Source organism: Microbacterium sp. NPDC077663 (assembly GCF_044542795.1).
Classification (GTDB): domain Bacteria; phylum Actinomycetota; class Actinomycetes; order Actinomycetales; family Microbacteriaceae; genus Microbacterium.
Map to the genome: position 1 here is coordinate 1,182,293 of NZ_JBITVE010000001.1, position 110,500 is coordinate 1,292,792.

The 110,500-nt window shown below is 69.3% G+C and carries 110 protein-coding genes, 4 tRNA genes and 2 pseudogenes (2 of these 116 cut by a window edge); 50 read left to right on the top strand and 66 right to left on the bottom strand.

All coding sequences use genetic code 11. From position 1 onward, the window contains the following. The 6 genes from ACIGEP_RS05805 to lepA form a co-directional block, all read right to left on the bottom strand. Positions 1 to 482: the 5' portion of a 16S rRNA (uracil(1498)-N(3))-methyltransferase gene (locus tag ACIGEP_RS05805; RefSeq protein WP_396660655.1), read on the bottom strand. It extends 256 nt beyond the left edge of the window; 482 of the gene's 738 nt are visible here — the first part of the coding sequence; its start codon is at positions 480 to 482; the stop codon falls past the left edge of the window. A 2-nt stretch (positions 483 to 484) separates the two neighbouring features. Beyond that, on the bottom strand, positions 485 to 1,600 hold the full coding sequence (dnaJ, locus tag ACIGEP_RS05810) for a molecular chaperone DnaJ (protein ID WP_396660656.1): 1,116 nt from the start codon (positions 1,598 to 1,600) through the stop codon (positions 485 to 487). 31 nt (positions 1,601 to 1,631) lie between these two features. Continuing rightward, positions 1,632 to 2,666 (bottom strand): heat-inducible transcriptional repressor HrcA, encoded by a 1,035-nt coding sequence (hrcA, locus tag ACIGEP_RS05815; protein ID WP_396660657.1) that lies wholly within the window; start codon positions 2,664 to 2,666, stop codon positions 1,632 to 1,634. A 70-nt stretch (positions 2,667 to 2,736) separates the two neighbouring features. Next, entirely contained in the window at positions 2,737 to 3,954 is a 1,218-nt protein-coding gene (hemW, locus tag ACIGEP_RS05820; protein ID WP_396660658.1) for a radical SAM family heme chaperone HemW, read from the bottom strand. Then, positions 3,954 to 4,604 carry a DUF1990 family protein gene (locus tag ACIGEP_RS05825; protein WP_396660659.1) on the bottom strand — a complete coding sequence of 217 codons (651 nt, stop codon included), beginning with the start codon at positions 4,602 to 4,604 and terminating at the stop codon, positions 3,954 to 3,956. Before ACIGEP_RS05825 ends, hemW begins: the two co-directional genes overlap by 1 nt. Positions 4,605 to 4,613: 9 nt before the next feature. Beyond that, positions 4,614 to 6,464, bottom strand: coding sequence for a translation elongation factor 4 (lepA, locus tag ACIGEP_RS05830; RefSeq protein ID WP_396660660.1), 1,851 nt, complete (start codon positions 6,462 to 6,464; stop codon positions 4,614 to 4,616). 213 nt (positions 6,465 to 6,677) lie between these two features. On the opposite strand from lepA, the gene ACIGEP_RS05835 reads away from it, so the two are divergent. The 3 genes from ACIGEP_RS05835 (at position 6,678) to rpsT (ending at position 12,612) form a co-directional block, all read left to right on the top strand. Further along, on the top strand, positions 6,678 to 11,408 hold the full coding sequence (locus ACIGEP_RS05835) for an ExeM/NucH family extracellular endonuclease (RefSeq protein WP_396660661.1): 4,731 nt from the start codon (positions 6,678 to 6,680) through the stop codon (positions 11,406 to 11,408). An 80-nt stretch (positions 11,409 to 11,488) separates the two neighbouring features. After that, the gene (locus ACIGEP_RS05840; RefSeq protein ID WP_396660662.1) at positions 11,489 to 12,223 is read left to right on the top strand and encodes an alpha/beta fold hydrolase; all 735 of its coding nucleotides are present in this window, start codon (positions 11,489 to 11,491) and stop codon (positions 12,221 to 12,223) included. Positions 12,224 to 12,351: 128 nt separating this feature from the next. Further along, positions 12,352 to 12,612 (top strand): 30S ribosomal protein S20, encoded by a 261-nt coding sequence (gene rpsT / locus ACIGEP_RS05845; RefSeq protein WP_396660663.1) that lies wholly within the window; start codon positions 12,352 to 12,354, stop codon positions 12,610 to 12,612. A gap of 58 nt (positions 12,613 to 12,670) precedes the next feature. Here rpsT and holA read toward each other — a convergent pair whose 3' ends face one another. The 5 genes from holA to ACIGEP_RS05870 all read right to left on the bottom strand — a co-directional run bounded on the left by holA (position 12,671) and on the right by ACIGEP_RS05870 (position 20,874). Beyond that, the gene (gene holA, locus ACIGEP_RS05850; protein ID WP_396660664.1) at positions 12,671 to 13,705 is read right to left on the bottom strand and encodes a DNA polymerase III subunit delta; all 1,035 of its coding nucleotides are present in this window, start codon (positions 13,703 to 13,705) and stop codon (positions 12,671 to 12,673) included. 43 nt (positions 13,706 to 13,748) lie between these two features. Next, positions 13,749 to 16,046, bottom strand: coding sequence for a ComEC/Rec2 family competence protein (locus ACIGEP_RS05855; RefSeq protein ID WP_396660665.1), 2,298 nt, complete (start codon positions 16,044 to 16,046; stop codon positions 13,749 to 13,751). After that, positions 16,043 to 16,633 (bottom strand): ComEA family DNA-binding protein, encoded by a 591-nt coding sequence (locus tag ACIGEP_RS05860; RefSeq protein WP_396660666.1) that lies wholly within the window; start codon positions 16,631 to 16,633, stop codon positions 16,043 to 16,045. Before ACIGEP_RS05860 ends, ACIGEP_RS05855 begins: the two co-directional genes overlap by 4 nt. A gap of 306 nt (positions 16,634 to 16,939) precedes the next feature. Continuing rightward, the gene (gene leuS, locus ACIGEP_RS05865; protein WP_396660667.1) at positions 16,940 to 19,519 is read right to left on the bottom strand and encodes a leucine--tRNA ligase; all 2,580 of its coding nucleotides are present in this window, start codon (positions 19,517 to 19,519) and stop codon (positions 16,940 to 16,942) included. Positions 19,520 to 19,587: 68 nt separating this feature from the next. Further along, complete coding sequence (locus ACIGEP_RS05870; RefSeq protein WP_396660668.1) at positions 19,588 to 20,874, bottom strand: anthranilate synthase component I family protein; 1,287 nt, start codon at positions 20,872 to 20,874, stop codon at positions 19,588 to 19,590. Between the two features lie 33 nt (positions 20,875 to 20,907). Here ACIGEP_RS05870 and ACIGEP_RS05875 point away from each other — a divergent pair, with 33 nt between their 5' ends. Genes ACIGEP_RS05875 through ACIGEP_RS05890 form a run of 4 tightly spaced genes read left to right on the top strand, consistent with a single transcriptional unit; the run spans position 20,908 to position 24,221 of the window. Further along, positions 20,908 to 21,585 (top strand): DedA family protein, encoded by a 678-nt coding sequence (locus tag ACIGEP_RS05875; protein WP_396660669.1) that lies wholly within the window; start codon positions 20,908 to 20,910, stop codon positions 21,583 to 21,585. 4 nt (positions 21,586 to 21,589) lie between these two features. Continuing rightward, positions 21,590 to 22,636, top strand: coding sequence for an App1 family protein (locus ACIGEP_RS05880; RefSeq protein ID WP_396660670.1), 1,047 nt, complete (start codon positions 21,590 to 21,592; stop codon positions 22,634 to 22,636). 10 nt (positions 22,637 to 22,646) lie between these two features. Then, on the top strand, positions 22,647 to 23,354 hold the full coding sequence (locus ACIGEP_RS05885; protein WP_396660671.1) for an SOS response-associated peptidase: 708 nt from the start codon (positions 22,647 to 22,649) through the stop codon (positions 23,352 to 23,354). A 9-nt stretch (positions 23,355 to 23,363) separates the two neighbouring features. Continuing rightward, positions 23,364 to 24,221, top strand: coding sequence for a 3-methyladenine DNA glycosylase (locus tag ACIGEP_RS05890; protein ID WP_396660672.1), 858 nt, complete (start codon positions 23,364 to 23,366; stop codon positions 24,219 to 24,221). An 8-nt stretch (positions 24,222 to 24,229) separates the two neighbouring features. Here the strand turns inward: ACIGEP_RS05890 and nagE are convergent, their stop codons facing one another. Further along, positions 24,230 to 26,149 carry an N-acetylglucosamine-specific PTS transporter subunit IIBC gene (gene nagE, locus ACIGEP_RS05895; RefSeq protein WP_396660673.1) on the bottom strand — a complete coding sequence of 640 codons (1,920 nt, stop codon included), beginning with the start codon at positions 26,147 to 26,149 and terminating at the stop codon, positions 24,230 to 24,232. Positions 26,150 to 26,308: 159 nt separating this feature from the next. Here nagE and ACIGEP_RS05900 point away from each other — a divergent pair, with 159 nt between their 5' ends. After that, positions 26,309 to 26,515 (top strand): hypothetical protein, encoded by a 207-nt coding sequence (locus ACIGEP_RS05900; RefSeq protein ID WP_396660674.1) that lies wholly within the window; start codon positions 26,309 to 26,311, stop codon positions 26,513 to 26,515. Here ACIGEP_RS05900 and ACIGEP_RS05905 read toward each other — a convergent pair. Beyond that, complete coding sequence (locus tag ACIGEP_RS05905) at positions 26,498 to 27,685, bottom strand: low temperature requirement protein A (RefSeq protein ID WP_396660675.1); 1,188 nt, start codon at positions 27,683 to 27,685, stop codon at positions 26,498 to 26,500. The two genes, ACIGEP_RS05900 and ACIGEP_RS05905, sit on opposite strands and share 18 nt — an antisense overlap. A 57-nt stretch (positions 27,686 to 27,742) precedes the next feature. Then, on the bottom strand, positions 27,743 to 27,967 hold the full coding sequence (locus ACIGEP_RS05910) for a hypothetical protein (RefSeq protein ID WP_396660676.1): 225 nt from the start codon (positions 27,965 to 27,967) through the stop codon (positions 27,743 to 27,745). A 179-nt stretch (positions 27,968 to 28,146) separates the two neighbouring features. On the opposite strand from ACIGEP_RS05910, the gene ACIGEP_RS05915 reads away from it, so the two are divergent. Next, positions 28,147 to 28,791, top strand: a complete 645-nt coding sequence (locus ACIGEP_RS05915; RefSeq protein WP_396660677.1) for an ANTAR domain-containing protein — start codon at positions 28,147 to 28,149, stop codon at positions 28,789 to 28,791. Positions 28,792 to 28,821: 30 nt separating this feature from the next. After that, positions 28,822 to 29,556, top strand: coding sequence for an ANTAR domain-containing protein (locus ACIGEP_RS05920; protein WP_396660678.1), 735 nt, complete (start codon positions 28,822 to 28,824; stop codon positions 29,554 to 29,556). Between the two features lie 131 nt (positions 29,557 to 29,687). Here the strand turns inward: ACIGEP_RS05920 and ACIGEP_RS05925 are convergent. The 10 genes from ACIGEP_RS05925 to rplU all read right to left on the bottom strand — a co-directional run bounded on the left by ACIGEP_RS05925 (position 29,688) and on the right by rplU (position 36,536). Beyond that, a tRNA-Ala gene (locus ACIGEP_RS05925) sits at positions 29,688 to 29,763 on the bottom strand. Positions 29,764 to 29,835: 72 nt separating this feature from the next. Next, entirely contained in the window at positions 29,836 to 30,213 is a 378-nt protein-coding gene (gene rsfS / locus ACIGEP_RS05930) for a ribosome silencing factor (protein ID WP_064002207.1), read from the bottom strand. Further along, positions 30,213 to 31,370: a hypothetical protein gene (locus tag ACIGEP_RS05935; protein ID WP_396660679.1), complete on the bottom strand. Its 1,158-nt coding sequence runs from the start codon at positions 31,368 to 31,370 to the stop codon at positions 30,213 to 30,215. The genes rsfS and ACIGEP_RS05935 overlap by 1 nt, the downstream gene beginning before the upstream one ends. Beyond that, positions 31,367 to 31,963, bottom strand: a complete 597-nt coding sequence (gene nadD / locus ACIGEP_RS05940) for a nicotinate-nucleotide adenylyltransferase (protein WP_396660680.1) — start codon at positions 31,961 to 31,963, stop codon at positions 31,367 to 31,369. The genes ACIGEP_RS05935 and nadD overlap by 4 nt, the downstream gene beginning before the upstream one ends. A 10-nt stretch (positions 31,964 to 31,973) precedes the next feature. Then, the gene (locus ACIGEP_RS05945) at positions 31,974 to 32,198 is read right to left on the bottom strand and encodes a hypothetical protein (protein WP_251580615.1); all 225 of its coding nucleotides are present in this window, start codon (positions 32,196 to 32,198) and stop codon (positions 31,974 to 31,976) included. A 44-nt stretch (positions 32,199 to 32,242) separates the two neighbouring features. After that, complete coding sequence (locus ACIGEP_RS05950; protein WP_396660681.1) at positions 32,243 to 33,502, bottom strand: glutamate-5-semialdehyde dehydrogenase; 1,260 nt, start codon at positions 33,500 to 33,502, stop codon at positions 32,243 to 32,245. A gap of 42 nt (positions 33,503 to 33,544) precedes the next feature. After that, positions 33,545 to 34,375, bottom strand: a complete 831-nt coding sequence (proB, locus tag ACIGEP_RS05955) for a glutamate 5-kinase (RefSeq protein WP_396660682.1) — start codon at positions 34,373 to 34,375, stop codon at positions 33,545 to 33,547. Beyond that, entirely contained in the window at positions 34,372 to 35,877 is a 1,506-nt protein-coding gene (gene obgE, locus ACIGEP_RS05960; protein WP_396660683.1) for a GTPase ObgE, read from the bottom strand. Before obgE ends, proB begins: the two co-directional genes overlap by 4 nt. Before the next feature lie 71 nt (positions 35,878 to 35,948). Next, positions 35,949 to 36,206 (bottom strand): 50S ribosomal protein L27, encoded by a 258-nt coding sequence (rpmA, locus tag ACIGEP_RS05965; protein ID WP_251580611.1) that lies wholly within the window; start codon positions 36,204 to 36,206, stop codon positions 35,949 to 35,951. Positions 36,207 to 36,227: 21 nt separating this feature from the next. Then, on the bottom strand, positions 36,228 to 36,536 hold the full coding sequence (gene rplU, locus ACIGEP_RS05970) for a 50S ribosomal protein L21 (RefSeq protein WP_064002215.1): 309 nt from the start codon (positions 36,534 to 36,536) through the stop codon (positions 36,228 to 36,230). Positions 36,537 to 36,747: 211 nt separating this feature from the next. On the opposite strand from rplU, the gene ACIGEP_RS05975 reads away from it, so the two are divergent. After that, on the top strand, positions 36,748 to 37,020 hold the full coding sequence (locus tag ACIGEP_RS05975) for a DUF4031 domain-containing protein (RefSeq protein ID WP_396660684.1): 273 nt from the start codon (positions 36,748 to 36,750) through the stop codon (positions 37,018 to 37,020). Between the two features lie 9 nt (positions 37,021 to 37,029). Here the strand turns inward: ACIGEP_RS05975 and ACIGEP_RS05980 are convergent, their stop codons facing one another. Further along, entirely contained in the window at positions 37,030 to 39,348 is a 2,319-nt protein-coding gene (locus ACIGEP_RS05980) for an Rne/Rng family ribonuclease (protein WP_396660685.1), read from the bottom strand. 301 nt (positions 39,349 to 39,649) lie between these two features. Here ACIGEP_RS05980 and ACIGEP_RS05985 point away from each other — a divergent pair, with 301 nt between their 5' ends. Further along, on the top strand, positions 39,650 to 40,255 hold the full coding sequence (locus ACIGEP_RS05985) for a vitamin K epoxide reductase family protein (RefSeq protein ID WP_396660686.1): 606 nt from the start codon (positions 39,650 to 39,652) through the stop codon (positions 40,253 to 40,255). Positions 40,256 to 40,306: 51 nt separating this feature from the next. Here the strand turns inward: ACIGEP_RS05985 and ndk are convergent, their stop codons facing one another. Genes ndk through ileS form a run of 4 tightly spaced genes read right to left on the bottom strand, consistent with a single transcriptional unit; the run spans position 40,307 to position 45,843 of the window. Continuing rightward, positions 40,307 to 40,723: a nucleoside-diphosphate kinase gene (gene ndk, locus ACIGEP_RS05990; protein WP_396660687.1), complete on the bottom strand. Its 417-nt coding sequence runs from the start codon at positions 40,721 to 40,723 to the stop codon at positions 40,307 to 40,309. Between the two features lies 1 nt (position 40,724). Next, positions 40,725 to 41,120, bottom strand: coding sequence for a DUF4233 domain-containing protein (locus ACIGEP_RS05995; protein ID WP_396660688.1), 396 nt, complete (start codon positions 41,118 to 41,120; stop codon positions 40,725 to 40,727). Continuing rightward, positions 41,117 to 42,469, bottom strand: a complete 1,353-nt coding sequence (locus tag ACIGEP_RS06000) for a bifunctional folylpolyglutamate synthase/dihydrofolate synthase (protein ID WP_396660689.1) — start codon at positions 42,467 to 42,469, stop codon at positions 41,117 to 41,119. The genes ACIGEP_RS05995 and ACIGEP_RS06000 overlap by 4 nt, the downstream gene beginning before the upstream one ends. Beyond that, on the bottom strand, positions 42,466 to 45,843 hold the full coding sequence (ileS, locus tag ACIGEP_RS06005) for an isoleucine--tRNA ligase (protein ID WP_396660690.1): 3,378 nt from the start codon (positions 45,841 to 45,843) through the stop codon (positions 42,466 to 42,468). The genes ACIGEP_RS06000 and ileS overlap by 4 nt, the downstream gene beginning before the upstream one ends. 220 nt (positions 45,844 to 46,063) lie before the next feature. Between ileS and ACIGEP_RS06010 the strand changes: the two genes are divergently transcribed. Both ACIGEP_RS06010 and ACIGEP_RS06015 read left to right on the top strand, forming a co-directional pair. Then, a complete protein-coding gene (locus ACIGEP_RS06010) occupies positions 46,064 to 46,720 on the top strand; it encodes a pentapeptide repeat-containing protein (protein ID WP_396660691.1) in 657 nt (218 codons plus the stop codon). A 2-nt stretch (positions 46,721 to 46,722) separates the two neighbouring features. Continuing rightward, positions 46,723 to 47,235, top strand: coding sequence for a GNAT family N-acetyltransferase (locus ACIGEP_RS06015; protein ID WP_396660692.1), 513 nt, complete (start codon positions 46,723 to 46,725; stop codon positions 47,233 to 47,235). Positions 47,236 to 47,239: 4 nt separating this feature from the next. Here the strand turns inward: ACIGEP_RS06015 and ACIGEP_RS06020 are convergent, their stop codons facing one another. After that, positions 47,240 to 47,653, bottom strand: coding sequence for an OsmC family protein (locus tag ACIGEP_RS06020; RefSeq protein ID WP_396660693.1), 414 nt, complete (start codon positions 47,651 to 47,653; stop codon positions 47,240 to 47,242). Between the two features lie 48 nt (positions 47,654 to 47,701). Here ACIGEP_RS06020 and ACIGEP_RS06025 point away from each other — a divergent pair, with 48 nt between their 5' ends. The 5 genes from ACIGEP_RS06025 (at position 47,702) to ACIGEP_RS06045 (ending at position 53,011) form a co-directional block, all read left to right on the top strand. Then, positions 47,702 to 48,445, top strand: a complete 744-nt coding sequence (locus ACIGEP_RS06025) for a methionine ABC transporter ATP-binding protein (protein ID WP_396660694.1) — start codon at positions 47,702 to 47,704, stop codon at positions 48,443 to 48,445. Then, positions 48,442 to 49,134, top strand: coding sequence for a methionine ABC transporter permease (locus tag ACIGEP_RS06030; RefSeq protein ID WP_396660695.1), 693 nt, complete (start codon positions 48,442 to 48,444; stop codon positions 49,132 to 49,134). The genes ACIGEP_RS06025 and ACIGEP_RS06030 overlap by 4 nt, the downstream gene beginning before the upstream one ends. A gap of 34 nt (positions 49,135 to 49,168) precedes the next feature. After that, complete coding sequence (locus ACIGEP_RS06035) at positions 49,169 to 49,975, top strand: MetQ/NlpA family ABC transporter substrate-binding protein (RefSeq protein WP_396660696.1); 807 nt, start codon at positions 49,169 to 49,171, stop codon at positions 49,973 to 49,975. A gap of 209 nt (positions 49,976 to 50,184) precedes the next feature. Continuing rightward, positions 50,185 to 52,761, top strand: a complete 2,577-nt coding sequence (gene valS / locus ACIGEP_RS06040) for a valine--tRNA ligase (RefSeq protein WP_396660697.1) — start codon at positions 50,185 to 50,187, stop codon at positions 52,759 to 52,761. A 1-nt stretch (position 52,762) separates the two neighbouring features. Beyond that, positions 52,763 to 53,011: a hypothetical protein gene (locus tag ACIGEP_RS06045; protein ID WP_396660698.1), complete on the top strand. Its 249-nt coding sequence runs from the start codon at positions 52,763 to 52,765 to the stop codon at positions 53,009 to 53,011. 7 nt (positions 53,012 to 53,018) lie between these two features. On the opposite strand, the gene ACIGEP_RS06050 is transcribed toward ACIGEP_RS06045, so the two are convergent. Beyond that, complete coding sequence (locus ACIGEP_RS06050) at positions 53,019 to 53,234, bottom strand: hypothetical protein (RefSeq protein WP_396660699.1); 216 nt, start codon at positions 53,232 to 53,234, stop codon at positions 53,019 to 53,021. Next, complete coding sequence (locus ACIGEP_RS06055; RefSeq protein WP_396660700.1) at positions 53,231 to 53,830, bottom strand: ArsR/SmtB family transcription factor; 600 nt, start codon at positions 53,828 to 53,830, stop codon at positions 53,231 to 53,233. Before ACIGEP_RS06055 ends, ACIGEP_RS06050 begins: the two co-directional genes overlap by 4 nt. Positions 53,831 to 53,926: 96 nt before the next feature. Between ACIGEP_RS06055 and ACIGEP_RS06060 the strand changes: the two genes are divergently transcribed. Then, the gene (locus ACIGEP_RS06060; protein WP_396660701.1) at positions 53,927 to 55,984 is read left to right on the top strand and encodes a M3 family metallopeptidase; all 2,058 of its coding nucleotides are present in this window, start codon (positions 53,927 to 53,929) and stop codon (positions 55,982 to 55,984) included. A 6-nt stretch (positions 55,985 to 55,990) separates the two neighbouring features. Here the strand turns inward: ACIGEP_RS06060 and ACIGEP_RS06065 are convergent, their stop codons facing one another. The 6 genes and pseudogenes from ACIGEP_RS06065 to ACIGEP_RS06090 all read right to left on the bottom strand — a co-directional run bounded on the left by ACIGEP_RS06065 (position 55,991) and on the right by ACIGEP_RS06090 (position 61,117). Further along, positions 55,991 to 56,554, bottom strand: coding sequence for a dihydrofolate reductase family protein (locus ACIGEP_RS06065; RefSeq protein ID WP_396660702.1), 564 nt, complete (start codon positions 56,552 to 56,554; stop codon positions 55,991 to 55,993). A gap of 44 nt (positions 56,555 to 56,598) precedes the next feature. Continuing rightward, positions 56,599 to 57,867 carry an ATP-dependent Clp protease ATP-binding subunit ClpX gene (clpX, locus tag ACIGEP_RS06070; protein ID WP_396660703.1) on the bottom strand — a complete coding sequence of 423 codons (1,269 nt, stop codon included), beginning with the start codon at positions 57,865 to 57,867 and terminating at the stop codon, positions 56,599 to 56,601. 130 nt (positions 57,868 to 57,997) lie between these two features. After that, positions 57,998 to 58,663, bottom strand: a complete 666-nt coding sequence (locus ACIGEP_RS06075) for an ATP-dependent Clp protease proteolytic subunit (RefSeq protein ID WP_396660704.1) — start codon at positions 58,661 to 58,663, stop codon at positions 57,998 to 58,000. A 20-nt stretch (positions 58,664 to 58,683) separates the two neighbouring features. Next, positions 58,684 to 59,280 (bottom strand): annotated as a pseudogene (locus ACIGEP_RS06080) (ATP-dependent Clp protease proteolytic subunit); the annotation flags it as partial. A gap of 153 nt (positions 59,281 to 59,433) precedes the next feature. Continuing rightward, positions 59,434 to 60,972, bottom strand: a complete 1,539-nt coding sequence (gene tig, locus ACIGEP_RS06085) for a trigger factor (protein ID WP_396660706.1) — start codon at positions 60,970 to 60,972, stop codon at positions 59,434 to 59,436. Positions 60,973 to 61,040: 68 nt separating this feature from the next. Beyond that, a tRNA-Pro gene (locus ACIGEP_RS06090) sits at positions 61,041 to 61,117 on the bottom strand. A 94-nt stretch (positions 61,118 to 61,211) separates the two neighbouring features. Between ACIGEP_RS06090 and ACIGEP_RS06095 the strand changes: the two genes are divergently transcribed. Further along, positions 61,212 to 61,282 (top strand) — tRNA-Gly (locus ACIGEP_RS06095). 125 nt (positions 61,283 to 61,407) lie between these two features. Next, positions 61,408 to 62,457, top strand: coding sequence for a tyrosine-type recombinase/integrase (locus ACIGEP_RS06100; RefSeq protein WP_396660708.1), 1,050 nt, complete (start codon positions 61,408 to 61,410; stop codon positions 62,455 to 62,457). Between the two features lie 6 nt (positions 62,458 to 62,463). Here ACIGEP_RS06100 and ACIGEP_RS06105 read toward each other — a convergent pair whose 3' ends face one another. After that, complete coding sequence (locus ACIGEP_RS06105) at positions 62,464 to 63,144, bottom strand: hypothetical protein (protein WP_396660709.1); 681 nt, start codon at positions 63,142 to 63,144, stop codon at positions 62,464 to 62,466. Positions 63,145 to 63,550: 406 nt separating this feature from the next. Between ACIGEP_RS06105 and ACIGEP_RS06110 the strand changes: the two genes are divergently transcribed. The 6 genes from ACIGEP_RS06110 to ACIGEP_RS06135 all read left to right on the top strand — a co-directional run bounded on the left by ACIGEP_RS06110 (position 63,551) and on the right by ACIGEP_RS06135 (position 66,667). Continuing rightward, positions 63,551 to 64,084, top strand: coding sequence for a hypothetical protein (locus tag ACIGEP_RS06110; RefSeq protein WP_396660710.1), 534 nt, complete (start codon positions 63,551 to 63,553; stop codon positions 64,082 to 64,084). 301 nt (positions 64,085 to 64,385) lie between these two features. Next, positions 64,386 to 64,961, top strand: a complete 576-nt coding sequence (locus ACIGEP_RS06115) for a hypothetical protein (protein ID WP_396660711.1) — start codon at positions 64,386 to 64,388, stop codon at positions 64,959 to 64,961. Positions 64,962 to 64,981: 20 nt separating this feature from the next. Next, entirely contained in the window at positions 64,982 to 65,500 is a 519-nt protein-coding gene (locus ACIGEP_RS06120) for a hypothetical protein (RefSeq protein WP_396660712.1), read from the top strand. Between the two features lie 77 nt (positions 65,501 to 65,577). After that, positions 65,578 to 65,805: a WhiB family transcriptional regulator gene (locus tag ACIGEP_RS06125; RefSeq protein ID WP_396661022.1), complete on the top strand. Its 228-nt coding sequence runs from the start codon at positions 65,578 to 65,580 to the stop codon at positions 65,803 to 65,805. Beyond that, entirely contained in the window at positions 65,802 to 66,158 is a 357-nt protein-coding gene (locus tag ACIGEP_RS06130) for a hypothetical protein (RefSeq protein WP_396660713.1), read from the top strand. Before ACIGEP_RS06125 ends, ACIGEP_RS06130 begins: the two co-directional genes overlap by 4 nt. A 308-nt stretch (positions 66,159 to 66,466) precedes the next feature. Further along, complete coding sequence (locus tag ACIGEP_RS06135) at positions 66,467 to 66,667, top strand: hypothetical protein (RefSeq protein WP_396660714.1); 201 nt, start codon at positions 66,467 to 66,469, stop codon at positions 66,665 to 66,667. 15 nt (positions 66,668 to 66,682) lie between these two features. Here the strand turns inward: ACIGEP_RS06135 and ACIGEP_RS06140 are convergent, their stop codons facing one another. Next, positions 66,683 to 67,609, bottom strand: a complete 927-nt coding sequence (locus tag ACIGEP_RS06140) for a hypothetical protein (RefSeq protein ID WP_396660715.1) — start codon at positions 67,607 to 67,609, stop codon at positions 66,683 to 66,685. A 265-nt stretch (positions 67,610 to 67,874) separates the two neighbouring features. Between ACIGEP_RS06140 and ACIGEP_RS06145 the strand changes: the two genes are divergently transcribed. The 3 genes from ACIGEP_RS06145 (at position 67,875) to ACIGEP_RS06155 (ending at position 69,850) form a co-directional block, all read left to right on the top strand. Further along, positions 67,875 to 68,435, top strand: coding sequence for a recombinase family protein (locus ACIGEP_RS06145; RefSeq protein WP_396660716.1), 561 nt, complete (start codon positions 67,875 to 67,877; stop codon positions 68,433 to 68,435). Positions 68,436 to 68,790: 355 nt separating this feature from the next. Next, positions 68,791 to 68,940, top strand: a complete 150-nt coding sequence (locus ACIGEP_RS06150; protein WP_396660717.1) for a hypothetical protein — start codon at positions 68,791 to 68,793, stop codon at positions 68,938 to 68,940. A 73-nt stretch (positions 68,941 to 69,013) separates the two neighbouring features. Further along, positions 69,014 to 69,850, top strand: a complete 837-nt coding sequence (locus ACIGEP_RS06155; RefSeq protein WP_396660718.1) for a hypothetical protein — start codon at positions 69,014 to 69,016, stop codon at positions 69,848 to 69,850. Between the two features lie 204 nt (positions 69,851 to 70,054). Here ACIGEP_RS06155 and ACIGEP_RS06160 read toward each other — a convergent pair whose 3' ends face one another. Further along, on the bottom strand, positions 70,055 to 70,267 hold the full coding sequence (locus ACIGEP_RS06160) for a hypothetical protein (protein ID WP_396660719.1): 213 nt from the start codon (positions 70,265 to 70,267) through the stop codon (positions 70,055 to 70,057). Between the two features lie 106 nt (positions 70,268 to 70,373). On the opposite strand from ACIGEP_RS06160, the gene ACIGEP_RS06165 reads away from it, so the two are divergent. Beyond that, positions 70,374 to 70,772, top strand: coding sequence for a hypothetical protein (locus ACIGEP_RS06165; protein ID WP_396660720.1), 399 nt, complete (start codon positions 70,374 to 70,376; stop codon positions 70,770 to 70,772). A gap of 187 nt (positions 70,773 to 70,959) precedes the next feature. Here ACIGEP_RS06165 and ACIGEP_RS06170 read toward each other — a convergent pair whose 3' ends face one another. From ACIGEP_RS06170 to ACIGEP_RS06205, 8 genes are all read right to left on the bottom strand, one after another. Then, complete coding sequence (locus ACIGEP_RS06170) at positions 70,960 to 73,419, bottom strand: DEAD/DEAH box helicase (protein ID WP_396660721.1); 2,460 nt, start codon at positions 73,417 to 73,419, stop codon at positions 70,960 to 70,962. Further along, positions 73,416 to 74,171: a twin-arginine translocase subunit TatC gene (tatC, locus tag ACIGEP_RS06175; protein ID WP_396661023.1), complete on the bottom strand. Its 756-nt coding sequence runs from the start codon at positions 74,169 to 74,171 to the stop codon at positions 73,416 to 73,418. The genes ACIGEP_RS06170 and tatC overlap by 4 nt, the downstream gene beginning before the upstream one ends. 61 nt (positions 74,172 to 74,232) lie before the next feature. Then, positions 74,233 to 74,487 carry a Sec-independent protein translocase subunit TatA gene (tatA, locus tag ACIGEP_RS06180; RefSeq protein WP_251580585.1) on the bottom strand — a complete coding sequence of 85 codons (255 nt, stop codon included), beginning with the start codon at positions 74,485 to 74,487 and terminating at the stop codon, positions 74,233 to 74,235. A 57-nt stretch (positions 74,488 to 74,544) separates the two neighbouring features. Then, positions 74,545 to 75,504 carry a helix-turn-helix transcriptional regulator gene (locus tag ACIGEP_RS06185; protein ID WP_396660722.1) on the bottom strand — a complete coding sequence of 320 codons (960 nt, stop codon included), beginning with the start codon at positions 75,502 to 75,504 and terminating at the stop codon, positions 74,545 to 74,547. Further along, the gene (locus tag ACIGEP_RS06190; RefSeq protein WP_396660723.1) at positions 75,501 to 76,499 is read right to left on the bottom strand and encodes a helix-turn-helix transcriptional regulator; all 999 of its coding nucleotides are present in this window, start codon (positions 76,497 to 76,499) and stop codon (positions 75,501 to 75,503) included. The genes ACIGEP_RS06185 and ACIGEP_RS06190 overlap by 4 nt, the downstream gene beginning before the upstream one ends. A 44-nt stretch (positions 76,500 to 76,543) precedes the next feature. Then, the gene (locus tag ACIGEP_RS06195; protein ID WP_396660724.1) at positions 76,544 to 77,509 is read right to left on the bottom strand and encodes an FKBP-type peptidyl-prolyl cis-trans isomerase; all 966 of its coding nucleotides are present in this window, start codon (positions 77,507 to 77,509) and stop codon (positions 76,544 to 76,546) included. Between the two features lie 4 nt (positions 77,510 to 77,513). Continuing rightward, complete coding sequence (locus ACIGEP_RS06200; protein WP_396660725.1) at positions 77,514 to 78,527, bottom strand: tRNA (adenine-N1)-methyltransferase; 1,014 nt, start codon at positions 78,525 to 78,527, stop codon at positions 77,514 to 77,516. Continuing rightward, positions 78,524 to 79,204 (bottom strand): HAD family hydrolase, encoded by a 681-nt coding sequence (locus tag ACIGEP_RS06205; protein WP_396660726.1) that lies wholly within the window; start codon positions 79,202 to 79,204, stop codon positions 78,524 to 78,526. The genes ACIGEP_RS06200 and ACIGEP_RS06205 overlap by 4 nt, the downstream gene beginning before the upstream one ends. Positions 79,205 to 79,282: 78 nt before the next feature. Here ACIGEP_RS06205 and ACIGEP_RS06210 point away from each other — a divergent pair, with 78 nt between their 5' ends. Further along, on the top strand, positions 79,283 to 80,146 hold the full coding sequence (locus ACIGEP_RS06210) for a PAC2 family protein (protein WP_396660727.1): 864 nt from the start codon (positions 79,283 to 79,285) through the stop codon (positions 80,144 to 80,146). A gap of 6 nt (positions 80,147 to 80,152) precedes the next feature. On the opposite strand, the gene ACIGEP_RS06215 is transcribed toward ACIGEP_RS06210, so the two are convergent. From ACIGEP_RS06215 to ACIGEP_RS06235, 5 genes are all read right to left on the bottom strand, one after another. Further along, positions 80,153 to 80,986, bottom strand: a complete 834-nt coding sequence (locus tag ACIGEP_RS06215) for an undecaprenyl-diphosphate phosphatase (RefSeq protein ID WP_396660728.1) — start codon at positions 80,984 to 80,986, stop codon at positions 80,153 to 80,155. A 10-nt stretch (positions 80,987 to 80,996) separates the two neighbouring features. Beyond that, positions 80,997 to 82,295: a M20/M25/M40 family metallo-hydrolase gene (locus ACIGEP_RS06220; protein ID WP_396660729.1), complete on the bottom strand. Its 1,299-nt coding sequence runs from the start codon at positions 82,293 to 82,295 to the stop codon at positions 80,997 to 80,999. Between the two features lie 86 nt (positions 82,296 to 82,381). Then, positions 82,382 to 82,466 (bottom strand) — tRNA-Leu (locus ACIGEP_RS06225). Positions 82,467 to 82,558: 92 nt separating this feature from the next. After that, positions 82,559 to 83,662: a VIT1/CCC1 family protein gene (locus ACIGEP_RS06230; protein WP_396660730.1), complete on the bottom strand. Its 1,104-nt coding sequence runs from the start codon at positions 83,660 to 83,662 to the stop codon at positions 82,559 to 82,561. A gap of 83 nt (positions 83,663 to 83,745) precedes the next feature. Next, positions 83,746 to 85,590, bottom strand: coding sequence for a DEAD/DEAH box helicase (locus ACIGEP_RS06235; RefSeq protein ID WP_396661024.1), 1,845 nt, complete (start codon positions 85,588 to 85,590; stop codon positions 83,746 to 83,748). A gap of 112 nt (positions 85,591 to 85,702) precedes the next feature. Here ACIGEP_RS06235 and ACIGEP_RS06240 point away from each other — a divergent pair, with 112 nt between their 5' ends. After that, positions 85,703 to 86,545 carry an SGNH/GDSL hydrolase family protein gene (locus ACIGEP_RS06240; RefSeq protein ID WP_396660731.1) on the top strand — a complete coding sequence of 281 codons (843 nt, stop codon included), beginning with the start codon at positions 85,703 to 85,705 and terminating at the stop codon, positions 86,543 to 86,545. A gap of 20 nt (positions 86,546 to 86,565) precedes the next feature. Here ACIGEP_RS06240 and ACIGEP_RS06245 read toward each other — a convergent pair whose 3' ends face one another. Further along, positions 86,566 to 87,357, bottom strand: coding sequence for a TrmH family RNA methyltransferase (locus ACIGEP_RS06245; protein WP_396660732.1), 792 nt, complete (start codon positions 87,355 to 87,357; stop codon positions 86,566 to 86,568). 78 nt (positions 87,358 to 87,435) lie between these two features. Here ACIGEP_RS06245 and ACIGEP_RS06250 point away from each other — a divergent pair, with 78 nt between their 5' ends. Together ACIGEP_RS06250 and ACIGEP_RS06255 are read left to right on the top strand one after the other, a co-directional pair. Beyond that, positions 87,436 to 88,281, top strand: a complete 846-nt coding sequence (locus ACIGEP_RS06250; protein ID WP_396660733.1) for a Sir2 family NAD-dependent protein deacetylase — start codon at positions 87,436 to 87,438, stop codon at positions 88,279 to 88,281. A gap of 27 nt (positions 88,282 to 88,308) precedes the next feature. Continuing rightward, positions 88,309 to 88,914: a histidine phosphatase family protein gene (locus tag ACIGEP_RS06255; RefSeq protein ID WP_396660734.1), complete on the top strand. Its 606-nt coding sequence runs from the start codon at positions 88,309 to 88,311 to the stop codon at positions 88,912 to 88,914. Between the two features lie 3 nt (positions 88,915 to 88,917). Here the strand turns inward: ACIGEP_RS06255 and ACIGEP_RS06260 are convergent, their stop codons facing one another. The 4 genes from ACIGEP_RS06260 to pdhA are packed head-to-tail and all read right to left on the bottom strand — an operon-like array spanning position 88,918 to position 93,540. After that, positions 88,918 to 90,084, bottom strand: coding sequence for an acyl-CoA dehydrogenase family protein (locus ACIGEP_RS06260; protein ID WP_396660735.1), 1,167 nt, complete (start codon positions 90,082 to 90,084; stop codon positions 88,918 to 88,920). Continuing rightward, complete coding sequence (locus ACIGEP_RS06265) at positions 90,081 to 91,418, bottom strand: dihydrolipoamide acetyltransferase family protein (protein WP_396660736.1); 1,338 nt, start codon at positions 91,416 to 91,418, stop codon at positions 90,081 to 90,083. Before ACIGEP_RS06265 ends, ACIGEP_RS06260 begins: the two co-directional genes overlap by 4 nt. Next, on the bottom strand, positions 91,415 to 92,422 hold the full coding sequence (locus ACIGEP_RS06270; protein WP_396660737.1) for an alpha-ketoacid dehydrogenase subunit beta: 1,008 nt from the start codon (positions 92,420 to 92,422) through the stop codon (positions 91,415 to 91,417). Before ACIGEP_RS06270 ends, ACIGEP_RS06265 begins: the two co-directional genes overlap by 4 nt. Continuing rightward, positions 92,419 to 93,540, bottom strand: coding sequence for a pyruvate dehydrogenase (acetyl-transferring) E1 component subunit alpha (gene pdhA / locus ACIGEP_RS06275; protein ID WP_396660738.1), 1,122 nt, complete (start codon positions 93,538 to 93,540; stop codon positions 92,419 to 92,421). The genes ACIGEP_RS06270 and pdhA overlap by 4 nt, the downstream gene beginning before the upstream one ends. A gap of 177 nt (positions 93,541 to 93,717) precedes the next feature. Here pdhA and ACIGEP_RS06280 point away from each other — a divergent pair, with 177 nt between their 5' ends. Next, positions 93,718 to 94,191 carry an Lrp/AsnC family transcriptional regulator gene (locus tag ACIGEP_RS06280; RefSeq protein ID WP_396660739.1) on the top strand — a complete coding sequence of 158 codons (474 nt, stop codon included), beginning with the start codon at positions 93,718 to 93,720 and terminating at the stop codon, positions 94,189 to 94,191. Here the strand turns inward: ACIGEP_RS06280 and ACIGEP_RS06285 are convergent. Next, positions 94,139 to 95,146: a DMT family transporter gene (locus tag ACIGEP_RS06285; RefSeq protein WP_396660740.1), complete on the bottom strand. Its 1,008-nt coding sequence runs from the start codon at positions 95,144 to 95,146 to the stop codon at positions 94,139 to 94,141. The two genes, ACIGEP_RS06280 and ACIGEP_RS06285, sit on opposite strands and share 53 nt — an antisense overlap. Before the next feature lie 91 nt (positions 95,147 to 95,237). On the opposite strand from ACIGEP_RS06285, the gene ACIGEP_RS06290 reads away from it, so the two are divergent. Beyond that, the gene (locus ACIGEP_RS06290; protein ID WP_396660741.1) at positions 95,238 to 95,795 is read left to right on the top strand and encodes a CGNR zinc finger domain-containing protein; all 558 of its coding nucleotides are present in this window, start codon (positions 95,238 to 95,240) and stop codon (positions 95,793 to 95,795) included. On the opposite strand, the gene ACIGEP_RS06295 is transcribed toward ACIGEP_RS06290, so the two are convergent. Beyond that, positions 95,755 to 96,651: an alpha/beta fold hydrolase gene (locus tag ACIGEP_RS06295; RefSeq protein WP_396660742.1), complete on the bottom strand. Its 897-nt coding sequence runs from the start codon at positions 96,649 to 96,651 to the stop codon at positions 95,755 to 95,757. The two genes, ACIGEP_RS06290 and ACIGEP_RS06295, sit on opposite strands and share 41 nt — an antisense overlap. A gap of 65 nt (positions 96,652 to 96,716) precedes the next feature. Here ACIGEP_RS06295 and ACIGEP_RS06300 point away from each other — a divergent pair, with 65 nt between their 5' ends. Next, positions 96,717 to 97,499 (top strand): exonuclease domain-containing protein, encoded by a 783-nt coding sequence (locus tag ACIGEP_RS06300; protein ID WP_396660743.1) that lies wholly within the window; start codon positions 96,717 to 96,719, stop codon positions 97,497 to 97,499. Between the two features lie 55 nt (positions 97,500 to 97,554). Here ACIGEP_RS06300 and ACIGEP_RS06305 read toward each other — a convergent pair whose 3' ends face one another. The 3 genes from ACIGEP_RS06305 to glgA all read right to left on the bottom strand — a co-directional run bounded on the left by ACIGEP_RS06305 (position 97,555) and on the right by glgA (position 99,892). Next, complete coding sequence (locus ACIGEP_RS06305) at positions 97,555 to 97,806, bottom strand: type B 50S ribosomal protein L31 (protein WP_018186539.1); 252 nt, start codon at positions 97,804 to 97,806, stop codon at positions 97,555 to 97,557. A 79-nt stretch (positions 97,807 to 97,885) separates the two neighbouring features. After that, positions 97,886 to 98,671, bottom strand: coding sequence for an ABC transporter ATP-binding protein (locus ACIGEP_RS06310; protein WP_396660744.1), 786 nt, complete (start codon positions 98,669 to 98,671; stop codon positions 97,886 to 97,888). Between the two features lie 27 nt (positions 98,672 to 98,698). Beyond that, entirely contained in the window at positions 98,699 to 99,892 is a 1,194-nt protein-coding gene (gene glgA, locus ACIGEP_RS06315; RefSeq protein ID WP_396660745.1) for a glycogen synthase, read from the bottom strand. A gap of 76 nt (positions 99,893 to 99,968) precedes the next feature. On the opposite strand from glgA, the gene glgC reads away from it, so the two are divergent. From glgC to ACIGEP_RS06330, 3 genes are read left to right on the top strand one after another with little or no spacing between them, the layout of a single operon-like run. Then, the gene (glgC, locus tag ACIGEP_RS06320; RefSeq protein ID WP_396660746.1) at positions 99,969 to 101,213 is read left to right on the top strand and encodes a glucose-1-phosphate adenylyltransferase; all 1,245 of its coding nucleotides are present in this window, start codon (positions 99,969 to 99,971) and stop codon (positions 101,211 to 101,213) included. Positions 101,214 to 101,251: 38 nt separating this feature from the next. Beyond that, entirely contained in the window at positions 101,252 to 101,887 is a 636-nt protein-coding gene (gene serB / locus ACIGEP_RS06325; RefSeq protein WP_396660747.1) for a phosphoserine phosphatase SerB, read from the top strand. A 45-nt stretch (positions 101,888 to 101,932) separates the two neighbouring features. Beyond that, positions 101,933 to 102,616, top strand: a complete 684-nt coding sequence (locus tag ACIGEP_RS06330) for an alpha/beta fold hydrolase (RefSeq protein WP_396660748.1) — start codon at positions 101,933 to 101,935, stop codon at positions 102,614 to 102,616. A 6-nt stretch (positions 102,617 to 102,622) separates the two neighbouring features. Here ACIGEP_RS06330 and fabG read toward each other — a convergent pair whose 3' ends face one another. Next, on the bottom strand, positions 102,623 to 103,333 hold the full coding sequence (gene fabG, locus ACIGEP_RS06335; protein WP_396660749.1) for a 3-oxoacyl-ACP reductase FabG: 711 nt from the start codon (positions 103,331 to 103,333) through the stop codon (positions 102,623 to 102,625). A gap of 92 nt (positions 103,334 to 103,425) precedes the next feature. Between fabG and ACIGEP_RS06340 the strand changes: the two genes are divergently transcribed. From ACIGEP_RS06340 to ACIGEP_RS06355, 4 genes and pseudogenes are all read left to right on the top strand, one after another. Beyond that, complete coding sequence (locus ACIGEP_RS06340) at positions 103,426 to 103,944, top strand: DUF4190 domain-containing protein (protein WP_396660750.1); 519 nt, start codon at positions 103,426 to 103,428, stop codon at positions 103,942 to 103,944. Positions 103,945 to 104,004: 60 nt separating this feature from the next. Next, positions 104,005 to 104,316: pseudogene (locus ACIGEP_RS06345) on the top strand (DUF3099 domain-containing protein); the annotation flags it as partial. Beyond that, positions 104,313 to 104,516, top strand: coding sequence for a hypothetical protein (locus tag ACIGEP_RS06350; protein ID WP_396660751.1), 204 nt, complete (start codon positions 104,313 to 104,315; stop codon positions 104,514 to 104,516). The pseudogene ACIGEP_RS06345 and the gene ACIGEP_RS06350, both read left to right, overlap by 4 nt. Beyond that, entirely contained in the window at positions 104,513 to 105,343 is an 831-nt protein-coding gene (locus ACIGEP_RS06355) for an SURF1 family protein (protein WP_396660752.1), read from the top strand. The genes ACIGEP_RS06350 and ACIGEP_RS06355 overlap by 4 nt, the downstream gene beginning before the upstream one ends. An 18-nt stretch (positions 105,344 to 105,361) precedes the next feature. Here ACIGEP_RS06355 and ACIGEP_RS06360 read toward each other — a convergent pair whose 3' ends face one another. Continuing rightward, the gene (locus ACIGEP_RS06360) at positions 105,362 to 106,960 is read right to left on the bottom strand and encodes an ABC-F family ATP-binding cassette domain-containing protein (RefSeq protein WP_396661025.1); all 1,599 of its coding nucleotides are present in this window, start codon (positions 106,958 to 106,960) and stop codon (positions 105,362 to 105,364) included. Between the two features lie 170 nt (positions 106,961 to 107,130). Here ACIGEP_RS06360 and ACIGEP_RS06365 point away from each other — a divergent pair, with 170 nt between their 5' ends. The 4 genes in view from ACIGEP_RS06365 to ACIGEP_RS06380 are tightly spaced (at most 25 nt apart) and all read left to right on the top strand, a layout consistent with a single transcriptional unit that may run on beyond the window. After that, positions 107,131 to 108,177, top strand: coding sequence for an iron-siderophore ABC transporter substrate-binding protein (locus ACIGEP_RS06365; RefSeq protein ID WP_396660753.1), 1,047 nt, complete (start codon positions 107,131 to 107,133; stop codon positions 108,175 to 108,177). Between the two features lie 25 nt (positions 108,178 to 108,202). Continuing rightward, a complete protein-coding gene (locus ACIGEP_RS06370) occupies positions 108,203 to 109,252 on the top strand; it encodes a FecCD family ABC transporter permease (protein ID WP_396660754.1) in 1,050 nt (349 codons plus the stop codon). After that, positions 109,249 to 110,298 carry a FecCD family ABC transporter permease gene (locus tag ACIGEP_RS06375; RefSeq protein ID WP_396660755.1) on the top strand — a complete coding sequence of 350 codons (1,050 nt, stop codon included), beginning with the start codon at positions 109,249 to 109,251 and terminating at the stop codon, positions 110,296 to 110,298. Before ACIGEP_RS06370 ends, ACIGEP_RS06375 begins: the two co-directional genes overlap by 4 nt. After that, positions 110,295 to 110,500: the 5' portion of an ABC transporter ATP-binding protein gene (locus ACIGEP_RS06380; protein WP_396660756.1), read on the top strand. 604 nt of this gene lie beyond the right edge of the window; the window shows 206 of its 810 coding nt (coding positions 1-206); it begins with the start codon at positions 110,295 to 110,297; the stop codon falls past the right edge of the window. The genes ACIGEP_RS06375 and ACIGEP_RS06380 overlap by 4 nt, the downstream gene beginning before the upstream one ends.

Below are 110,500 nucleotides of genomic sequence, written 5' to 3' on the forward strand. Positions count from 1 at the left end.
GCGACGAGCTGCCGCGTCGTCACCGGCTCGGCGACCCCCGGCAGCCACGGGCGGTGCGCCTGCTTGGCCGCCTCGCGGGCGATGGTCTCCCAGCGCGCGACGCCCTTCGCGACCTTCGCGCCGTCCCAACGCGAGACGGATCGGGCGGCCTGCCAGGGGAAGATGGCGTCGACACCCAGCTCGGTCGCCGCCTGCACGGCGAGCTCATCGCGATCGCCCTTGGCGAGAGCCTGGACGAGAACCGTGCGCGGAGACGGCTCGGGATGCTCTTCGCGCTGCGCCACCTCGACCACGACCTCCTTCGGCGCGACCGACGCGACCGTGCCGGTGAGCCAGAGACCCCGGCCGTCGCCGACGGTCACTCCCTCCCCGACCCGGATGCGACGGACCGCAGCGGCGTGATGCGCCTCGGCGCCCGTCAGTTGCACGACATCGCCCGGGCGGGCGGCGGCGGCATCCTCGGTCAGGAAGTGCAGGGCCACGGTCAGCGCTTGAACTTGCCGCGGAGCTTGGAGAACAGCCCGGGGTGGAATTCGGCCAGGTGCGGCGGTGCGGGACGGGTGCGCTTGGCGAGCTCCTGGACGAGTGCGCGCGACTTCGGGTCGAGATGAGAGGGCGTCACGACCTGCACGCCCACGCGGAGGTCACCGCGCTGCTCGCCGCGGAGCGGGGTGATCCCGCGGCCCCGGATAGTGAGCTCGTCGCCGGCCTGCACACCCTGACGGATCTCGAGGTCGACCGGTCCGTCGAGCGAGTCGATCGTGACGCTGGTGCCGAGGATCGCGTCGATCATCGACACCTCGAGGGTCGCGAGCAGGTCGTCGCCGTCGCGGCTGAAGACGTCGTGCGCAGCGACGGTGACCTCGAGGTACAGGTCGCCGTTCGGGCCGCCCGCGGGGCCGACCTCGCCCGAGCCGGGCAGCTGCAGCCGGAGCCCGGTCTCGACGCCTGCGGGGATGTCGATCGACACCGTGCGGCGCGCGCGCACACGGCCCTGACCCTGGCACGTGGAGCAGGGGTAGGGGATGGTCGTGCCGTACCCCTGGCAGGTCGTGCACGGCTGCGACGTGACGACGTTGCCGAGCAGGCTCCGGACGGTCCGCTGGATCTGACCCGAGCCGTGGCAGATGTCGCAGGTGACGGGCTGCGTGCCGGGCTGGCAGCACGAACCCTGACAGGTCTCGCACAGGACCGCCGTGTCGACCTCGATGTCGCGGTGGACGCCGAAGACGACGTCGCCGAGAGTGAGGTCAACGCGAACGAGCGCATCCTGACCGCGCTCGCGGCGCGACCGCGGACGGCCCGCGCGGGTCCCTCCCGCTCCCCCGCCGAAGAACGTCTCGAAGATGTCGCTGAAGCCGCCGAAGCCCGCTCCCGAACCGCCGAAGGCGCCCGCGTCGCCCCCCAGGTCGTAGCGCTGGCGCTGATCCGGGTCGCTCAGGACGTCGTACGCGTGCGTGACGAGCTTGAAACGCTCCGCCGCATCCTCACCCGGGTTGACATCGGGGTGGAGCTGGCGCGCCAGTCGGCGGTATGCCTTCTTGATCTCATCCGGGCTCGCGTCGCGCGCGACACCCAGGACCTCGTAGTGGTCAGCCACAATCACCTCTCCGGCCCGACGGCCGATTCGTTCAGCGCGACGTCTCGTCTTCTTCGAGCAGACGCGTCAGATAGTGCGCGACGGCACGGACCGCCGCGAGATTGGTGGGATAGTCCATGCGGGTCGGCCCCAGGACTCCGATGCGCGCCTGCGATCCGCCGGCGTCGTAGTCGCCCGCGACGACGGATGCCTCGGCCAGCCCGAACGGCTCGTTCTCGCGGCCGATGCTGGTCGCCAGTCCCCGATCGTCCGCGACCATCTCGCCCATGAGGCGCAGGAGCGTGACCTGCTCCTCGATCGCCTCCAGCAGGGGGTAGATGCTGCCGCGGAAGTCGGCCTCGCGGCGGGCGAGGGTCGCCGAACCGGCCATGACCATGCGATCGGAACGAAACTCGTCCAGTTCCTCGCCGATCGCCCGCAGGACGATCCGACGGTTCTCCTCGCGCGGCGCGGGAGCCTCGTCCTCGAGGATGCGGGCGATCGCGGCCGCACCGTCGCGCACGCTCTTACCGGTCAGCAGCGCAGCCATCGCGAGCTTGAGCTGCTGGGCCTCGTCGGCGGTCGGCTCGGTTGCGAGGAAGGCGACGCGCTGCGAGACACGTCCGGTATCGGTCACGACGATGATGACGACACGGGTGCCGCCGAGGTGAACGACCTCGACGTGCGAGACGTTCGCCCTGGCGAACGAGGGGTACTGCACGATCGCGACCTGACCGGTGAGGCGGGTGAGCGTGCGGACGGTGCGCACCAGGAGATCGTCCAGATCGCCGGTGTCTTCGAGGAAGGCGCCGATGGCGGAGCGTTGCGCGGACGTCAGCGGACGGACCTCGGCGAGGTGGTCGACGAAGACCCGATAACCCTTGTCCGTAGGCACACGGCCTGACGAGGTGTGGGGGGCGGTGATGAGCTCCTCGTCCTCGAGCAGCGCCATGTCGTTGCGGATCGTGGCGGCGGACACCCCGAACTGGTGGCGATCGACGATCGCCTTGCTCCCGACGGGCTCACGCGTGTCGACGTAGTCCTGGACGATCGCGCGCAACACCTGCAGACCGCGTTCCGAGACCATCACCCCTCCTCCGCTGGCACTCTCGATCTTGGAGTGCCAATTCTACCGCGCGCGGAGCGATGTGCTCGGATCACTCGGTCAGCGCGCGGACGACGGCGTCGGCGAGGAGCCTTCCGCGCCGGGTCAGGACGACCGTGCCGCGCACCGCCGCGGCGCCGTCGACGAGTCCGTCGGCGATGAGGGATGCCACATTCCGCCGCCCGGCGACCGTCGCCTCGTCGACCGCGACGCCGTCGGCGATGCGCGAGCGCAGCAGGATGTCCTCGAGGCGGCGGGCCTCGGCATCCGGCCGTTCCCGGCCCGCGGCCGGCGACTGCCCCGCGGCGAGGCGTTGGGCGTACGCCGCAGGATGCTTCACGTTCCACCACCGGAGTCCGCCGACATGGCTGTGGGCGCCGGGGCCGTAGCCCCACCAGTCCTGACCGCGCCAGTACGAGAGGTTGTGCCGCGAGCGCTGGGCGCGGCCGGTCGTCCAGTTCGAGACCTCGTACCACTCGTAGCCCGCCGCGGCGAGCATCTCGTCGGCCAGCTCGTACATGTCGGCCTGCAGATCGTCGTCGGGTGCAGCCACCTCGCCGCGACGGATCTGACGCTCGAGTTTCGTGCCGTCCTCGACGATGAGCGCGTACGCGGAGACGTGATCGGGCGCGAGCGCCGTCGCGGTCTCGAGCGAGGTCCGCCAGTCCCCGAGCGACTCCCCCGGCGCGCCGTAGATGAGATCGAGGCTCACCGCCAGACCGGCCTTCCGGGCCGCGGCGACGGCCGTCGCGATGTTCGCGGGGTCGTGGGTCCGGTCGAGGGCGGCGAGGACGTGCGGGACGGCGGACTGCATGCCGATCGACAGGCGCGTGACGCCCGCTGCGGCGAGGATGTCGGCGACGGCATCCGTCATCGTGTCGGGGTTCGCCTCGACTGTCACCTCGGCGCCGTCGGCCAGCCCGAAGGCACCCCGGACGCCATCGAGCATCCGCGCCAGATCCCCGGGCGGAAGGAGCGTCGGCGTGCCGCCACCGAAGAACACCGTCTGCGCGGGCCGGAGCGGTCCACGGTCGCCGAGCACCCGCCGCGAGATCCCGATCTCGCGGAGGACCTCGTCGGCGTAAGCGTCCTGGCGGGCGCCCCGCAGTTCGGTGGCGGTGTACGTGTTGAAATCGCAGTACCCGCATCGGACCCGGCAGAACGGGACGTGGAGGTAGACGCCGAAGTCGACGTCGTCCGAGACGGTCACGTCGGCGGGCAGAGCACCGTCGGCCGGTGCCGGATCGCCGAGGGGAAGAGCCGACCCCATCAGGAGCCGGTGGCGTACATGGGCGACATCGCCTGCAGGTACCCCTGGAACAGCGCGCGACGGCGTCGCTTCACGAGCGGGCGCCAGACGCGATACAGCAGACCGGTCGGCTTGTCGAAGGCGCGGACCGTGAACCAGACCTCGTCGTCATCGCGCCACTCGAGGAGGAAGGACTCCTCTCCGCTGACGACCGACCCCCCGACCGTGCCCAGGGAGTATCCGACCCGTCGCGGCTCGTCGACGACCGAGATCACGCGGAGTTCGGCATCCGCCCGCGTCCCGCCGACGCGGCCGCGCACGTGCACCGTCGTCCCCGCGCTGGCGAACGGGACGCCATCGGCGTCGAAGCGCTGCTCGTCGTCGAGTCGGCTGGGCTGCACCGCGTTCCCGTCGGCGTCGAAGCCGACGCCGGAGTACATGGGACCGGATGCCGGGCGCACATCGCTCACCTGAAGTCCCGCCCCGCGCTGGGCCCCCCAGCCGAGCAGCGACTCGCTGGAGGTGACGAAGCGGTTCTCGCCGCTGCCCAGGCGCCACGACGCCTCCGCCGGGGTCGTGCCCTTCGGCGGATAGCCCATGAGGTCCGGTGCCTGCGTCGCCCCGACGGCGGCGTAGTCGACGGTCCCTGCCTGGAAGCTCCCGCGGCGCATCGTGTCAGCCTACTTCTTGTCCTTGCCCTCGACGTCACCCGACAGCGCGGCGATGAACGCCTCCTGGGGGACCTCTACGCGTCCGACCATCTTCATGCGCTTCTTGCCCTCCTTCTGCTTCTCGAGCAGCTTGCGCTTACGCGTGATGTCACCGCCGTAGCACTTCGCCAGGACGTCCTTGCGGATGGCGCGGATGTTCTCGCGGGCGATGATGCGTGCGCCGATGGCGGCCTGGATGGGCACCTCGAACTGCTGACGCGGGATGAGCTTGCGCAGCCGCTCGGTCATCATCGTCCCGTAGCCGTACGCCTTCTCGCGGTGGACGATCGAGCTGAAGGCGTCGACCTTCTCGCCCTGCAGGAGGATGTCGACCTTGACGAGATCCGCCGTCTGCGAACCGGCCGGCTCGTAGTCGAGGCTGGCGTACCCCTGCGTCTTGGACTTCAGGTGATCGAAGAAGTCGAAGACGATCTCGCCGAGGGGCATGTTGTAGCGCAGCTCGACGCGGTCTTCACTGAGGTAGTCCATGCCCAGGAGTGTTCCGCGGCGGGACTGGCAGAGCTCCATGACCGTGCCGACATAGTCCTTGGGCAGGAGGATGCCGACCTTGACCACCGGCTCGGAGACCTCCGCGACGCGGCCGTCGGGGTACTCGGACGGGTTCGTCACCGTCACGGTCTCGTTGGTGTCGGTGGTGACCGTGTAGGTCACCGACGGCGCCGTCGTGATGAGGTCCAGGTCGAACTCGCGGGCGAGGCGCTCGGTGATGATCTCGAGGTGGAGAAGGCCGAGGAACCCGCAGCGGAAGCCGAAGCCGAGAGCGACGGAGGTCTCGGGCTCGTACTGCAGCGACGCATCCGAGAGCTTCAGCTTGTCGAGCGCCTCGCGCAGGACCGCGTAGTCACTGCCGTCGATCGGGTAGATGCCCGAGAAGACCATCGGCTTCGGGTCGGTGTACCCCGAGAGGGCTTCGGTCGCGGGCTTGCGGTGATTGGTGATCGTGTCGCCGACCTTGGACTGGCGGACATCCTTCACGCCGGTGATCAGGTAACCGACCTCGCCGACCCCGAGACCCTTCGTCGGGACCGGCTCCGGGCTCGAGACGCCGATCTCCAAGAGATCGTGCGCAGCACGGGTCGACATCATCTGGATGCGCTCGCGCGGCTCGAGCTTGCCGTCGACCATCCGCACGTAGGTCACGACGCCGCGGTAAGCGTCGTAGACGGAGTCGAAGATCATCGCCCGGGCCGGGGCGTCGGCATCCCCCACCGGAGCGGGGATGCGCTCGACGATACGGTCGAGCAGGGCCTCGACGCCCACGCCGGTCTTGCCGCTGACCTTGAGCACGTCCGCCGGGTCGCCGCCGATGAGGTTCGCTAGTTCGGCGGCGTACTTCTCGGGATCCGCGGCGGGGAGGTCGATCTTGTTCAGGACCGGGATGATCTCGAGGTCGTTCTCGAGGGCGAGGTAGAGGTTGGCGAGGGTCTGGGCCTCGATGCCCTGAGCCGCGTCGACGAGGAGGATCGCTCCCTCGCACGCGGCGAGGGAGCGGCTGACCTCGTAGGTGAAGTCAACGTGGCCGGGGGTGTCGATCATGTTGAGCGCGAACGTGCCGTCGGCGGTGGCCCACGGCATCCGGACCGCCTGGCTCTTGATCGTGATGCCGCGTTCGCGCTCGATGTCCATGCGGTCGAGGTACTGCGCGCGCATGTCGCGGTCGGCGACCACACCGGTGATCTGCAGCATGCGGTCGGCCAGGGTGGACTTGCCGTGGTCGATGTGGGCGATGATGCAGAAGTTGCGAAGCTGCGCGGGCGGCGTGGCCGCGGGCTGCAGGGGCTGAAGGGCGCGGGGTGACATGACCAGCCGAGTCTACCGGCGCGAGGCCGGGCGCCTGCCCCGGAGAGCGGGCACCATAACCCGCCGCAATGCCGACACGCCAGCAGTCCGCCATATGAGAAAGAGTTAACCGATCTGACACTTGCGGGGCCGCGGAACCGCCCGAATGCTCAATGTGGCGGTCGGTTCCTGCGCGATAAGCCCCGCGCCCGTGCCGCTTCGGGAGATCCCACCGTGTCGAACCCACCCGTTCCCGCGCACGCCTCACCGTCCTTCCTCCGCCGCACCGGTGCCCTGCTCACCGTCACCGCCGTGACGGCTGCGGGCCTGGCCCTCGTGCCGAGCGCGGCGAACGCCGCGGTGTCGGCCGATTCGCCCCTCGTCATCTCCGAGGTCTACGGCGGCGGCGGCAACAGCGGCGCCGCCTTCAACCGCGACTTCGTCGAGCTGGCCAACACCGGCGACGAGACGATCGACCTGAGCGGCTTCAGCGTCCAGTACGCCTCGGCGACGGGAGGGACCTGGCAGGTCACCAAGCTCGGCGACATCGACCTCCCTGCGGGCGAGAACCTGCTCATCGGTCAGGCGCTGGGCAGCAACACATCCCTCCCCGCGTTCGAGGCCGACGTCGAGGGCACGATCGCCATGAGCGGCAGCGCCGCCAAGGTCGCCCTGGTCTCCAGCGAAACCGCCCTCGCCGGCAGCACCGGCGTCGCCGATCTCGACCAGGTCGTCGACCTGGTCGGCTGGGGCAGCACCGCGAGCGCCTTCGCCGGCTCCGCTCCGGCGCCCGGAACCTCGAACGCCACGAGCGTCTCGCGCGACGAGGATGCCACGAACACCGCCGACAGCGCGGCGGACTTCACCGCCGGCATCCCCACACCCACGGGTCTCGGCGCGGACATCGACCCCGAACCGGAGCCCGACCCCGAGCCTCAGGCGGCGACCATCGCCGAGATCCAGGGCACGACGGATGCCTCTCCGCTGGCCGGCCGCACGGTCACCACCACCGGTGTCGTCACCGCCCACTACCCCACCGGCGGCTACAACGGCTACGTCATCCAGACCCCGGGCACCGGCGGAGCGCTTGACCTCGCGAGCCACACCGCGTCGGACGCCGTCTTCGTCTACGCCCCCGGCGCGGTGGGTGACGTCGCCCTCGGCGACACCGTGACCGTCACCGGTGTCGTGTCCGAGTTCAACGGGCTCACCGAGCTCACGGTCAAGGCGGGCGACGCCGAGGTCATCGACGATGCAGAGGCGCCGACGCCCGCGACCGTCGCGTGGCCGACCACTGCGGCGCAGCGCGAGTCGCTCGAATCGATGCTGATCGCCCCGCAGGGCGAGTTCACCGTCAGCGACACGTACAGCACCAACCGCTTCGGCGAGGTGGGGCTGGCCGCCGGCGACACGCCGCTGCGCCAACCCACCGACGCCGCCCGACCCGGCAGCGATGAGGCGGCCGCCGTCGCGGCCGACAACGCCGCACGCGGCGTGCGTCTCGATGACGGTGCCGGCCTCGACTACACGTCGGCCGCCAACCAGTCCCGGACCCCCGCCTACGTCTCGCTCACCGAGCCGGTCACGGTGGGCGCGGGCGTCACCTTCACGGCGCCGCTCATCGTGGACTACCGCAACGACACCTGGAAGCTGAACCCCACCGAGCCGGTCGTCGGCGACGGCACGGGCGCCGACGAGGTCGTCTTCGAGAACGTCCGCACCAACGCTCCCGAGGATGTCGGCGGAGACCTGTCGATCGCCTCGTTCAACGTCCTCAACTACTTCACGACGCTCGGCACCGACTCGGCGACCTGCGAGGCCTACCCCGACCGCTTCGGCGACGGCGTCACCGTCCGTGACGGCTGCGCACAGCGCGGCGCGTGGGACGCCGCCGACCTGGAGCGTCAGCAGGCCAAGCTCGTCGCGGCCATCACGTCGGTGGATGCCGCCGTCGTCGGCCTCATGGAGATCGAGAACTCCGCTGCGCTCGGCGAAGAAACGGATGAGGCGACGTCGACACTCGTGGCGGCGCTCAACGCCGAGGCTGGCGCCGGGACCTGGGCGTTCGTCCCGTCCTCCGCGGACCTGCCCCCGGCATCCGAGCAGGACGTCATCACCAACGCGATCATCTACCAGCCCGCCCTCGTCTCCCCCGTCGGCGCCGCCCGCGCCCTCGGCGACCAGAGCGCCGACGGCGAAGCCTTCGGCAACGCGCGGGAACCGATCGCGCAGGTGTTCGAACCTGCCGCCGGCGGCGATCCGTTCCTGTTCGTCGTGAACCACTTCAAGTCGAAGGGGTCCGCGGGCCCCTGGCCCGGCGATACCGACACGGGTGACGGTCAGGGTTCGTCGAACGAGTCGCGGGTCCGCCAGGCGACCGCGCTGCGCGACTGGGTCGCGGAGATCCAGGGCGACGTGGACGCCGTGGCGCTCGCGGGCGACTTCAACTCCTACAGCCAGGAGGACCCGCTGGAGGTCCTCTACGAGGCCGGCTACGCCGATGCCGAGCAGGCGTTCGACATCGACTCGTCGTCCTACAGGTTCTCGGGGCTCTCGGGTTCGCTCGACCACATCCTCCTGAACAAGGCGGCGCTGGCCCGCTCCACCGGCGCGGACATCTGGAACATCAACTCCGGCGAGTCGATCGCACTGGAGTACAGCCGCTTCCGCACCCACGGCACCGAGTTCTACTCGGCCGACCCGTTCCGCTCGAGCGACCACGACCCGGTCATCGTCGGCATGGACGCGGACGCCGCTCCTGTGCAGCTCACGCTGCTCGGCATCAACGACTTCCACGGGCGCATCGACAGCAACACGGTCGCCTTCGCCGGGACGGTCGAAGAGCTGCGCACGGCGGCATCCGGTCCGACCCTGTTCCTGTCGGCAGGTGACAACATCGGCGCCTCCCTGTTCGCCTCGTCGGTGGCGCAGGATCAGCCGACGATCGACGTCCTGAACGCGATGGGGCTGCAGGCGAGCGCCGTCGGCAACCACGAGTTCGACCGCGGCTTCGCCGACCTGTCCGGCCGCGTGTCGGAGGCCTTCGACGCTCCCCAGCTCGGCGCGAACGTCTACGAGAAGGGCACGACCACGCCGGCGCTCGACGAGTATGCGCTGCTGGAGGCCGACGGTCTCACGGTCGGCGTCATCGGAGCCGTGACCGAGGAGACCCCGACGCTCGTCACCCCCACGGGCATCGAGTCCGTCGACTTCGGCGACCCGGTCGAGGCGGTCAACCGCGTCGCGGCGCAGCTGACCGACGGCGACCCGTCCAACGGAGAAGCCGACGTCATCGTGGCGCTCTATCACGAGGGGGCCGGAGCCGGCACGCCGGACGGCGCGACCCTCGACGAGGAGGTCGCTGCGGGCGGTGCGTTCGGGGCGATCATCGAGGACACTTCCGCCGAGGTGGACGCGATCTTCACGGGCCACACGCACAAGGAGTACGCGTGGTCGGCGCCGATCCCCGGCACGGACCGCACGCGCCCTGTCGTTCAGACCGGATCGTACGGCGCCAAGATCGGTGAGATCACCCTGACGGTGGATGCCGCGAGCGGCGAGGTCTCGGCGCACACCGAGCGCAACGTCGCCCGGACGACCACCGCCGCCGCCGACCTCATCGCCGCCTACCCGCGGGTCGCGGAGGTCGACCGGATCACGAAGGCCGCACTCGCGAACGCGGCCGCTGTCGGCAACACCGAGGTCGGCCAGGTGTCCGGCGACATCACGACCGCCTACGGCGGCGGCTCGTACGTCGACGGCGTGTACACCGGCGGATCCCGCGACAACCGTGCGGCGGAGTCGACGCTCGGCAACACCGTCGCCAACATGCTGCGTGACAGCCTCGCGGACCTCCCGAACGGCGCCGTGATCGGCGTCACCAACCCCGGTGGTCTGCGCGCCGACCTGTTCGACACGCAGGCGGAGTTCGGTGCCACCGCGGTGCCGGGCCTCGCCGACGGCTCGATCTCGTTCAGCCAGGCCAACGCCGTGCTGCCGTTCAACAACACGCTCGCGCTCGTCACGCTCACGGGCGAGGAGTTCACGGCCATGTTGGAGCAGCAGTGGCAGCGGGATGCCGAGGGAAACGTCCCCGCGCGTCCCTACCTCCAGCTGGGACTCTCGGACAACGTGTCGTACACCTACGACCCGGCGCTGCCGGAGGGTGAGCGGATCACGTCGGTGACGATCGACGGTGCGCCGATCGACCCGGCCGGGACCTACCGCATCGGGACGTTCTCGTTCCTGGCGGCCGGCGGCGACAACTTCCGTGCCTTCACGGAGGGCGACGACTACGTCGACACGGGCCTGCTCGACTACGAGGCCTGGGTGGACTACCTCGCCGACGGATCCCCCGTCGCCCCCTCGTACGCCAAGCACGGCGTGCAGGTCTCGGGCGTCCCCGAGACGGTCGCCGCCGGCGAGACGGTGTCGTTCCAGGTGGCCGGGCTCGACCTCACCAGCCAGGGCGCTCCCGCCAACAGCGAGGTGTCGATCAGCCTCGGTGACCAGGTGCTCGGCACGGCGCCCGTGTCGGAGGGGGCGGCATCCGTCAGCGTCACCCTGCCGGCAGGAACGCCAGCCGGCGCTGCGCAGCTGACCGTGACCGCCTCGCCGAGCGGGACCGTGGTCCAGGTGCCGGTCACCGTGGCGGAGGCGGCAGAGCCCGCCGCCGCGACGAAGACCCGCCTCGTGGCCGTCCCGCCGGTGCACATCAACCGGTTCCTGCCGACGACGCTCGTCGCGATCGTCACGCAGGAGGGCGGCCGTGCCGAGGGCGTCGTGGAGTTCCGCGAGGGCGACACCGTGGTCGCGACGGCAGAGGTGCGTCGGGGCACCGCGACGACGACGCTCGGCCGCCTGTCGCGCGGGACCCACGCCTACACGGCGACCTTCGTCCCCGACGACCCGACGGTCGCCGAGGGATCGGAGAGCAAGGCTGTGAAGGTGCGCGTCCTCTTCTGATCGGACGCATCCGGAACGGGGGCGGATCCATGGGTCCGCCCCCGTTCCGCGTCAACGCCCCGAATTCGTAGGCTGGGAGCATGACGCCTCAGGTGGTCTTCGTCCACGGCATCCGGACGTCCGCGACGATGTGGCGCGCACAGCTGGAGCACCTCTCCGCCCTCGGCGTCGGAGCCACCGCGGTGGACCTGCCGGGGCACGGCACCCGAATGAGCGAGACCTTCACCCTGGACGGCGCCTTCGAGACCATCGACGCCGCGGTGACGGATGCCGCGACCCGTGGTCCCGTGCTGCTGGTCGCGCACTCGATGGGCGGGCTCGTCTCGATCGAGTACATGGGCAGGGAGCAACCGCCGCCGGTCGAAGCCTTCATCGCCGCGGGCTGCACGTCGATCCCGCGCGGCGCCGGTCTCACGATCTACCGGACACTGGCTCGCGGGTTCGACCGGCTCCCCCGGCGGGGCCAGCCGCTCGCCGACATCGTGCTCGATCGGACGCTCCCCCCGGAGACCCGCGCGGACTTCGGGGCCGGCGGCTACGCCTACGACGCGCAGGACATCGCCTTGCGCAGCCTGTCGGTCCTCGATCTCGTGGTCGCGTTGCAGCGGATCTCGGTCCCGATGTGGTTCGTGAACGGGCAGTGGGATCAGCTGCGGCTCAACGAACGCCTGTTCACGAGGCTCAAACCCGAGGCGGAGCTCATCGTCGTGCCCCGGACATCCCACCTCGTCACCGCCATGCGGCCGCGCGTGTTCAATGCGATCGTCGACCTGGCCCTGGCGACCATGGCGCGGGAGCGGTCGACTTCGGGATGAGGCCCTCACCTGATAGAATCGGTTTTTGGCTTGCGTGTGGGTTCCTCCCTCACACGACCGCTGTGTGACAGCCCTCTTCTGTCGCCGGCACATCCACCTGATAACTCCGAACGAAAGATACGTCGAACGTGGCGAACATCAAGTCGCAGATCAAGCGCAACAAGACCAACGAGAAGGCCCGCGAGCGGAACAAGGCCGTCAAGAGCGAGCTGCGGACCGTCGTCCGTCAGACCCGCGAGGCCATCTCGGCCGGCGACAAGGCCGCTGCCGAGAAGGCCCTGGTGAAGGCGACCAAGAAGCTCGACAAGGCCGTCAGCAAGGGCGTCATCCACGAGAACCAGGCGGCCAACCGCAAGTCCTCGATCGCCAAGCAGGTCGCCGCTCTCTGAGCCGCACCACGTCCGAAGGCCCGTCCCCCTGGGGGCGGGCCTTCGTCGTTGGGGGCGCTCAGGCGCCGTACGGTGCGCGGGTCGCGACCACGGTGACCAGGCGCTCGACCGCGAAGACGGCGTCGCGGGACGCGCCCTTCACCTCGGCATCCGCCCGTGCCGCCGCCTGGATCGCGACACCCAGGGACGACTCGGTCCAGCCGGCGAGGTCGCGGCGGGCGCGATCGACCTGCCAATCCTTCATCCCGATGCGCGCGGCGAGGGCTCCCGACGGCTCGCGCGACCCGGCGACTCGCGCCATGGTGCGCAGCTTCGATGCGATGGCCGCGACCATCGGAACAGGGTCCGCGCCGGAGGCGAGGGCGTGGCGGAGCGTGATCAGGGCGTCGCCGTAGCGCCCGGCGATCGCCGTGTCGGCGACGGCGAAGGCGGTGGTCTCGACACGGCCGCCGTAGTAGCGCGCGACCACCTGCTCGGTGATGTCGCCCTCGACGTCGGAGATGAGCTGCTGGCAGGCCGCCGCGAGCTCGGTGAGGTCGTCAGAGAACGCGGAGACGAGAGCGCGGAGCGCAGCTGGGGCGATGCGACGTTTCGCTGCCTGGAACTCCCCCGCCGCGAAGTCGAAGCGGTCGGAGTCGCGTTTGACGGCGGGGCAGGCGATCTCTATGCCGCCGCCGACGCCGGAGCGGATGGTGTCGAGGAGCTTCTTGCCGCGGACACTGGCCCCGGTGTGGCGGAGGACGATCGTCGCGCCGTCCTGGGGGGCCTCGAGGTAACGGATCGCCTCGGCGAGGAACGCGTCGGAGCATTTCTCGACGCCCGACACGCGGACCAGCCGCGGTTCGCCGAACAGCGACGGCGACGACACCGCCAAAAGGGTGCCGGGCGCGTAGTCGTCGGCGCGGACGTCGGTGACCTCGAGACTCGGGTCCTCGGCGCGGAGGTAATCGCGGATGCCGGCGGTCGCCCGCTCGGCGCAGATCTCCTCCGGCCCCGACACCAGCACGACGGGGGCAGGCTGCGGGGCGCGCCACGAGATCTGCGGGATCGCCGATCTCGTCGTCTTCGCGGCGGGACGACGGGGGCTCGGCATGGGGTCCAGCCTACCGAGGGCGGCGGACGGTGACCCGCGCCCCTCATCCCTCGCGCGAGCGCCACAGGCGGAGACCGGCGGCGTCGCGCCAGACGACGAGGTCACCCGACGTGTCGGTCCGCGCAACAGTGGCGCGCTCTTCCTCGAGGAGATCGAGGATCTCGGCGCGGGGGTGTCCGTAGGTGTTCTCTCCCACGGTGACCAGCGCGACGCTGGGGCCGAGTCTCCGGTAGAGCTCGCCGTCCTGATCGGCGCTGCCGTGGTGAGCGACCTTCACGACCGCGTACCCGCGGTCGATCGCTCCCGTCGCGACGAGCGAGCGCTGCGCCTGCGCGGAGAGATCGCCGAGGAAGAGGGCGTCGGGGACGCGGCATCCGGTCACGTCGACGATGACACTCGCATCATTGCCGGCGGGGTAGACGGGGTCGCCGGGCTTCGGCCAGTGGGACCGCCAGCGGCACTCCCCCAGCGTGCCGCCCTGTCCAGCCGTGACCTGCTGCGTCCGGGCACCGGCAGACGAGAACCGTTCGAGCGTCTCGGCGGCGTCGGCGTCGGGCACCGGACCGTGCAGGACGAGATCCACCCGCCCCACGACGGCGTCGGCACCACCGCGGTGGTCGAGGTCGAAGTGCGTCAGGACGAGGGTGTCGACGCGGTCGATCGCGAAACGGTCGAGGCAGGCCGCCAGCGGGGCCGGCTCGGGTCCGGTGTCGATGAGCATGACGGCGTCGGACTCGCGGACGAGGACGGCGTCGCCCTGCCCGACCTCGCAGGCCGCGATGGCCCAGTCGGTGGGGACCCGCGTGCGGTCGAACAAGGTCCGGACGGGGCCGGAGACGGCGACGACGAGCACGGCAGCGGCCAATGTCCACGCCGCCGCTCGACGAAGGCGAGGATGCCGCGCCGCGATCACCGCTCCGATGGCGACTCCTGTCGCGGCCAGCGCGACGAGGCCTGGCAGCCCCCCGAGCCACGGGAGGGACGCCCCGGGCAGTCGCGCCGCCAGGTCCGCCGTGCCCGCAATCCAGGCGGCAGGCAGCCACGCGATCGCCGCCAGCCCCTGCGCGAGCACCGGCACCGGCAACGCGAGGCAGGCGAGCAGCCCGAGCACCGTCGCGGCCGGCGCCGCCGGTCCCGCGAGCAGGTTCGCCAGCACCCCCACCAGTGGCACCGTCGGCTCGATCAGGACCAGCAGCGGCCCGCAGGCCAGCTGCGCCGCGAGCGGCACCGACAGTGCCAGCGCGGCGGGCGACGGCATCCATCTCGACAGGCCGTCGGCGAGCGGGCCGGCGAACAGCAGCAGCGATCCGGTGGCGACGGCGGACAGGGCGAAGCCGAGCGACGCCGCGAGCCACGGATCGAGGATGAGGAGCAGACAGACGGATGCCGAGAGCACGGACACTCCCGCACCGATACGCCCGAGCAACAGACCGAGCATCGCGATCGCGGCCATCGCTCCGGCTCGAACGACGCTCGGTTCCGGCGACACGAGGAGGACGAACGCGATCAGGGTTGTGAGCCCGGCGGCGACGCGGACGCCGCGCTTCGCCCCGCAGAGCGCTGCGATACCGAACGCGATCCCGACGACGAGCGCACAATTGGCCCCCGAGACCGCAGTCAAGTGGGACAGCGAGGAGGCTTTCATCTGCTGGTCGAGCTCGTCGGTGACGGCCGAGGTGTCGCCGACGGCCAACCCCGGGACGAGCCCTGCACCGGGGTCGGGCAGCCCCTCGACCGCAGCCACCAGTCCCGTCCGCAGGCGCGCGGCCACGGCGAACGGCCCTGTCGGCGCACGCTCCACCACCAGCTCGGACGCCTCGACCACGAGTACGGCACGGTCGGTCGCATCGGCGCGGAACGCCGTCCCCGTGGCCGTCGCGCGGGCACCGAGGTCGAGCCCGTTTGGGCGCTCGGATGCGCGGACCACCACGGGTGCCGAGACGACCCTGATCTCGTCACCGATCGTCACCGAGCGCGTGACCGCGTCGAAGCGGAACCCCGTGGCGGAGCGCTCGACCTTCCCTACGACGTCGACCTCGAAGGCGGCACTGCGGCCTCCGTCGATCCTCAGATCCGCCGCCGCGTCCCTGCTCGGCTGGACGATGGCGACGTGGGTTGCGGAGGCCCCCGCGACGGCCAACGAGACCGCGACCAGCGCCAGTACGGTCGGCCGTGCACGACGTGCGGCGACCACAAGCAGCGCGACCGCGGCAAGCCAGAGAAGGGCCGCGAAGGCGAATGTGTGCTGCGGGAAGGCGATCGCCGCCCCTGCGCCGGACCACGCCGTGACGGCCACGGGGAGCAGGCGGAGATCTCGACGACGGGCGGTGCGGGTGCTCACACGGTCACCAGGTCGCGGAGCGAGGCGAGCATCTTCTCGCCGATCCCGGGGACGGCCATGAGGTCGTCCACGCTCGTGAATCGCCCGTTGGTCTCGCGCCAGTCGAGGATCCGCTGAGCAATCGCCGGACCGACCCTCGGCAGCGTGTCGAGGGCGGCGAGGTCGGCGGTGTTGAGATTCACGCGCCCGTCGCCCTCGGGCGCGGCCGAGGCCGCGGCATCCGTGCCCTCGGCGCCTTCGGCGGGGACAACGAGCTGCTCGCCGTCGCTGACCGGTCGGGCGAGGTTGACCGCCTCGCGGGATGCCTGGTCGGTGAACCCGCCCGCCGCAGCGACGGCGTCGACGACGCGCGCGCCCTGGTCGAGTCGGTACAGCCCCGGGTCGGCGACCTCTCCCGACACGTGCACGTAGACGGCCGCCGGCGCCACCGTCTCGACGGCGACGTCCGGGACCGTCTCGATCGCCGCCTCGGCGCCGGTACGAACGATGCCGATCGCGATCGTGACCGCGGCGACGACGACGACCAGGGTGACCGCCGCGCCGATCCCCAATCGGCGACGCGAGCCCGGCACCGTCTGCGCACCCATGCGTCGAGGATCGCTCGCGGCTGCAGAGGCGAGCATCCGCCTGCGATCAGCCGTGGACGGAGATCACGGAACGCCTGCCGTGGAGGAACCGCCGCGGATGGCGTCCGCGTCAGATCCCGCAGGAAAGATCGCGGGGCGGGCCTCATCCGCCGACCGCTCAGAGGCACCCCGGTCGCGGATTCGGAGAACGTGCCCGGATGCGGATACCACGGGCCGTGTCACTCCGCATCCCCGAACGATGTCCGAATCTGCGCATCACACCCGCAAGGGCAGTGCGCAGACGCCGCGGTGAGACCGCGGCCGGACTCACGCGACGGTGAAACTCACGACCTTCGGTGCCCGCACGACGGCTCGGGTAATCTCCTTGTCGCCGATCGCCCGGCGCACCTTCTCGTCCGCGAGCGCGAGCTGCTCGAGCTCCTCGCTAGAGATCTTCGCCGGGACCGAGAGCGTGCCGCGCACCTTGCCGTTGACCTGCACGACGGCCGTCACGGACTCCTCGACGAGCAGCGTCGGGTCGGCCTGACGCCACGGGACGACGCCGACGAAGGGCTCGTACCCGAGGATCTCCCACATCTCCTCGGCCGTGTGCGGGGCGAACAGATCGAGGATCATCGCGACGGCCTCGGCGGCCTCACGGACCGCGGGGTCGGCGGCGCCGGCGCCCGAGTCGATCGTCTTGCGCGTCGCATTGACCAGCTCCATGAGGCGCGCGACGACGACGTTGAACTTCGACTGCTCGACGAGACCGACCACATCCGCCCACAGGCGGTGCGTCACGCGGCGAAGCGCGGTGTCGCCCTCGGCCCACACGACGTCCGTCGGACTCGCGACATCCGTGGCGACACGCAAAGCGCGCGCGAGGAACTTCTGGGCGCCGGTCGTCGAGACGTCCTCCCAGTTGATGTCGTCCTCGACGGGCCCGGCGAAGGCGATCGCGACACGGACGGCATCCGCGCCCGGGTCGTCCATGCTCGAGGCGAACTCGACCAGGTTGCCCTTGGACTTCGACATCTTCGAGCCGTCGAGCAGCACCATCCCCTGGTTGATGAGGCTTGTGAAGGGCTCGGTGAAGTCGACGAGGCCCATGTCGAAAAGGACCTTCGTGATGAACCGCGCGTACAGCAGGTGCAGGATCGCGTGCTCGACCCCGCCAATGTAGGAGTCGACGGGGGCCCACTTGGATGCCTCGGCCGTCGGGAACGGCTCCGTCGCCCCGTTGGGAGCCAGGAAGCGCAGGAAGTACCACGAGCTGTCGACGAACGTGTCCATCGTGTCCGCGTCCCGAAGCGCCGGCTCGCCGGTCTCGGGGTCGACCGTCGACATCCACTCGGTCGCGCCGCCCAGCGGCGACGTGCCCTTCGGCTTCAGGTCGAGGCCCTTGGCGTCGGGCAGGACGACGGGCAGCTGCTCGTCGGGAACGGGGACGATGCGGCCGTCCTCGGTGTGGATCATCGGGATCGGCGTGCCCCAGAAGCGCTGGCGCGAGATCAGCCAGTCGCGCAGGCGGTAGGTCTTCGCGGCGCGACCGGTGCCGGCCGCGGTGAGCTCCTCGATCGCCCGCGCGATCGCGTTGCGCTTGGAGAGGCCGTTGAGCGTGCCCGAGTTGATGAGGCGTCCGTCACCCGTGAGCGCCGTGCCCGTGCGAGCGGGATCGATCGACTCGAGGTCGTCGCCGATCGGCACACCGTCCTCATCGACCTCGATGACCGGGATCGCACCGGTGACCGGCGCCGTCGTGTCGACGACGACCTTGACCGGCAGGGCGAACGCCCGGGCGAAGTCGAGGTCGCGCTGGTCGTGCGCGGGAACGGCCATGACGGCGCCGTGGCCGTAGTCGGCCAGCACGTAGTCCGCCGCCCAGATCGGGAGACGCTCGCCGTTGATCGGGTTGATCGCGAAACGGTCGAGGAAGACACCCGTCTTGGGGCGGTCGGCGGTCTGACGCTCGATCTCGCTGGTCTTCTGCACCGTGTCGAGGTAGTCCCGGAAGCGCTGCTGCACCTCGGGCGACGCCCCCTGGGCGAGTTCGGCGGCCAGATCGGAATCGGGGGCGACGACCATGAAGGTCGCGCCGTGCAGCGTGTCGGGGCGGGTCGAGAAGACGGTGATCTTCTCGGCGCGACCCTCGATCTCGAAGTCGATGTCGGCACCGATGGACCGGCCGATCCAGTTGCGCTGCATCTGCAGCACCTTGTGCGGCCAGAACCCCTCGAGCTGGTTCAGGTCGTCGAGCAGCCGGTCGGCGTACTCCGTGATCTTGAAGTACCACTGCGTCAGCTTCTTCTTGACGACCTCGAACCCGCACCGCTCGCAGTGACCGTCGACGACCTGCTCGTTCGCGAGGACGGTCTGATCATTGGGGCACCAGTTGACGGCGCTCTGCTTGCGGTAGGCGAGCCCGCGCTCGAAAAGACGCTGGAACAGCCACTGGTTCCAGCGGTAGTACTCGGGGTCGCTCGTGTGGAGCACACGGCTCCAGTCGTAGGACGATCCGAACGCGCGGAAGCTCGTCTTGTGCTGGGCGATGTTGTTGTAGGTCCACTCGCGCGGATCGGACCCGGCGCCGCCCTTGATCGCGGCGTTCTCCGCCGGAAGGCCGAACGAGTCCCACCCGATCGGGTTCAGGACGTTGTACCCGCGGTGCCGCCAGAAGCGCGCGACCGCGTCGACGTAGGCGTAGTTCTCGGCGTGGCCCATGTGCAGGTCGCCCGAGGGGTACGGGAACATGCCGAGCACGTACTTGCGCGGACGCGTGTCCTCGTCACCGCCGGCCTTGAACGGGTCGGCCTCCACCCACCGGGTCTGCCACTTGGTCTGGATGGCGCGCGGGTCGAAGCTCGTCTGCTCGGGAGTCGATGCGTCGTGGGAGGTGCTGGATGACACGGTGAACCAATCGTGCAAAGTCGGGAGGGCGCGCGAAAGCGCCGTTTCAGCCTAGCGGACCGGGACTTTCACCATCCCGGCGGCAGCTCCGCGCCCAGGGCGCCGAGCGGTGCGCGGGCCTTGATACCGACCTCTGCGACCTCGTCCGCGGCGACCGAACCCCAGGTGATCCCGCCGCCGGCCCCGACATACGCCCCCTGGGGGTGGACCACGATCGAGCGGATGACCATCGCGAGGTCGACGCCCCCGTCATCCCCGATCCACCCGAAGCAGCCGGCGAACACTCCCCGCGGCGCGGCTTCGAGGCGATGGAGGATCTGCATCGCCGACAGCTTGGGCGCTCCCGTCATACTGCCGGCGGGGAACGCGGCGTCCCACAGCTCACCGACGGTCGTCCCGGTGCGCAGCCGGCCCGCGACGGTGCTCACCAGCTGATGCACCGCGCGGTACGACTCCACCTCGAGCAGGCGCTCCGCTGCGACCGATCCCGGGTCGCACACCCGTTGCAGATCGTTGCGCATGAGATCGACGATCATGACGTTCTCCGCCTGCTCCTTCTCGCTCCCGCGCAGCTCGGCCGCAAGCGCGGCGTCGCGCTCCGGGTCCGTCGAGCGGGGCCGCGTCCCCTTGATGGGGCGGGTGCGGACGATGTCGTCCTCGACCGCGAGGAACTGCTCCGGCGATGCGCTCGCGAGGGCCCATCCACCGCTGCGGATGAAGCCTCCGTGATGCGCGGGCGTCGCGGCACGCAGCCGGAGGTAGGTCTGCACCGGGTCGACGGATGCCGACGTCTCGAATCGCGTCGTCAGGCACAGCTGATACGCACGACCCTCGCAGATCTCCTCGCGGCACTGCTCAATGAGCTCCGCGTACTCCGCCGGTGCATGACGCGCCGTCACCTGCACACGCGGCGCGGGCCCCGCGGGCGGCATCGGCCCCCTACCGGCGGCCTCGGCCTCGGCGACGAGCTCGACCAGCTGTGGTTCCGGCGCGAATGCGACGACGCGACGAGCCGAGTGATCGAACCCCAGCATCCGCTCGACGCGCAGCCAGAGATCCCCCGGACCCGCATCGGCCGAGGCCGGCGCACCCGCTCGGGCCGCAGCGTCGTCGTACCCTGCCCAGCCCACCCAGCCGCCTCGGAAGGGACCCTCGGAGCGGTCTCCCCCACCCTCGGCCACGACGTCCCGCGGAGAAGAGGAGCGGATGCCGCTGCCCACCCAGCTCCAGCCTTCCGACGCGTCGGGTCCGGCATCGAGCCAGAAGACGCCGTCCGCGGAGGCGAACAGCTCCAGGAAGACGATCGCGGGATCGACCCACCCCGCGAGGGCGCGGGAGGCCAGGTCGCTCGACATCCCTTCAGGGTAGACGGCGGATAATCTGAGGTCGTGAACGAGATCCTCGACTGGCTGCTCGGCACCGTCCAGGCTGTCGACCCGGTCGTGCGGACGATCGTCGCCGGCGTCGCGATGATGCTCGAGACGAGTGTGCTCGTGGGGCTCATCGTCCCCGGTGACTCGATCGTGATCGTCGCCGGCACCGCCGTGGACACGTTCGCCGAGGGCGCGTGGCTCGTCGCAGCGGTCCTCGTCGGTGCGCTCCTGGGTGAGAGCATCGGATTCGCCCTCGGGCGATGGCTGGGTCCCCGCATCCGCTTCTCGCGTGTCGGCCGACTCATCGGCGAACGCAACTGGGCACGCGCCGAGCTGTATCTGCGTCGCCGCGGAGGCCCGGCGATCTTCCTCTCCCGATTCCTTCCGGTCCTCCACTCCCTCGTGCCCCTGACGGTCGGGATGAGCGGGTTCGCGTACCGGCGCTTCCTCGCCTGGACCGTCCCCGCGTGCGCGGTGTGGTCGGTGGCGTACGTCTCGGTCGCCGCGGCCGCCGCCGAGGGGTACCGGGAACTCTCCGACAACCTGCATTACGCGGGATACCTGTTCGTCGCGGTGATCGCGGTCTTCCTCGTCCTGGTCTACATCGCCAAACGCGTCATCGGCGCGCGCGAGGCCCGCCACCTCGTCGATGAGGAGCCCAGCGGGGTCGACTCGGACAACGTGAAAGACTGAACCGATGGCTTCCCCCTCCTCGCCCCCGAAGAAGGCGCTCTGGCTCGCACGCTTGGAGTACCAGTTCCACGCGTGGCGCGAGAAGCGTGCCCGCGCGCGGGGACGCAGCGCCACGGTCGCCGCGTTCCCCGGGTACGGCAGCACCGAGTGGATCCGGGTGTTGGGGCGGGTCCTGATCCCGCCGAAGGCCAAGCGGCGCGAGCGCGGCGATTACGCGGGCGTGCGGGGATGGCGCAGCTTCGCGTCGGTCCCCGTGGCTCATGCGACCGTCACCGTCATCGTGAACGGCGTGCCGCACGAGGTCGTCGCGGACCGCGGTGGCGTCGTCGACGCGGTGCTCCCCGCCACCCTCGCCCCTGGCTGGCAGCACGTCCTGATGAACGTCGAGGACGCCGAGCCCGTCGAGGCGCGTGTGTTCGTGGTGGGCGACGACATCCGGTTCGGCATCATCTCGGACGTCGACGACACCGTCATGGTCACCGCGCTCCCCCGCCCGTTCGTCGCCGCATGGAACTCCTTCGTCCTCAACGAACACGCTCGTCAGCCGGTGCCCGGCATGGCGGTCCTCCTGGAGCGTCTCGCGCGCGAGAACCCCGGCGCGCCCGTCATGTACCTGTCGACGGGGGCCTGGAACGTCGCCCCGACCCTCGCCCGCTTCCAGCGGCGCCACCTCTTCCCGATGGGCGCGATGCTCCTCACCGACTGGGGGCCGACCCACGACCGGTGGTTCCGCAGCGGCAAGCTGCACAAGCAGGAGAGCCTTCGCCGGCTGGCGGAGGAGTTCCCGGACATCGACTGGCTCCTCATCGGAGACGACGGTCAGCACGACGACGAGATCTACACGCAGTTCACGATCCAGCACCCGGATCAGGTCGCGGCCGTCGCGATCCGCCGACTGACACCCGCTGAGGCCGTCCTCGCAGGTGGTCGCACCGCGGTCGACGACCACAGCGCCGCCGGGGTGCCCTGGGTGACCGGAGACGACGGGGCCGAACTGCTCGACCGCCTGACGGATGTCGACATCGTCCGCGATGTCCCACCCTCCTCCTAGGCTGTCAGCCATGTGTGGTCGCTTCGTCGTCGCGAACGTCGCCTCCGAACTCGTCGGCGTCCTGCGCGTCGACGTCGAGAGCGACGATCTGCCCGCGCCGTCCTACAACATCGCCCCGACCTCGCAGGTCGCCATCGTGCTGGACTCCGCGAAGACCGAACCACCGACCCGGCGTCTCGAGCCGGCGCGGTGGGGCCTCGTCCCGTCGTGGGCGAAGGACGTGAAAGTGGGAGCGCGGGCCTTCAACGCCCGTTCCGAGGAGATCGAGGACAAGCCGATGTTCCGGCAGGCCCTCATCAAGCGGCGCGCCGTCGTTCCCGCGACGGGCTACTACGAGTGGCAGACGACCGACGCGGGCAAGACGCCGTACTTCATCCGCCCCGCCGACGGCTCGCCGTTGCTGTTCGCCGGCGTGTACGAGTGGTGGAAGGACCCCGAGAAGGCAGACGACGACCCCAGCCGGTGGGTGCTGTCCTTCACGATCCTGACGCGCGCCGCGATCGATCCGCTGGGATCCATTCATGATCGGATGCCGCTGTTCCTCGACGCCGACTTCGCCGACGCCTGGCTGGACACCGAGGTCGACAACGTGGGCGATCTGCTCGACGCCGCGGTCGACGCCGCGCCGCAGGTCGTCGCAGGGCTGACCGACCACATCGTCTCGAGCGCCGTCGGCAATGTCCGCAACGACTCGCCCGAGCTCATCGAGCCCGTCTGAGCGACGCGTATGACGATCGTCACCGGGGTCGTGCTCGACCGGTCGGAATGGACCGAGCGGATGCAGGCCCACATCACTCGCGCCGACGCGCTCACCGCCGCGCGGCGACAGCGCGCTGCGCGCGGTGAGACGCACCCGGTCGACGATTTCCTCTACACCTACTACTCGTACAAGCCAGCTCTCCTGCGTCGGTGGCACCCGGGACGGAACGTCGCCCTCGACGACGCGACCGGCGCACCGCACGGCGCGTGGCGGTGGTACCGGTCCGAGGGGGGTGCGGTCAGCGCGGACTCCGACGCGTTCCTCGCAGAGAAGAGTCCGCTCGTGCGCGCCATCCGCGGCATCCTCGCGGGCGCCCTCGGCCGCTCCGGATCGTATGGCTGTTTCGGCATGCACGAATGGGCGATGGTGTACCGAGATCGCGAGACGCGGCATCCGGTTCCGCTCCGACTCGGCGTCGCCGGGACGGACGCCGTCGTCGACGCGCACGACGTGCGCTGCACGCACATCGATGCGTTCCGCTTCTTCACCCCCGACGCGGTCCCCCTCAACCGCTTCGCGCCGTCCCGCGACACCCAGGCGGCCATGGAGCAGCCGGGCTGCCTGCACGCCGGCATGGACCTCTACAAATGGGCGGTGAAGCTGGGGCCGCTGGTACCGGGCGAGCTGATGCTCGACGCCTTCGAGCTCGCTCGCGACATCCGCGAACTCGACATGCGCGCCTCCCCTTATGACCTCGAGGCATGGGGGTACCCACCGGTCCCCGTCGAGACTCCCGAGGGCAAGGCCGAGTACGTCGCCGCGCAGCGCGGCTTCACGGCACGGGCGCAGCCGATCCGCGCGTCGCTGCTCGCGCTGATCGGCTGACCCGCACCTCACCCGAGCTCGACGCGCGCCTCGGGGTTGTTCAGGACGACGATCGGCGTGATCGGGGAGTGGCCGGCGGCCACGATCTTCGCGCGGTCGAAACGCACGAGCCTGTCGCCGGTCGTCACGCGCTGCCCGGCGGAAACGAGGGTCTCGAACCCGTCGCCCTTCATCGCGACGGTGTCGATCCCGACGTGGATCAGCAGTTCCGTCCCGTCGTCGAGGCGGAGGCCGATCGCGTGGCCGGTCGGGAACACACTCTCGACGGTGGCGTCTTCCGGTGCGGCGATGACGTCGCCGCTCGGATCGATCGCCACCCCCGGTCCCATCGTGCCGCTCGCGAACATCTCGTCGGGGACCTCCGCCAGCGCCAGCACACGACCGGCGACAGGTTGACGCAGTCGCACGACGTCCGGCGCCTGCGTCGCCTGCGCGGCGATCGTGCCCGTTGACGACGCCGGCGCCGCGGATGCGGAGCGACCCGCGATGACATCCTCCATGGCGTCCTTCACGAACTGCACGTTGAGTCCGTAGACGACTTGTACGGAACGGCCGCCCGGCTTGATCGTGCCGGCCGCTCCCGCGCGCTTGAGGGCGGCCTCGTCGACCCGCGCGACGTCGGCGATCTCCATCCGCAGACGCGTCGCGCAGTTGTCGAGCTCCACGATGTTCTCGCGTCCGCCGAGGGCGTCGACGAAGCGTTCCGCGGTCGCATGGAAGTCGCCGCGGGGTGCGGCATCCGTCTCCTCGTCGTCGAGGACGTCGTCGTCCTCGCGCCCGGGAGTCTTGAGGTCGAACCGGCGGATGACCCACCGGAAGACGAGGAAGTAGATCACGAACCAGATCGGCCCCATGATCAGGATGATCCACGGGTTCTCGGCCAGCGGGTTCGCCCATCCCAGGACCAGGTCGATGAAGCCGCCCGAGAATCCGAAGCCCATGCGCACCGGCAGGATCGCCGACACGAACAGCGAGATGCCCATGAAGACGGCGTGGATGAGGTAGAGCCACGGGGCGAGGAACATGAACGAGAACTCGAGCGGCTCGGTGACGCCGACGAAGAACGACGAGATCGCCCCGGAGAGCAGGATGCCGGCGGCCACCTTGCGCCTGGTGGTCTTGGCGGTCACGTACATCGCGAGGGCAGCGCCGGGGAGGCCGAACATCATGACGGGGAAGAAGCCCGTCATGTACTGCCCGGTGACGCCGTAGACGCCGTCACCGGCAGATCCCTGCAGGAAGTTGTTGAGGTCGTTGATGCCCGCCACGTCGAACCAGAACACGGAGTTGAGCGCGTGGTGCAGTCCCAGCGGGATGAGCAGCCGGTTGAAGAATCCGTAGATTCCCGCGCCGACGGGACCCAGGGTGACGATCCACTCCCCGAAGCCGACGAGGCCGCCGTAGACGAACGGCCAGACGAACATGAGCGCGATCGCAAGGATCAGCGAGAGCCCGGCGGTGACGATCGCGACGGAGCGCTTGCCTGAGAAGAACGACAGCGCATCCGGCAGCGTGGTGTCCTTGAAGCGGTTGTAGCACCAGGCGCCGATCAGTCCGCAGATGATGCCGACGAAGACGTTCTCCACCTTCGTGAATGCGGGATCGACGTCGTCGACGGCGGCACCGGTGAGTGCCCCGATCGTCGTCGGGCTCAGCATGGTCGTCACGGTGAGCCACGAAACGAGGCCCGCAAGAGCCGACGTCCCGTCGGACTTCTTCGCCATCCCGATAGACACACCGACGGCGAACAGGAGCGCGAGGTTGTCGAGGAGAGCACCGCCGGCAGCGCTCAGGAACGCGGATCCGACGTTGTCCGCGCCGCCGTTGGCGTTCTTGATCCAGTAGCCGATGCCGGACAGGATCGCGGCCACTGGCAGCACCGCCACCGGCAGCATCAGCGATCGGCCGAGCCTCTGGAAGAATTTCATCGTTTCTCCGCTCCCGGCTCCGGGGGGGTGGAGCCGAGCACGAGGCTACTCAGGGTCAGCGCCTGACGGCAGAGGGCACGCGGTCGACGTCGAGGCCGCCGTCAACCCCTCGACGTTCGTCGGAGCGCTCGCGAGACTTGCAGGGTCGAAAGGATCATCGTGAGCGCTGACACCACGTCCCACTCCCCCGAGCTCGACCGCTTCGTCGGCGGAGAGCAGGAGGGCCTTCCTCCGGCGCCGGAGGGCGCGCCCGACCCGGCGGACGCCGTCGCCCCCGACGAGCGCTTCCAGGCACCGGACGACGGTGATCTCGCCGTCGACACGGGCGCGACCGAAGAGGATCCGGACTCAACCGACGAGATCTGACCGCGCAGGCTCGGGTGTGGTGGGTGCGCGCCACACCAGGACGGCGACGACGACCGCGAGGATCACGGCGGTCAATGCGATCGGCACGGGGATGATCGGGTCGATCAGGACGAGCGCCGCTCCGACCGGAACGACGGCGTTCACGACGCGATCCGCGTACGGCCGGATCGCCAGCAGCCAGATCACCCCCACGAACACGGCGATCGGCACCGTGTAGGTGAAGGATGCCCGCGGTGCGGTCAGTGCACTGTGCCCGGTGAGCACGTCGATCTCCACCTCGATGCCGGCGGAGAACGCTCCGGCCGCGGCGAAGACGAAGAAGTGTCCGTACCCGTAGACGAGGTTGTTTCGCAGCCGCCCGATGGCGTGGTGGTGCGGCGGCCAGAAGTAGATCCACCAGAGCGCTGCGGTGACCACGAGTGCCAGGACGGCGACACTGATCAACGGCGCGGGCGCTTCGTCGTCGTGCAGGGCTTCGAGGATGGCGTTGGCCGAGGCGAGCAGGCTTTCACCGAGCAGGATGAGGGTGAACAGTCCGTACCGCTCGGTGATGTGGTGCGGATGCCACGGTGTGTTCCCTCGGGTCTCCGCGATCACCGGGATGGCGAGCTCCGCCAGGATCAGGCCGAGGATCGCGACTCGGAAGACACCATCGGGTAGCGCGAGGGCGGCGACCCAGAGGACCTGCACGACGGTGATCCCGCTGGCGTAGACGAGCGTCGCCCGTCGCGCGGGGCCGGCGCGCCGGGATGCGCGCAACCACTGCACCACCATCGCCAGGCGCATGACGACGTACCCTGCGGTGACGATCCGGAAGTCGCCGTCGACGAAGGCCGGCTCGACACCCGCCGCAAGGACGAGGACACCACCCATCTGCAGGATCGTCAGCACACGGTAGAGCCAGTCGTCCGTGTCGAAGGACGTGGCGAACCACGTGAAGTTCATCCACGCCCACCAGATGCTGAAGAAGACGGCCGCGTAGCTGAGGATTCCGTCGAGCACATGGTGCGCGGTGAGCGCGTGGTGGAGCTGGACGGCCGAGATGCTCACGGCGACGACGAACACGAGGTCGAAGAACAGCTCGAGAGAGGATGCTGCGCGCCCCAGCTCGCGCGGATCCCGCGGCCGCATGGGGACGAGCCGCATCGTCGACGCCACCGGACCTCTCATCCCGCCCTCATCCTCACGTGGACCATGCTGCCACGCACGCAGCGCCGAGCGACGCGGTCACTCCAACGAACGCCGCGCCCGGATCGTCTCGACCGATCTCCTCGCCGCACGCGCACGCTGGTAGCGGCCCAACGGGTTCGACGCATCGTCGAACGCGATGAAACCGCCCGCGACGCGGAGGACGAATCCGACCGTGCGCCCCTCGATGGCGCATGCGTACATGTCGGGTTCCGCTGTGGTCCAGACGATCCCGTCCGGCGGACGCCGAGCCTGCTGTGCCATACCGTTCCCCGATCTCGCGACATGTGCAAGGAGCGCCAGGGTCCGGGGCGACGTGGGCCGAGTGTATCCGCGGCCGCGACGGCGTCGCAAGATCGCACCGCATCAAGGGCGGCCCCTAGACTGGGGCCAGCGTCCCTGGCCTAGGCCGCTTCAGAACGAGCCAGGCCATGGAGGATGTCGTGAGGAATTCCGGTGCCGCCGAGGTCGATCCGATCTGCGCGGTCTTCATGACCATGCTGCCCGTACACCACGTCGGCGTCTCGACGCTCGGTCCCCCCTTCGACGTCGAGACCGTGTGCGCCAGTGACCTCATCGCGTCGGCCCTCGAGGAGATCCAGTTGGACTCCGGCGTCGGTCCCGGGTGGACGGCGCATGCCACCGGCGCTCCCGTGCTCATCCACGATGTGCGGGAGTCGACCACGCTCGACCACACGGGCTTCCACGCTGCGGCGGCTGATCGTGGCGTCCGCTCCATCTACGCGTTCCCGATGGCGGTGGGCATGATCGAGGTGGGAGCGGTGGACCTCTACGTCGACGATCCCGATGCACTGAAAAACCGCGATGTGGCTCTGGCATCCGCCATGGCCGAAGCGGCCGCCCTGCGGATCTTCGATCGCGTCCTGGCCGGCGAGGACATCGCGCGCGGAACCGGTGGCTCGTCCCGACGCATCGTGCACCAGGCGACCGGGATGGTGTGCGCGCAACTGCGGGTCAGTCCGGATGACGCACCCATCGTCATCCGTGCCCACGCGTTCGCGTCGGGGCGATCCGTGCTGTCGATCGCCGAGTCGATCATCAGTCGCGAGATCGACTTCACCGTGTGATCATGGGCTGGTTCGGAGGAGATTGCAGACATGGGTAGCGACACGCGCGAGATGCAACTCATCGAGACGTTCGTGGAGATCGCCGACACGATGGTCGGCGGATACGACGTGGTCGATCTGCTCTACCGGTTGGTGTCGCGGTGCTCGGACATCTTCGATGCCGCCGACGCCGGCATCCTCCTGCGCACCGAAGGTCACCCGCTCGAGGTCGTCGCCTCCACGACCGAGCGGAGTCAGCTCATCAGCCTCCTCCAGCTCACGGCGGACGAGGGACCGTGCGTCGACGCGTATCGGACGGGTGAGCCCGTCACCGTCAGCGACATCGACGGCATTCGCACGCGCTGGCCGGACTTCGCGGCGAGGGCCGGCGCCCTCGGCTACCGCTGGATGTACGCCGTGCCGCTGCGTCTGCGTGACGAGGTGATCGGATCGCTCAACCTCTTCGGCGACGGAACCGAGAGCCTCAGCCCTGAGGATGCTCGTGCCGTGCGTGGGCTCGCCGACATCGCGACCATCGGGATCCTGCACGAGCAGGCGTTCCGCGAAGCGGACGTGGCACGCCGTCAACTGCAACAGGCCCTCGACAGTCGCGTCGTCATCGAACAGGCCAAGGGCGTCCTCGCGCACGCTCATCAGATCGACATGGACGAGGCCTTCCAGCGACTCCGCGACCGGGCCCGCAGCAGCCGGCGTCGGCTCGCGGATCTCGCCCGTGACGTCGTCGAGAACGCGGCCGACCGGACCCGCGAGCTCGGAGACCTCTGACGCCTCGGCGGCGCCGTCGTTCTCGCACGCGTCGCTCGCTGGACCGACCCCGCACCCACGAAAAGGCGTGGCCAACAGGTCGCGCCGAGGGCGGAGCCGGATACACAAAAACCCCGGCGAACCGGCGTGTTTGGTGGACCTGAGGGGACTCGAACCCCTGACCCCCTGCATGCCATGCAGGTGCGCTACCAGCTGCGCCACAGGCCCTTGGTCGCCGCTCGCGGCAACTCATTCAGCTTACTACACGCCGAGGAGTGCTCCGAACACGGGCGACGTTCGTCACTCGCTCGGGGTGGGCTCCGCGATGGTCACAGGGATGATCGGGCAGTCCTTCCACAGACGCTCGAGACCGTAGAAGACACGCTCCTCCTCGTGGAAGACGTGCACGACGAGGTCGCCGAAGTCCAGGAGCACCCACCGCGATTCGTCGCGGCCCTCGCGCCGCAGCCGCTTCTGCCCCGCCTCGAGCATCTTGTCCTCGACCTCGTCCGCGATGGCGGCGACGTTGCGCTCGCTGTTTCCGGTCACGAGGAGGAAGGCGTCGATCAGCGGGAGCGGACCGGAGACGTCGAAGGCGACGAGATCCGTCCCACCCTTGCTGTCGGCGGCGGCCGCGGCCACCTGGACGAGTTCGTGCGTGTGCTCTGCAGCAACCATCAGAAGTTTCCGTTCACAAGGGTGAGGACGAGGGCCGTCGCGAGAGCCAGCCCGAGGGCACCGGCCAAGATCGCGAGGGTCATGACGAGGCGGCTGCCCTTCTCGGGCGCCGGGGGGCGGATGATCTCATCCGCGCTCTTAATGGTACTGATCGCGGACGAGGCGGCGATCGGGGTCGGCGAGGATGCCGGCGGAAGCTCCCCGTCGATGAGGGCGGCGTCCGCGTCCTTGCCGTCCGATACACCCGGTGCCGCGCCGGTCGAGCCGAACGTGTCGGGCAGCTGATAGCTGCCCGTGATGATCAACTCACCCGTACCCAGCATCGGAACCGACAGCGAGCCGGTGTCCGGCGTTTGCGAGAGGATGAGGGCGTTCGGCGCCGAGGCCGACCCGCTGCCCCCGCGGGTCAGCAGATGATCGAACGACGGCGGCAGGTCGACGTGGGCCGCGCCGTCCTCGAGCAGCTGCGCACCGAGATCGGGGGCGACGACGCGAGCCGGCTCGTCCTCCTCCTCGTGCGCCTCGGGCTCCTCGGGCTCGGGCTCTCCCTGCGCCTCGGGTTCTTCGGATTCCTCGTGCGCCTCGGGCCCCTCGTGCTCCATCGTGGCCGAGTCAGCGGCGACGGCTGAGTCCTCGGCCTCCGCCTCCGCGGGCGACTCGTCCTCGACGATGACGGCGCCGTCCTCGACCGCTGCGGGCTCCTCCTCGGCGGCGGGGTCGACGTCCGCTGTGCCGACGGCGTCCGGCGTGTCCCCCTGCTCGTCGTCGACCTCGTCGGCGTCGATCGGCTCGTCAGCCGCGACGGCAGCCTCCGCCTCCTCGGACTCCGGCGTCGGGATGCCGTCCGTGTCGACGGCGACGACATCCACTGTGCCGGTGCGGAGCTTCTCCAGCAGCCGAGCCTGACGGCGCGTGACCGGTTGCGCGTCCGGATCCAGGTCGGAAAGATCGTCGAGCGCGACCGGCGTACGCTCGGGCGCGACCTCGGCCTCGTGCGCGGCGGCCGCCTCGGCTGCCTCTTCGGCGGCGGCATCGGACATCTCGGCATCCGCCTGCGCCTGCTCCGGCGTGATGATCGGCGTCGATGCCGTGTTGCGCAACTCGCGCAGCTGGCGCCGGGTGAGCGGCGGAGTGCTCGGCTGGTCAGGTGTGCTCATGCCTTGCTCCGATACAGGTGATGCTTCGCAATGTATTGGACGACGCCATCCGGGACGAGGTACCAGACGGGGTGCCCACGGCTCACGCGAGCGCGGCAGTCGGTGGAAGAGATCGACAGGGCGGGGATCTCCAGTTTGCTGACGTCCTCGGCCGGAAGCCCATCGACGCTCAACGTGTGCCCCGGGCGCGAGACCGCGACGAAGTGCGCGAGTTCCCACAGCTCCGAGACGTCGCGCCATCCGAGGATCTGCGCGATGGCGTCGGCGCCGGTGATGAAGAACAGGTCCGCGTCAGGACGCTGGGCCTTGAGTTCGCGCAGGGTGTCGATCGTGTACGTCGCCCCCGTCCGATCGACATCGACGCGGCTGACGGTGAACATCGGATTGGATGCCGTCGCGATGACGGTCATGAGGTAGCGGTGCTCCGCGGACGAGACACCCGACTTCTGCCACGGCTGACCGGTCGGGACGAAGATGACCTCATCGAGATCGAACGACTGTGCGACCTCGCTCGCCGCCACGAGGTGGCCGTGATGGATCGGGTCGAACGTGCCGCCCATCACACCGATACGCGGTGCGCGCGTGGTTGCCATGGACACGGCCTCAGTGGTGGCCGTGGCCCGCCTGCTGCACGGGGTTCTTCGCGGCGTACGCCTCGGCCTTGTGCGCGTGGCGGTTGGCCACGTTGCGGTACGACACCGACACGAGAGCGAGCAGCATGAACAGCACGAAGGCCACCACGCCGTACACGAAGGTCGTGGCCATGACGTTGCCGCCGTGGTGCTCGGCCTCCGCCGCAGCGGAAACGATGGTCGTCACGAGGTTCATTCGGGCTCCGTTCGAGGGGTCGCGTGCAGCAACAGTTTAGGCGGTCAGGACCGGATCTGCCCGGCGCCCCGCGCCAGCCACTTCGTGGTCGTCAGTTCCGGCAGGCCCATCGGTCCGCGGGCATGAAGCTTCTGCGTCGAGATCCCGACCTCAGCGCCGAAGCCGAACTCGCCGCCGTCGGTGAACCGCGTCGACGCGTTGACCATGACGACCGCCGCATCCACCTCGGCGAGGAACCGCTCCGCGGCGGCATCGTCCGTCGTGATGATCGACTCGGTGTGCTGCGTCGAGTACCGGCGGATGTGCGCGAGCGCCTCGTCGAGGTCCTCGACCACGCGCACCGAGATGTCGAGGCTCATGTGCTCGGTCGCCCAGTCGTCGTCGGTCGCCGGGACCACACCGGCGACGAGGGAGGCCGTCGCCTCGTCGCCGTGGACCGTGACACCCTGCGCCTGCAATGCGGTCACGACGGGCGGCACGAGGCGCTCCGCGGCGCCCCGGTGCACGAGCAGCGTCTCGACCGCGTTGCAGACGCTCGGCCGCTGCACCTTCGCGTTGACGGCGATGTCGGTGGCCCAGTCGAGCGGCGCCGACTCGTCCAACACGATGTGCACCACACCGGCACCCGTCTCGATGACCGGCACCGACGACTCCGTGACGACGGTCTCGATCAGCTGCGCGCTGCCGCGCGGGACGAGGACGTCGACGAGGCCGCGAGCCCGCATGAGCGCGCGGGCGCCGTCCCGACCGAAATCGTCGACGGTCTGGATGGCCTCGGGGTCGACGCCGGCCTCGGCGAGGGCTCCCCGCATGACGGAGATCAGCGCCGCATTCGATGACTGCGCGGCACTTCCGCCCCGCAGGACGACCGCGTTGCCCGAGCGCAGGGCGAGGGACGCGATGTCGACGGTCACGTTGGGGCGGGCTTCGTAGATGGACCCGATCACTCCGAACGGCACCGAGACCTTCTGCAGGTGCAGGCCGTTCGGCAGGACACGCTCGTCGAGCACGCGGCCGACGGGGTCGGGGAGGTCGGCCACGTCGCGCACGGCGGCGGCGAGAGCGCGCACCCGCTGGTCGTCGAGAGTCAACCGGTCGAGGAGCCCCGTCGAGAGCCCGTCGGAGCGTCCGCGCGCAAGGTCGTCGGCGTTGGCCGCGACGATCGGCGAGATGTTCGCCTCGATCGCGTCGGCGATCGCGCGCAGGAGCTCTGCCTTCGCGGCATCCGTCAACAGACCCAGGGATCGGGACGCGGTCCGCGCCGCGTGCATGCGCTCCTGGGGTGTGGTCGCGGTGATCGTCATCCGCCAAGTCTAGAGCGGGCGGATGCGGTGGCTCCCCGCGTGTCAGGCGTCGGGGACCCGCACCGAACCCGTGATGGAGGGCGCGGCGGGATGCGGATTCGGAGCGAACCACGTGCCGACCTCGTCGCCGCGGAGCGCGGCGTGCACCAGGTCGGCGCTCGTCACGAGCACGGCGATGCCGGCGGCCGAGGCGAGGCGGGCCGCGGACACCTTCGTCGCCGCTCCCCCGGTTCCGACGCTGTTCACCACGACGGAACCGAACTGGTACCCGGCGAGGTCGTCGCCGTACTCGACGTGCGTGATCGGGACGGCGCCCGGCTCGTCCGGCGGCCGCGTGTACAGCGTCTCGATGTCGCTCAGCAGGACGAGGGCGTCGGCACCGATGAGCTGCGCGACGAGCGCTGCGAGACGGTCGTTGTCGCCGAAGCGGATCTCGTGGGTCGCGACGGTGTCGTTCTCGTTGACGATCGGAAGGATGCGGAGCCCGAGCAGCCTCTCCATCGCGCGCCGCGCGTTCGACCGGTGCGTCGGGTTCTCGAGGTCGCCGGCCGTCAGCAGCACCTGTCCCGCAACGATCTCGAACGGGCGCAGGGCCTCCTGGTACCGGTAGATCAGGACGTTCTGTCCGACGGCGGCGGCGGCCTGCTGGGTGGCCAGGTCACTGGGACGGGCATCAAGCAGCAGGAACGGCATGCCGGTCGCGATGGCGCCGGATGAGACGAGCACCACTTCGGTGCCGCGCGCGTGCGCCTCGGCGAGAGCGTCGACGATCGGACCGATCTTGCCGGCGTTCTCGCCGCTGATCGACGACGATCCGACTTTCACGACGACACGTCGAGCGCCGGCGATCCCGCCGCGGTCCTGCAGGGTCACGACGCGTCCTCGTCCTCCCCGCGCGCCGCGAGGCGCTCGGACTCGAGCTCGGCGCGGGCCTCGGCCTTCGCGTCCATCCGCTCGTGGTACCGGTCACGGCGCTGCGACGTGGTGCGTCGCGGGTTGAGGTCCAGACGCGGGTCCGTGCCGCGCGGCGCGGTCATCAGCTCGGCAGCGGAGCTGAGCGAGGGGTGCCAGTCGAAGACGATGCCGTCGCCGGGGCCGATGACGACGGTGGACCCCGCCTGCGCTCCGGCGCGGAACAGCTCGTCCTCGACGCCCAGCTTCTCGAGTCGGTCCGCCAGGAAGCCGACGGCCTCCTCGTTCTGGAAGTCGGTCTGCTGGACCCAGCGAACGGGCTTGTCGCCGAGGATCCGGTAGACGTTCCCGTACGTGCCGCCCTCGACGCGGATCTCGAAGTCCTTCTTGGACCCCTGCGGTCGGATGACGACACGCTCGGGGGCGGGCGCCGCAGCGAGCGCCGCCCGGTGCTCCTCGACGATCTCGCCCAGCGCGAAGGTCAGCTGACGCAGACCGTCACGGCTGACCGTGGAGATGTCGAAGACGCGGAAGCCACGCTCCTCGAGCTCGGGGCGGACGAGATCGGCGAGATCTTTGGCCTCGGGGACGTCGAGCTTGTTGAGCGCGACGAGCTGCGGACGCTCCAGGAGCGGGACCTGGCCCTCGGGCACCGGGTACGCCGCCAACTCGGCGAGGATGACATCGAGGTCGCTGAGGGGGTCGCGGCCGGGATCGAGGGTCGCACAGTCCAGGACGTGGACGAGGGCCGTGCAGCGCTCGACGTGGCGCAGGAACTCGAGTCCGAGACCCTTGCCCTCGCTCGCGCCCTCGATGAGGCCGGGGACGTCCGCGACGGTGTAGCGCGCGTCACCGGCCTGCACGACGCCGAGGTTCGGGTGCAGCGTCGTGAAGGGGTACTCGGCGATCTTGGGCCGTGCCGCGGAGATCGCCGCGATCAGGCTCGACTTGCCGGCGGACGGGAAGCCGACGAGCGCGACGTCGGCGACGGTCTTCAGCTCGAGATGGACATCCCCCTCCCACCCCGGCGTGCCGAGGAGGGCGAAGCCGGGAGCCTTCCGCTTCGGGTTCGCGAGAGCCGCGTTGCCGAGACCGCCCTGCCCGCCCGGTGCCACCACGAAGCGGATGCCGGGGGTCGCCATGTCGATGAGCGTCTCGCCGTCATCGTCCTTGACGACCGTGCCCACCGGCACGGACAGTTCGAGGTCCTCGCCGGCGGCGCCCGAACGGTGGTCGCCCATGCCGAACCCGCCGTTGCCCGCGGATCGGTGCGGCGAGTGGTGGTACGACAGGAGCGTCGTCACCTGCGCGTCGGAGACGAGGACGATGTCCCCGCCGTGGCCGCCGTTGCCACCGTCGGGGCCGGCGAGCGGCTTGAACTTCTCGCGACGCACGGAGACACAGCCGTTGCCGCCCTTGCCCGCGCGCAGATGCAGCGTCACGCGGTCGACGAACGTCACCATGCGATGTCTCCTATCAGGGGAAAAGATGAGGGGCGGGCCGTAGCCCGCCCCTCATGAAGGATTGCGTCCGATTACTCGGGGACCGACACGATGTTGACGACCTTGCGGCCGCCCTTCGTGCCGAACTCGACCGCGCCCGCGGCCAGCGCGAACAGCGTGTCGTCGCCACCGCGGCCGACACCGGCGCCCGGGTGGAAGTGGGTGCCGCGCTGACGGACGATGATCTCGCCGGCGAGGACCTGCTGGCCGCCGAAACGCTTCACGCCGAGGCGCTGTGCGTTGGAGTCACGACCGTTACGGGTGGAGCTTGCGCCCTTTTTGTGTGCCATCTCTCGTGTCCTCTCGGCTTCTTACTTGATGCCGGTGATCTTGACGCGCGTGAGGTCCTGGCGGTGGCCCTGGCGCTTCTTGTAGCCGGTCTTGTTCTTGAACTTCTGGATGACGATCTTCGGGCCGCGCTCCTCGCCGAGGACCTCGGCGGTGACCTTGACCTTCGCGAGCTTGTCGGCGTCGGTCGTCACGGCGTCGCCGTCGACGAACAGGACAGCGGGGAGCTCGATCTTGTCGCCGACCTTCGCCGCCTGACGGTCGAGGACGACGATGGTGCCGACCTGGACCTTCTCCTGACGGCCACCGGCGCGCACAACTGCGTAAACCACTTCACACCTTGTTTCTTCTGTGGAGCGCTCGGCTCCGATTGTCTGATGAGACTGGAAGTCGTGGTGCGGAAGCCAGGCTCTGCGTCGCAACTGCCTGCGACACGTGACGCACCAAGGGACCAGAATACCCGATCGCCGCAGTGAGGGCAAAAGTGCCGCCCCGGCGCGCCGCGCCCGATCCCCGGTGGGCACGCGGACCTATGATCGGCGGATGGTCATCCTCGTCGACTCCGCGATGTGGCCGGCGCACGGGAGGCTGTGGGCCCACATGGTCTCGGACAGCGATCTCGACGAGCTCCACGCCTTCGCGGCGACCCACGGCATCCCGCCCCGCGCCTTCGATCGCGACCACTACGACGTCCCCGACGACGCGATCGACCGCCTCGTGGCGGGCGGTGCGGAGCGCGTGAGTGCGCATGAGCTCGTGCGTCGGCTCATCGCCTCGGGACTGCGCGTCACCGCCCGCGAGCGCCGCGGGCGGTGACACGGACGGTCAGTCCTCGGTGGAGGTCTGGACGGGCGTGCCGGTCAGCGCCGCGGTCGTGACGCGACGACGCGCGCGCCCCTGACCGGGCGCCTTCGGCTCGGGAAGCGCCTCGAGCACGGAGTCCAGCAGACGGTCGGCGTCGGTCTTCGGGGCCTCGGCCTTCTTGCGACGCGGGCGCTTGGCGCGCTCGGGCCGCTCGGCGGTGACGGTCTCCTCCACGACGACGGGAGCGGGCTCCTCGTGCGGCTGGATGGTGGATGCCGCGATCTGCGCGAGCGCGGACTTCACCCCCTCCGTGATCACGTGGGTGCCGCCGGGTGCCGGCGCAGTGCCGCCGCCGTTCTGGGGCTGCGACGATCCGCCGTTCTGGCGCGGGCGACGGCCGTTGCCGTTGCCGTTGCCGTTTCCGTTTCCGGAAGACGCGCGGTGCTTGACGACCGGGTCGTGGTGGACGATGACGCCGCGACCGGCGCACACCTCGCACGGCTCACTGAAGGTCTCGAGCAGACCGAGACCGATCTTCTTGCGCGTCATCTGCACGAGACCGAGCGAGGTGACCTCGGCGACCTGGTGCTTCGTGCGGTCGCGGCTCAGGCACTCGACGAGCCGGCGCAGGACGAGGTCGCGGTTGGACTCGAGCACCATGTCGATGAAGTCGACGACGATGATGCCGCCGATATCGCGCAGCCGCAGCTGACGGACGATCTCCTCCGCGGCCTCGAGGTTGTTCTTGGTGACCGTCTCCTCGAGATTGCCGCCCGTGCCGACGAACTTGCCCGTGTTGACGTCGACCACCGTCATCGCCTCGGTGCGGTCGATGACGAGCGATCCTCCCGAGGGCAGCCACACCTTGCGGTCGAGCGCCTTCTCGATCTGCTCGGTCACCCGGAAGACGTCGAACGGGTCCTGCTCGCCCTCGTACTTCTCGATGCGCTCGAGCAGATCGGGCGCGACGCCGGTCAGGTACGAGGTGATGGTCTGGTACGCCTCGTCGCCCTGGATGAGCATCTTGCGGAAGTCCTCGTTGAAGACGTCACGCACGATCTTGACGAGCAGGTCGGGCTCGGAGTGCAGGAGCGCGGGCGCCTGACCCGTCTGCGCCTGCGTGCTGATGTGCTCCCATTGCGAGGTGAGCCGCTGCACGTCGCGGGTGAGCTGATCCTCCGTGGCACCCTCCGCCGCGGTCCGCACGATGACGCCGGATGACTCCGGGAGCACCTCTTTGAGGATCTTCTTGAGCCGGGCGCGCTCGGTGTCGGGGAGCTTGCGCGAGATCCCGTTCATCGCCCCGCCGGGGACGTAGACGAGGTAGCGGCCGGGGAGGGAGATCTGGCTCGTGAGGCGCGCACCCTTGTGACCGACGGGGTCCTTGGTGACCTGCACCAGGACACGATCGCCGGACTTCAGGGCGAGCTCGATGCGTCGCGGCTGGTTGCCGGTCTCGACGGCATCCCAGTCCACCTCACCCGAGTACAGCACGGCGTTGCGACCGCGGCCGATGTCGACGAACGCGGCCTCCATGCTGGGGAGGACGTTCTGCACGCGGCCGAGGTAGACGTTGCCGATGAGCGACGCGTCCTGGTTGCGGGCGACGTAGTGCTCGACGAGGACGTTGTCCTCGAGCACGCCGATCTGGATGCGGCCGCCGCGCGAGCGGACGATCATGTCGCGGTCGACCGACTCGCGGCGCGCGAGGAACTCGGCCTCGGTCACGACGGCGCGGCGACGACCCGCCTCGCGACCGTCGCGGCGACGCTGCTTCTTGGCCTCCAGACGCGTGGATCCCTTGATCCGCTGCGGCTCGGTGATCACCTCGACGACGCGGCGACGCGGCGCGGGCTCGTCGTTCTGGTCCGCGGTGGCGCCACCGCCTCCGCGCCGACGGTTGCGGCGACGCGATCCGCCGGATGCCTCGCCCCCGGCATCGTCGCGGTCGTCACGGTCATCGCGCGGCAGGGGCGGAAGCGGCGCGACGTCGGGGGCGTAGAAGTGCAGCGCCGTCGAGACGGTCGAGACGAACTGCTCCGGCAGCAGCCCGAGGCTCACAGCCGTCGGAACCGCCGGAGCGGCAGGCTCCTCCGGCTCTGCTGCGGTCGGCTCGGCCGCAGGAGTCGACGCCTCGGCATCGGCGGAAGCCGCTTCGGCGATGGGCGTCGCCTCGGCGTCAGCGGGAGCCTCAGCCTCTGCTGCCGCGTCCTGCGTCTGTTCGGGGGCGGAATCGCTCTCGACCGGAGCGGCCTGCTCGGTCTGCGTCTCGGCGACGCCCGGCGTCAGATCACCCTCGGTCGCGTCGGATGCTGTCGTGTCGTTCGTTTCATCTGCCATCTCTGGCTTACTCCCAGCCGACGGCTCCGCGTGCCGTCTGGCGAAAATCGGGCGGCTCCGCTCCGGTTCCGGAGGTGTGCCGCGAACTCATCTGGTCTGCAGCCGATCCCCGCACACTCGGCGGGGTGATGCTGCGCGGGCGCTGATCGCCCGAAGTCTTCTGGTGACGTCCTGGCGGCGCGGCCGCGGGGACGTCGACCCCCATTATCCCACTTCCCGGCCAGAAGCCGTGACCGACCCGTCGGATATGCACGGCCGGCGCCCCAGGGAGGTGATCGGACGCGGTGCGATAATCGCCGGCATGGCCACGCCGACCCGCACGTCCCGCCCCACCGTCTTCGCCCTGTGGCTGATCTTCGCCGGGGTCGTGGGGTGGTTCGCCGCCTTCGAGCTCACCACGGAACGCTTCAAGCTCCTCGCGAACCCCGGAACAGCCGCATCCTGCGACATCAGCCTCCTGGTGCAGTGCGGGAAGAACCTCGAGTCGGCTCAAGGCTCGGTGTTCGGGTTCCCCAATCCGATCCTGGGTCTCACCGGGTGGGTGGCACCGATCGTCGTCGGCGCGGCGCTGCTGGCGGGCGCCCGCTTCGCCCGCTGGTTCTGGCTGCTGTTCGGCGTCGGTGTGACGGCGGCATTCGCCTTCGTCCTCTGGCTGATCTCGCAGAGCATCTTCGTGCTCGCCACGCTGTGTCCGTGGTGCATGGTCACATGGTCGGTGACGATCCCGACGTTCTTCGCCGTGATGGTGCACCTCGTGCGCGTGGGCGCCCTCCCGGCATCCGCTGCGGCACGTCGACGGGCCGAGTCGCTCATGGCGTGGACGCCGCTCATGGCGATCGTCGCCTTCGCGATCATCGGAGTGGTCGCGCAGGTGCAGTTGGACTGGATCTCGGAGTTCACCCGCTGAGACGACGATGCGCCCGCCCCGGATCGGGACGGGCGCACGTGAGCGCCGGGCTCAGTCGAACCAGATCGCGAGCTCGCGGTTCGCGGACTCGATGCTGTCGCTGCCGTGCACCAGGTTCTGCTGGACGGCCAGGCCCCAGTCGCGGCCGAAGTCGCCCCGGATGGTCCCCGGCGCGGCAGTGGTCGGGTCGGTGGTGCCGGCGAGGGAACGGAATCCCTCGATGACGCGGTTGCCCGCGAGGCGGATCGCAACCGACGGGCCCGACATCATGAACTCCAGCAGCGGCTCGTAGAACGGCTTGCCGGCGTGCTCGGCGTAGTGCTGCTCGAGACGTTCGCGGTCGGGCTCCACGAGGCGGATGTCGACGAGCGCATACCCCTTGGCCTCGATGCGGGCCAGGATCGCCCCGGTGAGGCCGCGGGCGACCCCGTCGGGCTTCACGAGGACGAGCGTCTGTTCGGTGGCCATGTCAGTCTCCGTTCTTCTCCGCCTCGGCGGCGAGTGAGGCGTTGCGCGCGTCGAGCGCGCCGCCCTTGATGGTGCCATAGACGTACAACGCACCGAAAACGGCCGCCGCGATGAGCAGTGCCGGCACCAGGAACGCACCGAGGGCGATGACCACCTGCACGGCGCCGCCGGCGATGACGGCCCAGCGATGGCGGGTGACACCGGCGAGGGCGATCATCAGGAGGCCGAGGACCACTCCGCCGACGATGCCCCACCACGGCTCGATCCCCTGGGGCAGCGCCCGCAGACCGTAGACCGCGAGACCGGCCAGGAACGCGACGATCGACTCGAAGCCGAGGATCACCGACAGAAGCGACTCCCGCGCTCCGCGCTGTCGGCGCACGCGTGGTGTGCTCACGACTCGTACCCCGACTTCCAGTCCTCCGCCTCGGCGAGGACGACGGCCTCGCCGGCGAGCACGACACTGCCGGCGATCACGACGGCGCGACGATCGGATGCCGCGGCCCAGGCCCGCGCGGCCTCGGCGGCCTCGGCGAGGTCGCGGTGCACGGTGACGGGTGTCTCGGTCTGCTCGACGAGGTCGGCGACGGCATCCGGCTCCTCGGCGCGGTCGGACTCGGGCGCAGTCGCGAACACGTGCGCCACGGCGGGGGCGAGCGTACCGACGATGCCGGCGACGTCCTTGTCGGCGAACGCGCCGAGCACGAGGCCCCACTCGTCGAAGTCGAACGACTCCCCGAGGGCGGCGACCAGTGAGCGGGCGCCGTGCGGGTTGTGGGCGCTGTCGACGAGCACGGTGGGGGCGACTCCGACGAGCTGCAGACGACCGGGCGAGGTCGCGGCACCGAGGCCGTCGGCGAGCACGTCGGGCGCGATCGGCTGGGTGCCGCCTCCGATCAGCGATTCGACCGCCGCGATCGCCAGTGTGGCGTTGCGCCCCTGGTGGGCTCCGTACAGAGGCAGGTAGAGCTCGTCGTACGTGGCGGCCAGACCGCGAACGGTCAGCAGCTGCCCGCCGACCGCGAGCTTCTGGTCGAGGAGTCCGAACTGCTCGCCGTCGACGGCGAGACTGGCGCCCTGGGCGCGCGCGGCGGCGGTGAGGACGGAGAGCGCGGCGGGCTGCTGGGCGGCCGAGACGACGGCGGCGTTCGGCTTGATGATCCCGGCTTTCACCGTCGCGATCTCGGCGATCGTGTCGCCGAGCTTGTCGGCGTGGTCGATGTCGATGGGCGCGAAGACCGCGACGTCGCCGTCGGCGGTGTTGGTCGAGTCCCACGCACCGCCCATCCCGACCTCGATGACCGCGACGTCGACCGGCGCGTCGGCGAACGAGACGAAAGCCAGCACCGTGAGCAGCTCGAAGAAGGTGAGCGGCGGCTCCTCCTTGCCCGCGAGCTCCTCGTCGACGAGCGAGACGATCGGCGCGATGTCGTCCCACGCGTCGGCGACCGCGGCATCGGCGATCGGTTCCCCGTCGATCATGATGCGCTCGGTGAACCGCTCGAGGTGGGGGCTGGTGAACAGGCCCGTGCGCAGTCCGTGGGCGCGCACGATGGACTCCGCGATACGGCTCGTGGACGTCTTGCCGTTTGTCCCCGTCACGTGGATGACGCGATACGTGCGCTGCGGGTCGCCCAACAGCTCGAGGGCCCGGCGCGTGCGCTCGACGCGGGGCTCGACCCACCGCTCTCCCTGCCGCTCCAGGAGAGCCGCGTACACGGCATCCGCTCGCGTGCGGTCGCTCATGAGGTCGCTCCGATCCGGCGCGCGCCGATCGTGAAGGCGCCGGCGTTCGCGTACGTGCCGGCGGGGACGGATGCCGTGTGCTCCGGCGACGAGCGCAGTGCCTCGCCGCGCAGGGTGGTGCCGTCGGCGGTGGCGACGAGGTCGGCGACCGACAGGGTCTCGCCCGCGACGTCCGCGACGTCGAAGGCGGACGCGACGGCTTCGGCGTCGCCACGGTCCTCGAAGGTGAGCTGCAGCGCGATGCGGTCGCTCACCTCGAACCCGGCCGCCTTGCGGGCGTCCTGCACGGCGCGGATGACGTCGCGCGCGAGACCCTCGGCCTCGAGCTCGGGCGTCGTCGTGGTGTCGAGCAGGACGAACCCGCCGCGCGGCAGGAGCGCGATCGCGGTGCCCTCGGCGACGCCCCCGGCCTCGAGCGTGAGATCGTACTCCCCCGGCTCGAGCGCGATGCCGTCGACGACGACGACGCCATCCGTCTCGGTCCACAGGCCTGCCTTGGCGCCCGCGATGACGTGCTGCACCTGCTTGCCCAGGCGCGGACCCGCGGCGCGCGCGTTGACGGCGAGCCGCTGGCTGATGCCGTACTGCTCGGCGAGGCCCTCGGTCAGCTCGACGACCTCGACGGCCTTGACGTTGAGCTCGTCACGGACGATGTCCTCGAACTGCGCGAGCGCGTCGGCACCGGCGACGGCGACGGTCAGCGACGCGAGAGGCAGACGCACGCGCTTGCCCTCCTTCTTTCGAAGCGCGTTCGCGACGGACGAGACCTCGCGGACGGTGTCCATGGCCTCGCGGATGTCGGATGCCGGGGCGAACTCGTCGGCGTCCGGCCAGTCCTCGAGGTGGACGCTCCGGCCCCCGGTGAGACCCTGCCAGATGCGTTCGGAGACGAGCGGGATGAGCGGAGCCGCGACGCGGGTGAGCGTCTCGAGCACCGTGTAGAGCGTGTCGAACGCCTCCGTCGTGGTCGGGTCGGCGGCATCCACCCCCACCCAGAACCGGTCGCGCGAACGCCGGATGTACCAGTTGGTGAGCGCCTCGGCGAACTCGCGGAGCTTCGCGGCCGCCATCGTCGAGTCGAGCGCCTCGAGATCGGCGGCGACATCGCGGACGAGGTCGCCCGTGAGGGCGAGGATGTGGCGGTCGAGGACGTTGGTGGAGTCCGTGCGCCGCACGGCCTCGTACCCCTCGCCGTCCGGGCCGCCCGCGGCATTGGCATACGTGGAGAAGAAGTACCAGGCGTTCCACAGCGGCAGCAGGAACTCGCGGACGCCGGAGCGGATGCCCTCCTCGGTGACGACGAGGTTGCCGCCGCGCAGGACCGATGAGCTCATGAGGAACCAGCGCATCGCGTCGGAGCCGTCGCGGTCGAAGACCTCGCTGACGTCGGGATAGTTCCGCAGCGACTTCGACATCTTCTGCCCGTCGCTGCCGAGGACGATGCCGTGGCAGGCGACGCCCGAGAACGCCGGTCGGTCGAACAGCGCGCCCGAGAGCACATGCATGACGTAGAACCAGCCGCGCGTCTGCCCGATGTACTCGACGATGAAGTCGGCGGGGGCGTGCTCGTCGAACCATTCGCGGCTCTCGAACGGGTAGTGCACCTGCGCGTACGGCATCGAACCCGAGTCGAACCAGACGTCGAAGACGTCCTCGATGCGGCGCATCGTCGAGGTGCCGGTCGGGTCGTCGGGGTTCGGACGGGTCAGGTCATCGATGAAGGGGCGGTGCAGGTCGACCTCGCCCGCCTCGTTGACCGGGAGTCGGCCGAAGTCGCGCTCGAGGTCGGCGAGCGAGCCGTAGACGTCGACGCGGGGGTACTCGGGGTCGTCGCTCTTCCACACCGGGATCGGCGAGCCCCAGAACCGGTTGCGGCTGATCGACCAGTCGCGCGCGCCCTCGAGCCACTTGCCGAACTGGCCGTGCTTGACGTTCTCGGGCGCCCAGGTGATCTGCTCGTTGAGCTCGACGAGGCGGTCCTTGATCGAGGTCACGCGGACGAACCAGCTCGAGACGGCCTTGTAGATGAGGGGGTTCCGGCAGCGCCAGCAGTGCGGGTACGAGTGCTCGTACGACGCCTCGCGCAGCAGACGCCCCTCGGCCTTGAGCAGGCGGATGAGGGGGCGGTTCGCGTCCATCCACAGCTCGCCGGCGACGTCGGTCACCTGCGGCAGGAATCGTCCGCCGTCGTCGAGGCTCATGATGAGCGGGATGCCGGCGGCCCCCGTCACGCGCTGGTCGTCCTCACCGTAGGCCGGGGCCTGGTGGACGATGCCCGTGCCGTCGGTGGTGGTGACGTAGTCGTCGACGAGGATGCGCCAGGCGCTCTGCGTGCCCCAGGTCTCCTCATCGGCGTAGTAGTCGAAGAGGCGGTCGTAGGCGACGTCGGCGAGGTCCGCACCTCGGACGGTCTGGTCGACCGCGTCCCGGGCCTCGTCGGCCGAGGCGTAGCCGAGGTCTTTCGCGTAGTTCGCGAGCAGATCGGCGGCCAGCAGGTAGCGGTGCGACTGACCCTCGAGGGCGTCCTCATGGACGTCGGCGGCTCCGGCGGGACCGCCCGGCAGGACGACGTACTCGATGCCGGGGCCGACGGCGAGCGCGAGATTGGTCGGGAGGGTCCACGGGGTCGTCGTCCAGGCGAGGGCGCGGACCGCCGTGAGTCCCAGCGCCTCGGCCTTGGCGCCGACCAGGGGGAAGGTCACCGTCACGGACGGGTCCTGACGCATCTTGTAGACGTCGTCGTCCATGCGCAGCTCGTGGTTCGAGAGCGGGGTCTCGTCACGCCAGCAGTACGGCAGCACGCGGTGGCCCTCGTAGGCGAGGTCCTTGTCGTAGAGCTCCTTGAACGCCCAGAGGACGGATTCCATGTACCCGGTGTCGAGCGTCTTGTAGCCGCGCTCGAAGTCGACCCACCGCGCCTGGCGGGTGACGTAGTTCTCCCACTCCTGCGTGTACTCGAGCACGGATGAGCGCGCCTTCGCGTTGAAGGCGGCGATCCCCATCTCCTCGATCTCGCTCTTCTCCGTGATCCCGAGCTGCTTCATCGCCTCGAGTTCGGCGGGCAGCCCGTGCGTGTCCCAGCCGAAGACGCGGTCGACCTTCTTGCCGCGCATCGTCTGGAAGCGCGGGAAGAGATCCTTCGCATAGCCGGTGAGGAGGTGGCCGTAGTGCGGCAGGCCGTTGGCGAACGGCGGGCCGTCGTAGAACACCCACTCGTCGGCGCCGTCGCGCTGCGCGATCGACGTCCGGAACGTGTCGTCCTGCTCCCAGAACGCGAGGACGTCGCGCTCGACGTCGGGGAAGCGCGGGCTCGGGACGACGGCCGCGGGGGCGTCGGCGGCGGCGCCGAAGGCGGAAGGTCGGGGGTAGGTCATGTCGCTCCTGCAGGTCTGGTCCTGCGAGGACGATCCGAGGACCGCGGTACCACCCCGCTTGGTGCAACCCGGATCCGGGTGCACCCACTCACCTGCGGCGATGACGGGCCTGCCCCGCTCGGTTCTACTGGGCGGCGGACCGCTGTTCTTCCGAGAGCTCCCCGGTGATGTCCGGATCGGTGCTGATGACTCGATCGTACCGTCGGCATAGCCTGGCGTCATGGCCCGCTCCCGCATCCGTCCCGAGCCTCCCCGCGTTCCCGATCCCGACCTCCCGGACGAGCTCTCGCCCGCGTCGGTGCGTCGATCGGCGGACATCGGCGAGGCGCGTCTCGAACTGACGCCCGGAGGCACGGACGCCGCACACGCCCGCATCAGCGAGAGCGTGGTCGCCGCGGCATCCGTCGAGTCGGTGGACCTGACCGGCGCGATCCTCGCCGATGTGGTCTTCGAGGGTGTGTCGGCAGCGGAGCTCGTCGCGCGCGACGGCACATGGCGGACCGTCGTCATCCGCGGCGGTCGGATCGGGACCCTCGACCTGTCGCGTGCGCGCTGCGACGGCGTCCTCCTCGACGGGGTACGGGTCGACTACCTGACGGCCGGCGGAGCGACCCTGCGCGACGTCGACGTGAGCGGATGCCGCATCGGCACCCTCGACGTCCCCGGGGCCCGCGTCGAACGCCTGCGGTTCGCCGACACCGCCATCGACGAGATGGACCTCCGCGAGTGGCAGGTGAGTGACGTCGACCTGCGGGGCGCAGAGGTCCTCTCGTTCACCGATGTGCGGATGCTGCGCGGCGTGACCCTCACCGAGACGCAGGTGACCTCGCACGCGCGGGCGTTCGCGGCATCCCTCGGCGTCGACGTCCAGGGCTGAGCATGGAGCTGCGCACCGAACGCCTCGTTCTGCGGCCGATGACGCCCGACGACCTTCCGGCGCTCCGACTGATCCTGAGCGATCCGGTCGCGATGAGGGCGTACGAAGGACCCTTCACCGAGGACGAATCGCGACAGTGGCTCGAACGCAATCTCCGCCGGTATCGGGAGGACGGTTTCGGTCTGTGGGCGGTGGATCTCGCCGACATCCCGGGGGACCTCATCGGCCAATGCGGCATCACTCGTCAGCGCATCGACGACGACGAGGTCCTCGAGGTCGGCTATCTGTTCCGCAGGTCCCACTGGCATCGCGGGTACGCCACCGAGGCGGCGAGCGCAAGCCGCGACTGGGCCTTCCGCGAACGGGATGCCGCGTCGGTGTGGGCCAAGGTCCGTGACACCAACCTCGCGTCGATGAACGTCGCGATCCGGCTGGGGATGACCGTGCGCAGGCGGTTCACGGTCCGCTACCGCGGCGTCGACATGCCGCATCTCGGCTTCGCCGTCGACCGCTGAGGCGTCAGCCCGCCCACGCCTCGGCGCGGAGGGCGACCGTCGACGCCCCCTGCAGGAGACGGGAGATCGGGCAGCGATCGTGCGCCGCGGTCACCAGGTCCTCCGTCTCGGCGAGGGTGCGCCCCTCCGCCGAGACGAACGCGGTCACGTGGAACTCGTAGCCGCCCCGTGCGGGCGAGTCCTGCAGCTCGACCTCCACCCGCACGCGGGTGCGGTGCGCGTTCTTCACGATCGCCTGCAGGGTCGCGTCGAGGCACGTCGCCCAGGCGAGGGCGAGGAGCTGCTCGGGATTGCTGCGTGAGAGGTCGGCATCCGGGCTCAGCGGATTCGTGACGGGCACGGTCATGCCCCCGATGACGCGGCTGACCATCGTCCCACCGTCGTCGTTGATCGCCTCGGTCCGGTACCTGGTGGTCATGCCAGAACTATAATTGGACTTCATCCAACAACGTCTTGAGGTCCTATCGTGCTGCCAGCCGACCCGGTTGCGCTCGCTCGCGCGAGCGTCGTGTACCCCGGCGGCGTGACCGGACTGGCCGATGTGGATCTGACGGTCCGGGACGGCGAGATCCTCGGTGTGATCGGTGAGAGCGGTGCGGGCAAGAGCACCCTCCTCACTCTGCTGACCGGGGAGGTCGTACCGACCCACGGCACCGTCACGGTGCTCGGCCATGATGTCGGCCGACTCGATCGGGCGGGTCTTCGTCGGCTGCGTCGCGAGATCGGCGTGGTGTTCCAGGGCGTTCACCTGCTGGCCAACCGCACCGTGCGGCAGAACGTCGAGATCGCCCTCGCACTCCGCCCGCGGCGTGAGCGCTTTCCTCGGGCCGTCGACGAGGTCCTCCGCTTCGTCGGGCTCGATCACCGAGCGGATGCCTACCCCGCGCAGCTCAGCGGCGGACAGCGCCAACGCGTCGGGATCGCCCGGTCCCTGGTGACGCGTCCGCGTCTCCTGCTGTGCGACGAGCCGACGTCGGCGCTCGATGCGGCGACGGCGGCCGAGGTGCTCGACCTCCTCCGTGACGCGCGCGACCGCTTCGGGACCACCGTCGTCATCGTGACGCACGATCTCGACGTCGTCCGCGACGTGTGCGAACGGGTCGCCCTCTGCGACGCGGGAAGGCTGGTCGAGGTGCTGACGGTCACCCCGGCGGCGCGGCGCGAACGCGAAGGCTATCTCGACCGCGCGCGGCGGGAGCTCGGCGCATGACCGAGCCGCAGGACATCCTCGCCTCCCTCGGGGCATCGCTCGCCGAGCGCGGCGACGACCTCATCGATGCTCTCGGCGAGACGGCCTACATGCTCGGTGTCTCCCTCGCCGCAGCGGTGCTGATCGGCCTGCCCCTCGGTGCCGCCGTCTACCTGACGCGACCCGGCGGCATCCGCCCGCAGCGGGTCGTATGGACCGTCGCGAACTTCTCGATCAACGTCATCCGTTCGTTCCCGTTCCTGCTGCTGGTCGTCTTCCTCGTGCCCGCGACCCGGGCGATCTACGGCACGACCTTCGGCACGCCGGCAGCGACGTTCTCGCTGTGCGTCGTCGCCGTCGCCGTCTACGGCCGCCTGGTCGAGCAGATCCTGCGCGAGGTGAGCCCCGGCATCCCCCGGGTCGCACAGACCCTCGGTGCGACGATTCCGCAGACCGTGTGGCGCTTCCTGCTCCCCGAGGCCCTGCCCGGCCTCGTGTACGCGCTGACCTCGGCGAGCATCAGCCTGCTGTCCTACTCGACCGTTCTCGGTGTCGTCGGCGGCGGCGGGATCGGCGACTTCGCTCTGCGCTACGGCTACCAGGAGTACGACGACGTGCTCATGTACTTCACGATCCTCGTCATCCTCGTCATCGTCCTCGTGATCCAGGCGGTCGGGCAGCGGATCTCGGTCCGCCTCGACCACCGGTGACCACTGCCCCCACCCCATCCCACAAGGAGCACCCATGTCCCCGCGCCGCCTCACCCTCGCCGCAGCCTTCACCGCCGCCGTCGCCCTTCTGACCGGCTGCGCCTCCCCCGCCACGTCCGGGGGCGATCAGGTGCAGACGATCCGCGTCGGCGCCGTCACCTCACCGATGACCGACATCGTGGAGGCCGCGGCCGACGAAATCGAGGAGGGGTACAAGGTCGAGCTCGTCGAGGTCGCGGACTACGTCACCATCAACAAGATGCTCGCCGCCGGGGACATCGACGCGAACTTCTCGCAGCACGAGCCCTACCTGCAGGAGTTCAACGCGGCCAACGACGCCTCCCTGACCGCCGTGCAGCCGATCTACAACTTCACGATCGCCTTCTACTCCAAGACGATCGACGACATCGCCGATCTGCCGCAGGGCGCGACCGTCGCCATCCCCAACGACGCGTCGAACACCGGGCGCGCGCTGAAGATGCTCGCGGACGCCGACATCATCACCCTGGCCGAGGGCGTGGACCCGTACGAGGCCACCGTCGACGACATCGCCGAGAACCCGAAGGGTCTGGAGTTCCTCGAACTGCAGATCAACCAGCTGAACACGGCGTACGACGAGGCCGACCTCGTCTTCCAGTGGCCCTCGCACATCGCTGCGCTCGGTCTCACCCCGCAGGACGACGGCCTGCTCACCGAGCTCGATGACCGCTTCGCGCTGCAGCTCGTCGTCCCCGAAGAGGACGCGGATGCCCCCTCCACGGCCGCACTCGTCGACGCGTTCACGAGCGACCCCGTGCGCGAGATCATCGACGGCAACGCCACCATCGAGGCGGCGTTCTGACGCGCTGACGCGGTACGGCGTCGCAGCGGCGTCGCTTCGCGCGGAGATGACGCGTCCCGAGGGGAGCACCCCGGCATCCGCTCCTCGGGAACCTCCATCTCCTCGCGAAGCGTCACCGAACGCGACGCCGACCCGGCGGTAGACTGGCGCGACACCCACACTCAGGCACGCTCACACAGTGCCGCACATATCGCTCGAGGAGCATCACCATGACGAACGCGCACATTCCCGACAAGCCCGCCCTGGAAGGCCTCGAGCAGAAGTGGGATGCCGCATGGTCCGACGCCGGCACGTACCTGTTCGACCGCGAGGCGGCCAAGGCCAAGGGCCGCGCGGGCGTCTTCTCGATCGACACGCCTCCCCCGACGGCATCCGGTTCGCTCCACATCGGTCACGTGTTCAGTTACACGCACACCGACGTGAAGGTGCGCTACGAGCGCATGCGCGGCAAGACCGTGTTCTACCCGATGGGCTGGGACGACAACGGGCTCCCCACCGAGCGCCGCGTGCAGAACTACTACGGCGTGCGCTGCGACACCTCGCTCCCCTACGATCCCGACTTCACGCCGCCGTTCCGCGGTGATGCGAAGAGCCTGAAGCCCGCCGACCAGGTGCCGATCAGCCGTCGCAACTTCATCGAGCTCTGCGAGGAGCTGACGATCGAGGACGAGAAGCAGTTCGAGGACCTGTTCCGCAAGCTCGGCCTGTCGGTGGACTGGACCCAGACGTACCGCACCATCTCGGACGACACGATCCGCACCAGCCAGCTCGCGTTCCTGCGCAACCTCGACCGCGGCGAGGCCTACCAGGCCATGGCGCCGACCCTCTGGGACATCGACTTCCGCTCCGCGATCGCGCAGGCCGAGCTCGAGGACCGCGACCAGCAGGCCGCGTATCACCGCGTCGCCTTCCACAAGTCCGACGGCTCCGGCGACATCCACATCGAGACGACGCGTCCTGAGCTTCTCCCCGCGTGCGTGGCCCTCGTCGCGAACCCCGACGACGAGCGCTATCAGCCCTACTTCGGCTCGACCGTGCGCACCCCGCTCTTCGACGTCGAGGTGCCCGTGCTCGCCCACCCGCTGGCGGTGAAGGACAAGGGCACCGGTATCGCGATGATCTGCACGTTCGGCGATGTCACCGACATCATCTGGTGGCGCGAACTCGATCTGCCCAACCGCACGATCCTCGGCCGCGACGGTCGGATCATCGACGAGGCCCCTGACGTGCTCGTGACGGATGCCGCGAAGGCGGCGTACGCGGAGCTGGCCGGCAAGACCGTGTTCAGCGCCAAGAAGCGCATCGTGGAGCTGCTGCAGGAGTCCGGCGAGCTGCTCGAGGTGTCGAAGCCGTTCACCCACCCCGTGAAGTTCTACGAGAAGGGCGACCGGCCCCTCGAGATCGTCTCGACGCGCCAGTGGTACCTCCGCAACGGCGCGCGCGACGCGGACCTGCGCGAGAAGCTCATCGAGATGGGCCGCAGCATGGGCTGGCACCCCGACTTCATGCGAGTGCGATACGAGAACTGGACCAACGGGCTCACCGGCGACTGGCTCGTTTCGCGCCAACGCTTCTTCGGCGTGCCGATCCCGGTCTGGTACGCCCTCGATGAGAACGGTGAGCGCGACTACGACCGCGTGCTGACCCCCGACCTCGCGCGTCTGCCCATCGACCCCACCACCGACGTGCCCGACGGCTACACCGAGGACCATCGGGGGGTTGCCGGCGGCTTCGACGCCGAGCGCGACATCTTCGACACGTGGGCGACCTCGTCGCTCACGCCGCAGCTCGCCGGCGGATGGCAGCGCGACGAGGAACTGTGGAGTCTCGTCTCGCCGTTCGACGTGCGCCCGCAGGGGCAGGACATCATCCGCACGTGGCTGTTCTCGACCATGGTGCGCTCGGTGCTCGAGGACGGCCGCGCGCCCTGGACGGATGCCGCGATCTCGGGCTTCATCGTCGACCCCGACCGCAAGAAGATGTCGAAGTCGAAGGGCAACGTGGTGACCCCGGCGGACATCCTCGACGCCCACGGCACCGACGCGGTGCGCTACTGGGCGGCCTCCAGCCGGCTCGGCGCCGACGCGGCATTCGACCCGCAGAACCCGACGCAGGTCAAGATCGGCCGGCGTCTGGCGATCAAGGTGCTGAACGCCGCGAAGTTCGTGCTGTCGTTCCCGGTGCCCGAGGACGCCCGCATCACGCACGCTCTCGACGCGTCGATGCTGGCGACGCTCGACCAGGTCGTCCGCGACGCGACGAAGGCGTTCGACGCCTTCGACCACGCCCGGGCGCTGGAGATCACCGAGGCGTTCTTCTGGACGTTCTGCGACGACTACCTCGAGCTCGTGAAGGAACGCGCCTACAACCAGGCCGACGCCGGCCAGGCGTCCGCGGCCCTGTCGCTGCGGATGGCCCTCTCGACCCTCCTGCGCCTGCTCGCCCCGGTGCTGTCGTTCGCGGCGGAAGAGGCGTGGTCCTGGTTCGAGGAGGGCTCCGTGCACACGGCCGAGTGGCCCGAGCCTCTCGGGATCGAGGGCGACCCGGCCGTGCTGCGCACCGTCGGCGAGGCCCTCATCAGCGTGCGCCGCGCGAAGACCGAGGCCAAGGCCTCGCAGAAGACGCCGGTGGAGTCGCTGACGATCACGGGACCGGATGCCGCCCTCGACGCCATCCGCTCAGCAGAGGGCGACCTCGCCGCCGTGGGCCGCATCGCGCAGGTTTCGTACGCGCCCGGCGACACCGTGTCGGTCGGCGACATCGTCCTCACCCCGCAGGAGGCGTGACATGCAGCTCGGAACGCGGTGGACCAGCGGCGATCAGCCGCCCAGTGCCGTCCCTGAGGCGCTCCGCGAGCAGATCGCGGCGGTCGACGCCTCGATCGATCAGGATCCGCTCGGCCAGCCGCGGCCCCGCTGGACGCTGACCTGGCTGGAGGGACGGCCGGTCGCCGAACTCGAGACCGGTGTCGTCGTGCGTGTGGATCGCGAGGGCGAGGTCGTCGTCGGGCATCTCGACGACGACGGCATGGCCTGATCGGCGCTCAGGCCCGAGGGTGACGCGCGAGGTGCGCCGCGACGTCCGCCCGCGTGCGCTCGGCGTACTCGTCGGCAGCTGAGCGCGCGAGTGCCCGCTCGGCGCGACGCATCATCCGCGCAGCGACGCCGCGCTGCACCGACGCGGATGCGGCCAGCAGCGCCGCCTCGAGCCGGGTCGGCCGGCCGGCGACGTCCAGCACGGGAATGGTGATCGTGGTCATCGTCCGTCTCCGTCCTCGGGAAGTGCGAAAACGTCCACCCGAACGGTGAACGGTGAGCGGTCGGGGTCCTCCTCGTGACCGCGGGCGCCGGCGACGACGTCGGAGACGACGGCCGAGAGCCGTTCGATCAGATCGGCGGCCTGTTCGCGCGTGAGGTGGATGTTGGCCGTCGAGATCATCGAGGCGTCGTCCTCCTTGTCGGGCGCGGCGATGCCTTCGCTCACGTGGCGCATGAGCTGCTGGTGACGGCGTCCGAGGAACTCGTTCATGATGAGCTGCGTCGCCGACCGCACGGCGGGCGAGGCGAGCGCCTCGGGGCTGTCGAACGACACGGACTTGTCCGCGCGCTCCCACCACCGCTCTCGTGCGGATCCGCGGTCCGGGATCTCTCGGATGAGGTCCTGCTTGGCCAGCGCGCGCAGGTGGTAGCTCGTGGCTCCCGACGACTCCCCCGTCCGCTCGGCGAGCGAGCTGGCGGTCTGCGGTCCGTACTGCGACAGGATGTCGAAGAGCTGCACGCGCAGGGGGTGGGCGAGCGCGCGGAGCGCACCGGCATCCAGCGTGCGCCCTTCTCGGACATCCTCGGTTTCGGTCATAATGCAAAGATACCTTTGCAACACAATACTTGCAAGCATTTCTTTGCAATGTCCTCTTTGCAGTCCTGAGACGACTCCCCGACGTACGCTGGGACGATGACGGATGCCGCTGCCAACCCGCTCCTCTCGCCCTCCCCCCTCGCGTTCGACCTCCCCGACTATCCCCGGATCCGCCCGGAGCACTACCTCCCCGCGTTCGAGCAGGCGTTCGCCGCGCACCGTGGCGAGATCGAGGCGATCGCGACCTCGGCAGAGGCACCGACTTTCGAGAACACGCTCGTCGCGCTCGAGCGATCCGGCGAACTGCTGGGTCGCGTGGCGCGCACCTTCTACACCGTCAGCTCGGCCGACGCGACGGCCGAGATCCAGGAGATCGACGAGCGGCTGGCGCCGCTCATGGCCGCGCACCAGGACGCCGTGACGCTGGACGCCCGCCTGTACGAGCGAGTGGCCGCGGTACACGCACAGCTGGACGAGTTGGGGCTCGCGGCTGAGGACCGGTATCTCGTGGAGCGCACCCACCGCGAGATGACGAACGCGGGCGCAGGGCTCGATGAGGCCGACAAGACCGTCCTCACCGAACTCAACCAGCAGCTCTCCGTGCTGACGACCACCTTCGAGAAGAACCTCCTCGCCGACACCAACGACCTCGCCGTCGTGTTCGACGATGCCGCCGAACTGGCCGGACTCACCGACGGCGAGTTGTCCGCCGCGGCCCGGAACGCCACCGATCGCGGCCTCGAGGGGAAGTTCGTGGTCACGCTGACGCTGTTCACCGGGCATCCCTACCTGTCCTCGCTCACCTCCCGCGCCAGCCGGGAGAAGCTCATGACGGCCTCCCGCTCGCGTGGACGTCGGGGGAACGAGAACGACAACCGCGCGGTCCTCACCGAGATCGTGCGGTTGCGCGCCGAGCGCGCCCGGGTGCTGGGGTACGACTCCCACGCGGCTTACGTGACCGCTGACGAGACGGCCGGCTCCCCCGAGGCGGTCCACGCCCTGCTGCGCCGACTCGCCGTGCCGGCTGCGGAAAACGCGCGTCAGGAGCAGGCGGCCCTCCAGGAGATCATCGACCGCGACGGCGGCGAATTCGCGCTCGCGGCGCACGACTGGGCGTTCTACACGGAGCGGGTCCGAGCCGCGCGCTACGACCTCGACCGCACGGCCCTGCGCCCGTGGTTCGAAGCGGAGCGGGTGCTCGTCGACGGCGTCTTCCGCGCGGCGACCGACCTGTACGGCATCACCTTCACCGAGCGCTGCGACCTTCCCGCGTATCACCCGGGGGCCCGGGTGTTCGAAGTGCGGAACGAGGACGGTTCGCATCTCGGGCTCTACATCCTGGATCTCTACACGCGCGACTCCAAGCGCGGTGGCGCGTGGATGAACTCGATCCAGTCGCAGTCCGCGCTGCGCGGGACGGCGCCCATCGTCGTGAACAACCTCAACGTGCCGCAGCCCGCCCCGGGCAGCCCGACGCTGTTGACGCTCGACGAGGTCACGACGTTGTTCCACGAGTTCGGTCACGCCCTCCACGGGCTGTTCGCGACGGTGACGTACCCGCACTTCGCCGGCACCGCGGTGTTCCGCGACTTCGTCGAGTTCCCCAGCCAGGTCAACGAGATGTGGATCTTCTGGCCCGAGATCCTGGCCGCCTACGCCCGTCACATCGACACCGATGAATCGCTCCCCGCGGCGGTCGTGGCGAAGCTCCGCGAGTCGGAGGCCTTCAATCAGGGCTTCGCCACGAGCGAGTACTTGGCGGCGTCGTGGATCGATCAGGCATGGCACAGCCTGGACGTCGAGGACACGGCATCCGAGATCGACGTCGACGCCTTCGAGGCCACCGCCCTCGCCGACATCGGCCTCGACAATCCCGCCGTGCCGACCCGGTACTCGTCGACCTACTTCGCGCACGTCTTCTCGGGCGGGTACAGCGCCGGGTACTACTCCTACATCTGGAGCGAAGTCCTCGACGCCGACACCGTGGAGTGGTTCCGCGAGAACGGCGGACTGACCCGCGCGAACGGCGATCGTTTCCGCGAACGTCTGCTGGGAGTCGGCGGCTCGAAGGACCCGCTGGAGGCATATCGCGACTTCCGCGGGCGTGACGCGCGGATCGAGCCGCTCCTCGAACGTCGCGGCCTCAGCGGCTGAGCGAACTCACTCGCTCGCCGGGCGGACGCTGTAGACCAGGCGCGCGAACTGCCCGACCGCCTCGGCCGATACGAGCCGCAGGCGGTCGGATTCCAGCCGACGGGGCAGGAGCGGCGCGCCCCCGGCGAGGAAGACCGGCGCGACCGAGACGGCGATCTCGTCGAGCGCGCCGATGTCGAGGAACTGAGCCGCGAGGTCTCCCCCGCCCAGGATCCACACGTCGCCGTCTCCCGCGGCCGCACGGATGTCGGGCAGGATCGATGCCACCGATCCGCCGACGAAGCGGATGTCGGCGCCGACGGGCTTCGGGAGCTCGCGCGACGTGAACACGAAGGTCGGACGGTCACCGTGGAACTCGGCCCAGCGTTCCGGGTGGGCGAGGATGTCGGACTCGGCGAGCACCCATTCGTACGTCGTCGACCCCTCGACGAGCACCGTCGCCCCTGAGGGCAACAGGGAGTCGTCGGGGGATTCGCCGTTCTCGACGGCGAAGAGCCACGCCAGCGAGTTGTCCTCGTCGGCGATGAACCCGTTGGCGGACGTCGCGGTGTCGTAGAGGATGCGTCCCATGTCGGGCACGCTACCGCGGCCCTACGACATCGACAGCCGGAGCGTCAGGCGCTCTTGCGCTTCTGACGCAGCACGAGGGTCGGCGGCGCACCGTCCTCGACGGCGGCGCGGGTCACGACGACCTTGTCGACGTCCTCCGCCGACGGGATCTCGAACATGATCGGGCCGAGGACGTCCTCGAGGATCGCGCGCAGGCCACGGGCACCCGTCTTGCGCGCGACGGCGAGATCGGCGATCGCACGGAGTGCGTCATCCTCGAACTCGAGCTCGACACCGTCCAGCTCGAACATGCGCTGGTACTGCTTCACGAAGGCGTTCTTGGGTCCGGTCAGGATCTCGATGAGCGCCGTCTGGTCGAGCGGCGACACCGTCGTCACGACGGGGAGACGACCGATGAACTCGGGGATGAGGCCGAACTTGTGCAGGTCTTCGGGCAGGACGTCGCGGAACACGTCCTGCTCCTGCTCCTTGTCCTGCAGCGGGGCACCGAAGCCCACACCGTGCTTGCCGACGCGCGACGAGATGATGTCCTCCAGCCCGGCGAATGCCCCCGCCACGATGAAGAGGACATTCGTCGTGTCGATCTGGATGAATTCCTGGTGCGGATGCTTGCGGCCGCCCTGCGGCGGCACGGACGCGACGGTCCCCTCGAGAATCTTCAGGAGCGCCTGCTGGACGCCTTCGCCCGACACGTCACGCGTGATCGAGGGGTTCTCGGCCTTGCGGGCGATCTTGTCGACCTCGTCGATGTAGATGATGCCGGTCTCGGCGCGCTTCACGTCGAAGTCCGCCGCCTGCAGAAGTTTCAGGAGGATGTTCTCGACGTCCTCGCCGACGTAGCCGGCCTCGGTGAGGGCCGTCGCATCCGCCACCGCGAACGGGACGTTGAGTCGCTTGGCGAGCGTCTGCGCGAGGTAGGTCTTGCCGCATCCGGTCGGTCCCAATAGCAGGATGTTGCTCTTGGCGATCTCGACCTCGTCCGCACGCTGCTCGGCGGACTGGATCGTGCTGCGGGCGCGGACGCGCTTGTAGTGGTTGTAGACGGCGACGGCGAGGGCGCGCTTGGCGGGGTCCTGTCCGACGACGTACTCCTCGAGGAAGCTGAAGATCTCGCGGGGCTTGGGGAGGTCGAAGTCCTTTACCTCCCCGTCACCCGACTCGGCCATGCGCTCTTCGATGATCTCGTTGCAGAGCTCGACGCACTCGTCGCAGATGTAGACGCCGGGGCCGGCGATCAGCTGCTGGACCTGCTTCTGGCTCTTGCCGCAGAAGGAACACTTGAACAGGTCGGCGCTCTCACCGATGCGTGCCATGGTGTCCCCCTCAGGATTCGGTGCCGGTGCAGATGAGCCTAATCGCAGATCCGGGCACGGGGCGGATTGCGACACGAGTGTGGACGACGACGCCCCGCCGACGGATCGGCGGGGCGTCGTCGTGCCGGCATCAGGCCGTGATGGCGGCGGGAGTGCGCTTGCGCGAGGTCAGGACCTGGTCGACGATGCCGTACTCCAGGGCCTCGTTCGCGGACAGGATCTTGTCGCGGTCGATGTCCTTGTTCACCTGCTCGACGGTGCGGTTGGTGTGCCGCGCCATCGTCTCCTCGAGCCAGGTGCGCATGCGGAGGATCTCCGCCGCCTGGATCTCGATGTCCGATGCCTGACCGTGACCGGACTCGCCGACGGCGGGCTGGTGCATGAGGATGCGGGCGTTGGGCAGCGCGAGACGCTTGCCGGGGGCACCGGCCGCGAGCAGGACGGATGCCGCCGAGGCAGCCTGACCGAGGACGACCGTCGACACCTGGGGCGAGATGTACTGCATCGTGTCGTAGATCGCCGTCATGGCGGTGAACGAACCGCCCGGCGAGTTGATGTACATGATGATGTCGCGGTCGGGGTCCATGGACTCCAGGACCAGCAGCTGCGCCATGACGTCGTCCGCGGATGCGTCGTCGACCTGGACGCCGAGGAAGATGACGCGGTCCTCGAACAACTTGTTGTAGGGGTCCTGACGCTTGTAGCCGTAGGCGGTGCGTTCTTCGAACTGCGGCAGGATGTAGCGGCTCGAGGGCATCGCGACGCCCTGCGGGCGACCGAAAGTGGGGGTGTTCATTCTCTTCGTCCTCCGGTCGTTCAGTTCTCGGTCCCGCCGCCGCCGGTGACGTCGGCGGCGTGCTCGCGGATGTGGTCGACGAAGCCGTACTCCAGGGCCTCCTCGGCCGTGAACCAGCGGTCGCGGTCGCCGTCGGCGTTGATCTGCTCGACGGACTTGCCCGTCTGCGCCGAGGTGATCTCGGCCAGTCGGTTCTTCATCGAGACGATGAGCTGGGCCTGCGTCTGGATGTCGCTGGAGGTGCCGCCGAATCCGCCGTGGGGCTGGTGCAGCAGCACGCGCGCGTTCGGGGTGATGTAGCGCTTGCCCTTGGTGCCGCTGGTCAGCAGGAGCTGACCCATCGAGGCCGCCATGCCGATGCCCACGGTGACGATGTCGTTCGGCACGAACTGCATCGTGTCGTAGATCGCCATACCGGCGGTGATCGATCCACCGGGCGAGTTGATGTAGAGGTAGATGTCCTTCTCGGAATCCTCGGCCGCGAGCAGCAGGATCTTGGCGCAGATCTCATTCGCGTTCTCGTCGCGCACCTCGGAACCGAGCCAGATGATTCGGTCCTTCAGCAGCCGGTCGAAGACACTGGTCGCCATAAGGGGTTCAGCCATGGATGCTCTCCTGGATTCGTGTTCGTGCTTCGAATCTAGTGGCGCGTCCCGAGCGCCTCGCCCGTGTTCGCCGTGGGCATACCGGCGTGGGCATCTGTCGTTCTCGGCGCCCGGAAACGCCGAAGGGCGACGGGGCCGTGAGACACCCGCCGCCCTTCGAAACGGTCACTCGCTGTCGGCGGCCTTCTTGGTCGCGCGCTTGGCGGGAGCCTTCTTCGCAGGAGCCTCGGCAGACTCCGCATCGGCCTTCTTCGCGGCGGGCTTGCGGGCCGGAGCCTTCTTGGCGGCCGGCTTCTCGTCCGCGGCCTCGTCGGCGGTATCCGCCTTCTTGGCGGCGGGCTTCTTCGCAGGAGCCTTCTTGGCCGGAGCCTTCTTGGCGGCGGGCTTCTCGTCCGCAGCCTCGTCGGCGGCGTCGAGGGTCTCGTCCTCCTCAGCGGCGAAGCCGGTCAGGTCGACCTTCTTCCCGTCGGTGTCGACGACGTTGACCTTGCCGAGTGCGATGGCGAGAGCCTTGTTGCGGGCGACCTCGCCCACCATGAGGGGGATCTGGTTGCCCTCCTGCAGCGCGTTGACGAAGTCCTGCGGCGACATGCCGTACTGCGACGAGGACTGGATGAGGTACTGCGTGAGCTCCTCCTGGGAGACCTGCACCTCGTGCTTCTCGGCGATCTTGTCGAGGATCATCTGCGTGCGGAACTGCTTCTCGCTGGCCTCGGTGACCTCGGCGCGGTGCACGTCGTCCTCGAGGCGACCCTCGCCCTCGAGGTGGGCGTGCACCTCGTCCTCGACGAGCTTGGCGGGGACGGGGATGTCGGCCTTCTCGATGAGCGCCTCGACGAGCTTGTCGCGCGCGGCGGAGCCCTGCGTGAAGACGGCCTGCTCCGAGACGCGCTCGACGAGGCTCTCGCGGAGCTCGGCGATCGTGTCGAACTCGGAGGCGACCTGCGCGAAGTCGTCGTCGGCCTCGGGGAGCTCGCGCTCCTTGACGGCCTTGACGGTCACGGCGACCTCGGCCTCTTCACCGGCGTGGTCGCCGCCGACGAGCTTCGAGCGGAAGGTGGTGTCCTCACCGGCGGTGAGCGAATCGACGGCCTCATCGATGCCCTCGAGGAGCTCGCCCGAGCCGACCTCGTACGAGACGCCCTCGGCGCGGTCGATCTCGGCGCCGTCGATCGTGGCGACGAGGTCCAGCTCGACGAAGTCGCCGGCCTTGGCGGGACGGTCGACCGTCACGAGCGTGCCGAAACGGCTGCGGAGCTTGTCGAGCTCGGCGTCGACGGCGGCCTCGTCGGTCTCGACGGCGTCGACCTCGATCGTGATGTCGTCGTAGGACGGCAGCTCGAACTCGGGGCGGACGTCGACCTCGACCTCGACCTTGAGGTCGCCGGAGAAGTCCTTCGTGCTCGGCCATTCGACGATCTCGGCGGCGGGACGACCGACGATGCGGACCTCGTTGGCCGTGACGGCCTCACGGTAGAACGCGTCGAGCCCTTCGCTGACGGCGTGCTCGAGGACGGCCTCGCGCCCGATGCGCTGGTCGATGATCGGCGCCGGGACCTTGCCCTTGCGGAAGCCGGGGATCTGCACGTCCTGCGCGATGTGCTCGTACGCGTGGGAGATGCTCGGCTTGAGCTCCTCCGGGGTGACCGTGATGTGGAGCTTTACCCGGGTGGGGGTGAGCTGCTCGACGGTGCTGGTGACCATGCCTGTCGTTCTCCTTGTCCGGCCGCGCACGCGCGCGTCCGTTCGGTGATCTGGGTTCGTGGGGCCGTTGGTCGGGGCGACAGGATTTGAACCTGCGGCCTCCCGCTCCCAAAGCGGGCGCTCTACCAAGCTGAGCTACGCCCCGGGCGCGCACGCTGGCGAGCGCCGAAAAACGGCCGTTGGTCAGTCTAGCCGACCATGTCGGGTACACTCGTCGAGGCGCTCATCGCAGTGCCGACGGGGATGTAGCTCAATGGTAGAGCCTCAGTCTTCCAAACTGATTACGCGGGTTCGATTCCCGTCATCCCCTCTGTCTGTTAGTCCTACTCCCACAAAGGAACGCTCCGAGATGAAGACCTTGCTCCCACTGTAGGGAGCGGCTCCGTGGCCGATTCATGGCCGATTGGTCCGCTCCCCTGATACCAGGGAGCCACCATGGCACGGAGCAAAGGCGCGGGAAGCGTCGAGGTCTACAAAAACGGTTACCGGATCCGATGGACCGACCAGAGCGGCACGCGGCGCTCGAAGGTCCTTAGGGGTGTCACGAAACGCCAGGCTGAAGCGCACCTGCGCGAGGTCCAATCAGGACTCCATGACGAGCCGATGCCCGCCTCGCCCGTCCGCTTTGAAGCCTTCGCGAAGGAGTACCTCGCAGCGCGTGAGCGCCTCATTACAGTCGGCACATATAGGAACTGGGTGAGCCTCCTCAACACCACTCTCCTACCCGCTTTCGGGACACTCACGCTCGACCAGCTCACGCAACGCAAGGTGGACCTCTGGTGGGCACGTGCAGGCCTGAAGCCGGTTCTGCGGCGTAACGCCTACTTCACTCTCCGCTCGATGATGAAGCTCGCGGTGCGGTGGGGTTACCTGCCTGCATGGACCGTCGAGATCGAGAACGCCGGAAAGGACGTCGCGAGGCCGCGTCCGACGTTCGAGATGCACCACGTCGATGCTGTGCTTGCCCACCTCAACCCCTTCTATCGCGCTGCCGTCGAGGTGCTCCTCGCTGGGCACGTTCGCCTCGGGGAACTTGTGGCTCTCGACGCTCAGGACTATGACCGTCGGACCGGGCGGCTCAGTGTCACGAAGCAGTTGACGAAAGAGGGCCTCGTTACGGACACCAAAACCCGTCAGCACAAGACCGTTCTCCTTCTAGAGCGGGGACGCCTCGCGCTTGATGCGCTTCCGGTCCGGATCTCGGGACCGCTCTTCGCCGGGGAGCGCTCCGCGCGTATCACTCGCAACGGGCTCCGCAACGCCTGGATCAAGGCCACTAACGAAGCAGGCATCACCGACTTCCGACTTCACGATCTCCGTCACGTCGGACTTTCCCTAGTGGTCGAGGAGGCGGGCGTCATCGTGGCTCAGGAGCGCGCCGGGCACGCAAGCCCCGTCTCGACCCGCCGCTATCTACACACCCCGGATCGCGTGCACGAGGAAGCCGTGGAAAGAATCGACGCGCTCGTGAGACGCATCTCGTAGCCCGCGTCAGTTGACCGCGTTGACATCATCTGGGCGGAAGTAGGCGCGGTGCTCGCGACTCCACCTGTAGCCGCAGGCTTTCATGAGCTTCTTGCCCTCACTCCTATCCATCTCGAAGTACCTCTTGATGTGCTTGTCCGACCAAGACCCTTGGCTCTCGACCGCGTCGCGGAGCCTCTCGGGGACCGCGCCACCTTCGTGTAACCACAGGTCGGCATCGCGACGCCGTTCGCGCAGTGCGCGCCGCCTCATCGCTCTGCCGAGGCGGCGCATCACATCCACGGCACCGTATGCCTCCAGGGCATCCCGCCCAAAGTCGATGACGTCCGAGAGTGACCAAAGGAAGAACCCGTCGAACAGCCCATCGCCACCGAAACCGGACTCGTCCGCGCGCACCTCGAAGTCACGAGGGCCGACGATCTCGCGCAACTCTTTGAATGAAACCCGGGCGGGAAGGTGAAGGTAGTCCCATCCGAGTGCGTCTTTGTCACCTCGAACTGGGCTGAGCACGAATATCGACTCGCCTTCTTCGCGACCGATGTCGGTCACATCCCGCCCAGTCAGCTTGAAGACTGCGCGTTCCAGCTCTCGGATAGCGTCGTCCCCGGCTCGGCCCTTCAGCCGGATCCGGTGCATCTTCCCGCTGAAGTCTCCGTAGACGATGCCGATTGTGATCTTGCGCGACATAGCCGCAGAGTAGCGCGTAACACACGTGACAAAAGGCCCCAGGGCGCACTGCACCACCGGGGCCTTCATCCTTGGACGGGACTCTTTCAGTTTACGGACCGGTCCCCCGAAAGAAGCACCGGGAGGATGCTCACAACTAGAGCTTTCGACGGTGCTCACAACTAGGAGCGCGCGGGTGCTCACAACTAGGGGTGTTCAAAACTATGAGCCCCCGGCTCATGTGAGAAACCGGCGTTGCACATAACGTAAATGCCAGATCCCAGGGATTTTCGTTCTTGACACCTGTCTCGGCAGGACTACATTGATGATCAAGAGCTGAGCCCACATCGTGGGTTGTCCTGGACGGGACGGGTGAACGATCTCGGCGGAGATCGGGAGAAGCGCGAGCGGACCCGATAGGACCGTCATGAAGAGCTTCCCGTACCCGCCCGTGAGGAATCGCAACCACTATCTGGTGGTTCGCACCTGGCTTGGGCGCAACGCGCTCCGGCATATTCACCAGGACTACTGGAAGCGCGGCGTCGCTCTACCTTCCGTCGAAGAACTGAGCGCCTGGCTCTGGGACCTCGCTCGCAAGGCCATGCGCGACCTCCCGTTTGACAAGCTGACCCAGGTCGTGGACGAAGCCACAAAGTGGGCGCTCACCGAGTACAACCCAAATGCGGACGTGTACGTTCGCGCACGCAGGGGAGGAAGCCGAGGGATCACGATCACCGACGCCGATCTTCTCGCCGTGCGTGAGCTCTCGCATGCAGCAGCCGCCAAAGTCCTCCACGTCTCCAAGAGCACGATCCGCCGTCGCCGGGACGGCTTTGACGAGGCCGCCGCCCTGATTCCGGAACCGAAGTTGGATTGGCGGACCGACCTCGATCGGATCATCGCCGCCGACCAAGCGGAACGACTCAGCACGCTTGACCTGCTCGAAGGGGTCATCATCTAGACGGGCTGCCTCATTTGGCCGCGGTCCCGAACCAGACGCCGCCGCCAACTGGAGTGAGATCGAGGCGGCATGTGTAGGTCGGCGGTGGCAGAGCACAGGGGGCAAATGGCGTGGCCGTGCCTCGTGACGTAGCCCCCCACGAGGCACACGCAACGCGCTACGAATGCGCATAACGTAGCCGTCTTCCCTCTTGCGTGACGGCTACGACGCGCCATCCCCAAACACACGTTATGCGCTACGATCAGGGCTTTTATCTTTGCCGAAGCGCGACAAATCGTCGATTCCGTGGGATCCTGGAGGCATGTCAATCGACCAGGCGCTCAGCGATCCGCGGTGCCGGATCTGCACGCACCCCGACCGTGCGTCGATCGAGCTGGACATCGCTGAGGGGGTGCGGAGTGCCCGCGCCCTGGGACGCGAGCACGGCGTTGGCCGCGATTCGATTCGGCGACACTGGGAGCGGCACGTTGCACTCCGAGCGCAAGCGGCGGTCTTCCTGGGTGCCGCGCCAGCCCGCGCAGGTGATTTGCTAACGCGACTCGTTGACGTCGCTGATCACCTCGCGGAGATCCGGGCCGACGCAGACGAGGCAGGCGACTCGAAAACCGCACTCGGTGCTGACCGGGCGCTCGTGACTGCCATCGAACGACTGCGCGTCGGTATGGGGCTGGGCGAGGCCGACGTCGCACGCGACTACAACGACCTGGACGCGCTCGCCGCCGCCGTCGAAGCCCAGACACGGTCGTTTCCGGATCTTGGCGTCGTTGTCGCCGAGGGCTTGGAAGAGGCCGGTCATCTGGCGCTGGCCCGGACTGTCCGAGACTTCGCTGAGCGGCAAGCAGCCGCCTTGACCACCACCAGTGACCGACCCGCCTGACCATCCGAGGAGCCCCGATCATGACCGACTCGACCGAAACTGAAAACCCGTACGTTCGCCCCGGTGAGCAGGTGCACGTGCTCGTGCCGCTGAACGTCAAGGTGAAGCCGGGATTCACCGGTTCGAGCATGTTGCTCGACCGCAGCGCCACGATCACGATGACCGCCGATTTGATCGCGGCCCAGAGAGATCGTTTCGGGAAACTCGCTGACTGGCTCGCCCTCCTCGGCGACGACGAGGCTCAGGTCGCTCGTTTCGGCGAGATCGTCAGCCGCCCGGGACCCGCGCCCGCAGATCTGAAGCGCTGGGTTGTCGGCGACGCGACCTGGCGCGACGAACGAGCGAAGGCCCGCGCCGCCGCCTGGGCCGAGACGGACCCGGACGAGCGCGACCGACGCCTGCGCGAGGTTCAAAAAGTCTTCGGCCCGGACATCCCGCTCGACGGCACGCTCCAGTACCGCAACGGGACTCCGTCAGAGCGTGCCGCCGCGGCTCAGGAAGCCGAGTTCGCTCGTCAGCGAGCCACGGGGGCGCGATGACTCAATCGGCGAAGTTCCCCAGCTTCGAGATCTCTGCGCATGCACGCGCGAGCTGGGACAAGCTCCAAGCCGAGCTGATGGCGGCACGTCCAGCCTGCGCAGGCGACCCCCGGTTCACCGCCGACTTCTTGTCGGCGGCAGCCGTCGCACAGCTCGCCCGAATCTGCGCGCAGTGCCCGGTCCGCCAAGCATGCGCCGCGTACGCCGACACACTCTCGCCATACACGGCATCAGGCGTCTGGGCTGGTCGCCGACGCGGCGTCGTACAGCGCGCGGACTATCGGCCCCGGAAGGAGGCATCGTGACCGGACACTACCGACCGGACGAGCCGAGCATCATGGGTCTGCACGACCTGCCCGCGCCGCGTCCAGCAGCCCGCACGGCGTCACCTGGCGGCGTTTTCCGGCCCGAGTACGGCGAGACGACGCTCGCGGGGACCGCGGTCGCGCTAACCCTCGGCGCACGCCGCTTCAACCTGCCCGAGGGCACTCGGATCGGCATCCCGGAGGACGGGCATGGTCGAGTGCTGCTCGTGCTCGACGGCGACACCCTCCACGCGCTGACCGCCGCGGGCGAGATCACGAACATGCCACAGACCGCCGCGTCGGCGCTGGGCGACGATGTCTTCGGCCGACCGGACGTCCGCCCGCCGCCGTGAAAGACCGCCGCGATCGGGTACGGAGTGCCTTCCATCCGATCACGGCCCCCGTCAGCGGTTCGCATCTTCGGGGTGCGACCCTTCCCGCTGACACCGCCCGGTGCTCCTGGTAGTGGAAGCCAGGGGCACCGGGAACCCCCACAGACGGCCGCGCGGGGGCGTCGGGCTCTCCTCCGCGCGGCACCTAATCGGACGCGCAGTGAGCGTAGCCCTTTGGGTCCGACAGATACCCCCGGCTGCTCGGGTTGGTGCTCGACGCAGCGGCGTCGGGGGTATCGCCCTCTCCGCGCGACTGCCATGATCGGGCCATGAATCCCGAACCGGACTCCGCCCGCCGGAAGCCGTCCCGAGCGTTCTGGATCGGCCTCCTCATCACAGCCGTCCTCGTGGCATTCGCGTCCATCGTGCTGATCATCCTCAGCCCCGAAAACCCGGGAATGTACTTCACGCTGGTCGGGATGATTTGCTTGATGATCTCCTGCGCGATCCACCTCCGCGCCGCCCGCTAGAGCACCCTCTATCAGTCACCCGTCGTCGCGCGGCTTCTCCGCGAACGGCAAGCCCGTTTCGTAGTTGAGGGCGGGCTCGCCGCGTCGCTCGCGGTGCGTGTTCTCCTTGATGTGGGCGATCAGGTCGTCCCAGCCCTCGCCGTCTGTGACGCCATAGCTGGCCAAGCGGTGCCGTTTGAGCGCCAGCCGGCGAACCTCTTCGAGGGACGGCTCGATCTCCGCGTGCACCTCCTGCAAAGTGAGGTCGATGTGAGTCACCATCGCCACGCGGTAGGGCTCGATAAGGGGTGACAGCTGAATCTTCTCGCCACTACTGAGGAGATAGGCCTTCGCCTGAGAACTCCAGCCGCGCTCACTTTCCAGCAGCTCCGCTGTCCGAAGCGAGATCCTGGTATCGGCCGCACCTCTTGCATCGAACCTGCCGTCGAAGGCCCACGGGGCGGCGACTCTGTGGAGGATGTAGTTTCGGAGCTTCCGTAGGAAGGACGCCTGCGGCAGATCAGACATGATCTGCTCAGTCCTCGCGGCGTAACGATCTCGAAGAGCCTCTGATCGCTCCGCGACAAGCGATCGTGCTTGATCGATCACGGCCACGAGGCTAGCCACGTAGGACAGCAGAGCTTGGTCAAGTGACACGATGATTCGCTCTCGACCGGACATGTTCCCGACGTTCCGCATCAGCTCAACTGCGGCCTCCTCAGACGTCTCCAGCTCATGCAGTAGCTGACTGAGCATTAGCGAATATCGATGAAACACCCTCTCCACGCGACCGAGATCGCGCATCCGGTGTCGGATCTTCGCCGCTGGGTGCCGGTCGATCTGCGCGTCCAGGGCCGCGATCTCATCAGCGTGAGGGTTCCGCCTCGATGTCGAACCGACCCCATCGCTGACGTGGCCATCTGCGCATGGCGCGGTGTCCCCCGTGTGCTCACCGTCAGTCATGTCCCGCACCCCCTGCGGTCAGGCTAGGGCATCGCGAATGGAGGCTCACGAACACTGGATGCACCCGATGAAAAGCACCCTCCGCGCTTTCGGAGTTCGAGCCCGCAGAATCACGAGGGTTGCGACGTGGGCTCCGAAACCGCGGTCGCAAAAACGATGGGCGGATGAGAGGGCCGGTCGAGCAACGATCTAGTTCGGTCGAACCTCTCAAAACTATCTCGCATAGCCTCTTGTTTTGACAGGTGGGTTATGCGAGTCTTCATGCATGACCAAGTTTGCTTACATCCGCACCAGCACGAAGGATCAGAATGCCGACCTTCAGCGCGAGGCGATCGCCAAGGTGGACGGGATCAAGCGTGTGTACGCCGACGAGGGCGTGTCCGGCACCCTTGCCTCGCGACCCGAATGGGACAAGCTCATCGACCGGCTCGAAGAAGGCGATGAGGTCGTCGTCTGGAAGCTCGACCGCATGGGGCGCAACACGATGAACGTGCTGGAGGCAGTCAAGACGATCACTGACAGGGGAGCGAGCTTCCACAGCCTCACCGAGAAGATCGACACGAGCGGCCCGATGGGGCAGGCGATGCTGACGATCATGGCAGCGTTCGCACAGCTCGAAAGGGACACGATTGCCGAGCGCACCCGCGCGGGTCTCGATGCTGCGAAGGCGAAGGGGAAGGTCGGCGGGCGACCGTCTGTCGTGGACGCGAAGAAGCTCGCGACCATCAAGAAGCTTCTCGCGTCAGGGGAACATACTCGCGCTGAGATCGCCGACATGGCGAAGGTCTCCCAGGCGACGCTGTACCGCGTCATCGCGACCCTGTGAGTTTGCCGCCTTAGATCACGGTTTCGCATCTGCCAGCGGCAGAAAGAACCCTGATAGTTAACGCATTTTGAGCGTCCGTTGAGGTGCTCTTGCGGCGATCTTGAGTAAGCCGAGGAGTGTGAATCACACCGGTGTAGTTCGCTCCGAGCTGACCCCTAGACGGCTCATAGGTTGGGACCTACTCTGATCGACACGGAACGTAGAACGACCCCGGGACAGCCCCGGGGGGCTGCCGGTCCGGGGTCATCACCACACTTTCCAGAGAGCGGTTCTCAGACTCTATACCGGACGCGAACAGCGTAGGTGCGCTCATGTCGCGAAAGCCACGAAGAGCTACTCCGGGAAAGAGATCGAAATGAGCATCACGAGCCCGTGGCACTCCATCAAGGCGAGCGTCCACCACAACAACACCAGCTGTAACACCGGCAACAACATCGAGCGGGAGAACCTGCGCAGTGGTACCGGCAACAAGCCGCTCTGCGTGGAGTGCGCTCGCCTCCGCTGAGCAAGCCCGTCGCGGGCGAGTGTCGTGTCTTCGCATGGCACTCGCCCGCGGCACCTAAGGGGAAGGCGCGTCTGTGAGCTGGGACGAGAGCTGGGCGCTCCCCGCCATCGAGTGGCTTCTAACGCCTGCCCTCGTCACGGCGGGGCTGCTTGCGTTGGCGCGACTCTACGACGCTCCCACACGTTGGGCGCGTCGGCTGAAGTCCGACATAGCGATTCTCGCGGGGTTGCCCGACGGGTCAGAGAGGCGGGCGTGGCAGGCCTCCATAGAGCGACAAGCGATGCGCCTGCGCGAGTACCGGCGAGCGTTCACAGGATGGACCCTTTTCTGGAAATGGTCCGTTGTTGCGGCAATGGCCGCGACATTGTTCGGCCTCATTCTCTATCCGCCGATCAATCGCCCCGGTCAGCCCGAGATCTGGGGCCCGGGAGACTGGGTCCTGCTCTTGCCGGGGCTGTACGCCTGCGTGACCTATGTGGTCACGATCAGCGCCGGGCTCGACTTTCTAGGGCGCAGCCCGCGAGATATCCTCCTTCGTCGTCGCCTGCGCGCGCACAATCGACGCGACCGCCGACTGCGGCGCATAGAGAAGGTGCGCGCGAAACGAGCGAATACGGACCCGACCATCCGGGCGCGAGGATCGCGCTTGGGCTTCAGAACCCAGGTGGACGAGTTCGGTCCGTGGATGCGAGATTTCGACATGCGTGGGTACGTGCGAACAGCTGGTCTGCACGCGGCGGACCAGCGAGCGCACTATGCCGCGAGGCTCAACGAACGCGGCGTACGTCCACCTCTATGGCCCGACCCCGACACCAAGCGGGCACCGACACCACACCCCGAAGAGCCCGATCCGGCGACCGAGCGCTCGCACGACATCCGGAATCTTCTGCGACGCCTCTTCCGGACCTGACGACCGCTGTCGTTCATGGCAGCCTCCCGCAGTAAGGGCCGACGCGACCTGGGCGACCGGCTCGTCTGTCAGACCTCGCTACAGGCGCACCGAGCCGCGCTCCGGGCACTTCCAGTAGGAACCTCGCGGGCCTTGAACCGGCTCCATCCGATGAAGGCACTCGGGGCAGTTCGGAGTGTCGAGGGGGTCCATCCCTGCAGTGTGTCAGAGGAGCCCATCGGCCCGGTAGGTGCGGACTCGATGCTCGAAACTCAGCCGCCGCTCGCGCTCGTACGGCGACCACATCTCGGGACTGTCCGTCACGTCCTTTCCAGACCGCCACACTCGCTCCCACGTCGGCTCAGCGCCCGCGCGGAGGTAGGTCAGCTCCTGGGTCATATTGACGATGCCGAGGGACGCTCCGGGCCGTGGGTCCATGCGGTCACGGTAGGCCGTTCCACGGACGCTCATCGTCGTGATCGCCCGTGCTCTCGTTACCTATACCGCCGCGCCATCTCCGTCTTGAGGCCGTATCGTTCGGATCATGCCTGAGAAGCGAGGACCGAAACGCAAGGCCTGGGTCATCGTCTACGACGACCCACGGGGACCGTTCAGAGATAGCCGGTATGGAGTCGCTGAGCCCGGAGAGCCGCTCGCCATCTTCCCCAGCAGAACCCCCATCGAGAGAATCATGGCCGCTGTCGACGCGCTCGTGCAGGCGCTGACGGTTACCTACGTCGAGGATCGAATCGACTATTTGAAGAAGGACGTCTACGGGAGGGCCGAGAAGCACGGCTGGGGTCAGCAGGTTATGGGTGGGACGAACCCATACATCGAGGCTTTTCGCGTCGAGGATCTGAGGCTCGTAACTGATACTGAGACCGGCGCAACGCGCTTCGAGTTCACTCGCCAGCCTCCCGACGCACCGAGACATCTCAGCTGAGCGTGGCCGATTCGTGTCCGATTGCTGGCCGTATATCGGCCCCGAAACGGCGCTAACATCGGACACGAGCAAGGCTCTATTTCCGGAAACAAGCGGAAGACCATCAGTCTGAAGCGGGTTGTCATCAGTCTTCCAAACTGATTACGCGGGTTCGATTCCCGTCATCCCCTCCACGAGACGCCCCGCGTCACACCGAGCTGTAGGCCACGATCCCGCGCCGCACGGCATCCAGCGCCTTCCGTGCGGTGGTCGCGACGCCGGCATCCGCCACGATCGACAGCTGGTCGAGCAAGTCGATCGTCTGCTTCGCCCACCGGACGAAGTCGCCCGCCGCCATGTCGGCCTCGGTGAGGACGACGTCCAGCGACGCGCCGCGCGCCCACGAGTTCATGGCCTGCGCCAGACCCGTCGCGATCGCCTCGGTACCGGGCAGGTGATGATCCTGCTCGAGGTCGTCGAGCCGGCTCCAGAGATCCTGCGTCTTCGTGAGCGCCTCGCGGAACGGACCGCGGGGCAGCCGGTACTCCCCCGCCTCGTCGCGGCGCGGTTCGTACACGAGGCAGCATGCGAGGGCCGCAAGACCGGCCGGGTCGAGGTCGCGCCACAGTCCACGGCGCAGCGACTCCGCCACCAGCAGGTCGCGCTCGCCGTAGATGCGGCGCATCGTGCGACCGGCCGCCGTCAGAGACGCGGCACCGTCGTCCAGCGCGACGTAGTCGAGCTCGGCGAGCACATCGATGATGCGGTCGAAGATCCGCGCGACGGTTCCGGTGCGGGTCTCGATGTCGCGTCGCGTGCGATCGGTCCGGCGCCGCAGCTTCCAGTACCGCTCCGCCCACCGCGCGTGGTTCTCACGATCCGGGCACGAATGACAGGGATGCCGCTGCATGCGACGCCGCAACGACTGGATCTCGGTCTGCCGTTGCTGACGGATGCGGGCGGGCGCCGTCCGGTCCGCCCGGTTCAGCTTCTCGGCGTCGCTGAGGTCGCGCCGGATGCCCGAGTACTCGGCGAAGTCGCCGAGGTCGCACGTCATCGACTTCTCGTACCCGGCGAGGGATGCCTCCGCCTCCTTCACCTGCCGCGCGAGGCCCACGACGGCCCGGTCGGCCTGGAACTGCGCGAAGGAGGACTCGAGGATCTCCCGGGCGCGCGGCCGTCCGAACTGGTCGATGAGGTTGACCGCCATGTTGTAGGTGGGGCGGAAGCTCGAGTTGAGCGGATACGTCCGTCGCGACGCGAGCGCCGCGACGGCCTGAGGATCGAGGGATTCGGTCCACTGGACGACGGCGTGCCCCTCGACGTCGATGCCGCGCCGCCCGGCGCGCCCGGTCAGCTGGGTGTACTCGCCCGAGGTGATCGCGACCCGTGCCTCGCCGTTGAACTTCTCGAGCTTTTCCAGCACGACCGTCCGCGCGGGCATGTTGATGCCGAGTGCGAGGGTCTCGGTGGCGAAGACGACCTTCACGAGCTTGCGCTGGAAGAGTTCCTCGACGACCTCCTTGAAGGCGGGAAGCAGACCCGCGTGGTGCGACGCGATCCCGCGCTCGAGGTTGTCGCGCCACTCCCAATAGCCGAGCACCCCGAGGTCCTCGTCCTGCAGCGGACGCATCCGCTCGTCGATGATCCTGCGGATCTCGTCCCGCTCGGCGGTGTCGGTCAGGCGCACACCGGCGCGCCGTACCTGCTGCACCGCGGCGTCGCAGCCGACCCGGCTGAAGATGAAGAAGATCGCCGGGAGCAGGTTCGACCGGCCGAGGAGCTCGACGACCTGCGGGCGGTCCATCCGCTCGATGCGCATCGCCGTCGACGGGCGCACCGGCCGCTTGCCGCCGCGGTGCGGGCGACGCCTCTCCTGATCGCCGCGGGAGCGGTACTCCATCGCCCGGCGGTTGTTCTCGTACGTCGCGCCCTTGGGCGAGCGGATGCGGGTCAGCTCCTGGTTCACCTGAGCCGTGGCCACTCCTGCTCGGTCGTCGAACAGCGGCAGCAGGTCACCGCGGACCAGCACGTGCTGCTCGAGCGGAACGGGGCGGGTCTCGGAGACGATGACCGCCGTGTCCCCGCGGACGGTGTCGAGCCAGTCGCCGAACTCCTCGGCGTTCGACACGGTCGCCGAGAGAGAGACGAGTCGCACCGCCGGCGGAAGGTGGAGGATCACCTCCTCCCAGACCGGTCCACGGAACCGGTCGGCGAGGTAGTGCACCTCGTCCATGACCACGTAGCGCAGGCTACGGAGCGCCGGCGAGTCGGCGTACAGCATGTTCCGGAGCACCTCGGTGGTCATGACGACCACGCGCGCGTTCCCGTTGATGTTGGTGTCGCCGGTGAGCAGGCCCACCTCGCCCTCGCCGTAGACCTCCTGCAGCTCGCGGAACTTCTGGTTCGACAGCGCCTTCATCGGTGTCGTGTAGAAGGCTTTGTCGCCCGGCTCGCGCATCGCGAGGTGGATCGCGAACTCTCCGACGATCGTCTTGCCCGCCCCGGTGGGAGCGGCGACCAGCACGCTCCGCCCCTCTTTGAGAGCGTGGCAACCCTCGATCTGGAACGGGTCGAGCTCGAACCGCTGCAGGGCGGCGAAGGACGCGGAGATCGGATGCCGGCGCTCCGCCTGCGCGCGGGCGTACCGCGTCGAGGGGTCCGTCATGCGGCCGGACCGAGGAGCGCTTCGTCGCGCTTGCGCTTTCGGCGATCGAAGAGCATCGACAGGCCCGCCGCGGCGAAGAACAAGACCGTCAGGATGCTGGCGAGGATGAGCATGCTGACGACGTCGGCTGCGGGTGTGGCGGCCCCGGCGAACACCGTCGCGATGACGATCGCGACGCGCCAGCCCTTGATGATCTCGCGGCCGGTCATCACACCGGCGAGGTTCAGTGCGACGAGGAAGACCGGCGTCACGTAGGCCACACCGACGACGAGCAGGAGCTTGAAGACGAAGTCGTAGTAGTACTTCGCGTCGTAGAAGTTGGAGGCGCCGATGGGGGTGAAGCCCGCCATCAGTTCGACGAGGTGAGGGAGGATCAGCCAACCCGTGAAGGTTCCCGCGAAGAAGAGCGGAACCGCGGCGGCGACGAACCCGATGGTGTAGCGAACCTCTTTGCGCGTCAGACCCGGCATCAGGAAGGCCCAGATCTGCCACAACCACACCGGCGCGGAGATCAGCAGGCCGACGGCGAAGGAGATGCGGATGCGGAGGTCGAACGCGGACGTCACCGTCGCGAACATGAGCGTCACGGCGCTCTCGTCGCCTCGCCGCTCCGCGACGACGCGGATCGGCTCCGTCATCGCCCAGATGATGCCGTCGGTCAGGATGAACGAGACGATCATTCCGACCACGAGCGCCGCGGCGGCGATCAGCAGTCGCTTGCGGAACTCGCGCAGGTGGTCGCCGAGCGACATCCGCCTGTCCCGGTAGGGGGCGTCGTCTCGGGCGGCGTCCCGTTCGGTCGTGGTCACCGAATCAGGGCGTCGGGCCCTGCGATGGGCCCTGCGCCGGTGGCGGCGTCAGCCCGGTGACGGAGGAAGGAGCCTGCGGAGGCTGGTGGGTCGGCGTCTCGGCCGGCCCGTCCTCCTCCTTCATCGCCTTCATCTCGCCCTTGAAAACACGCGCCGACTGACCGACGCTCTTCGCCAGCGCCGGCAATTTCGCCGCACCGAACAGAAGAAGGATCACCGCCAGGACGACGATGAGATGCCAGCCCTGCAGACCGCCCATGAAAGCTCCTCGGGGTTGAAGTCGTTCCAGTCTAACCGCGGGTGACGCAGGGGGCCCTCAGGAGTACTGGGCGAGCCCCGCCTCCGCCCAGGTTCGGGCGGCCTCGCGTGCGGTGGCCGGCGACAGGATCTCGACGTCCCCGCCGAGCCGGGCGGCGAGCCGCTTCAGGCTGCGCTCGTCGCCCACGCGCAGACTGACCGTCCGGTGATCCCCTTTGCCACGGACCGCGGCGCGGGCGGCGAACTCCCCGAGCAGGGGGACGACGTCCTTGCGGCAGCGCAGTTCGACGATCACATCGGTGTCGGATGGCTCGAACAGGCCTGGCAGCGCGTCGGCGCCGTGTGTGCTCGGGATGTCGGTGAGCACGACGTCGGAGACCCGGTCGAGGTGGAAGGTGCGCACAGCCTGCCGCAGATGGCACCACCCCTGCAGGTACCACTGCCCGTCGGCGATGTGGACCTTCACAGGGTCGACCGTGCGCGTCGTGACGGGGGCATCCGGGGCGCGGTAGGCGAACGACACCGCGACGCCGCGCTGGACCGCCTCGGCGACGGTGGTGCGGACGTCGTCGACCACGGGGGTCGCCACGATGACCTCCGCCGGAGCGCTGGCCGCGCCGGCGGCGAGCTTGGCGAGCAGGCCCTGCATGACTCCGCTGTCACCCACGCCGGGCAGGCTCGCGGCGAGCTGCAGGCCCGCAAGCAGGGCGGCAGCCTCACGGGCGGTCAGTCGCGGCGTGCGCTCGAGCGCCACGGCATTGGTGATCGAGATGGTGTCCTGCTCGTCGAGCAGGTCCCAGTCGATGTCGAAGAGGTCGTTGGCCATCTGCCAGAAGCCGCCGTCGCCCGGGAGCCCGATGACCGTCAGCTTCTCGACCATCGACCGCATCTCGTCGGGTGCGACGTCGAAATCACGGGCGGCATCCTCGACCGTCACCTCGCCCTTCGAGATCAGGTAGGGAACGAGCTGAAGGATCAGCGACGCGCGATCGGTGGCCACCAACGGTTGGGCGCTCATCCGGCGACCTCCGCGTGGAGAGCGGCGGCACGGCGCAGGCGCGCGACGACCAGGTCCGCCAGCTCGATCGGCTCGATCACCCGGACCTCCGGTCCGTAGGACGCGAGTTCGTCGGCGAAGATCTGCGCGTCGACGTAGGGCACCCGGCATCCGGTCGCATCGGCCGAGACCGACCGACGGTTCAACCGCAGCGCCGCCTCGGTGCCCGGCTCCACCTGGACGAGCGCGCGCTGCCGCGTCGCGACGGCCTCGAGCCCCGCGATCGCCTTGTCGCCGGCCCCGTCGCGCAGGGACAGGTCGAAGGAGGTGCGGGTCACGACGACGTCCGACGAGATGCGCGAGAGGAGGAAGGTGCGCTCGGCGTCCTGCAGCACGTCGAAGCCGTACACGTGCCACCGGCCTTCGTACTCGACGAGCGCCCACGGCTGCACGCGACGGCGGTGAGCGGCATCCGACCCGCCCTTGATGTAGTCGAACTCGACGACCCGCCCCTGTTCGATCGCGCGCTGAAGTGGGGAGAACGACGGCTCCCGCAGGCTGATGCGCGGCGCGTATCCGATGATGGGGGCGTCGACGTCGATGCCCAGCGCCTGGATCTTGCGGAGGCCGCTGCGCGCTGAGACCGACATCGAGCTCTCGCCCCACACGCCGCCGGCCAGGTTCAACACGGCGATCTCAGCCGGCGTGAAGTCGATGTCGACCGGGAGCGAGTACTCCGCCGTCGGGATGCGGTACCGCGCTTCGCGGAGGTCGTCCGGATCGGCGTAGTCGCCGATCGTCTCGATGGGGACACCGAGCGAGCGCAGGCTGTCCTTGTCGCGTTCGAACATCTTCTCGAGTGCGTCCTTCGACGCACCCGCGGCGCCCTGCTCGCGGTAGCCGGACACGGACGACAGGATCGTGTCCTTCGTCAGCCCCTGTTCCGTGGCGAGCAACGCGACGACGAGGTTGACGAGCCGCTCCTCGGGCGCGCTGCGGATCGGATCGGTGGGCACACGGCAATCCTAGGTGCGGGACCGCTCGATGGCCCCGCGCGGGCTCACTGTGTCGAGGTCGTGGCGTCGTCGCTCGTGTCGATTCCGAGGATGTCGATCACGAAGACGAGGGTCGAGCCTGCGGGAACCGCGCCGGAGGCCTTGTCTCCGTAGGCCTGGTCCGGCGGAATGACCGCGAGCACCTGTGAACCCACCGTCTGACCCTCCAGGGCCTTCTGGAAGCCGGGGACGACACCGTCCAGCGACAGTGTCGTCGGCGACCCCTTCTCCCACGTGGAATCGAACACCTCTCCGGTGTTCCACAGCACACCGGTGTAGTTCACCCGGGGCGTCGAGTCGGCCGTGAGCTTCTCGCCGTCGCCCTTCTTCAGGGTCTTGATGATGAGATCCTTCGGCGCGACCGCGTCGGGGACGATGATGCCCGGGGTGCCGTCGGGGGCGAGGACGACCGTGGGGATGTTGCTGCCGTCGACGTACTGCGGCACGCCGTTCGCCGCGGGAAGGAAGACGGTGTTGACGTCGATGACGACGACCGCGGCCTCCGTCTCAGACAGGCCGATCTGGCTGACGAGATCGGGATTCAGATCCTTCGCGGGGATCGCCGAGACGATACGGGAGCCGGGTCGGGCGCAGTCGAGGACGTCGAGAATCGTCGGGAAGGTCTGCTCGAGCACGCTCACCTGGACGACACGAGTGGGCGCCGACAGGACCTGCTGCCCCGTCGCTCCATCGAGGAGGGTGATGCCGAGCTGCACGTCCTGCGTGCTCGTGGTGATCGGGGTGCCCGATCCGGTGGCGAGGTCCGTGAACGAGGTGCGGCTGACGTACACCGGGTCGGTCGTGGTCGCCGTCGGCGCCGGCTCGGCATCCGTCACGTTGACGAGGTCGAGCGATGAGGCCGGGGCGGTGACGCGCTCGCAGCCGCTGTCGGCGGGACCGGCGGGGGCGCACCCGACGAGGGCCAGGGCGGTCAGGCCGAGGACGGCCACGGCAGCGGGGATCTGACGCATTCGATCAGTCTACGGTCTCGCTGGAGCGATCTTCGGCAGCCTGACGGGCCCCCTCCACGGCACGCTGCGCGTCGCGCACGCGCTTGCGGAGGTTCTTGTCGGTGATCTCGCGATCGCCGACCGCGCCAGGGGTCCACGCCTCGACATCCGCGTCCGCATACGACGGCTTCTTCAACGCGCGCTTGCGGACATCGGGCGGCATCGCGCCCGGGGCGAGGCGCCGGGCCGTGAGCAGGAAGCCGGTATGCGCGACCATCCGGTGGTCCGGTCGCACGGCGAGCCCCTCGACGTGCCACCCACGCACCATCGTCTCGGTCGCCTCGGACTCGGTGAACAGCCCGGAGTGGCGGATGTACTCGGCGACGCGGCTGAGCTGGGTCGCGGTCGCGATGTAGCAGAGCACCACGCCCCCCGGCGTGAGCGCCTCGGCGACGACGTCGATGCACTCCCACGGCGCGAGCATGTCGAGGACGACACGGTCGACGGTGCCCGGCTCGGCGACCCGAGGCAACTCCTCCGCGAGATCGCCGACGACGACGCGCCACGACTCGGGGTAGTGCCCGAGGAAGGTCTCGACGTTGGCCTCGGCGACGTCGGAGAACTCCTCGCGGCGCTCGAAGGAGAGGAGGCGGCCGGAGGGACCGATCGCGCGCAGGAGCCACAGCGACAGCGCACCCGACCCCACACCCGCTTCGACGACGGTGGCACCCGGGAAGATGTCGGCGGAGGCGAGGATCTGCGCGGCATCCTTCGGGTAGACGATCGCGGCGCCCCGCGGCATGGACATGACGAAGTCGCGGAGGAGCGGCCGCAGTGCCAGGTACTCGTGGCCGCCGCTGTTCACGACGACCGACCCGTCGGGCTGACCGATGATCGCCTCGTGGCGCAGCACGCCGTGGTGGGTGTGGAGCTCGCCGCCCTCACGGAGGGTGACGGTGTGCATCCGCCCCTTGGGACCTGTCAGCTGCACACGGTCGCCCAGGCGGAACGGGCCGCTGGGTCGCAGATCGGCGCTCACGCGTCCACCCCCCGACGGACGCGCCCGAAGACGTCGGCGACGTCGGCGACGGTCCGGCCGTCGAGGGTCGGCCACAGCTCGTGTGCGCCGACGCCGTCGAGGGGGACCATGTGCGGGATGCCGACGGTCACCGTTCCGGCCGCGACGGCCGACGTCGTCCCGGTGATCGAGTCCTCGAAGGCGACGGTGTCTGCCGGGGCGACGCCCAGGGCGGCGCACGCCTGCAGGTAGGGAGCGGGGTGCGGCTTCGGGTGGGCGACGTCATCCCCGCCGATGACCAGGTCGAACGCGTCGAAGTCGATGAGCTCCGTGATCACCTTCGCCATGCGGCTCATCGACATCGTCACGAGGGCTGTGGGAACACCGTGCTCCCGCAGCGCTCGGAGAAGCTCACGGGCGCCGGGGCGGAACGGCACGCCGTCCTCGCGCAGTCGGCGCATGACCTCGTCGGTCAGGTGGGCGACGATCTCGTCGACATCGAGACGCACACCGGCGTCCTGCAGGACGCGCGCGGCGTCCTCGAGACCCATGCCGACCATCGCGAGACCGTCCTCGTGGGTCCAGGTGCCGCCGAAGCGCTCCACGAGCGGGGTCTCGGCGGCCATCCAGTACGGCTCGGTGTCGACGAGGGTGCCGTCCATGTCCCAGAGGACCGCGGCGGGAAGGGGGGAAGTCACCGGTCAATGCTATGCGAGGCCTTCCCCGCGCCCCGCGGCGGGCGGCGTATCGTGGGGGTACCGACAGAGAGGACGTCCGTGCAGGGACTGGGACAGCGGGTGCTCGTGATCGCCGTCGACGGCTGGAACGACGCCGGAGAAGCCGCGACGGCCGCGGTGGCACAACTGCGCTCGTCGGGGACGTTCGAGAAGGTGTTCGGCGTCGACCCCGAACTGTATTTCGACTACCAGTACACGCGGCCGCAGATGCAGATGGATGCCGACGGCGCCCGTCGCCTGGTCTGGCCGGAGGCGACGCTCTGGCGCCCCGTCGCACCGCGCGAGGACGGCGCCGACCTGTGGCTGCTCACCGGCACGGAGCCCGCGCGCGCCTGGCAGGCGTTCGCGGCCGAGGTCATCGATGCGGCACTGCGTGAGGACATCACCGGAATCGTCGCGCTCGGCTCGATGATGAGCGACGTCCCGCACACCCGGCCGATCTCCGTCTTCGCCGGTTCCGAGAACGAGGAGCTGCGCTCCACGCTCGGGCTCGAACGCTCCACCTACGAGGGTCCGGTGGGCATCCTGTCGGCGCTCGCCGCGGCCGGTGACGCCGCCGGCATCCCCTCCGCGGGACTGTGGGCGAGCATCCCGCACTACGTGGGCGGACACACCCCCTCTCCGAAGGCGACGCTCGCGCTCCTGGACAAGCTCGAGGAGATCACCGGCGCGACGATCACCCGCGGCACGCTGCCGGCCGACGCGCTCGCCTGGGAGGCCTCGATCGACGCCGCGGCGGCCGACGATGAGGAGATGACGGAGTACATCCGCCAGCTCGAGACGACCCGTGACGCCTGGGACTCCCCCGAGGCGTCCGGCGACGCCATCGCGCAGGAGTTCGAGCGCTACCTGCGCCGCCGAGGCGACGGCCCGCGCGGCCCGAAAGACGACCCGCGCCGCTGAGCCCGCTCAGTACGCCTGCAGCACCCCGGTGGCGAGCAGGATGATGAGGACGACACCCAGCACCACGCGGTAGAGGACGAACGGCAGGAAGCTGCCTCGCTTGAGGTACCGCATCAGGTACGCGATGACGGCCAGTCCGACGCCGAATGAGACGACCGTCGCGACGCCGGTCTCGACCAGGGTGAAGGGCGACTCCCCCGGCTCGCGGATGGCCTGCACGAGCTCGTACAGGCCCGAGCCGAACACGGCCGGCACCGCCAGGAGGAACGCGACCTCGGCAGCCGCGGGACGGGTGTACCCGAGCGCCAGGCCGGCCGTCGTCGTGGCTCCCGAGCGCGAGACGCCGGGGATCAGCGCCAGGGCTTGCGCGAACCCGAGGGTCAACCCGTGCCCCAGCGTCAGGTCCTTCTCGGTGCGCACCCGCTTGCCCAGCGCGTCGGCGGCGCCGAGGATGAGGCCGAACACGATGAGCACGGTCGCGACGAGCCAGAGGTTGCGGAACGTGTCGCGGATGACGTCCTGGAACAGGAAGCCGAGCACACCGATCGGGATCGTGCCGATGATGACGATCCATCCCATGCGGGCGTCGGGGTCGTTGCGCGGAACGGCGCCGGTCAGCGACTTCGCCCAGGCGCCGATGATCCGCATGATCCGGCTCCAGAAGTAGACGAGGACGGCCAGTTCCGTGCCGATCTGCGTGATCGCGGTGAAAGTCGCTCCCGGGTCCTCGGCCGACGGCAGGAACTCCCCCACGATGCGCAGGTGCGCGCTCGACGAGATGGGGAGGAACTCGGTCAGACCCTGGACGATGCCCAGGATGATGGCCTCGAGGATCGACATGCGCGGCCTTTCAGTACGAGCGGATCAGATCGGTGAGCACTCGCTGCCCGAAGACCAGCGCGTCGATCGGGACGCGCTCGTCGACACCGTGGAACATCCCCGTGAAGTCGAGATCGGTGGGCAGCCGCAACGGTGCGAACCCGAACCCGGCGATGCCGAGCTCGGCGAGGGCCTTGTTGTCGGTCCCTCCCCCCATAAGGTACGGGATGACCGGCACACCCGGATCGTGCCGTCCCAGCGCGCCGACCATCGCGTCGACGAGATCTCCGGCGAAGGGGACCTCGAGTCCGATGTCGCGGTGGACGACCTCGATACGGATGTCGTCGCCGACGATGCGCTGCACCTGCGCGAGGACCTCGTCCTCGTGCCCCGGGAGGGTGCGGATGTCGATGGCGGCGGTCGCGGCATCCGGGATCACGTTGTGCTTGTAGCCCGCGGTCAGCCCCGTCGGGTTGGTGGTGGTCCGGAAGGTGGAGCGCAGGAACGCGGATGCCGCCCCCGCCGTGTCGGCGACGGCGTCGGGATCATCGGCCAGGGTTCCGGAGAGATCGGCGAGCGAGCCGACGAGCTGACGGGTGGTGGAGGTGAGCTCGATCGGCCATCCGGTGCGGCCGAGGGCTGCGACGGCCTCGGCGAGGCGCGTGACGGCGTTGTCGGGGTGGTGCCGGCTGCCGTGGCCGGCCTGTCCCGTCGCATGGAGCCTGATCCAGATCAGCGCCTTCTCGCCGACCTGCAGGAGGTAGGCGCGTTCCTCACCCACGGCGATCGAGTAGCCGCCGACCTCGCTGATCGCCTCGGTCGCCCCCGCGAACCATTCGGCGCGGTCGCGGACGACCAGCTGGGACCCTTCGACGCCGCCATTCTCCTCGTCGGCGAAGAAGGTCAGGATGAGGTCGCGCTCGGGCCGCTCCCCCGCCCGCAGCAGGTCGCCGACGGCGGTCAGGATCATGGCGTCCATGTCCTTCATGTCGACCGCGCCGCGGCCCCACAGCATCCCGTCCTTGACGACACCCTCGAAGGGGTCGACGCTCCAGTCCTCCGCGACGGCCGGGACGACGTCGAGGTGTCCGTGGAGGATGAGGGCGGGCTTGTCGGGATTGCGCCCCGGCACCCGTGCCGTGACGTTCGTCCGACGCGGGATCGGTTCGTAGTACTCGGGGGTGAGCCCGATCGACTCGAGGTACGCGCCGACGTACTCGGCGGCCTCGCGCTCGCCTTTCGCGCGGCCTTCGCCGTGGTTCGTCGTGTCGAAACGGATGAGATCGCGCGCGACGCGGGCGACCTCGGGCAGATCGTCGGAAGCGGACATGCGGCCCACGCTACCGGGTCGATCCGCCGTCTCCGCGGAGCCCGGAAACGAGAAATGGGCCCCTTTCGGGACCCATTTCGACTCTGTGCGCGAGGGGGGACTTGAACCCCCACGCCCTATTCGGGCACTAGCACCTCAAGCTAGCGCGTCTACCTATTCCGCCACCCGCGCAGAGTTTTTTCCCGTCGTTTCCTCGGGGATTCCGGTTTCGCAACCGAGGATCGACAGTAGCACGTTCTGACCGCCGCCGATAATCGAGGCCACTACGCGGCGGACACCCCGAACAGCAGACCCAACACGTACGTGATCGCTGCCGCGCCGAAGCCGATGGCGAGCTGTCGCAGGCCGCGCCGCAGCGGCGGCGCGCCCGAGAGCAGGCCGACAGTCGCTCCGGTGAGGAGCAGAGCGAGCCCGACGAGGGCCAACGCGAGCACGACGGCCGACAGCCCCGAGAGACCGAAGATCCACGGCAGGACGGGGATGACGGCGCCGGAGGCGAAGAAGGCGAAGCTCGACCCCGCGGCCCCGAAGGCCGATCCGACGGACTCGAGGTCGGCGGGCGGCTCCGCAGCGCGGCGATACGGCACGGCGCGGTCGCTTTCCTGTGCGGTCGCGATCACCTTGCGAGCGCGCGCCAGGGCGTCGTCCTCGTCGAGTCCGCGGGTCCGATACACGAGCGCGAGCTCGTTCGCGTCCAGGTCGAGGTCGGGCAGGACGTGATCGGTGTCGTTGTTCGGATGCGTCGCCTCGATCAGTTCGCGCTGCGAGCGCACCGAGACGAATTCGCCGGCCGCCATCGACAGGGCGCCGGCGAGCAGACCGGCGATCCCGCTGAAGAGCACGAACTGCGGCGCGACGCCGGTCGCACCGATGCCCATGACGAGGGCGAGATTGGAGACCAGGCCGTCGTTGGCGCCGAAGACCGCCGCCCGGAAGGTGCCCGAGAGCCGCATCCGTCCGCGGGCGGCGAGACCGCGTACGACCTCGCCGTGGATCTTCTCGTCGGCGCGCATGGCGGGCGTCGCGTGCGGATCGTCGTCGTAGGGCGAGCGGTTCTCGGCGTTCTGGGCGAGCGCCAGGACGAAGATCGACCCGAACCGGCGGGCCATGCCCGCCAGCATCCGCGTGCGCACCGATGCCCGGGGCAGTCGTGCGGGCTCTCCGCCCAGCAGACCCAGCCAGTGCGCCTCGTGGCGCCCCTCGGCCTCGGCGAGCGCCGTGAGGATCTCGCGCTCCTCGCCGGACTTGCGCGCGGCGAGCTCGCGGTACACGCGCGCCTCGGCGCGTTCGTCGGCGAGGTAGGAGGCCCACCGCCGACGGTCGCGGGGGGTTGCGTCGGGCAGGGGCGTCGCATTCATCGTGCTCATGTCCCTTTCACGGTAGCCAGCGCATTCGCCGCGGACCGCCGGAAAGCCGGAACTGCCAGCATTTCGGGGATCCGAAGGGCGGCTCAGGAGTGCACGCGTCGCCGTAGGACGTCGATACGCGCCTGCAGCTGGGCGACCGTCGCCCGCGCGACCTCCGGCCCGCCGCACACGCGACGCAGCTCGGCGTGGACCGCGCCGTGGGGTTCGCCGCTCTGGCGGGCGTAGAGCCCGACGAGGCTGTTCAGCAGCTGCCGCTGTTCGCGAAGCGTGCGGTGCAGCGCCGGCGGCAGCGTGTTCTCGGGCTCGCCGGTCGCCTCGCCGTTCACCTTCTCCTGCGCCTCGCGCGCGTGCCGATGGCGCGTCTGCCGCGACTGCCGCTGCATGAGCAGCTCGTGCACGTGCTCGGGTTCGAGCAGCCCCGGGATCCCGAGGAACTCCTCCTCCTCGAGTGTGCCGGGGACGGCGAGCTGCCCGAACTCCTTGCCGTCGTACAGCACACGGTCGAAGTGCGCGGTCGAGCCGAGGGCCTGGTAGCTGCCCTCCTCGAGGAGCGCGTCCGAGGCCTTGTCGTCACGCTCGGCCTCCTCCAGCAGCGAATCCTCGAGACCGTCGTCGTCCGACTCCTCCCGATCGAGCGCGTGGTCGCGTTCACGCTCCATCTCGTTCGCGAGGGCCAGCAGCTGCGGGACGTTCGGGAGGAAGACGGATGCGGCTTCGCCGCGACGCCGGGCGCGCACGAAGCGCCCGATGGCCTGGGCGAAGAACAGCGGCGTCGAGGCGCTCGTCGCGTACACGCCGACGGCCAGGCGCGGGACGTCGACGCCTTCGGACACCATCCGCACCGCGACCATCCACCGCGTCGTCGACTGCGAGAAGGTCTCGATGCGTCCCGACGCTGCCTTGTCGTCGGAGAGGACGACCGTGGTCGGCTCGCCCGTGATGTCGCGCAGGATCGCGGCATAGGCCCTCGCCGCCGTCTGGTCGGTGGCGATGACGAGGCCCCCGGCATCCGGGACGTCCTGGCGGACCTCGCTGAGTCGTCGGTCGGCGGAGCGCAGGACGGCGGAGATCCACTCCCCCTCGGGATTCAGGGCGGTCCGCCACGCCTGCGCGTTGATGTCCTTCGTGTTGTCCTGACCGAGGTGGGCCTCGTACTCGTCGCCGGCCTTCGTCCGCCACTTCATCTGGCCGGCGTAGACGTGGAACAGCACCGGGCGGACGACACCGTCGGCGAGCGCGCGACCGTAGCCGTAGTTGTAATCGGTCCGCGAGAGGCGGATGCCCTTCTCGTTCGGGTGGTACTCGACGAACGGGATGGGTGCCGTGTCGCTGCGGAACGGTGTCCCCGACAACAGCAGGCGTCGGGTCGCGCGGCCGTACGCCTCGCGGAGCGCGTCGCCCCAGCTGAGCGCGTCACCGCCGTGATGGACCTCGTCGAGGATGACGAGGGAGCGCGAGTCGAGGACGAGACGCTCGTGCACCGAGGCTTTGACGGCGACCTGCGCGTAGGTGACGGCGACGCCGTGGTAGTGCCGCGCCGGCGAGTAGTGCCTGTTGCTGAAACGAGGGTCGAGGCGGATGGAGACGCGGGCCGCGGCATCCGCCCACTGCGTCTTCAGGTGCTCGGTGGGTGCGACGACGATGATGCGGTCGATCACCTGGCGCCGCAGCAACTCGCTTGCCAGGCGGAGGGCGAAGGTGGTCTTGCCGGCGCCGGGCGTCGCGGCGGCGAGGAAGTCACGCGGGCCGCGTCCGACGCCGTCGGGCCCGTCGACCTCGAAGTACCGTTCCAGGGCCTCGGCCTGCCAGGCGCGGAGGTTCTGGGCCGTTCCCCACGGGGCGCGCTGCGGGAAGGCCGGTGAGAGGTGCTCGGCGGCGAAACTCCCGAAATGGGGCTCTGTCGACGCCGCCCCCTCTTCGTTCGTCATCTCGCTCGCCACGTCGATCCACCCTAATCCTCCGGCCGACAGCGGGTCCTCCCTCAGACGTCGGCGCTCCGCGTGCGGAAGGTTCGACGGGTAGCCTCGAAGCGGAGGTGCCATGCGCGAGATCGACTCCGGGCCCGACGAGAACCGTTCGCCCTACGTCCCCAACCCGACCGCCCACCCATGGCGACGGATGGTGTCGATCGGTGACTCGTTCACCGAGGGGATCGGCGACCCCTACCCCGACCGCCCCGGCGAGCACCGCGGTTGGGCCGACCGTGTGGCAGCCGTGCTGGCCTCGCAGGTCGAGGACTTCGCCTACGCGAACCTCGCGATCCGCGGCAAGCTGATCCGCCAGATCGTGGACGACCAGGTCGAGCCGGCGCTCGCCCTCAAGCCGGACCTCATCACCCTGTCCGCCGGAGGAAACGACGTCATCCGCCCGCAGGGCGACCCGGATGCCGTTGCGGAACTGTTCGAGGATGCCGTCGCCCGCCTGTCGTCGCAGGGCGCGACGCTCCTCGTCTTCACAGCGGTCGACACCGAGTTCACTCCGGTGTTCCGCGGCATCCGCGGGCGCGTGGCGATCTACAACGAGAACATCCGCGCGATCGCCGACCGCTACGACTGCATCGTGGCCGACCAGTGGGCGCTCAAAGAGGTGCAGGACATGCGCTTCTTCGACGACGACCGGCTGCACTACAACACGCTCGGTCACCATGAGGTCGCCCGCATGGTGCTGCGCGCGCTGAACGTCCCGAACGACCTGCAGCCCATGGCGCCGGAGGCGCTTCCGGCTACGACCTGGCGCGCCGCCCGCGCGAACGACCTGGTGTGGGCGCGCGAGTACTTCGTGCCGTGGGTGCTCCGGCGGCTGCGACACCAGTCGTCCGGCGACAACATCACGGCGAAGCGCCCCGAGGCGCTGCCCTTCCCGGTGAGGACGCCCGCCGACTGACGCGCCCTAGCGCTCCGTCCTCAGCGCAGTGCCCAGAGCGCGACAGCGGCGGCCGAGGCGACGTTGAGCGAATCGACACCCCCGGCCATCGGGATCGTCACCACGGTGTCCGCTGCGGCGAGCGCCGCAGGCGACAGGCCGGTCCCCTCGGAACCCATGAGGACGGCGAGTCGCTCGGGACGCGCCGTCGCGAACACATCGAGCGGGACGGCATCCTCCGACAGCGCGAGCGCCGCGACGTGGATGCCGGCGGCCGAGAACATCGGCGTCGCCGCATCCCACTCGGGCAGCCGCGCCCACGGCACCTGGAAGACGGTACCCATGCTCACCCGCACACTGCGGCGGTAGAGGGGATCGCCGCAGCGAGGACTGACGAGGACAGCGTCGGCCCCGAGGGCAGCGGCGGCGCGGAAGGCGGCGCCGACGTTCGTGTGGTCGACGATGTCCTCCAGGACGACCACCGTGCGGGCGCCCTCCAGAAGTGCGGCCGGGTCCGGGAGCGCGGGGCGCTGCATGGCGGCGAGCGCGCCGCGGTGCACGGCGAACCCGGTGAGCGCCTCAGCGACCGTGTCCGGCACGACGAAGACGGGTGCGTCCCCCGCCAGCGGGATCGCCTCGGCCAGCCACTTCTCCTGCACGAGGAGGGAACGGGGTCGGTGGCCCGCGGCGACCGCTCGCGCGATCACCTTGGCCGACTCCGCGATGTAGAGACCCCCGGCAGGCTCTGCGACGCGACGGAGTGCCGTGTCGGTCAGATCGCGATAGTCCGCGAGGCGCGGATCGGCGGCGTCGTCGATCCGGATCGTCGTCATGAGCCCATGCTGTCACGGGCGTCGCGACGTGATCTCCGTGAAACCGCGACGGCGTAGGCTCGGTGACCGAGGAGGATCATGAGCCTGCTGCACCTGGATGACGCGACGAGCGCCGCCGTCGAACGTGCGGTCGATGCGCTCGCCGGCCGCCGCGTCGCGGTCCTCACCGGTGCCGGGGTCTCCACCGACTCCGGCATCCCCGACTACCGCGGCAAGGGCGCTCCCGTGCGCACGCCCATGACGGCGCAGGAGTTTCTCGCCGACGACGCGTCCCGGCGCCGGTACTGGGTGGGCAGCCATCTCGGTTGGCGGACGTTCGCCGCCGCGTCGCCGAACGACGGGCACCGTGCGCTCGCCGAGCTCGAGCGGTCGGGGGTCGCCACCGGCGTCATCACGCAGAACGTGGACGGCTTGCACCTGCGCGCGGGGAGCCGCCGCGTGGTCGAGCTGCACGGCACCATGCGGCGCGTGAGCTGCCTGCACTGCGGGCAGGTGTTCGACCGGCGTGACCTCGCGGCGCGCATCGACCGCGACAACCCGTGGATCACGGTGCCCGACAGTGTCGAGCTCGGCCCGGACGGCGACGTCCTGCCAGGGCGCAGCGACGGGTTCGTGGTGCCCGACTGCTCGGTCTGCGGGGGGATGCTGAAGCCCGAGGTCGTCTTCTTCGGCGAGTACATCCCTCTCGAGAAGTTCCGCGAGGCCGAGCAACTGGTGCGGGCGAGCAGCGCCCTGCTGATCGCCGGGTCATCCCTCGTGGTGAACTCCGGCATCCGCCTGCTCGATCGCGCCCGCCGCCGCAAGCTCCCCGTCGTCATCGTCAACCGCGGTCAGACCCGCGGCGACGGCCGCGCGACGGTCAAGATCGACGCCGGCACCTCCGAGGTGCTGACAGCCCTCGCCCGAACGCTCTCAGCGACCTGACACCGGCGTCGCGTCTAGGCTCGTCGGATGACGATCCTCACCCTCGTACGCCACGGCGAGACCGACTGGAACTTCTCGCGGCGGATCCAGGGATCGAGCGACATCCCCCTCAACGACACCGGCCGCGCGCAGGCGCGAGCCGCCGGCGAGGCGCTCCGCGACACCCTCGATCCGCTCACCCCGACAATCGTCGTCTCGAGCGACCTGTCCCGCGCACACGAGACCGCGTTGATCATCGCGGGGATCCTCCGTCTGCCCGAGCCGCGGACCTACCCGGCGCTCCGTGAGCGCGGGTACGGGGATGCCGAAGGGCTGACGGACGTCGAGTTCTTCGACCGCTGGGGACCCTGGCACACCGCCGTCGTTCCGGGAGCCGAGCCGTGGCCGGACGTGACCGCCCGCGCGTTGCGCGGCATCCGGGAGGCGGTCGTCGATGCACGGATCGGCCTCGCGTCCGCCGCACCCCACGTCATCGCGGTAGCCCACGGCGGACTGATCCGGACGGTCATCTCGCACGTCACGGCGGGCGAGTACCCCGAGCCGGGGCACAAGCTGGCCAACGGCTCGGCGCACACCTTCCGCGTCGAGAGCGACGGCCTCTCGCTCCTGACCTCCTCCGCACTGCCCGTCTGACGGTCAGGCGAGTCCGAGCGAGCGCGCGATCAGCAGCAGCTGCACCTCGGTCGTCCCCTCCCCCACCTCGAGGATCTTCGAATCGCGGAAGTGACGGGCCACGGGGTACTCGTTGATGAACCCGTTGCCACCGAAGATCTGGGTCGCGTCGCGCGCGTTGTCCATCGCCGCGTCACTGGAGGTGAGTTTCGCGATGGCGGCCTCGGTCTTGAACGGCAGCCCCGCGTCGCGCAGGCGTGCCGCGTGCAGCCAGGCCAAGCGTGAGACGTGCACGCGCTGCTGCATGCGCGCGAGCATGAACTGGATACTCTGCCTGCTGCCCAGCGACTCCCCGAACACGATCCGGCTCTTTGCGTAGTCGACGGCGGCTTCGAGACACCCCTCCGCGGCACCGGTGGCGAGGGCGGCGATCGCGATGCGGCCTTCGTCGAGGATGTGCAGGAAGTTCGCGAACCCGCGCCCGCGCTCGCCCAGCAGGTTCCCTTCCGGCACCCGCGCGCCGGTGAAGGCGAGCGGATGCGTGTCGCTGGCGTGCCAGCCGACCTTGTCGTAGGCGGGGCCGACCGTGAACCCGGATGTTCCGCTCGGCACGATGATCGTCGAGATCTCGCGTGTGGGCGCGCCGGGCTCGCTCGTGACCGCAGTCACCGTGACGAACCGGGTGATCGGCGTCCCGGAGTTCGTGATGAACTGCTTGGCGCCGTCGATCACCCACTCCCCGGCGTCCAGACGAGCCGTCGTGCGGGTGGCTCCGGCATCCGATCCCGCCTCGGGTTCGGTCAGCCCGAATCCGGCGAGCGCGCGTCCGGCGAGCAGGTCGGGCAGGTGCTCGTCCCGCTGCGCGTCCGTCCCGAACCGGAAGATCGGCATCGCGCCGAGGCTGACGCCCGCTTCGAGGGTGATGGCGATCGACTGATCGACGCGCGCGAGCGCTTCGATGGCGAGACCGAGCGTGATGTAGTCGCCGCCCTGGCCACCGACCTCCTCGGGGAACGGCAGACCGAAGAGCCCCATGTCGCCCATCTGGGCCACGACGTCCATGGGCAGCGACTTCGTGCGGTCGGCGTCGTACGAGACCGGAGCGACGACCTCGTCCGCGAACGAGCGTACGAGGCCCGCGAGCTCGACCTGCTCTTCACTGAGGCCGTATCCCGACAGCGACAGGCTCATGCGAACACCATCGCCCGGGCCGGGTCGCGGAGGACATCGCCGACGTCGGTGAGGAAGCGGGCAGCCTCCGCACCATCCACGAGGCGGTGGTCGAACGACAGGCTCAGCGTCATGACGTCGCGGAGCGCGATGCCGCCCTCGTGCTCCCACGGCCGGCGCTGCACGGCGCCCAGACCGAGGATCCCGGCCTCGCCGGGCACGAGGATCGGGGTCCCCGCGTCCACGCCGAACACGCCGTAGTTGGTGATCGAGAACGTGCCGCCCACGAGATCCGCCGGTGTCGACCTGCCGGCCCGCGCCGTGTCGGCAAGGGAGCGGATCGCATCGGACAGCTCGGGGAGCGACATCCCGCCGGCATCCTTCACCGAAGGGACGACCAGACCGCGTTCGGTCGCGGCGGCGATCCCCAGGTTGACCTTCGCGAAGCGGACGATCTCGCCCGCGGCGTCGTCCCACGTCGCATTCAGCTCCGGTGTGCGTCGCAGCGCGAGACACACCGCCTTCGCCGCGACGGCCATGATCCCGACCCGGTGGCCCGCATATCGGGAGTCGGCTCGCAGGCCCGCCACGAAGGCGACGGATGCCGAGACGTCGACGGTGAGGAACGTCGCCGCGTGCGGTGCGGTGAACGCGGAGCGCACCATCGCGTCGGCCGTGTGCTTGCGCACTCCGCGGATCGGTATGCGCACGTCGCCCGCGGCGGCGCGTGTCGGGGCGGCCGGCGCGGAACCGACCGGCGACGCGGGAGCGGCGGATGCGGTCGTGCGGGCGGCGTACGCCTCGACGTCGTCGCGCGTGATGACGCCGTCCACGCCGCTCGCTGCCACCAGATCCAGGTCGACACCGAGGTCGCTCGCGAGCTTGCGGACGGGCGGTGTCGAGCGCGGTCGCTCGCGCGGCTCCCGCTCGGGAGCACTGGGCGCGATCGCATCGTGCGGCGCCGCCTCGCGGACGGCCAGATCGACGGCGTCCCCGCCCGATCCTGCGCGGGCGCGCCGCTGCGGACGCGCGCTGCTGCGGGGCGCCGCCCCGTACCCGACGAGGTTGGGCTCGCGCGTGTGCTCCGCCTCGGTCGCGGGCTCACCGGCATCCGAGCCCGCGACCTCGAACGAGATGAGGACCTCCCCCACCGGGACCACATCACCCTCGGCGTGGCGGAGGGTGGCGACGGTCCCGGCGAAGGGGGACGGCAGCTCGACGACGGCTTTCGCCGTCTCGACCTCGGCGATCGTCTGGTTCAGCGTGACCTCGTCGCCGGCGGCGACGTGCCACTGCACGATCTCGGCCTCGACGAGCCCCTCGCCGAGATCCGGGAGGCGGAAATCGGTGATCATGCGGTCACCTCCGACATCCCGGCACGCCCCAGGACGCGGTCGACGGCGTCGAGGATCCGGTCGAGGTCCGGCACATGATGCTGCTCGAGCTTCGCCGGCGGATAGGGCACGTCGTGTCCCGTCACCCGCAGCGGCGGGGCCTCGAGGTAGTGGAAGCACTTCTCCGTGATGCTCGCGATGACCTCGGCGGCGACGCCGGCCTCGCGGGACGCCTCATGGGTCACGACGACGCGACCGGTGCGGCGGACCGACGCGGCGACCGTCCCGTAGTCGATGGGCGACAACGAACGCAGGTCTATGACTTCGAGGGACACGCCCTCGTCCTCGGCGGCGAGCGCGGCATCCATCGCCGTCGTGACCTGGGCGCCGTAGGTGACGACGGTGACATCGCTCCCCTCACGGACGACGCGCGCGAGCCCGAGCGGCGGCGCGTCGGCGATGTCGCTGTCGAGGTCGACCTCGCCCTTCGCGTGGTACAGCCGCTTGGGCTCGAAGAACACGACCGGATCGTCGCTCGCGATCGCCTGACGCAGCATCGTGTACGCGTCCTGCGGATTCGACACCGCCACCACGCGCAGCCCCGCCGTGTGGACGAAGTACGCCTCGGGCGACTCGGAGTGATGCTCCGCCGCGCCGACACCCCCGGCCCACGGGATGCGGATCGTCAGGGGCATCTTCACGCGCCCCTGCGTGCGGTAGTGCAGCTTGGCGACCTGGCTGACGATCTGGTCGAAAGCGGGGTAGACGAACCCGTCGAACTGGATCTCGACGATCGGCCGGAAGCCGCGGAAGGCGAGGCCCACCGCGGTCCCGACGATGCCGGATTCCGCGAGAGGGGTGTCGACCACGCGGCGCGGGCCGAACTCGGACTGCAGTCCGTCGGTGATGCGGAAGACACCGCCGAGCCGGCCGATGTCCTCACCCATCACGAGCACACGCTCGTCGTCCGTCATGGCGCGACGCATCGCCGCGGTCAGGGCCTTGCCCATCGTCAGCTCGGTCATCGCGCACCGCCCTCGGCGAAGCCGTCGAGGTAGGCGGCGAACCCGGCCCGCTGCTCCTCGATGCCGCTGTGCGACTCGGCGTAGACGTGGTCGAACACGCGCATCGGGTCGGGTGCGGCGGCCCCCACGACCGCGCTGCGCATGGCCGCCGTGAAGCGGTCGGCATCCGCGGTCAACTGCGCGGCGAACGCGTCGTCGATCGCACCGAGTGAGCGCAGGTACGACTCGACTCGGGTGAGCGGATCACGGGCACGCCAATACGCGACCTCGTCCGCGTCCCGGTACCGGGTGGGGTCGTCCGAGGTGGTGTGCGGTCCGACGCGGTACGTGACGGCCTCGAGGTAGGCCGGTCCGCGGCCGCTGCGGGCGTGGTCGGCGGCCCACCGCATCGCCGCGATGCACGCGAGCACGTCGTTGCCGTCCACGCGCAGACTCGGGATGCCGAAGCCCGGCGCGCGGCCCGCGATCGGCGTGCGCGACTGCAGTCCGACCGGCTCCGAGATCGCCCAGTGGTTGTTGGAGCACACGAACACGACGGGCACGCTGAAGGCGGAACCGAAGACCATCGCCTCGTTCACATCGCCCTGGCTCGTCGCACCGTCGCCGAAGTAGGCGACCGCCACCTGATCGCCGCCGTCGCGCTGGATGCCCATCGCGTAGCCGACGGCGTGGAGGCTCTGAGCGCCGATGATGATCTGCGGGTTCGCGACGTGGACGTCGAACGGGTCCCAGCTGGCGTGTTCGGCGCCGTGCCAGACCATGACGAAATCGCGAGGCTGCACGCCGCGCACGACTTCGATACCGATCTCGCGGTAGCTCGGGAAGAGGAAGTCGTCATCGTGACACGCCCAGGCCGTGCCGACCTGCACGGCCTCCTGCCCCTGAGCCGGCGCCCAGAGTCCCAGGTGCCCCTGACGCTGCAGGGCGACTCCCTCGGCGTCGAGCCGGCGCGTAAGGAACATGTCGCGGTAGACCTGGCGCAGCATCGCGGCGTCGACGTCGGCCGCCCACCGGTCGAGCCACTCGTCGCGGACGCGACGGCCCTCGTGGTCGAGAAGACGTGCCACGTCTTCGGTGTCGCTCGCCATGGCGGCGGCGGGGGTCAGAGTGTCGGTCATCATCGTCCCTCTCTGATCGCGGTCGCGCGTCTTGTGGACGGGTGACCGGCGCAGAACACCGGCTTCGTCGCCGGATGCTGCGAGAGTACGTCGGCATCGCACCTCGCTCAAGCATCGACTGCAACATTGAGCAGGATGCGTAAACGACGGGATGACCCCCTGCTATGGTGTGGCACTATGAGCGCCCTCGACCACGTGGATCTCGAGCTGCTGAACGCCCTCGCCGAGGACCACCGCGCCACGGTGGTCGCGCTCGCCGAGCGTCTCGGGCTCTCCCGCAACACCGTTCAGGCCCGCATGGCGAAGCTCGAACGGTCAGGCGTCTTCCTTTCGTTCGAACGCGCCATGTCGCCGGCTGCCCTGGGCTACACGATCGACGCGATCCTGCACGTGCAGGTGCGTCAGGCGGACCTGCCGCGGATCACCGACGAACTGCAGGAGATCCCCGAGGTCGTGCAGTGTCACGGTCTCAGCGGGCCCGTGGACCTCCTCGTGCGGGTCGCGGCGCGCGACACGCAGCACCTGTTCGACATCGACGCCCGCATCCTCGCCATCGACGGCGTGGAGCGCACCGAGACCTCCCTCGCCATGGGCGAGGTCATCGGCTACCGGGTCCGACCTCTCCTGGCAGCGGCTCGGCGGGGGAACTGACATCGGAGGGCGCGCGCTCCTCGGCACGGACGAGGACCACGCCCGCCAGGATGAGCGCGCCGCCGACGAACTGGACCGGGGCCGGGGCCTCGCCCAGCAGCAGCCACGCGAAGCTCAGCGCGAACAGCACCTCCGAAAGACCGACGAAGGAGGCCAGGCGCGATCCGATCTTCGGCACGGCCATGACCCCGAACGCATATCCCATCGCCGTGCAGAGCCCGACGAGCAGCAGCGGGACCAACGGTGCGGCGCTCACCCCGAGAAGATCCACCGGCTCCGCCGACACGGTGAGGGGAAGGATGCCGAGGCCGGCCAGGGCGAGGATCGTCACGGTGCCGACGAGGAGTCCGCCGGCGGCGAGGGCGAGCGGCGGCAGGTCGTCGCCCGTGCGCTCGCTCATCACGAAGTACACGCACGCGCAGACGGCGGCGAGAAGAGCGAAGATCGTTCCCAGAAGGTCGAAGCGGGCGCCGGCGATGTCCACGACGAGGACCAGTCCGGCCATGGCGACGACGGATCCGATCAGGACCGTGCGGGACGGTGCGCGACGCGTCCTGGCCCACACGAAAAGCACCAGCATGACGGGCGCGAGGTATTGGATGAGCAGGGCGACACCCACCGGCATCCGCTGCAGCGCCGAGAAATAGAAAATCTGGCAGCCGACGACGGGGATGAGCCCGAACGCGACCAGCGACAGCCAGTGCACGCGGAGGAAGTCGGGGCGCTGACGGAGGGTGCGCACGAGCGCCGGCAAGAGGACGAGTCCCGCGACACCCATGCGAATCGCGAGCACCGATGCGAGCGACCAACCGCCCTCGAGGAGCGGTTTGGCGATCGGCCCGCTGATGGAGAACGTCAGGGCGCTCGTCACCGCGAGGATCAGCCCGGACGACGGCACCTGTCGCACCAGGGGATCGCGGCCCGCGGCGGGCCGTGCGGGTGCCGTGTGCGTCATCGGTGCCCCTCGGGATTCGGTTCGGCCGGTCATGACCTAAGCATGTTTACACTGGTGACAGTAGCGATCCCACGCGTCAGGAGTCAACACCATGTTCATCCGTGACACCGAGATCTCTCTACGCGCAGCGACGGCGCTGGTGAACTCCCTCCCGGGGATCGACGCGGAGAGGGTCGATCGCCTCGCCACGTTGGAGGACATGGGGGTGTTCCTGCGGGAGTTCCCCTACAGCGGCGTGATCCGCCGCGACGACGTCGAACTGTCGGAGCTCCGGGCGGCACGCACACGATTACGGATGCTGTGGACCGGCGATCGTGTCGCAGCGGTCCCCATCGTCAACGCCATGCTCCGCGAAGGGAAGGCTCTCCCCCAGCTCGTCATCCACGACGGCTACGACTGGCACATCCACGCGACCGACGACGCGGCTCCGCTCGCGACGCGCATCACCGTGGAGGTCGCGATGGCCTTCGTCGACGTCATCCGATCCGACGAATTCGACCGCGTCCGCGTCTGCTCCGCCGACGACTGCGAAGCCGTGTACATCGACTACTCGAAGAACGGCTCCAAGCGCTACTGCGACACCGGCAACTGCGGCAACCGCATGAACGTCATGGCGTATCGGAGGCGGAAGGCCGAAGAAAGCGCGTGACGGCGGATGCCGCGGCCCGCGGCGTCTCGTAGTGGATGAGATGCCCCACGCCGGGGATCACCACGAGCTCCGCGTCCGGGAAGAGCTTCTGCAACTCGTACTGCGCGGACAGCGGGGTGATGTCGTCGTTCTCGGCCGCGATCAGCAGCGTGGGAACGGCGATGCGCGGAGCGGCGGCTCGGACGTCGTTCGAGACCGAGGTGACGAAGGCCTCGTGGAGTGTGTCCCGGTCGGCGAAACGCGAGAAGTACGTGTCGTGCTGATTGTGGATGAAGGCACGCAGGGTCGTGTCGCGCGTCTTGGCCATGGCGATGCTCATCACGCGGACGATCACGGGGTTGCGCAGCAGCGCGTCACCCAGCCGCCGCGGCAGTCGCGCCCCCGCCCAGTAGTAGAAGATCGCCAGTCGTGTGAGGATGCCACGGGGCCCCTCGAGCGCGGGAGCGCCGATCGGGTTCACGAGGATCAGCCGAGGCGCCGGGAGCCCGCGCGCGACGGCGGCCGACGCGACGATCGACCCGAAGGAGTGGCCGAGGACGACGGCGCCGGGCGCTGCCGCGGCGGCGAAGGCCGTGAGCCAGTCGGCGTACGAGTCCAGGTCGTGCCGTCCCGGCAGGGCCGGCGTCTCGCCGAACCCGGGCAGGTCGGGCGAGATCACCCGGACGCCCTCCAGGAAGGCGACCACCGGCTCGAGGCCGTGATGCTCCCCCCGGAAGCCGTGCACCGCGAGGATCGTGGTGTCCGCGTCGTCCGGACCGTAGACCCAGTAGGCCGTCGGTACACCCGCGACGGTCACCTCGTGGCGCTGAACAGAGATCGCGCGCAAGCGGTCGGCGTACGGGCTGGCGACGGTCACTCCACGAGTCTACGAGCGCGGCGCGCCGCCCGAGGGATGTCGGAGGCTCGTCCTACGGTCGGAGCGTGGTGAGTTGGCAGTCGATCCCCCTGTGGGACGACGACGCGTGGGACGGGGACAACGGCCCCGACCACGACTCCGCGCCCGGGCTTGTCGCCGATGACCCGCCGGGCGTCGGCGCCCTCGGGGTGTTCGACCTCGAGACGACGGGGATCGACGTCCGCGAGGACCGCATCGTCACCGCGCACGTCGGGGTGCTGGACGCGGGCGGACGCGTCGTCTCCGCTCGGAACTGGCTCGCCGACCCGGGCGTCGAGATCCCGGCCGGCGCGACCGCCGTGCACGGGATCACGACGGACCACGCACGCGCTGCCGGCCGTTCTGCCGCGGAGGTCGTCGCCGAGGTGACGGCTGCCCTGCGCGAGCTCTTCGACCGCGGAATCCCGGTTGTCGCCTACAACGCGCCCTTCGACTTCTCGATGCTCAAGTACGAGGCGCTGCGCCACTCCGTGGAACCTATCGCCGCCCCGTCACCTGTCATCGACCCCCTCGTGGTGGACAAGACCTACGACCGCTATCGCCGCGGCAAGCGCACGCTCGAGGTCGTCGCAGCCCACTACGCGGTCCCGCTTGAGGGCGCTCACGACGCCGCGGCCGACGCCGTGGCCGCGGGCCGGGTCGCGCAGGCCATCGCCGCCCGGTACGGGCTCGAGTTGGGGTCTCTCGAACTCCACACGCAGCAGGTGTCCTGGGCCAGGGCGCAGGCCGAGAGCCTCACGGAGTACTTCATCAGCATCGGCCGCCTCGACCCCGAGGACGCCCTCGACGGCAGCTGGCCGATCCGCTGATCGCCCCGGGGAACGACGAAGGCCCCGCCGGAGCGGGGCCTTCGAGGGTGGCTGCTTACTTGCTGCCGAAGTTCTTGAAGCGCTGGTTGAACTTCTCGACGCGGCCGGCCGAGTCCATGATGCGCTGCTTGCCCGTGTAGAACGGGTGCGAGGCGGACGAGATCTCGACGTCGATGACGGGGTACGTCTCGCCGTCCAGCTCGATCGTCTTATCGCTGGAGACCGTCGAACGGGTCAGGAAGGTCTCGCCGGAGCCGAGGTCGCGGAACACGACGGCGCGGTACTCGGGGTGGATGTCAGTCTTCATTGGGTTCCTCACGAAGTGCCCTGGATTTTGCCAGGTGCGGTGGAAGTCTGCGGCGCGAGTGCGCCAACGCGAGAGTCTATCAGGATGCCGCGCGAGCGGCGAACCGGCCATCCTCGGCGGTGAGCGTGATCGGCATGCCGAAGGTCGCGGTCAGGTTCTCAGCGGTCAGCGTCTCGGCGATCGGGCCCTGCGCGACCGCCGCCCCCTCACGCAGCAGCAGGACGTGCGTGAAGCCGACGGGGATCTCTTCGACGTGATGGGTGACCATGATCATGGCCGGCGTCGACTCCTCCTGCGCGTACCCGCCGAGGAGCGACAGCAATTCCTCGCGGGCGCCGAGGTCGAGGCTCGCGGTGGGCTCGTCGAGCAGCAGCAGCTCGGGGTCCGTCATGACGGCTCGGGCGATCTGGACACGCTTCTGTTCACCGTCCGACAGCGTGCCGAAGGTGCGGTCGGCGAGATCGGCGAGACCCCACTCCCCCAGCACACGACGCGCACGGCGCTCGTCGATCGCCTCGTAGTCCTCGCGCCAGCGCCCCAGCACCGAGTACGCCGCCGTGAGAACGACGTCCAGCACGGACTCGTCCTGCGGGACGCGCTTGGCCATCGCCGACGACGCGAAGCCGATCCGGGGGCGGAGGTCGAAGACATCCGTGCGCCCCAGCCGCTCATCGAGGACGGTCACCGCGCCGGACGTCGGGTGGACCAGGGTCGCAGCGAGCTGCAGCACGGTGGTCTTGCCGGCGCCGTTGGGGCCGAGGACGACCCAGCGCTGGTCGGACTCGACCTCCCAGTCGATCCCGTCGACGATGTTGCGGGCGTTGCGGCGGACGACGACGTCGGCGAGTTCGAGGACCTGAGGCATGGCCCCAGCCTATCGAGCGTCGCGGCGCTACCGAGCGGCCGCCACGACCTCCCGGTAGAGCGCCGCCGTCTCGTCGGCGATCGCCTCCCAGCTGAAGGCGGATGCCGCCCGCTCACGACCGGCTCTGCCGTAGGCGCGCGCCCGCTCCGGGTCGGAGACGACCTCGGTCAACGTGGCGGCGAGGTCGGCGACGAACTTCTCCGGATCGACCGGCGTCCCGGTGCCGTCCTCGGCCTGCTCGATCTCGACCAGTCGCCCCGTGACGCCGTCGATGACGACCTCCGGGATGCCGCCGGTCGCCGTTCCCACGACGGCGGCCCCGCAGGCCATCGCCTCGAGGTTCACGATGCCGAGAGGCTCGTAGATCGACGGGCACACGAACGTCGTCGCGGATGTGAGGATCGCGCACAGGTCCGGACGCGGCAGGAACTCCTCGATCCACACGACCCCCTCGCGGCTGCGCTGGAGTTGCTGCACGAGACCCTGCACCTCCGCCATGATCTCGGGCGTGTCGGGGGCACCGGCGCAGAGGATCAACTGGACCTCGGGCGGCAGGAGCTCGGCGGCGCGGAGGAAGTAGGGCAGACCCTTCTGCCGGGTGATGCGCCCGACGAAGACGACCGATGGGCGCGACGCGTCGATCCCCCACCGCGACAGCAGCTCCGGGTCCTCGCGCGGCTGCCAGGCGTCGACGTCGATGCCGTTGTAGATGACGCGCACCTTGGCGGGATCGAGATCGGGGTAGCTCCGGAGGATGTCGCGCCGCATCCCGTCGCTCACGGCGACGACCGCGGCGGCGTTCTCGTAGGCGGTCTTCTCGACGTAGCTCGACAGGGCGTACCCGCCGCCGAGCTGCTCGGCCTTCCAGGGCCGCAGCGGCTCGAGGGAATGCGCCGTCACGACATGCGGGACACCGTGCAGCATCGAGGCGAGGAATCCGGCGTAGTTCGCGTACCAGGTGTGGCTGTGCACGACGTCCGCACCGGCGACGTCGCCGACGATCTCGAGGTCGGTGCCCAGCGTCTGCAGGGCCGGATTGGCAGCCGACAGCCCGGACGGGACGGCGTACGCGGTCGTGTCCGCCTCGTCGCGCGGGGCACCGAACGCGCGCACCTGGACCTCCATCCGGGAACGGAGCGCCTTGACGAGTTCGGTCACGTGGACACCCGCTCCGCCGTAGATCTCGGGCGGGTATTCCTTCGTGACGATGTCGACGCGCATGGACCGAACTCTAGGGCACCGGGACACGGCGTCACAGTCCTGGTCGGAGCCTCCGAAAGGCACATAGTGTGAGCACATGGCAGCATCCCCGAAGGTCCTCGGCATCGTCCTCGCCGGAGGCGAGGGCAAGCGACTCATGCCGCTCACCCAGGACCGCGCGAAACCCGCCGTGCCCTTCGGCGGGCAGTACCGGTTGATCGATTTCGCGATCTCGAACCTCATCAACTCCGAGCTCCGCCAGATCGTGGTGCTCACCCAGTACAAGTCCCACAGCCTCGATCGCCACGTGTCGCAGACCTGGCGGATGTCGGCCCTGCTGGGCGCATACGTCACCTCCGTGCCGGCGCAGCAACGGCTCGGCAAGCGGTGGTTCTCGGGATCCGCCGACGCGATCCTGCAGTCCCTCAACCTCATCCACGACGAGAAGCCCGACATCGTGGCCGTCATCGGCGCCGATCACGTCTACCGCATGGACTTCCAGCAGATGATCGAGGCGCACATCGCCTCGGGTGCCCGCGCCTCGGTCGCCGGCATCCGTCAGCCCATCTCGCTGGCCAACCAGTTCGGCGTGATCGACGTGGATCCCACCGACGGTGTCACCATCCGCGACTTCCTCGAGAAGCCGCAGAACCCGACCGGACTCCCGGACAGCCCGGGCGAGGTCCTCGCCTCGATGGGCAACTACGTCTTCGACACCGACGCCCTCATCGAAGCCGTCGAGGCGGACGGCGAGCTGCCGACCTCGAACCACGACATGGGCGGCGACATCATCCCCTACTTCGTGTCGCGCGGCGAGGCGGCGGTCTACGACTTCAAGCGCAACGACGTCCCCGGGTCCACCGACCGCGACCGCGACTACTGGCGGGATGTGGGTACGATCGACTCCTTCTTCGACGCGCACATGGACCTCATCTCGGCGCTGCCGGTGTTCAACCTGTACAACATGGACTGGCCGATCCGCTCGCAGTCGGTGAACTCGCCGCCCGCGAAGTTCGTCCGCGACGGGATGGGGCGCATCGGGAACGCCATCGACTCGATCGTCTCGCTCGGCTGCGTGCTCTCGGGCACGCACCTCGAGCGCAGCGTGCTGGGTCCCTGGACGCTCTCGGGCGGCGGTGCGACGATCACCGATTCGGTCCTGTTCGACCACGTCAGCGTCGGCGCGGGAGCGCGGGTGCACCGCGCGATCCTCGACAAGAACGTCGTGATCGAGCCGGGCGCCACGGTGGGTGTCGACCGCGAGCTCGATCTGTCGCGCGGCTTCACGGTCACCGACAGCGGGCTCACGGTCGTGGGGAAGAACATCCGCATCACCGCGTGAGCGCGTGCCGCCGGCGACGGAGCCGGTAGCGTTGTCGGGTGCCTCACGCCCGGTTCCTCGTCGTGTTCGACGCCGATTCCACGATCATCCGCAACGAGGTCATCGAGCTGATCGCGGATGAAGCCGGCCGCGGGCCCGAGGTCGCCGCCGCGACCGAGGCCGCCATGCGCGGAGAGGTCGACTTCGCGACGAGTCTGCGCGCCCGCGCCGGCGAACTCGCGGGCGTGCCCGTCGCCTCCTTCCCCCGCGTGCTCGCCCGCATCGAACCGACGCCGGGCGTCCAGGAGCTCATCGCGGCGATCCACGATCGGGGCGGCGTCGCGGCAGTGGTCTCGGGAGGCTTCCACGAGATCCTCGACACGGTCGCCCCCTCGCTCGGGGTCGACGTCTGGCGCGCGAATCGCCTGGCAACCGCCCACGGCGTCCTGACCGGTGTCGTCGACGGCCCGATCGTCGACGCGGCGGGCAAGGCGGAGTCCCTGCGGGAATGGGCGCACACCCACGGTGTGGCGATGTCGGCGACGATCGCCGTCGGCGACGGGGCGAACGACCTCCTGATGATGGATGCCGCGGGCCTGGGGGTCGCCTTCAACGCGAAGCCGGCGGTCCGCCGCCGTGCCGACCTCGTCGTGGGCCCGGTCGATCTCGCCGAGCTCATCCCGCTCCTCCCTTGACGCGACCCCGATGGGGTGTCAGCGATCGCGAGTAGCCTCGCGGGCATGGACATCATCCTCATCCCCGGACTCTGGTTGACCGCGTCGTCGTGGGACGACGTGCTGCCCGCGCTGCGCGAGGCGGGGCACACCCCGCATCCGCTCACGATGCCCGGCGTCGGCGTCGCCAACTCCGACGCCCGCCTCTCCGACTGGGTCGACGCCGTCGTCGACGAGATCGACCGCATCGACGGTCCGGTCGTCCTCGTCGGTCACAGCGGCGGCGGGAACGTCGCGTGGGGTGCCGCCGAACGCCGCGCCGACCGAGTGAGCCGGGTCGTGTTCGTCGACACGACGCCTCCCCCGCCCAGAGCGGACATCTCCGAATTCCCCGTCGTCGACGGGGTGATCCCGTTCCCGGGGTGGGACTTCTTCGACGCCGAGGATGTCGCGGACCTCGACGACGCGACACGCCGGCGCACCGCTCCGCTCACGGCATCCGTCCCCGCGAAGGTGCCGACCGACGGTCTCGCGCTCGAGGGCACCGAACGGCATCGCGTCCCTGTCACCATGCTCATGGGGTCGATGGACGAGGCGACGTTCCGCGAAGTGGTGCAGAAGTGGGGCGCGTTCGCGGCGGAGTTCGCCGCCATCGAGCATGCGGAGGTCGTCCGGATCGACACCGGGCACTGGCCGCAGTTCTCGGCGCCGAGCCGGCTGGCGCGCCGGATCATCGACGCGGTGGGCTGACTCCGGTCAGTGCCCCATGCCGAGACCGCCGTCGACGGGGATGACGGCGCCGGAGATGTAGGCGGCGTCGTCCGATGCCAGCCAGACGACGGCGGCGGCGACCTCGTCGGCGGCCCCGAAGCGCGCAGCGGGGATGTTCTGCTTGTACTCCGCCTGAGTGTCGTCGGGCAGCGCCGCCGTCATGTCCGTCTCGATGAAGCCGGGTGCGACGACGTTCGCCGTGATGCCGCGCGACCCGAGCTCGCGCGTGAGCGAGCGGGCGAAACCGACGAGCGCGCTCTTCGACGACGAGTAGTTGATCTGTCCGGCCGAGCCGTAGAGGCCGACGACCGAGGAGATGAGGATGACGCGGCCCCACTTGGCGCGCAGCATCCCCTTCGCGGCACGCTTGACGACGCGGAAGGCGCCGCCGAGGTTGGTCGAGACGACGGTGTCGAAGTCGTCCTCGGTCATGCGAAGGAGCAGCGTGTCCTTCGTGATGCCGGCGTTGGCGACGACGACACCCACGGGCCCGAGCTGCTGCTCGACCTCGGTGTACGCCGCGTCGAGCGACGTCGCGTCGGTGACGTCGGCGCGCACGGTCAGCGTCCCCTCGGGCCCCTCGCCCGACCGTGCCGTGACGGCCACCGTGTAGCCCTCCGAGACGAACCGTTCGGCGATCGCGCGGCCGATGCCGCGGTTGCCTCCGGTGACGAGGACGACGCGCTCGTGGGACATGCTTCTCCTTGCTCCGAGCCGGGTGAACCGCACCAGCCTAGCGGCGTGTACGGCGGGTAGGCTGGGGGTCAACCCGCCTGAAGGAGACGGACGTGACCGACGCCACGAACACCCCGCCGCAGCCCTCCGACGTGCCGCCGGCACCGCCCGCACCGAGCGACGCCTACCCGCCCGCTCCCCCCTACGCGTCTCCTGCGTCGCAGGGGCAACCGGCCTACGGCGAGCAGCCGGGCTACCCGCAGCCCTACGCCCAGCCGTCGTACGGCCAGCCGTCGTACGGCCAGCCGGCCTATGGACAGCAGACCTACGGCCAGCCGGCCTACGGGTACGCGCCCGCCCGACCGAACAACGTCCTCGCGATCATCTCGCTCGTAGCCTCGATCGCCGGCCTGACGCTCGTTCCCTTCATCGGCTCGATCGCCGGTGTCATCACCGGGCACATGTCGCTCAAGCAGCTCAAGACCTCGGGCGAGAACGGCCGCGGGATGGCGCTGGCCGGCACGATCATCGGATGGATCGGGTCGGGGTTCTGGCTGCTCCTCATCCTCATCTGGGTGTTCGCCGCGATCTTCCTCGTCGCCGCCGTTCCGTCGATGGTCCAATACTCCTAGGAGCCCCCCACGTCCCGCCGCACCAAGCACGACGCCACGCAGTCCGCGACCTCCCTCGCCACCGCGCCGGAAGTCGATGCGCGCTCGCGCACCCGCCGCTACGCCATCATGATGTCGGTCCGTGTGGCCTGCTTCATCCTCATGGTCACGGTCACCCCGTACGGCTGGCAGACGTGGATCTTCGCGGCGGGAGCTGCCGTACTCCCCTACCTCGCGGTCGTGGTGGCCAACGTCGGCAGCGGCGACGAGGTCGTGGTGGCCGAACGGCCGTCCCGCGAGATCGATGCGGGACCGACGGCATCCCCGGCCCCGGCGGAGCCGGACGACAAGGTCATCAGGATTCAGGAGAACCCGCCCCGGGAGGAGCGATGAACAGCCCCCAGTGCTCGCGCGCGGGATGCCGCGCCGACGCTCACTGGCAGGTCGTCTGGCGGAACCCGCGCATCCATGCCGTCGACCGTCGGAAGGTGTGGACCGCCTGCCCCGACCATGTCGGTTTCCTGCGCGACTACCTCGCCTCGCGGAGCTTCCCGGTCGAGGTCTTGGCCCTCGACACCGCCGACGCCTCGTGAACCGCGACACGGCACTGCGCTGGAGCGGCTACGTCGCGATGGCCGTCGTCTTCGCCATCGCCTGCGCCTTCTTGTCGAACTGGCAGTTCTCCCGGAACGCGGAGCGGGATGCCGAGCTCACCCTCGTCGCGGACAACTACGCTCGCGAGCCGGTCGCCCTCGAAGACCTCGTCCCGTCGGGGCAGGGGTTCGACCCGAGCGATGAGTGGCGGCCGGTCGAGATCCGCGGGCGGTATCTGACGGACCAGACCCTGTTGGTGCGCAATCGGCCCCACGGCGGCACGAGCGCCTTCGAGGTCTTGGTGCCTTTCCGCGCGGACGACGGACGCGTCGTCCTCATCGATCGAGGGTGGGTCCCGCCCGGCGACGACCAGCCCGAACCGGACGCCGTGCCCGCACCCCCGACGGGTGAGGTCACCGTGATCGGTCGCCTGCAACCGGGCGAGCCCCCGGTGCGCGAGGGGCGCTCCGCACCCGATGGTCAGGTCGCGACGATCGATCTGTCCCTGATCGCCCAGATGACCGGGCAGAGCGGCGACATGCTCGACTCCGCCTACGTCCTGATGTCTGAGGAGACACCGGCGCCGCCCGAACGTCCGCAGGCGCTCGAGGATCCGTCGGCGGACCCCGGGCCGTATCTGTCCTACGCGATCCAGTGGATCCTGTTCGCCGTCATGGGCTTCGCCTTCATCTGGTACATGATCCGGACCGAGATCCGACACCGCCGCGAGGACGAGCAGGACGGCGGGCGCACGCGGCCGACCAGACCTCAGCGCAGGCGCGACCGCGACATGGAGGCCGAGGACGAGCTGCTCGACGCCCGCTGACCCGCGACGCCGGCGGCGTCAGGCCAGTGTGATGAGGTCGATGTAGTCGCGTCCCCAGATGTCCTCGACACCGTCGGGGAGGATGAGCACACGCTCCGGGCTCAACGCCTCGACGGCACCCTCGTCGTGCGAGACGAGGACGACCGCGCCCTCGTAGTGCGCCAATGCGCCGAGGATCTCTTCGCGGGACGCGGGATCGAGGTTGTTGGTCGGCTCGTCGAGCAGCAACATGTTCGCCGACGACACGACGAGCGTCGCCAGCGACAGTCGTGTCTTCTCCCCACCCGAGAGCACCCCCGCCGGCTTCAGCACGTCGTCGCCCGTGAACAGGAACGACCCCAGCACCTTGCGGGCCTCGGTGGCGGTGATGTCTGGCGCGGCCGACATCATGTTGTCGAGGACGGAGCGGCTGACGTCGAGGTTCTCGTGCTCCTGCGCGTAGTAGCCGATCTTCAGCCCGTGGCCGGGCTCGATGATCCCGGTGTCGGCCTTGTCGACCCCGGCGAGGATACGAAGGAGCGTCGTCTTGCCCGCACCGTTGAGGCCCAGCACCACGACGCGGGATCCGCGGTCGATCGCGAGATCGACACCTGCGAAGATCTCCAGCGAGCCGTAGGACTTCGAGAGGTTCTTGGCCATGAGCGGCGTCTTGCCGCACGGCGCGGGCTTGGGGAACCGCAGCTTCGCGACGCGGTCCTCCTGCCGGACGTCGTCGAGTCCGGCGAGGAGCTTCTCGGCACGCGCGACCATCTGGTGGGCCGCGGCCGCCTTGCTCGCCTTCGCACCGAAGCGCGCGGCCTGCTGCTGGAGCGCCGTCGCCTTCTTCTCCGCGTTGGCGCGCTCCTTGCGGCGGCGCTCCTCGTCGGCGGCGCGCTGACGCAGGTAGTTCTTCCAGTTCATGTTGTAGACATCGATGACCTGACGCATCGCGTCGAGGTAGAACACGCGGTTGACGGTCTCGCCGACGAGGTCGATGTCGTGGCTGATGACGATGAGCCCGCCCTTGTACCCCTTGAGGAACTCACGCAGCCACACGACGCTGTCGGCGTCGAGGTGGTTGGTCGGCTCGTCGAGGATCATCGTCTGCGCGTCGGAGAAGAGGATGCGGGCGAGCTCGATACGGCGCCGCTGGCCGCCGGAGAGCGTCTTCAAGGGCTGGTCGAGAATGCGGTCGGGCAGCGAGAGGTTGTGGGCGATAGACGCCGCCTCGGCCTCGGCGGCGTACCCGCCGAGCGCTTCGAAGCGTTCGGTGAGCGAGGCGTACTTGCGCATGGCACGATCGGCGACGGAGGCATCCGTCGAGGCCATCTGTTCGGCGGTCTCCCGCATGCCGATCACGAGCGATCCGAGACCGCGTGCGTCGAGGATGCGGGTGCGTGCCAGCATCTCGGGATCGCCGGACCGCGGGTCCTGGGACAGGTAGCCGAGTTCGCCGCTGCGGTCGACCTTGCCCTCGGCGGGGAGAAGATCGCCGGCGAGGACCTTCGTCAGAGTCGTCTTGCCGGCACCGTTCCGACCGACGAGACCGATCTTGTCGCCCGGCGAGACGCGGAAGGACACGTCGGCCATGAGGGTGCGGGCACCGACGCGGATCTCGAGATCGTGCACGGCGAGCACAGCAGACATCCGTTCTTCCGGGGAGAGGTGGCCGAGTGGCCAAACCCCCAGTATACGGCGCGGGCCGGGAGCGGCCGGAGCCTGAACTCGGCGATGACTCGACGGTTTTCCCTCACCTCGGGATCGTTGTAAGGTTAGGCGACCCTAATCACCTTTCCCGGGAGACCTCCGTGCCTCGCATCCGTACTGCACTTGCCCTCGTCGCAGCCTCCGCCCTCCTCCTGACCGGCTGCGCCACCACGGCCGCCGCGCCCGCGGGGAGCTCCTCGTCCGCAGGCGCAGCCGCCGCGGACGACGCCTTCCCCGTCACGATCACGCACGCGTTCGGCGAGACCACGATCGAGAGCAAGCCCGAACGGGTCGCCACCGTGTCCTGGGCGAACCAGGAGGCGGCGCTCGCCCTCGGTGTCGTCCCGGTCGGCATGCCCGCCGTCACGTGGGGCGACGACGACGGCGACGGCATCCTCCCCTGGGTCGAGGACAAGCTCGAGGACATGGGGGCCGAGACCCCGGTGCTCTTCGACGAGGCCGACGGCTTCGACTACGAGGCGATCGCCGACACCGCACCCGACGTCATCCTGGCGGCCTACTCCGGCATGACCCAGGAGGAGTACGACACCCTCAGCAAGATCGCACCGGTCGTCGCGTACCCCGACGTGGCGTGGGGCACGACCTGGCAGGAGCTCACCGTCATCAACGGCACGGCGCTCGGCCTAAAGGACGAGGCCGAGACGCTCGTCGACGACCTCACCACCCAGCTGGGCGACCTCACCGCCGCGCACCCCGACATCGCGGGAAAGACCGTCATGTTCAGCTCGTTCGACGCGACCAACCTCGCCGAGATCGGCTTCTACTCCGAGCAGGACCCGCGCCAGCTGTTCCTGCAGGACCTCGGCCTGGAGCCCGCCGCAACGGTCGCCGAGCAGTCGAAGGGCACCGACCAGTTCTGGATCACCAACAGCACCGAGGAGATCGAGCGATTCGACGACCTCGACGTGCTGGTGACCTACGGTGACGACACGACTCTCGCCACGATGCAGGCCGATCCGCTGCTCTCGCGCATCCCGGCGGTCGCCGACGGCGCGGTCGTCATCCTCCCGCTGGCCAACGCTCCGCTGTCCGCCGCCGCGAACCCGAGCCCGCTGTCGATCCCGAACTCGCTCACGGCCGACTACGTCGACCTCCTCGGCGAGGCCGCCGCCAAGGTCTCCGACTGATCCGGGACCGTCGGCCGTTCGCACCATGACCGCACTCGCATCCGCACCCGCCGCCGCCTCGACCGCGTCCCTCCGACGCCGGTCGGGGCGGCGGCGGGTGCTGTGGGTGCTCGTCCTCGCGGTCGCGGTCGCCCTCATCTGCGTCCTTTCGGTCACCTTCGGCAATCGCACCGTGGACGCGTCGCAGATCATCGCGGGCCTCACCGGCGATCTGACCACGACCGATGCCGCTGCCGTCGCACGCCGGGTTCCGCGCACCATCCTCGCCCTCCTGGTGGGCGCGTCGCTTGCCGTGGCCGGCGCCGTGATGCAGGGCGTCACCCGCAACCCTCTGGCCGATCCGCAGATCCTCGGGATCAACGGCGGGGCGTCGCTCGCCGTCGTGACCGGCCTGGCGTTCTTCGGGGTCACGAGTGCCCTCGGGTACATCTGGCTCGCCATGCTCGGCGCGGCGCTGGCCGCGCTGTTCGTCTACACCATCGGATCGCTCGGGCGCGGCGGGGCGAGCCCTCTGAAGCTCGCCCTGGCGGGAGCCGCGACGGCGGTCGCGGTCACGTCTCTCATCAGCGCGATCCTGCTCCCGCGCATCGACGTGATGAGCGTCTTCCGGTTCTGGCAGATCGGTGGTGTCGGTGGTGCGACGACGCAGAACATCCTGCTCGTGCTGCCGTTCCTCGCCGTCGGCATGATCATCTGCATCGCGTCATCGGCGGCGCTGAACGCCCTCGCGCTCGGGGACGACCTCGCGACCGGGCTCGGGCAGAAGGTGCGGACGGCGCGCCTGCTCTCGGCACTCGGCGCCGTGATCCTCTGCGGTGCGGCGACGGCGGTCGCCGGTCCCATCGGGTTCGTCGGACTGATCGTGCCGCACGTGTGCCGGATGCTCGTCGGCCCCGACCACCGCTGGCTCCTCCCCGTCTCCGGCCTCGTCGGCGCCGGGCTCCTCACGATCGCGGATGTCGTCGGCCGGGTGATCGCGCGGCCGCAGGAAGTCGAAGTCGGTGTCGTGACGGCCCTGATCGGCGCCCCCTTCTTCATCGCCATCGTCCGCCGACAGAAGATGCGTGCACTATGACCGCGCTCGCCCCCGCCCCGGCCACCCTGGCGACCGTGATCGCCGGACGGGCGCGTCGGACGCGCCGCCGCATCCTGGTCACGGGCGGTCTCGTCATCGCCGTGCTCGCGGCGTATCTCGTCTCGCTCATGGTCGGCCAGACCTTCTACACACCCGCCGAGGTCTGGGCGGTGATGACCGGGCAGACCGTTCCCGGCGCGTCCTTCACCGTCGGCGAGCTGCGACTGCCCCGCTCGACCGTCGCCCTGCTGACCGGGCTCTGCTTCGGCATGGGCGGCGCCGTCTTCCAGACCCTGCTTCGCAACCCGCTCGCCAGTCCCGACATCATCGGGATCAACGCCGGAGCGAGCGCCGCGGCAGTCGTGGCCATCGTCTTCCTGTCGCTCTCGGGCACGACCGTCTCGGTCTTCGCCACCGTCGCAGCGATCGCGACGGCGCTGACGATCTACCTGCTGGCGTTCAAGGACGGCGGCGCCGGGGCACGATTCATCCTCATCGGCATCGGCGTCGCGGCGATCTTCAACAGCGTCGTCGCGTACGTGCTCTCGCGCGCCGCCGAGTGGGATCTCCAGGCGGCCATGCGATGGATCACCGGCAGCCTCAACAGCGCCTCGTGGAACGAGGTCGGGCCGCTCGCCGCGGCGATGATCGTCGTCGTGCCGATCCTGCTCTGGCTCACCCGAGACCTCGAACTGATGAGACTCGGAGACGATGCGGCATCCGCGCTCGGAGTCCCCGTCGAGAGGCGGCGGATCCTCCTCATCGTCGCAGCGGTCGTGCTCCTCGCCTTCGCGACGGCCGCGGTCGGCCCGATCTCGTTCGTGGCCTTCCTGTCCGGTCCCATCGCCGCACGGATGCTCGGCCCGGTGGGGTCCCCCATCCTGGTCGCCGGGCTGTTCGGGTCTTTCCTGGTCCTCATCGCCGACCTCGCCGGGCAATACCTGCTCGGCATGCGTCTGCCGGTCGGCGTCGTGACCGGCGTCCTCGGCGCACCGTACCTGATCTTCCTTCTCATCCGCAGCAGCCGCTCAGGAGGCTCCCTATGACCGCGGAACGCACCCTCCATGCCGCTGGGGTGAAGCTCGCCTACGGCGACCGCCTCATCGTCGACGACCTGGACCTCGTCGTCCCGCCCGGCCGGATCACGGCGATCGTGGGAGCGAACGCCTGTGGCAAGTCCACGCTGCTGAAGTCGATGGCGCGGCTGCTGACCCCTCGCGCGGGACAGGTGCTCCTGGACGGCAAGGA

What these genes read in the sequence shown, in the direction of transcription:
- hrcA (WP_396660657.1), bottom strand. Translation starts at nt 2,666, where the DNA reads ATGGTCTCGGAACGCGGTCTGCAGGTGTTGCGCGCGATCGTCCAGGAC.
- hemW (WP_396660658.1), bottom strand. Translation starts at nt 3,954, where the DNA reads ATGGGGTCGGCTCTTCCCCTCGGCGATCCGGCACCGGCCGACGGTGCT.
- ACIGEP_RS05825 (WP_396660659.1), bottom strand. Translation starts at nt 4,604, where the DNA reads ATGCGCCGCGGGAGCTTCCAGGCAGGGACCGTCGACTACGCCGCCGTC.
- lepA (WP_396660660.1), bottom strand. Translation starts at nt 6,464, where the DNA reads ATGTCACCCCGCGCCCTTCAGCCCCTGCAGCCCGCGGCCACGCCGCCC.
- ACIGEP_RS05840 (WP_396660662.1), top strand. Translation starts at nt 11,489, where the DNA reads ATGACGCCTCAGGTGGTCTTCGTCCACGGCATCCGGACGTCCGCGACG.
- holA (WP_396660664.1), bottom strand. Translation starts at nt 13,705, where the DNA reads ATGCCGAGCCCCCGTCGTCCCGCCGCGAAGACGACGAGATCGGCGATC.
- ACIGEP_RS05860 (WP_396660666.1), bottom strand. Translation starts at nt 16,633, where the DNA reads ATGGGTGCGCAGACGGTGCCGGGCTCGCGTCGCCGATTGGGGATCGGC.
- ACIGEP_RS05870 (WP_396660668.1), bottom strand. Translation starts at nt 20,874, where the DNA reads ATGTCGAGCGACCTGGCCTCCCGCGCCCTCGCGGGGTGGGTCGATCCC.
- ACIGEP_RS05880 (WP_396660670.1), top strand. Translation starts at nt 21,590, where the DNA reads ATGGCTTCCCCCTCCTCGCCCCCGAAGAAGGCGCTCTGGCTCGCACGC.
- ACIGEP_RS05885 (WP_396660671.1), top strand. Translation starts at nt 22,647, where the DNA reads ATGTGTGGTCGCTTCGTCGTCGCGAACGTCGCCTCCGAACTCGTCGGC.
- ACIGEP_RS05890 (WP_396660672.1), top strand. Translation starts at nt 23,364, where the DNA reads ATGACGATCGTCACCGGGGTCGTGCTCGACCGGTCGGAATGGACCGAG.
- nagE (WP_396660673.1), bottom strand. Translation starts at nt 26,149, where the DNA reads ATGAAATTCTTCCAGAGGCTCGGCCGATCGCTGATGCTGCCGGTGGCG.
- ACIGEP_RS05905 (WP_396660675.1), bottom strand. Translation starts at nt 27,685, where the DNA reads ATGAGAGGTCCGGTGGCGTCGACGATGCGGCTCGTCCCCATGCGGCCG.
- ACIGEP_RS05910 (WP_396660676.1), bottom strand. Translation starts at nt 27,967, where the DNA reads ATGGCACAGCAGGCTCGGCGTCCGCCGGACGGGATCGTCTGGACCACA.
- ACIGEP_RS05920 (WP_396660678.1), top strand. Translation starts at nt 28,822, where the DNA reads ATGGGTAGCGACACGCGCGAGATGCAACTCATCGAGACGTTCGTGGAG.
- rsfS (WP_064002207.1), bottom strand. Translation starts at nt 30,213, where the DNA reads ATGGTTGCTGCAGAGCACACGCACGAACTCGTCCAGGTGGCCGCGGCC.
- ACIGEP_RS05935 (WP_396660679.1), bottom strand. Translation starts at nt 31,370, where the DNA reads ATGAGCACACCTGACCAGCCGAGCACTCCGCCGCTCACCCGGCGCCAG.
- nadD (WP_396660680.1), bottom strand. Translation starts at nt 31,963, where the DNA reads ATGGCAACCACGCGCGCACCGCGTATCGGTGTGATGGGCGGCACGTTC.
- ACIGEP_RS05945 (WP_251580615.1), bottom strand. Translation starts at nt 32,198, where the DNA reads ATGAACCTCGTGACGACCATCGTTTCCGCTGCGGCGGAGGCCGAGCAC.
- ACIGEP_RS05950 (WP_396660681.1), bottom strand. Translation starts at nt 33,502, where the DNA reads ATGACGATCACCGCGACCACACCCCAGGAGCGCATGCACGCGGCGCGG.
- obgE (WP_396660683.1), bottom strand. Translation starts at nt 35,877, where the DNA reads ATGGTGACGTTCGTCGACCGCGTGACGCTGCATCTGCGCGCGGGCAAG.
- rpmA (WP_251580611.1), bottom strand. Translation starts at nt 36,206, where the DNA reads ATGGCACACAAAAAGGGCGCAAGCTCCACCCGTAACGGTCGTGACTCC.
- ACIGEP_RS05975 (WP_396660684.1), top strand. Translation starts at nt 36,748, where the DNA reads ATGGTCATCCTCGTCGACTCCGCGATGTGGCCGGCGCACGGGAGGCTG.
- ACIGEP_RS05980 (WP_396660685.1), bottom strand. Translation starts at nt 39,348, where the DNA reads ATGGCAGATGAAACGAACGACACGACAGCATCCGACGCGACCGAGGGT.
- ACIGEP_RS05985 (WP_396660686.1), top strand. Translation starts at nt 39,650, where the DNA reads ATGGCCACGCCGACCCGCACGTCCCGCCCCACCGTCTTCGCCCTGTGG.
- ndk (WP_396660687.1), bottom strand. Translation starts at nt 40,723, where the DNA reads ATGGCCACCGAACAGACGCTCGTCCTCGTGAAGCCCGACGGGGTCGCC.
- ACIGEP_RS06000 (WP_396660689.1), bottom strand. Translation starts at nt 42,469, where the DNA reads ATGAGCGACCGCACGCGAGCGGATGCCGTGTACGCGGCTCTCCTGGAG.
- ileS (WP_396660690.1), bottom strand. Translation starts at nt 45,843, where the DNA reads ATGACCTACCCCCGACCTTCCGCCTTCGGCGCCGCCGCCGACGCCCCC.
- ACIGEP_RS06010 (WP_396660691.1), top strand. Translation starts at nt 46,064, where the DNA reads ATGGCCCGCTCCCGCATCCGTCCCGAGCCTCCCCGCGTTCCCGATCCC.
- ACIGEP_RS06015 (WP_396660692.1), top strand. Translation starts at nt 46,723, where the DNA reads ATGGAGCTGCGCACCGAACGCCTCGTTCTGCGGCCGATGACGCCCGAC.
- ACIGEP_RS06020 (WP_396660693.1), bottom strand. Translation starts at nt 47,653, where the DNA reads ATGACCACCAGGTACCGGACCGAGGCGATCAACGACGACGGTGGGACG.
- ACIGEP_RS06030 (WP_396660695.1), top strand. Translation starts at nt 48,442, where the DNA reads ATGACCGAGCCGCAGGACATCCTCGCCTCCCTCGGGGCATCGCTCGCC.
- ACIGEP_RS06035 (WP_396660696.1), top strand. Translation starts at nt 49,169, where the DNA reads ATGTCCCCGCGCCGCCTCACCCTCGCCGCAGCCTTCACCGCCGCCGTC.
- valS (WP_396660697.1), top strand. Translation starts at nt 50,185, where the DNA reads ATGACGAACGCGCACATTCCCGACAAGCCCGCCCTGGAAGGCCTCGAG.
- ACIGEP_RS06045 (WP_396660698.1), top strand. Translation starts at nt 52,763, where the DNA reads ATGCAGCTCGGAACGCGGTGGACCAGCGGCGATCAGCCGCCCAGTGCC.
- ACIGEP_RS06050 (WP_396660699.1), bottom strand. Translation starts at nt 53,234, where the DNA reads ATGACCACGATCACCATTCCCGTGCTGGACGTCGCCGGCCGGCCGACC.
- ACIGEP_RS06055 (WP_396660700.1), bottom strand. Translation starts at nt 53,830, where the DNA reads ATGACCGAAACCGAGGATGTCCGAGAAGGGCGCACGCTGGATGCCGGT.
- ACIGEP_RS06060 (WP_396660701.1), top strand. Translation starts at nt 53,927, where the DNA reads ATGACGGATGCCGCTGCCAACCCGCTCCTCTCGCCCTCCCCCCTCGCG.
- ACIGEP_RS06065 (WP_396660702.1), bottom strand. Translation starts at nt 56,554, where the DNA reads ATGGGACGCATCCTCTACGACACCGCGACGTCCGCCAACGGGTTCATC.
- clpX (WP_396660703.1), bottom strand. Translation starts at nt 57,867, where the DNA reads ATGGCACGCATCGGTGAGAGCGCCGACCTGTTCAAGTGTTCCTTCTGC.
- ACIGEP_RS06075 (WP_396660704.1), bottom strand. Translation starts at nt 58,663, where the DNA reads ATGAACACCCCCACTTTCGGTCGCCCGCAGGGCGTCGCGATGCCCTCG.
- tig (WP_396660706.1), bottom strand. Translation starts at nt 60,972, where the DNA reads ATGGTCACCAGCACCGTCGAGCAGCTCACCCCCACCCGGGTAAAGCTC.
- ACIGEP_RS06100 (WP_396660708.1), top strand. Translation starts at nt 61,408, where the DNA reads ATGGCACGGAGCAAAGGCGCGGGAAGCGTCGAGGTCTACAAAAACGGT.
- ACIGEP_RS06105 (WP_396660709.1), bottom strand. Translation starts at nt 63,144, where the DNA reads ATGTCGCGCAAGATCACAATCGGCATCGTCTACGGAGACTTCAGCGGG.
- ACIGEP_RS06110 (WP_396660710.1), top strand. Translation starts at nt 63,551, where the DNA reads ATGAAGAGCTTCCCGTACCCGCCCGTGAGGAATCGCAACCACTATCTG.
- ACIGEP_RS06115 (WP_396660711.1), top strand. Translation starts at nt 64,386, where the DNA reads ATGTCAATCGACCAGGCGCTCAGCGATCCGCGGTGCCGGATCTGCACG.
- ACIGEP_RS06120 (WP_396660712.1), top strand. Translation starts at nt 64,982, where the DNA reads ATGACCGACTCGACCGAAACTGAAAACCCGTACGTTCGCCCCGGTGAG.
- ACIGEP_RS06125 (WP_396661022.1), top strand. Translation starts at nt 65,578, where the DNA reads ATGGCGGCACGTCCAGCCTGCGCAGGCGACCCCCGGTTCACCGCCGAC.
- ACIGEP_RS06135 (WP_396660714.1), top strand. Translation starts at nt 66,467, where the DNA reads ATGAATCCCGAACCGGACTCCGCCCGCCGGAAGCCGTCCCGAGCGTTC.
- ACIGEP_RS06140 (WP_396660715.1), bottom strand. Translation starts at nt 67,609, where the DNA reads ATGACTGACGGTGAGCACACGGGGGACACCGCGCCATGCGCAGATGGC.
- ACIGEP_RS06145 (WP_396660716.1), top strand. Translation starts at nt 67,875, where the DNA reads ATGACCAAGTTTGCTTACATCCGCACCAGCACGAAGGATCAGAATGCC.
- ACIGEP_RS06150 (WP_396660717.1), top strand. Translation starts at nt 68,791, where the DNA reads ATGAGCATCACGAGCCCGTGGCACTCCATCAAGGCGAGCGTCCACCAC.
- ACIGEP_RS06160 (WP_396660719.1), bottom strand. Translation starts at nt 70,267, where the DNA reads ATGGACCCACGGCCCGGAGCGTCCCTCGGCATCGTCAATATGACCCAG.
- ACIGEP_RS06165 (WP_396660720.1), top strand. Translation starts at nt 70,374, where the DNA reads ATGCCTGAGAAGCGAGGACCGAAACGCAAGGCCTGGGTCATCGTCTAC.
- ACIGEP_RS06170 (WP_396660721.1), bottom strand. Translation starts at nt 73,419, where the DNA reads ATGACGGACCCCTCGACGCGGTACGCCCGCGCGCAGGCGGAGCGCCGG.
- tatC (WP_396661023.1), bottom strand. Translation starts at nt 74,171, where the DNA reads ATGTCGCTCGGCGACCACCTGCGCGAGTTCCGCAAGCGACTGCTGATC.
- tatA (WP_251580585.1), bottom strand. Translation starts at nt 74,487, where the DNA reads ATGGGCGGTCTGCAGGGCTGGCATCTCATCGTCGTCCTGGCGGTGATC.
- ACIGEP_RS06185 (WP_396660722.1), bottom strand. Translation starts at nt 75,504, where the DNA reads ATGAGCGCCCAACCGTTGGTGGCCACCGATCGCGCGTCGCTGATCCTT.
- ACIGEP_RS06195 (WP_396660724.1), bottom strand. Translation starts at nt 77,509, where the DNA reads ATGCGTCAGATCCCCGCTGCCGTGGCCGTCCTCGGCCTGACCGCCCTG.
- ACIGEP_RS06215 (WP_396660728.1), bottom strand. Translation starts at nt 80,986, where the DNA reads ATGTCGATCCTCGAGGCCATCATCCTGGGCATCGTCCAGGGTCTGACC.
- ACIGEP_RS06220 (WP_396660729.1), bottom strand. Translation starts at nt 82,295, where the DNA reads ATGTCCGCTTCCGACGATCTGCCCGAGGTCGCCCGCGTCGCGCGCGAT.
- ACIGEP_RS06230 (WP_396660730.1), bottom strand. Translation starts at nt 83,662, where the DNA reads ATGAGCACGATGAATGCGACGCCCCTGCCCGACGCAACCCCCCGCGAC.
- ACIGEP_RS06235 (WP_396661024.1), bottom strand. Translation starts at nt 85,590, where the DNA reads ATGACGAACGAAGAGGGGGCGGCGTCGACAGAGCCCCATTTCGGGAGT.
- ACIGEP_RS06240 (WP_396660731.1), top strand. Translation starts at nt 85,703, where the DNA reads ATGCGCGAGATCGACTCCGGGCCCGACGAGAACCGTTCGCCCTACGTC.
- ACIGEP_RS06245 (WP_396660732.1), bottom strand. Translation starts at nt 87,357, where the DNA reads ATGACGACGATCCGGATCGACGACGCCGCCGATCCGCGCCTCGCGGAC.
- ACIGEP_RS06250 (WP_396660733.1), top strand. Translation starts at nt 87,436, where the DNA reads ATGAGCCTGCTGCACCTGGATGACGCGACGAGCGCCGCCGTCGAACGT.
- ACIGEP_RS06255 (WP_396660734.1), top strand. Translation starts at nt 88,309, where the DNA reads ATGACGATCCTCACCCTCGTACGCCACGGCGAGACCGACTGGAACTTC.
- ACIGEP_RS06260 (WP_396660735.1), bottom strand. Translation starts at nt 90,084, where the DNA reads ATGAGCCTGTCGCTGTCGGGATACGGCCTCAGTGAAGAGCAGGTCGAG.
- ACIGEP_RS06265 (WP_396660736.1), bottom strand. Translation starts at nt 91,418, where the DNA reads ATGATCACCGATTTCCGCCTCCCGGATCTCGGCGAGGGGCTCGTCGAG.
- ACIGEP_RS06270 (WP_396660737.1), bottom strand. Translation starts at nt 92,422, where the DNA reads ATGACCGAGCTGACGATGGGCAAGGCCCTGACCGCGGCGATGCGTCGC.
- pdhA (WP_396660738.1), bottom strand. Translation starts at nt 93,540, where the DNA reads ATGACCGACACTCTGACCCCCGCCGCCGCCATGGCGAGCGACACCGAA.
- ACIGEP_RS06280 (WP_396660739.1), top strand. Translation starts at nt 93,718, where the DNA reads ATGAGCGCCCTCGACCACGTGGATCTCGAGCTGCTGAACGCCCTCGCC.
- ACIGEP_RS06285 (WP_396660740.1), bottom strand. Translation starts at nt 95,146, where the DNA reads ATGACGCACACGGCACCCGCACGGCCCGCCGCGGGCCGCGATCCCCTG.
- ACIGEP_RS06290 (WP_396660741.1), top strand. Translation starts at nt 95,238, where the DNA reads ATGTTCATCCGTGACACCGAGATCTCTCTACGCGCAGCGACGGCGCTG.
- ACIGEP_RS06305 (WP_018186539.1), bottom strand. Translation starts at nt 97,806, where the DNA reads ATGAAGACTGACATCCACCCCGAGTACCGCGCCGTCGTGTTCCGCGAC.
- ACIGEP_RS06310 (WP_396660744.1), bottom strand. Translation starts at nt 98,671, where the DNA reads ATGCCTCAGGTCCTCGAACTCGCCGACGTCGTCGTCCGCCGCAACGCC.
- glgA (WP_396660745.1), bottom strand. Translation starts at nt 99,892, where the DNA reads ATGCGCGTCGACATCGTCACGAAGGAATACCCGCCCGAGATCTACGGC.
- glgC (WP_396660746.1), top strand. Translation starts at nt 99,969, where the DNA reads ATGGCAGCATCCCCGAAGGTCCTCGGCATCGTCCTCGCCGGAGGCGAG.
- ACIGEP_RS06330 (WP_396660748.1), top strand. Translation starts at nt 101,933, where the DNA reads ATGGACATCATCCTCATCCCCGGACTCTGGTTGACCGCGTCGTCGTGG.
- fabG (WP_396660749.1), bottom strand. Translation starts at nt 103,333, where the DNA reads ATGTCCCACGAGCGCGTCGTCCTCGTCACCGGAGGCAACCGCGGCATC.
- ACIGEP_RS06350 (WP_396660751.1), top strand. Translation starts at nt 104,313, where the DNA reads ATGAACAGCCCCCAGTGCTCGCGCGCGGGATGCCGCGCCGACGCTCAC.
- ACIGEP_RS06370 (WP_396660754.1), top strand. Translation starts at nt 108,203, where the DNA reads ATGACCGCACTCGCATCCGCACCCGCCGCCGCCTCGACCGCGTCCCTC.
- ACIGEP_RS06375 (WP_396660755.1), top strand. Translation starts at nt 109,249, where the DNA reads ATGACCGCGCTCGCCCCCGCCCCGGCCACCCTGGCGACCGTGATCGCC.